Origin of the sequence: Edaphobacter modestus, from assembly GCF_004217555.1 — a bacterium.
Lineage (GTDB): Bacteria > Acidobacteriota > Terriglobia > Terriglobales > Acidobacteriaceae > Edaphobacter > Edaphobacter modestus.
This window is the reverse complement of sequence record NZ_SHKW01000001.1, coordinates 1,384,119-1,499,461: the sequence shown is the minus strand read 5'-3', so window position 1 is coordinate 1,499,461 and position 115,343 is coordinate 1,384,119. Positions and strand designations below refer to the sequence as shown.

Below are 115,343 nucleotides of genomic sequence, written 5' to 3'. Positions count from 1 at the left end.
CCGTCTGGCACTAGGTGCGCGCGTGACGATCACGGCCGGGGGGATGATTCAGACCGATGAGGTGAGGAGTGGGGGAAGCTATCTGTCTCAGAGCGACCTGCGGTTGCACTTCGGGCTGGGTTCAAGCACCAGGATTGACTCTGTGGAGATACGCTGGCCATCGGGTAAGGTGGACAAGCTAGTCGGACTCGCTCCGGACCGGTTTTATTCCGTGGTCGAAGGACGCGGTGTCGTTCCCCGGAGTGAGATCGTGCCCTCCGAGAAGCATTAAGATCGACGGCGGCTGTGAGAAGGGGACCGAAAACCCGCAGCCGAGCCCCGCAGAATCATTTTCACTTGACATGCTGAACTAAAACGTTTAAACGTTCTGGCGCGGTTCAAGAGTCATTTAAACACAATTCAAACCGTTTAGTAAGGCAAAACTTCACATCAAACGATTCGATTTTAAGCAGGAAACACTATTAGGAGAGGCAACTAAAAATGAAGAGATCAGCAGGCTGGTCGCTCCTTGTTGCGTTGATCATGGCTTTGGTTCTCGAGTCAGTTTCAGCGCATGCGCAAAAGCTAACGGGAACACTCAGCGGAACGGTAACGGATTCCTCCGGAGCAGCCGTCCCGGGTGCAACGGTTACCGTTGTCAACACGGCTACATCGAAGACATTCACGGCTACTACCGACGCACATGGCAACTACACGTTCGCCGAATTGCCGGACTCGACATATAACGTCAAGATCGTTTCCCCCAACTTCAAGGAGTTCACGGCGCAGGGAGCTGTGGTCCACGTCGCGACGACGACGACGGTGGATACGCATTTGCAGGTCGGCAGCGTTACCGAAGCCATCACCGTCCAGGCGAATGCTCTTCAGGTACAAACGGACAGTGCTGCTCTTGGGGAAACCATCGACGGCACTCAGGTGAAGGAGCTTCCGCTGAACGGCCGTAACTTCGTTCAACTGACGCAACTCCAGCCGGGCGTGTCGGCCGCGAATAACTTCCAGAACACGGGTAAGGGACTGAACGGCGGCGTGGACATGTCGGTGAACGGCAATCCTACAACCAACAATCTCTTCCTGGTCGACGGCGTGAACAACAACGACACAGGATCCAACCGCACGATCCTGATCTATCCGTCGAACGAGGCGATTGCCGAGTTCAAGATGTTGCTGAACAGCTATGGACCGGAATACGGACAGGCTTCGGGGTCGGTCATCAGCATCATCACCCGCAGCGGAACAAACAGCTTTCACGGCAGTGCGTTCTACAACGGCCGTAACGATGCATTGAACACCTACACCTACTTTTCGGCGCAGAATGCGGGTAAGGGGCTGCCGCTGGACGGTAAGGACAAGCAGCGCCGCAACGATTGGGGCTACTCGATTGGTGGACCCATCCTGCGGGACAAGCTCTTCTTCTTCTTCAACCAGGAGTGGAACCACGAGATCAGGGGCCGCCAGGTTAGCGCTTGCGTCCCAACCGCCGCTGAGCGCGACGGTGATTTTTCGGTAAGGGGCTGCAACACAGCAATCGTCCCGGATTTCAGCAAAGTTCCGGCGGGCAAGCTGGCTGGGCCTCAGAAGCTTGCCGCGGTTGACCCGTCTGCGACGGCGATGATGCAGTTGCTCCCGCTGCCCAACACTCCTAACGGTGCGCTGAATTCAAATGGACAGAACTGGTCGGTGTCGCAACCGACGGCGCTCCAGTGGCGTCAGGAGAACGTTCGAGTCGATTACGACCTGAATCACTCGAATCACATTATGGGGCGTTACACACAAGACACGTGGTCGAACCCTGCCTTCAATGCAGGGTACTGGGGCGACACGGTGTATCCGGCGTTGAACAGTAACTGGGCACAGCCCTCGAAGTCGATGACTGCGCACTGGACCTCGACCATTCGCAGCACCCTTGTGAATGACGCGGCCTTCAACTATTCCGATAACCGGATTCTGATTACTCCTGGCGGAACAAATGCAAGTATCCTTACCTCGGTCTCCGGCGCTATTCCCACGCTCTATCCAGCGTCGCTGAAGCACAGCGCGCTTGGTGTGCCGTCGGTAAACTTCGGGGTCTACGGTGGGACAACCTCGCTGCAGGCTCCATGGCAGAACCAGCTGGACATTTATATCTTCCGCGATGATCTCTCGTGGGTAAAGGGACAACACACGTTCAAATTCGGCGCATTCCTCGGCTTCAATGGCAAGGATGAGGACGTCAACAGCAGCACAGGCGAACGTCCAACGGTTGGCAGCGTTGCTACCTCCTCCGGCGGCATAGACACCAACGACACGCTGGCTAACCTCGAGTTGACCGGCAACGTGTTCAACATCAATGAGACTTCAACCAATATTCGTGCGCAGCTCCGTTGGCGCGACTATGAGTTTTACGCCGGCGACACGTGGAGAGTGCTGCCAAAGGTCACCCTCACCTACGGTGTTCGCTACTCTCTGCTGTTAGCGGCGTACCAGCCGAATGATCAAATCACCAGCTTCCAGCCGCAGCTCTACGATCCGTCGAAGCCTGCCAGCGACGCCTGCAACGGCCTCTGGGTTGCGCCGGGTAGTGATCCGTGCGGAGCGGCAAACAGCCAGTTCGGCACGAACTTCAGCCACGGCACTCCTGGACCGAACCGTTCGCTGGTGAAGAATGGCTACAATCACTTCGCTCCGCGTATCGGTGTCGCCTACGACGCCTTTGGCACGGGTATGACGGTGATCCGCGCGGGCCTTGGGCAGTTCTATCAGCGTGAGAGAATCTCGCGGTACACGCTGGTTTCCAACGCTCCATTTGCTCTGACGACGAACAACTACGCTCGCACTTTGGGCGGAGCGACACCGTCGAGCCTTTCAGGCACGGCAAGCCCGTCGGGTGGCGCCGATCCAAGCGCCGATCTGCCGAACTCGTGGCAGTGGAACCTTGCCGTCGAGCAGCAGCTTGGCAAGAACACCATCTTCCAGGCAGCCTATGTCGGAAACCGTGGAATCCACCTTACAAGTTCGTACGACATCAACTCCATCCCGCAGAGCAGTTGGCTGGCGGCGACGTTTGCCAACAGCGGAGATGTCAACATGTTCCGTCCGTATCCAGCGGGCGGCAACAATGGTACGTTGACCTACTGGGCGCACGGAGGCGGATCGAACTACAACGGTCTACAGCTATCGCTGAAGACGCGTATCGGCGACATCCTGCAACTCGGGGCCGCGTATACGTGGTCCCATGCCCTGACGGATGTGATTACGGATGATTCAAGCGGAGGCATCGGTAATCAGGCTCGTACGTATTACACGATGCCGCGGCTGGACTATGGCACGTCGAACGTAAACAGGCCGAATATCTTCGTGGCCAATGCCATCTGGTTCCTACCCAAATTGCGCGGTGCCAATGCACTGGAGCGCGGCGTACTCGGCGGATGGGAGCTGGCGACGATCGTCTCTTCTCAGAACGGTAACAACTTCAGTATTTACCAAGGGGCACACGAGGCAAATCTGGGAACCAACCCTGTTACCGGGGCGACCTATACCAGCCAGCTGAACCAGAGCGGTGCTTTGGTGCAGACGGGCTTTAATCCAAATCCATCTCAGCTGCGTCCTCTGGCGACTGGGCAGAGCTGCGTCAGCGACCGTCATGACAACACGATCATCAACCCCGGCGCGTTCACGCTGATTGGCTACGCTCTGGGTACGATCCCGAACAGCATGGCTCCGCGCGGTGTCTGCGGTGGCCCGAACTTCAACAATACCGACTTTTCTCTCGACAAGAACTGGGCGGTCTGGCATGAGCGGGCCACGATCAAGTTCAACCTGGACTTCTTCAACCTGTTCAATCACCCGAACTTCAATCCCGGCTCGCTCTCGCAGGGTTCGCCCTTCTCGGCGATCAACTGCGGCAGCCAGATTGGAACGGACGCCACGACGGGCCACAAGCTTTATACGCCTTGCAGTGCGACGAATAACATCGTTAGCGCACAGGACGCACAGAGCGGTTTTGGAACATCGAGCGGCATTATCGGAAATGCGCGTCAGATTCAGTACGGTCTGCACGTGAACTTCTAGGACGGATTGCCGGGTGGATTCCGATATCGGGTCCACCCTGCTTTTTCTCTGGAGAAAGGTTCCTGGCGCTCCGGGTCCTCGCATTCTGATTTAAGCCGAACGTGGCACTATTACTCAATGGCTCCTGTTGTCCAGTTTTTGCAGTTGTTTGTGTTGACCATCTCCTTGTCCGGCGCTTTGCTGGGACAATCGGCGAACCAATCTCCACTGTCCTCCGACGTGGAGACCAGAAGGCTTCAGGATCAACTTGCAAAGCAGCGACAGGCTATCTCGCAGGGCGATCCGTCTCAGGTAATTGCATCGTCACAGACGCTTACGGAACTAGCTTTCGAGGATCTGTCGAAGGTTCATTCTGATCTCAAGCAAGTACAGCGGCCTTCGGCGACAGCAAAACAGCTGGCTGCGCGCGAGCGCGAACTGCGGAAGATTCTCGGTAGCGCCTTTGACGACTGGGGAACGGCAGAGGCTCGCCAGCGAAGATATCGCGAAGCGCTGGGACATTTCCAGGACGCTGAGAGATGGTATCCTTCCACTCCAGGCGTGATGAGGAACCTTGGCACGGCTGCCTTCCGGCTGGAGGAGTACGGCGAGAGCGTACGCGCGCTGTCGGCTGCTATTGCTGCGAATCCGTCGGACCAGAGCTCTCGCCTGATGCTTGCAATGTCTCAGTTTTCACTGGAACAATTCGCGGAAGCGTCCAAAAACTTCACGCTCGTCAGCGAAGCTGTTCTCGAGGACCCCCGAGCGACGTATGCGTGGGCGTACTCGCTGATCCGGACGAACCAGCCGCAGCAGGGAAACACACTTGCCGGGATTCTGGAGGGCACAGATCTAAGTCCGGACGTTCGCTTGCTCGTCTGCAAGTTATATACAGCGTCGGAGAACTACGAGCAGGCGTTGAAGTGCCTTCGGACGCTGGAGGCATCGGCAGAGTCTGCGGAGGTTCAATACCAGATTGGTGCGACGTTGATTCGGATGAACAGACCGGCAGATGCAATCGCCGATCTGAAGGCGGCGCTGAAGATTGATCCGCGCGACGCTGACTCCCAGTATGACCTTGCGTTCGCTTTGCTCCAGACCTCGCAGAAGGAAGAGGGAATTGCACAACTGCGCAGCTTGGTTGCGGCAAACCCGAACTACCCACAGGCTCAATATCAACTGGGAAAGGTGTTGCTTGAGAGCGGCCAAACGGCAGAGGCGATTCCATATCTGGAGGCTGCAGCGACGCTGGGTCCCAAGGATGATTTTGTTCACTATCAGCTTCAGGTCGCCTATCGCCGAAGCGGACGCGTAGAAGATGCCGATCGGGAGCTAAAGAAGTACAAGCAGTTGAAGGCAAGCGCACGCGACAAGGCTGCGGACCGTTTGAATCAAAACAGCAAGCCGTAGGCTCGTCAGCGTCGCTTCAGTGCTTCTAGTTCGTTGAGCGTGCGCAGCCAGTCGGCACCGAGAAGGCGGGATAGGCTGCGGTCAGCGAGAACTTTTCCTCCGGTCTGGCAACGGGTGCAGTAGGTCTCGTTGTCTGCTTAGCGGATGCGCTGGACTTTTTCGCGCATCGCGGACACAACTCGCCGTAACGGCCGTGAACGGCCATCTCTTTGCGGAAAGCCGTGACCTTTCCGGGGAAGCTGCTGTCAGCTTCGGCGTTTCAGGCGGTCGATCCAGAGTTAAGCGTTTCGCGGGTGGCTGCGTAGAGTTTCTCCCACTGTTCCGGCTTGAGCTTACCCGTTCTGCTGAGGACCGAACCTGTGAATGAGCGACTCAAGAAATCTGTCGATCTCGTCGCAGATCTGTCGAAGCAGTTGATTACTGTCTCGACAGGCATTGTGACCGTGACGCTGCTGTTTTCGAACGATCTGTTCGGTCCGAAAGGAATCGCGGTGGCTGCGTGGATATTCTTCTTGGGCTTTGATTGCTCTCACCGGCACGCTGGCGCCAATTGAGCCGCCGACAGATGAAGACTTTGTGATCGGCAGAACGTTCGGCATGCCTCCTCCGCTCAAATCCTCACGTTTGGAGTGGCAGTGATCTTGACGATGGCTTACGTGGTATTCGCCTTCTCAGGTTCAACCCGTCAAGCTAGACCGTGGGTGCCTGCGGCACCGCTACTTGCTGCTGTCAGCACGGCACCGTTACCAACAATGCTAGTTCGCCCGATCAACCTGGCAAAGATATTCAGCCAAAGTTTCGAAGCAGAAGCGAACCTGTCAGGTCTCGCTTTTCCGCAGCCAAGCATCGAGGGCCATTTCTACTGGCGCGCTCGTCCTGTTTCCGATACCGATTTCAACGGATTTCACACCTCATCTGGCGCCTCATCGCTGAAGCACTCATGAGCGAGCCGATTAGTACTGATAGCCGATTAGTACTGATAGCCGATTAGTACTGATATGTCGGCTTGTAGACAGTAATTCCAAAACGCCCGGAAAGTCGGGTGCATTCGATAGGTCGCTGCAACACCATCTAGTAGAAGTTCTTCTATTGAGGATGGTGTTTATGAGTGAAGGAAAGCAGTCGAGACTATCTCCCGCGGAGAAGGCTGATGTTTGGAGCCGATGGAAGGCGGGGGAGTCGTTGCATGAGATTGGGCGTGCCTACGGCAAGCCCCATAACTGCATTCGCTGTGTGTTGTTGCCTCGCGGAGGGATTGCTCCAGCCGCTCGCCAGCGCTCTCGCATAGCGCTCACCTTGGCTGAGCGAGAGGACATTTCGCGAGGAATGGCTTCCGGCTCATCGATCCGCACGATAGCCAGCGGCCTCGGTCGGGCGGCGTCGACAGTGAGCCGGGAGGTCACGCGCCATGGCGGCCGTGCCGCCTATCGCGCCCACGATGCGGATAACCAGGCCTGGGGGTCGGGGTTACGACCCAAGAGGTGTCTTCTGGCCAGCAACCGCAAGTTGCGGAAGATGGTTGCGAGTAAGCTGGTGTTGGACTGGTCGCCGGAGCAGATTTCCGGATGGCTGAAGACACAGTATCCTGACGACGAGAGCATGCGCGTGTCCCACGAGACCATTTACCGAAGCCTGTTCATCCAGGCGCGGGGCGTGCTGAAACAAGAGCTGATGGAGCACTTGCGGAGCAAGCGGCGCATGCGCCGCTCGCTCCATGCAACGGTCAGCGGACAGTCCCGCGGCCAGATCGTCGATGCCGTCTCGATCCGTGAAAGGCCCGCGGAAGTGGAAGACCGAGCGGTTCCTGGGCATTGGGAAGGTGATCTGCTGAGCGGCGCAAAGAACAGTTACATCGCGACTTTAGTGGAGCGTCATTCACGCTTTGCCATGCTGGTCAAGGTGCCGGGCAAAGACACTGAAGCGGTCGTTCAAGCCTTGAGCCGGCATGTTCGTAAACTCCCGGCGACCCTGCGGCGTTCGCTGACGTGGGATCGCGGGTTGGAGATGGCCAGGCACAAGGAGTTTACAGTGGCTACCAAGGTGAAAGTGTACTTCTGCGATCCGCAGAGTCCCTGGCAGCGCGGCACCAATGAAAACACCAATCTATTATTGCGACAATACTTCCCCCGAGGAACCAACCTTGCCCCTATCTCGCAAGCGCAGCTCGACCAGGTCGCGCTGCGCTTGAATCAACGTCCCAGAAAGACCTTGGGTTTCCAAACTCCTGCAGCTAGACTGCAAGCAAGTGTTGCGTCGACCGTCTGAGCCAGCACCGGTTATCGGCAACTTCGTGGCCAGCTGGTGATAACAAGGCTTAGCACTCATTGAGTCCGTCTTGCATGACTGTCCAAGATCACTTTCGAGAAGACCGTTTGTGATTTCCGAACGAAAACCGGGGCAAGAGGTGCCTCTCAACATCAATCGCTTCCTGCGCGATTAGACAACAACTGCTGCACCTTAGGTCAAGACGACAGCGTTGTAAACCATATGGAGAACAACGGCTGGTGCAAGACGCCCGGTCTTCTTGAACAGGAGTGCGTTCGTTATTCCTAACAATACAACCGGTAGCCAGGAGAGTGGAGGATGGTAGATAGCAAAGAAAGCTGCACTACCAACCACGGCGCTCAAGCCACCCCATTCGCGATCCAAAGCCCTGTAAAGCAATCCACGGAACAGATATTCTTCTATTCTTCCGCGAACGGCGCGAACAGTATGGCCGTCACCGCATAGGAAGTGTGCAAATTCGGTATCTTCGCCATCTGTTCCTGCGACCGGCGAATGATCTCCGCAGTAGGTGGAAGATGACTTAATACAGCGAGGTAAACGTGAGCAAATAGCCCCAAGACTAATCCTCCGCACACTCCGGCGAGAAGCGAGGGAATCAGCTTGCCATTTCGTAATCCATCTCCGCGCCACCATGACTTCGATTGAGCTCCAGTGTTTCCGTCCGGTTGCCAACACCAAACGTCATTAGGCCGAACGCCTCGGTTGCTTAGGAACCGAGATACACCGAAGGACACGATTACTGCACATATGGAGTAGCCGATAGCTCGTGCAATGGCGATGTTGTCGCGTCCCACTGCAACTACAACGATTCCGGCTAATAGCGCCTCATTCCACCAGGATGCTGATCGCGATCATGGCGTTCATCAGCGTCGGTGGGGGAGGAATCTTTTCCGACCAGGGATCGTACAGGTAGGGCAAGGCGGGCGCGAAAGTTTTGCCACATCGCCGCGGCCGTAATGCAGGAGTACACGATCCCCATGATGGCTATGTGCCACTGCTGTGTGAGCACTCCAATGGCGAAAGTCAACATGCCAAGCTGGGCTGCGCCGCGCCGTCCCCATAGGATCTTCTGGATTTCGCCTGAGTCGGAGGTGCTGGTCACAAGCGTCACCGATTTTTCGGCCATGCTTCGGCCAAAGAAAAACCAGCCGACGCCCACCGGCAGAATCTTCCACGTCTCCGCCGGGTAGAGAATAGCCGCATAGCAAAGAACGAGCTCACCACCCCCAAGGAGATCAGTGACCACAACCAGGCCTTGGCCTTCAAGAGGTCTTCCATCCCTCTCGGCCAGGTCAGGGTGATCCACAAAGCGTTTCCCTCAGACGCGAGAGACTTCGGCTCTAGAGGCTGTTAATGACTTCAGTTGAGCATTTTGAAGATTCTGCTGAGCATGAGGCAGGCGAAGGCGAAGTAGTGGAAGGCGGCGAGGGTTTGGGAGAGGCGTTCGTAGTCTCTAGCCAGGCGGCGGAATCGCGGGGCCCAGGCGAAGCTTCTCTCGACGACCCATCGGCGGGGCAGCAGGACGAAGCCCCGTTTGGCCTCCGTGTGCTTGACCACCTCCAGTTGAATGCCGTGCCGGGCGGCCGCGCTGTCCGCGGTTTCTCCGGTGTAGCCCTGGTTGACGTAAGCAAGTTCCACGTGGTCTCCGGTCATCTGCTGCACCGCTTCGGCGAGCTTGTCCACCTGGGCGCGGTCCTGCTCGTTGGCGGTGACATGCAGGGCGAGCAGGGTTGCCCAGGGTGTCCACCGCAGCGTGCACCTTGGCTCCTTTGCGCCGCTTGGCGCCATCGTATCCAGCCCGCGCCCCCGACTCCGGCGTGGACTGCAGCGTCCGGCTGTCCACCACCATCGCCGTGGGCTGCGGCTTGCGCTCGGCAAACTCGCGCAATAGAGAGCGCAGGTCCTCCACCATGATCTCGAAGCATCCGGCACCGATCCAGCGCCGCGTCTGCTGGTACACCACCGGCCACGGCGGAAGATCGTTCGGCATCATCCGCCAGTGCGCCCCAGTCTGCACCAGCCAGCGCAGAGCGTTGAACACCGCGCGCAAACGGTGCGACCGCTGCCGAGCGTCCTCCCGGCACAACGCCAGATAGGGCGCCACGACCACTCCTCATCGCTCACATCGCTCGGATAACCAACCTGACCCTTATTCCCCATCCAACTATGCTGCGCGATGACAACAACACAATCACTGCCTTCCTACACATGAGAACTAAAGTTACTAATAGCCTCTAGTCTTACCTCTCTCTGGATTTTAGAAGTCCACACTAAATAGTGAGCCCGTGTAAACATGGCTCTCTGATAGATCGAGTTCGCGCTGAATCGAGCGTACGACCTCATCGCTGATGTGACCTTCGTCGCGAAGCCGCAGCAGAGCTTGTCGTTCCACTTTGAGTACCTCAAGGACGAGCACCTGCCGTTCTGAACGACTCGAGGCTGTAGCATACGACTCGGGCCGCTCGATAGGCATAGCATCCAGACGGCGTTGATAGTTCGACATCAAGTCTCTCAGCGTCCCTGCCTCGTATCGTTCACTAGAACGACGACGGTTGAGATATGCCAATGCCTCTTCCAGAAGAGTTCGGCGTGCATATTGCTCCTCTTTGTCCGATACATTGGAATTGCTGAGATTCAAGACTCTAATGACCCACGGCATCGTAAGCCCTTGCACGACCAGTGTCGCGACGATCACGCAGAACGCAAGATAAACAATCATGCTTCTCTGCTGAAAGGGTTCGCCATTCGATCTCACAAACGGTAACGAAACGGCCGCTGCAAGCGAAAGTACACCTCTCATGCCTCCCCAACCAAGAACGAAGAGTTTCCTCGGTTCGGGAGCTTTGATTGCCAATTTCTTGAACCACTTCCGATATCCATAAATCAGGTACGTCTCGCCGTAAATCCAGAGCATGCGAACGACGATGATCCCCGAACTGAAGAGTGCGCCGTAGAGAAGGAGCACTCCTGGTCTCAAAGAGTGAATCTCCGCCATGACGAACGGCAACTGCAGTCCGATCAAGATGAAGACGATGCCATTGAGCACGAACGTCAGCAGGTCCCACACTGCCGCCGCCTGCAACCGAACCGGCGGTGACATATATGTTGGGCTTGCACGGCTCATGTACATACTGCAGGCGATTACAGCCATAACACCCGAGGTGTGCATTCCGTCTGCCGCGAGATACACGGCGTATGGAACGAAGATGCTGATAGCAATTTCGATTGGCCCATCGTCGATCCACCGCTCTAGAACAGAGACTGCAGCTCCGAAAACAAGCCCAATGAGAATGCCTCCGCCTGTCAGAAAGAATAGACGGCCAACCCCTTCGATGACCGTTGGTGTCCTCCCACTCAGAAGAAGCATCATTCCGAACTGCAGAGCAAGAAGGCCAGTTCCGTCGTTCACCAAGCTTTCTGCTTCGAGAATGTCAACGATCTGACGTGGCAACCCTACTCGACGCGCGATAGAAGTTGCAGCGATCGCATCCGTCGCCGCAACCACCGCTCCAAGAAGAACGGCCGATTGCCAATCGAAGCCGGGTAGGATTTTCTTTCCCGCAGCGAAAACAAGTAGGAAAATTGTAAAGCTCACAAGCCCCACCGCCAGTGTGACGATGCGCGCGAAGTTATCTCTGAACTCTCTCCAAGAGAGAACCCAACCGGCTGAATAGAGAAGTGGCGGAAGGAATATTAGAAACACCAGATCCGGCTGCAAAGAAATTCGAGGAATACCCGGAACCAGACTTAGCACCAGACCCGCGATTACAAGCATGATGGGGTAAGGAAGCTTGAATTTGCGAGCGATTCCTGCGAAGACTACGACTGCCAGTAAGAGGAGAAGGAATGTTTCTAGTGCGGATTGGAAGCTTGCCCCGTTCATTCCCTTTGCTCCTCTTCGGACGATAAACTTCCTCTAGCACTTCATGCATCCGGGTGAAGGAGCTGGATCGTTTGTTGTCGTAAGAAACCCTTTCTTTTCATTCTAGGGCCGTTTCTCTATAAACGCTCATCGACACGACCAGGCGTCTGAGTTTGATAGTTGAGCGCGCTGATAGCAATGACTCCGCACCAGTTCCATAAAAGAGCGGCTGCATCCATTTCAATCCGTGGTACGGCACCCCGCCGATGTTTGTCGGCCTCTCGGGCTTGCTCTCTTCCTGCTACTCACCGGGCCTACCCTAGTTTAAGAGTTGGGCACATACTTTCAAAAGATTCGAGTAGTCACCGGAACGCGAACGCTCGCAAGACTGTACGCTGTTCGTCTCAGGGATCGATTACAAGTTCGATTCGCGTCTGCTACTTCCACAGCATAACGACCATCGCCCCGAAATAATAAGCGCTCCACCAACGTAAATTGGTGGCGAAGGAACCTGATGCTATTTAGTTGAAAGACGACGAATACCGTGGCGACATACACTCCAGTGACTGTCGCAAAGTCGACGGGAGCAAGATTCAGCGAAGTGCCGTAAAGCGCCAGGAGTACTGAGCCTAGAAGGAAAAGACCGACCGGCTGGGCAAAGATTGATGGTGCAGAGCTAGACGCAAGATAGCATCACCGGATGCTTCAAGAATGGCCGCAACAAGTACGAATGCAAGAATCTTCATTACGCACTGATCTGCCATGACGTTTCGAATAACAAAAGATAGGTCTTGGATGTGTAGATCGGCTGTGAAACGAGCTTCTCAGCCAAGTGGTTGCCTGATGTGAGCAGGAAGGCGCTTTGCCCCACGTACTAGCGAGTGACAAACACTGCTAGCTCTGAATCAAAGGCGTTCCCCAAAAAAAACGCTAAAACGGTGACTCCAAAATGCTCGGCTGCCACGCCCTGCTTTTGATCACTTGGAGCATCAATTGTCCTTGCCGAACCGGAACGACTTTCACAAGTATTTTCTGATTTGACGTAAAGAACGCATAAGAGTTTGATGGGCTTCATTACACCTTTAGAGCGTTGAGTTTGTGAGGTCATAAAACTAGATCGCGCGGGTGTGGCGAAATCTTAATGCCTTCATCTCAACGACTTAACTTCCGGATTGCCATTCTTTCTTAACAGTAGAAGAAACCAAATATCGTGGTTTTTATGATTTGTTTACGTCTTTTCGGGTTAGCCTTTGTTTATGTTGGCATCCTCCTCTTAGCCTACTGAAAGTGAGCGCATGGCGTTCTTCGACCTTCTCATCGGTAAGCCGCTTGCAACCTCTGAAGAACGCGCGGAGCACATCGGGCCCATCGCTGGTATTCCCGTCTTCGGCCTTGACGCTCTCAGCTCGGCTGCCTACGGTCCTGAGGCTGCTCTAACGCTTCTCATACCTCTTGGCCTTGTGGGCATTCAGCACATCGTACCCATCAGCTTCGCCATCCTCGGCTTGCTCGTTATCGTCTTCATTTCCTACCTACAGACTATCGATGCCTATCCCCACGGCGGCGGCAGCTACACGGTTGCGTCTGAGAACCTCGGCGCCAACGCTGGTCTGCTAGCGGCTGCGGCGCTGATGATCGACTACATCCTCAACGCGGCTGTCGGAATCTCCGCCGGTGTCGGGGCACTGGTCTCTGCCTTTCCCGCACTACAACCCCACACACTGGCGCTCTGTCTCGCCATCCTGCTTATCCTCACCCTCATTAACGTGCGCGGCGTCAAGGATACTGGCACCGCCTTCCTCATCCCCACCTATCTCTTCGTCGGCACTCTGTTGCTCGTCATCACCGTAGGAGCGGTGCGTGCCTTCGCCTCCGGAGGCCATCCGGTCTCGATCGTCGAGCCCCCACATCTGCCCATCAGGGGGTCGATGCTCTCCCTTTGGTTGCTGGCCAAAGTCTTCGCCAGCGGATGCACCGCCATGACCGGGGTCGAGGCCGTCTCGAACGGGGTCAACGCCTTCCGCGAGCCCACGCAGAAGAACGCCAAGCGGACGCTTACTATCATCATCGTTCTGCTCATGATCTTCCTCGCCGGCATAGCTCTGCTATGCCGCGCCTACTCAATCGGCGCAACCGAACCCGGCGGCACCGGGTACCAGAGCATCCTCTCCCAGCTCACCGCCGCCGTCATGGGACGCGGCTGGTTCTACTACCTCACCATAGGCTCGATCCTCGCGGTGCTAGCGCTTTCGGCGAACACGTCGTTCGCCGACTTCCCGCGTCTCACCCGCGCCATTGCGCTGCATGACTACCTACCGCACGTATTCAAGGTCCGCGGGCGTCGCCTGCTTTACTCCCACGGCATCGTTGCGCTGGTAGGCTTCACAGCGCTCTTGCTAATCGTCTTCGGCGGAGTTACCGATCATTTGATCCCGCTCTTCGCCATCGGAGCCTTCCTCGCCTTCACGCTCTCGCAGGCGGGGATGGTGGTCCACTGGAAGCGCGTGGGCGGCCGGGGCATGATACGCCGCATGGCCATTAACGGCGTTGGCGCGATCGCCACTGGCGTCACGCTTATCGTCGTGCTTGTCGCCAAGTTTACTGAAGGCGCATGGATCACGGCAATCCTCGTTCCCGCCCTGATCATTACGATGAACGCGGTCAAGCGTCATTACGATCGTGTCGCGCGGCAGATCGCCGTCGATTGTCCCATGAGTGTCGAAAACCTCGTCGAGCCGCTGGTCATCGTCCCACTTGATCGCTGGTCCCGCATTACCGAAAAGGGCCTTCGCTTCGCGCTGAAGATCAGCGACCAGGTTCAAGCCGTCCACGTCGACGCCGAGGAGTGCTGCGACCAAGTGCAACAGATGTGGCAACAAAATGTTGTCACGCCCTTATACAAGTCAGGGATGACCGTTCCCGAGCTTATACTTCTCTCTTCACCCTACCGCTTCGTCATCATGCCGCTCGTCGAGTACATCCTTAAGGTCGAGCGCGACCATCCTGACCGTCAGATCGCGGTCCTGGTTCCTGAACTCGTCGTCAAACACTGGTGGGAGGCTCCGCTCCACAACCAACGGGCTCAATTGCTGAAGTTGCTTCTTCTTGTTCGCGGGAATCAGCGCATTATGGTAATCAACATCCCTTGGTATCTGTAACTCAGACCGCCTACTATAGCCTGAACCGGTGCCCACGGGGCTATCAGCAAGGCAGCCGCCTTACTCAGCGGCGACATCGGTTGCGAATCCGGAAGCGGTGTTAGACGGCCCATAGATCGTCTTCGGTCGTTTTTGTAGCCGATCTTTTCGCTGTTGGTCATAACCTTAGGGGCGGACCGAAGATCCTGCTGCGATTTGATGATCGAAAGAACATGGCCCAGACGTTTGTTTCCTACGATAGCGGTGTGGCTGACGCGCTGGTCCTTACTGAAGACACGGTAGGGAAGTGAATGACCTTTCCATCGGACCTCCATTGCGCGATCAGGGAAGTCGTAGACCTCCACATACTGACCTGTCAGATTCTCCGAAAGCTCACTTCGTTCGAGGATGATCTGCTTGCGGTCATACGACAGGGTGAGTTGCTCACTGACATGGCGCTGTTCGCGGTCGCACAGGATGTCAGTCAAACGATTCGCTTGCACATTGAGAGAACGGTGCAGATTCTCAGGCTTGGCCGCGGTCAGTGCGAAGCGTTCGTTGAATCGCTGGACGAACCCAGGCAAGAAAGTGTTACCGGCCTCCATATCGCACACCTCCTCAAGGCGTAGCTCCTTCGCCAGGCGATCTTGCAGGGTGCGGTTGGCCCGCTCCACGCGACCCTTCGCCTGACCGGAGTTCGCACAGAGGATCTCGATGTTCAGCTCGGCCAATGCCCGTCCGAATTGCGTCATACCCGAATCGCCCTTCGCGTCCGGCTTATTTACACGAAAGACGGTGTGTTTGTCCGAGTAAAATGCTGTCGGGCAGCCATGGCATTCAAGGTGCGCGCCGAATAGAAATGTCAGTATAACCCGTAGCCGTCGTGCGGTGGGAATGTGTGAAATCAACGCACTTAGTGATTTCCAAGGGCTGTGGGAAAGAGGGGGAGGCAGGAGACCTTTATCGTCCTGCCTTCCACGCTTTCCATCAGACCGACATTTCCACCGCGCTGTCCCTTCCGAATTGCCTCGCTGAGTACGTTGGCGATCTGGCGCGAATCGAAAATCCATCTTTGCGACATGCGCGTTTACCGGTACTAACCGGTGTAGTCCATCGTCGTCGCAATTCTTACCGTTACCGGAGAGGGATGAACGATTCCAAAAAACTGGTGACTCAGTCCTTTGGACTAAGCTTCTGCATCACGTCGTCCAGGTTGAAGCTGGCTGGCTTCGCTCGAATGGGATATTCCTTGAAGCTTGCGAGCCACTGGGCCACGGCGGCCTGTGCAGGGACGTTCACAAAGGCTCTGTGGACCATCCAGTCGTCATAGAAGATTGATTCGGGACCACGTTCGAAAGGATCTGCCCGGAGGTTGTAGATCAGTGGAAGGCGTAGCTTCGTGTAATCATTTCCCCAGACTCCGAGACCGGTGACCGAGGCGCTTGTTTTCCACGATCGCGGTGTGGCTGACGCGCTGATCTTTACTGAAAATGCCGTAGGGAATTGAGTGCCCCTTCCATCGGACCTCCATCGGCCTGTCGGCGAAATTATGGATCTCAACGTATTGGCCAGCTAGTTTCTCCGACAGCTCATTACGCTCGAGTATGACCTGCTTGCGATCGTAAGTTAAGGTGAGTTGTTCTCCGACGTAGCGCTGTTCGCGATGGCATAAGATGTCGTTCAACCGACTCGCCTTCACATTTAGAGGACGGTGAGCGTTCTCCGATTTAATCGGAGTCAGTGCGAAGCGCTCGTTGAAACGCTCGACAAAGAGCGGTAGAAAGGCATTTCCGGCCTCCATATCGCACACCCTCTCCAGGCGAAGCTCCTTCACCAACCGATCCTGCAGGGTCCGGTTGGCGCACTCCACTCGCCCTTTAGCCTGGCTTGAGTTCGCGCAAATGATCTCGATATTCAGCTCAGCCAGCGCTCTGTCGAACTGCGTCATGCCAGAACCTCCCTTAGCGTCTGGCTTGTTTATGCGAAAGACGGTGTGCTTGTCCGAGTAAAAGGCTGTCGGACAACCATGGGTTTCGAGATACACTTGCAGTGCCTCGAAATAGGAGTCCGTGCTCTTACTGGGTACAAAGCGCAACTGCATCAGCTTGCTTGTTGCGTCATCGATGAAGACCAGAAGCGTGCACGGCTCGCCACGGCCTTCGAACCAACGATGCTCACTCCCGTCGATCTGGATCAACTCGCCGTAGGACTCTCGCCGCAGCCGCGGCTGGTGGAGCTCCTGCGCTGCTTGCGTGATAGCCAAAGACCATCATCAACCATTCATGTCCGCAACGTCTCACGTCCGATCCGGATGTCGTGCTTGTCATGCAGAACTTCGATAGCGAGCGTTGGACCGAAGTCGGCATACTTCGTCCTGACCAATTCCAGCACTTGCTTCCGAAGACCAGGGTCGGCTCGATGATTGGAAGCCTGACCTCGTCCCCGGTGGCTTAGGGCTCCGCCGCCAAGGTCGCGGAATCGGGTCAAGAGCCGGCCTACCTGCCTGACGCTTATCGCCAATACGATGGCTGCCGAGGAAACAGTTCGTTTGCCAGAAAGGACTTCCGTCAAAATCTCAATGCGTTGTACATCGCGTTCGCTCATCAGCACCCAACCCATAGACGTCCGTCTCCAAGGCCATGACCTTGAGAGGGTAATCGGACATTTCTATCGGGCAAAGGTAGGACATTTCTGTCTGGCGCTAATAAATCATGTTGAATCTCGTTAGAAATGTCAGGGTATCTTTCTCATTAGAAATGTCAGTATAGGTCATGGTCGTCGTGCGGTGGGAATGTGCGAAATCGCCGCTTTTGCGATTTCCACATTTCCATCCGCCCCGCTCGCGCTGACTTTTTACGCCGTTCATTCACTGACAAGAAGCCGACTCGTGAGTACCAATCCGCTATCGATGAGCGAGTTGGCGATTGGACTAAACCGCGCTTCGCGGGTAGCTGGAAAGTAGTACGATTTGGCAGGGCAATTTGCATAATGCACGCCACCAGAGCCAGCGCGGCGATCAGAACTTTTCTCAATGTGGGGCCGGCACGAAATTGCTGCACTGCATTGAATCCCATAAAGCAATTGCCCTGCCAAATCCCCACACGGTTTAGTCCAAATCGCCGTATCCACACTGCTTCCTATCTGCAACCCGATAACTGCACTTCTCTGCGCCCGAAGCACTGTCGATACGGCGCTATAGATTTGTCATCCGTTATCCGGGCGCAATGGAGTAACTCTAGGCCCCACTACGCTAGTCGGCTCCGAACCCGCCGCCCCATAATGTGTAGGCGAGATTAGCCACGGGGACCATACTCCGGGTGCCTCGGATCAGGAGGAAACTGAAATCCCGATCATGAACTTCGCATACGGAGCCAGCGGCCCGAAGTGAAGAACATAACGGGACCGACCTGGGGCCATCTGGAATGCCTGCTTGCTGCGTAAGTGCAAGGGAACCTCGCTCGATCACTACCATCTGCCTCAATCCCCTGTTTGCACCAGAGCCCCTTGCGTGGCTTTCTATTTTTTGAAAACCAGCGGGGGACCGCTGACGCGCTTCGCATGGATGTCGACATCCACTTCAACGCGGTTTGCGATCCTGATGAACGGAATGCCGCTATTCATCCCGTAGTCCTTGCGATCAAAGGCCATCATCCCCTTGATCTCGCCTGAGCCTGTGCCCTCACCTGACACCGTCAGCGACAGGGTCTCGGATTTCGAGACTCCGCGTATCGTGAAAGTGCCTGGTATGTCAAAGGTGTTTGGACCGGTCGGAACAACTTTTGTCGAATGGAACGTGATCAACGGATCATGCTGGGCGTCGAAGAAGTCTTTGCCCTTCAGTTTGCCGTCCTTCATGCCGCTTCCGGTATCTACGCTGGCCGCCTGAGCCTTGATGTCCAGGACGCCTGTCGTGACATCCGGAGATGTAAACGTTAGAGAGGCGTCCCATTTGTCGAATTTGCCGGCTATCTCGACCGAAGCCTTCACAGAGAACTTAACCGTGCTATCTTCCTGTGTAATTGCGAAAACGGGCGTTTGCGCGCGGCCTAGCGGCGTCAGCACGGCTGCGGCGAGAAGCGGCAGTAGTGTCAGATATCTCGTCTTCATGCACTTCCTCTTTCTTGATCGGTAACATCCCGAATATCTATCAAATAGCGTAAGAAGCCTAATCTTAATAACTGGGCCCTCTCAACTCGTCTCGATTCCCATGAAGGACGCCGATATCGTACGTGACACTTATCTCGCTCGCTCCCACCCAGGACACTTATGAAGACGGGAGCAGTTTATAAACTCGGTATCGCTCCGACTACTGGCGAAAGTGACAGGTGTTTCTCCAGATGACTGATCTCGGCATTGCCTTGGGACAGCGCAAACACGTCATCTGCCCTCTCGATAGACGCTGCAACCATGACGAACACCTGCCTGAGATTCATGGCGTTTATTCGGACTGACGATCTCCGCGCCGCGCTGAGACGCTCTGCCCGGCACCTTCAATCAGGCTGCATGGGAATATGGCGTCGCGTGCTGGGCGTCAATCCCATCCTTGAGCTGCATCGGCGTCCGATCTGTGCTCCCGAATCGGTCGGATTACGAGCGCTTCTTGGCTTGTCGTTCATGATGAAACACTACCTCTTCCGACCGACGGTTTCATGAAACTTCACGGCTTCCCACCGGAAGAAGCCGAACAGTGGTTTCTGATTAAGCTTGTCCTCATCGAAGTTCCTCTAAAGTCGGCTTTTCAGCAACTACAATTCTCGCGCGCGGAGCGGATGGAAATGTTTCTATGCACGCCCGATCGACTTGGGCATCACTCAGCCGTAAAGGGTGAAATTAGTGGCTTACTACTTGTACAGTTTGCGTGCGACGACGATAATTCAAGGCGCGATAGGACGACGAGCGCCAACGGGCCATTTGGGTTTGCTGTTTGGAGCGGCTTATGCAGGCGAAGCCAAAGACCATCGTGGTTCTCGGAGGAGGCCGGAATCTCTACGGCATTCAAAGGCGGATTACGCAGTTATCTTTGGCCATTTGCCTACTTGCCGGGGTTGCATTTGCATCTCTTCCCCGTGCGGCAGATTCGCTGCGACCCAAAAACATTCTGGTACTGCATAGCTTTACAGATCGCAAGGCTTTGGGTGATCTAGCGCTTCTGAGATCGACATTGCGGTCTCAGTTCGCCGCACCTGCAAACTTTGAGGTTGAATATCTTGAATCGCAACGGTTCGACGTCGGAGGCTACGAGAACAGCTTAAGCGAATCACTGGCTTACCTATACAGAGGGAGAAAGATCGACCTCATCATCGCCGTTGTCTATCCGGCGCTTCGTTTTGCCATCGATCATCGCGATCGGATATTTCCTGGTGTCCCCATTCTCTTCATGTCCATCTCTCCGAACAGGTTTGAGGGACGGACGCTGTGGCCGGGTGTGACCGGGGTTACAACCAACGTAGATGTTACCGGGACGATTGAGCTGGCCCTCCACCTTCATCCTGATACGGAAAGTGTTGCGATAGTCTCTGGAACATCAGAATTTGAACGGTTCTGGTTGCGATTGACTAACCAGGAGCTTCAGCGGATCGGGTCTAAGTTAAAAACGACCACTCTGATCGGACTTCCGCCGGATCAATTACTGAAGGAGATTGCGGAACTTCCTACTCGCACAATTGTGTTTTTTCAGACGATACCGCTGGAGTCGGCACAACCTCTGCACGGTACTTATTACATACTTGAGGCCATTGCACGGCAGTTTCCGACCTACTGCGTTCTCAATTACTGCTTTGATCATGAGGCTATCGGCGGATCTTACTCGGACTCGGATATTGAAGAAGTTATGGCCGGCCAATTGGCTGCACGACTACTGTCAGGCGAGAAACCGGATAATATTCCGGTCCTTCACAACTCCGCAGCACACGCCAATGTGGACTGGCGCCAGCTTCAACGATGGAATATTCCAGAATCTTCTCTTCCGTCTAATGCGCTTGTTCTATTCCGACAGCCTACTGTCTGGGAGCAATACCAGAGGTATGTTCCTGTTGGACTCGCAATAATCATTGTTCAGGGATTGTTGATCCTGGGATTACTAATACAACAAAGAAGGAAGCGCAAAGCCGAAATTCGTCTACGAGAAAGCGAGAAACGCTTCCGAACGATGGCGGATGTAACTCCGTCTTTAGTCTGGATGAGCGACAAATCTGGGCTCGTCACCTATCTCAATGAAAGACGGATCGACTTTACAGGGCGCGATTCAACGGATGGGAATGGAGATAGTTGGACGGCGTTCGTTCACCCCGATGATTTGCAGGGTGTTCTCCGTGCAAACCAACTCGCGTTAGAGCAGCGGAAAGGATTTTCCAAAGAGTATCGACTCCGTCGGAAAGACGGGGTATATCGCTGGATGTTGGACGTCGCCGCTCCGCGAATTAATGGAGATGGCACGTTTGCCGGATTCATCGGTTCGGCGAGCGATGTAACAGACCAAAAACTTGCGCAGGAAGCACTCGAAACAATCGGAGGCAGATTAATTGAAGCCCAAGAAAAAGAGCGCACCAGAATCGCGAGAGAGCTTCATGATGATATTTGTCAGAGACTGGCGCTCCTGTACATGGAACTTACACAAGCGATCCAGGGGGCAGATGTCGTAAATGATACAGCCAATACGCAGTTCGCTGAAATCCGGCGACACTGTTCTGAGATCGCTGGAGACGTTCAAGCGTTGTCGCACGAACTGCATTCCTCGAAGCTGGAATACCTAGGCATAGTAGCTGCATTGGCGAGCTTCTGTCGAGAGTTTTCCAAACAGCACACTATAGACATCGAGTTCAATCACAAGGAGATCCCAGATAATTTAGCAAGCGATATCTCCCTCTGTTTATTTCGAGTTGCACAGGAATCCCTGCACAATGCTGTGAAATATAGCGGCGAAAGCTGCTTCTCAATAGATCTACGACGCATCGCGGATCAGCTTCAGCTTGAGGTCCGTGACGCGGGCGTGGGTTTCAATCTAGAACAAGCGAAGCTAAATGGGGGATTGGGTCTCGTGAGTATGCAAGAGCGCGTGCACCTCATGAATGGTATGTTTTTCGTCGAAACGAAGGCGAATCACGGAACGAAGATTGTCGTTAGCGTTCCGTGGGTTGGGGAACCGAGCGAAACAACTAACGGAAGGTTCAGGGTCAAGGATACATAGGAGGTGGAGATGGGACGAATACGAATATTGTTAGCTGACGATCACCCCATGATTTGTGCTGGCTTCCAAAAAATACTGGAACCGCATTACGAAGTGGTAGGCTGCGTAAAAGATGGCCTTGCTCTATTAGAAGCTGTTGAAGAGCTCAAGCCCGACGTAGTGCTCGTGGATATAGGGATGCCCTTGCTAAACGGCCTGGACGCAGCGCGAGAAATTAAGAGAAGAGAGCCTCGTATGAAGCTAATTTTTCTTACCATGAACTCTGACGCTGACATTGCTGCCCAGGCGTTAAAGGTGGGTGCCCGCGGCTATCTTCTTAAGACCTCAGAATCCTCCGAGTTATTGCGGGCAGTTCATGATGTGGTGCAGGGGCTCTCGTATGTGACCCCGCAAATTAGCCAGGCCATCGAAGAAAACTTCATCAGAGATCCCAACGGAATGCATCGCTCAAAACATCTCACCAGCCGGCAATGTGAAGTCCTGCAAATGCTTGCCGAGGGGCGATCCATGAAGGAAATCGCCTATGTTTTACGGATAGCGCACCGCACTGTCCGTTTTCACAAGTCACAAATTGTAGAGGAGTTGGGCATTACCACCAACTCGGAACTCGTTCAGTATGCGATGAAGCACGGAATGATCTCATCTAGCTGAGAGGCAAAGCGAACGTTCCCGGAAACAGATGGAATTGTGAACCGATCACGTCATTTAAGGTTGAAGGTAACGCCGAGCAATATCCCGCTTGTGACTCCATCGTAGATAAAAGTCGAACTGGGGCGATAATTCACGTCCAGATAGCGCCAGCCCAACTGCAGCATGACTGTCGGTTTAATCTTGTAACCCACCAAGCCGGCTACCTGGTAATCCACATTCGCGCCTCCGGCACCCGCGTCGCCCAACACCGTAATCATGGCCTTGGATGAAAGCGGCATTTGGATCTTTGCTCCTGCTATCACGTCCACCCAGTTTGCTGACTGCGAGTTGCTCAGGTCGGAGGGTTGAAGGGTAAAGTCTTCCCCTAAGTGCCAGTAGCGTATGCCAAGTGTGGCATCCGCCTTAATCTTTTCCTTATCTACAAGCCGGTAACCGGCATTGGGTGTCAGCAGGGTTTGCGTAAGCTTGGCCTTAACAGACGTAACGCCAACTTGATTCACCGGCAGTGCTTTGTCGTCGGAGAGCTTCATCCAAAGGAAATCGACTGGAAATACGAAGCGGCCCTTGCGAGCCTCGACCGCTGCCATCAGTCCGATGTTGAACTTCGAAATAATGTCACCGAAGCTGGCATGATAGCTCGTGTCTATGCCTCGAAAGCCGGCTGTGCCATGCGCGCCTGCAAACCACAGATACGGGGTGACGTCGAAGTGCCAGTGATCGTCGTGGGGTGTTGCCGAACTTTGCGGAGCAGACGCACCCGCTGTCTGGTTGTCCGAGCTCAGATCTACTGTTTGTTGAGCAACCGCAGGCGCGGACAACACCAAGGCCAGCGATCCTGCGAATATCAACAAACAAGTTTTGCTGTGCAAATTCATAGTGGTCCCTCTCTCAAAAGAGCCTGACTACTCGTCAAAGGGGAAGATGCGCTTCCAGTCGTTCTTCATGCTGACTACGATCCAGGCATTTTGTTTTGCTTCTGTCAGCAACGCTTCGGAGAACGTGCCGACATGAGTGTCAGGAAGATTTGCCGCGGGGCCATAGGCATATTCGCGTTTCGCGTCGTCGTGGAGAACGAGCATCATCAAGTGCGCTCCGTCGCCGGACTGCGTCCATTCCAGCATCTGGGTATCGCCCGCGGAATTGCCGAAGGCGGCAGAGGGCCGCTTGCCGATGAAGAGATTGATCCCGATGGGTTTGCCGGGCCCATCATCGATGAAAAATGGCTTCGGTTCTCTCATGAGTACAGGCTTGCCGTTCGTATTGACGTACGTTGTCGCGATGCTCGATCCAACGACCTGTTCCGGGGGGACACCATACACCTGCTCGCTGTAGACGCGTACAAACTCCTGCCCACCGCCCGTGACGATAAACGTCCTGAATCCATTGGTGCGCAGATACTTCATCACTTCCAGCATGGGCTGGTAGACGAGGTCAGTGTATGGCCGGTCGAAGCGCGGGGCTTTTGCATTGGCCAGCCAACCCTTCACGAGACCCTGAAACGCTTCCGTGCTCATTCCTGCGTGGGTCACTGCGATGATTTGCATCCAGTCCGCTTCGGTGAACTTACTCATGGCTGCGTTGTCACGCGCGAGCACCGACTCGAACGGCTCCTTCTGCTTCCATTCAGGATGGCTTGGTGCCATCTCTCCTACGCGTGCAAGCGCAAAGGCGGCCTGCCCGTATAAAGGATGTTCAGTCCAGAGCGTCCCGTCTTGGTCAAACGTGGCGATCCGGTCTGCTGGCTCAACATATTTCTTGCTGGATTTGTCGGTTGTGTCTTTTACGAACGCGAGGACTGCTTGTTTTGCAGGTCCGTCATTCCAAGATGGGAGAGGATCTTGTGCGCGTACATTCGCGATGCCGAACAGGGCGACGAATAGCACCAAAGTCCCCCTGAGACTCCAAAGAGTGTACGTGTCGAATCGTCTCATATCTTTTCGCTCTCACTTAAGTTTTGCGACATTGTCTAGCGTGAAAAAGCTGGGGCGGCCCTTGCGAGCCGCCCAGCAAACGTCAATCTCGTTAGTTTCCGGGACCTTTGGCCCCTGCCTGGGCTTCAGCCATCCTCTTCGCCATCTCCGCTTTGACTGCATCGAGGTTAAAGCTTGCACCCCGTTGCATTGGAGGGTAATCGAGGAAGGTTTGGAGTTCCTTGGCCACCAACTGCTGGACAAAGACAAAACGCCAGAATTGGTATTTGAACCAATCGAAGTATTGCTGGCCCCCTTCTTTCGTCCCGTTGTTGGGCCAGCCCGTGCGTTCGAACGGATCGAGACGCAGGTTGGTGATGTAAGGTACGTCAACATGGGTCTTTTCACCTAACCAGCCCTGTGGTTGGTCGATGAAACGGTACTTGTAATCGTCAATTCGGATTGCTCCGACCGTGCTTTCGCCGAGGTAGAAGATCTCATGACGGGCGGATGGGCCTTTGCCCGTGATGGCGTCCAGCTGGTTATAGCCATCCAAATGGTTTTTGTAGGTCCGATCGCCGATCTTTTTGCCCGCCAACAATTCCTGGGTGATGTTTGGATTACCAGCCGCAGCAGCGAAGGTGGGCAACCAGTCCATGCCGGAGAAGATGCCGTTTTGTACGGAGCCAGCCGGCACATGGCCCGGCCAGCGAAGGATCGCGGGCACCCTGAAGCCGCCCTCAAGGACTGTTCCTTTGGATTGAGCAAACGGCGTCTGACCGCCATCGGGCCAGGTAAAGACTTCGGTGCCGTTGTCGGTTGAGAACACAACAATGGTGTTCTCATCCTCACCGATATCCTTCAACTTCTGAAGCACGAGGCCGATGTCATCGTCCAACTGAGCCATGCCGGCTTCTTCTTCCGACCATCCATTCTCTGAGTTCCGCATCGCTTCGTACTTCGGTGAGAGGTGAGTGACGATGTGCATGCGCGTCGGGTTGAGCCAGACGAAGAAGGGCTTGTTGTCTTTCTTGGCCTTGTCGATGAAATTGAGGGACATGTCACGAATCTCGTCATCCACGGTCTCCATACGCTTGGGATAGAGCGTACCGGCATCCTCAATCTTCTGTTTGCCGATTGCTCCCCAGCGGGGCATATCGGTCTTGTCATCCGTTTCGGTAGCCCAGCAATGGACCATGTTGCGCGGGCCCACCTGATTCAAGAGATTCTGGGGATAGTTGGGATGCGCCGGGTCCTCCATCGCGTCGAGGTGATACAAATAGCCGAAGAATTCGTCGAAGCCGTGAACGCAAGGCAGGAATTCATTCTTATCGCCGAGATGGTTCTTCCCGAACTGGCCGGTTGCGTAGCCCATCGACTTCAGAACCGTGGCTATCGTTATAGATTCAACAGGTAATCCGGTCGGAGCACCAGCCTGGCCGACGGTGGTCATACCTGTGCGGATCGGAAGTTGACCGGTGATGAAGTTGGCACGGCCTGCGGTGCAACTCGCCTCGGCGTAATAGTCCGTGAATAACATTCCCTCTTTCGCCATTTTGTCTAGGTTCGGTGTCTTCCCGGCCATCATGCCGCGATGGTAGGCGCCGATGTTCCACATACCGATGTCGTCGCCCATGATGAACACGATGTTGGGTTTCTTCGTACCTGCGGCTTGCGCATGTGCCACCGCACTTGGGGTTACGCTCACGAGCGAAAAGATCGAGACGGCAAGCGCTCCCAGGGCCAGTTTTAAAAACGTAGCTCTCATCCCCATTGCTCTCTCCTTGCCAGGTTGTAATTTCATGGCGCCTCGATTGAAGCTGCCGCTAGGTCGAGTTGCTATTGCTGCCGACCAATTCCACTACGATCGCGGCTCTAAAGGAACTGTCTCTTGCGACAGGTGCGAGGAAGTGGATTTGAAAGCAGGATCGGCATTGTAGAGCGTTCCCCTACAGTTTCAGAGTCTGAGAAACAAACGTCTTTCCCAACATGGCCTCGCGGATCGCCGGTACGAGATCGGTGTTGATCCGGGATTTAATGACATACGCGGACGCCCCGGCGGCAAATGCGGCCGCAACAAAATCGGGATCTTCGTGGATCGTCAGAAATACGATCTTGGTACGACAGTTAACCTTCTGGAGCCGTTTAGCGGCCTGAAGTCCATTTAGACCAGGCATGGAAATGTCGATGACGAGGACATCGGCATCCAGAGTCAGAACAAAATCGATAGCTCGATCGCCATTTTCTGCTGTGCCAATAATTTCAAACTCCTCGCCAAATGTTTCTCGAACCTTCGCGATCATCGATTGATGATCGTCAGCGAGCACCACTCGAGTATTTGTCACCGGAACCCCTTCGCTATCTATGACCACCAATGCCGTGATTGTTCACTTGCTATGGAGCATTTGAAACTGTCACTTGCGACAGTGACCAAATTCAGCAGTCCTCGCACGTCGCAGATTCAATACGCCACCGGCCGCTAAAATACCCCTCCACTGTCGCAAGTGACAGTTACGTCCTCGGCGAGCGCAGCCTATCCTTTTTCGTCACGGAGACCAGAAGAGGTCAGTCGTCCAGGAGAGAGATATGCAAACTAGTCGAGGTTTTTCCGAGATCGCGATCAAAAGCCTGGTGGTTGCAGGCGTACTGGTGATCGGGGCCCTTTCCGGTTTTGCGAAAGATAAGTATGAGACGATCGATGCCCACGCGTTCGGCACGGGAACGCAAATGGGCCAGAATATCGGAGTGACCTTGAATATCTATGAGTTTTCGACTCCCGCGGACAGAGTGACGTTGCTGCAAGCCTTTGAGAAAGGCCAGAATCAAGGATTAGTAAATGCGCTGCAGAAGATGAAGTCGGTAGGACACATCGAGGTCACAGGTACTCTGGGCTACGACTGCGCCTACATCAAGATGACGCCGACACCGACTGGCCGGAAAATCGTCTTTGTCACAAACCGTCTACTCCGCTTTGGCGAAGTCTACTACGATACACAATCGCAGTCTTTCAATTTGACCGCCGGCGTACTTGAAATCAACGATCAGGACAAGAGCAAGAGCACTGGCGCCCTCTATCCGGCAGCACAACTCATCGTTGATAAAGAAGGCCAGCTACAGTTAGACCTCAATCAGAACGCCTGGCGACTATCAGACATTATCGATTGGAAAGGGACAGCTGGAGTCAATTAGGCCGGATTTACTGTCTTTCTTGCTTTTCCGCTCAGCTAATTCCGCTGCTCGGAGATCACGAGTGCCCCAATTATGGATTTAAGTGAATGCCACAGTGTGAGGTGTTATGACGATTCATCGATGCTTTGCAATCGGGTGTACTCTGCTGTCATTACCGCTCGTTTTTCTGGCGAATGTTGCAGGGGCGCAGTCGAAGAGCGACAAACACGCATGTTCAGAGCCAAATTCTGCGCAATTATGCAAAGCGGCCAACACATGTGGATCATCTTCCACCCCGTGCATCGTCGACGTGAAACGGACTGGCGATGGTGCTTCTTCTACTCCCAATACCCAGAACGCTAAGAGTAATGCGCCCTTCTGTGTGACGGTCGGCACGACGGTGACTTGGAAGAGCACAGCCAAGAACGTTGGCTTCATTGTTGACCCAGGCACTCCATCGCCTTTTGAACCGGCGGGAGCCATCATCGGCGGTTCCGACCGATCCGTTAATGTCGTGGCAAAGATCCCAGGATGCTACAGGTATTCTGTGGGAGCTTGCATGTCAGGGGCAATCTATGGAATGTGCAAAGAAACAAGTGCGGAGGTAATTGTCATCGGCGGAAAATGAACGCCTCGTCGTGATTCGACTGTGAGAGAGATCGATTTATGCTTGCGGCTGACTGGACACCCTCAAGAATGTTCCCTTCAACTAGTCATCAACAGTAACGTGTACGATAACACGCACAGATGTACAAGGAGGTTGCGATGCTGTTTCGTTCAAAGCGATTAAAAGGGTTGCTCTCCGGATTGTTTGCCCTGGCCATGGCTATTGCCTGGCAAGGCGCTTCCGCACAGGATGTGGTTCACGCAGTGAGTGGAATTGTGAAGAGTATCGATAGAGATTCGAAGACCGTGGTCGTCAAGGCGGCTGACGGTACGGAACACACCATTAAGTACACGGATCAGACGGCCGTGAAGGGTGCCAAGGAAACCGGAAAAGGCGTAGAGAAGGGCAGCGTAGACACTTACATGGGCGCCAAAGTAGGGACTAAGGTTACCGTCAATTACACGGAGAAGGCTGGTGAGAAGACAGCCGTCGGCGTAAAAGACGCCGGCAAAGCAACGGCCAAAGCAGTGACGCAGTGAGGCTTGCATGGGACTCAATTGCCGGACGGCCGGGCGACATTCGCGCGGTCGTCGGCAACCACAAGGCTAGTGACGCCACAGTCGCGATATGGGAAGTCATTGTGTTCGAAAATATGGTTTCGCACTGAGGTAGAAAGTTTCTCGCAAGTCTTGTCGTTCAACATTCTGATCGTGATCGTCAATGGCAAGACAACTCCTGCGGCTGGCACTCAGTTGATGTTAGGTCGGCATACAGTTCAATATTTGAGCAATCTCTACAGGTACTACGTCGCGTACAAGCGCTTATGATCGGCAAGGAAAGTCCCTGTGATTGGGCAGGTAATTGCCATGGCTCAGGTAAGGTCCTCGATAGCAGAAGATTTCTCGATCACTCGCGGCGGCCCGCTGCATTGGCTCCTGGTTCGCCTGGGCCAGGCCGGAGATGAACGGTGACGCGTCGTCCGGAGAGCCTTCGTCGTCATTCTGATTACGTGGCTTCCCCTGCTTCTCTTGTCACTCTTGCAAGGACTGGCCTGGGGACACGACATCAAAATCCGTTCCTTCGGGACCTTGCCGTGAACGTACGTTTCTTGATTACAGTTCCGATCCTGATTCTGTAACCGTCGGTTAAGGCCTTGAAGCATATCGACTTTCAAATGGGGTTAAGTAGGAGGGTCACAATGGAATCTGCTGCCGTCTCTTCCAAGATCGAAAGGCGCAAACGAGGAAAAGCGCTTCGCGAAAAGCTCCCACGCACCTCGCAGTCTGAATGGAAACCTCGTTCCAAGTCGCAAGACATAATCAAACTGCTTGAGGGATCGGACGCCGATCGAATTCCGGCTCTGATCCCGGTTAAATATCAGAGGATGGCGGTCTCGCCTTTCACGTTCTTCCGCGGCGCGGCGATCCTCCAGGCGCGAGACCTGGCAAATGCGTCTGTGTCGGGGATTATGGTTCAGGCATGCGGCGATTGCCACCTGGCGAACTTCGGCGGCTTCGCCTCACCCGAAAGAGTGTTGGTCTTCGATATCAACGACTTCGACGAAACTTTCCCTGGTCCATGGGAATGGGACATAAAGCGTCTGGGAGCCAGCCTGATACTGGCAGCCAGGGACCGGGGTTTTTCCAAAACAGTGGCGCATCAGGCTGCGCGAGAGGCAGCTGCGTCCTATCGCGAGCGGATGTCTGAGTTCGCAGAAATGAAAGTGCTCGACGCTTGGTATGCAAGAATCAGCATCGACGATCTGAAAGATCACTTCCGAAACAATCAGGATGTATCAGCCCGGTTGTCCAGGAAGCAAAAGCAGGCCCGCTCGCAAAACTCCGAGGCTGTTGTTCCGAAGCTTACTGCGGCCGGGAATGGAGGCCGGAAAATTAAGGACAACCCACCAGTCATCTATCATTTCGAGGAATATGCTGAGAATGTCGAGAAAGGGCACGCAAAATTTATCGAGCAGTACAAGAAGTCACTGGCACCGGAGAAACGACAGTTGTTAGGGTGCTATCAGCTTCAGGACAGTGCAATAAAAGTTGTTGGAGTAGGGAGCGTCGGCACGCGCTGTTTTCTCGCGCTCCTTCTCGCTGACGAAAACGATCCACTTTTCCTTCAAGTCAAGGAAGCGCGCAGGTCCGTGCTTGAGTCACCCCGTGGAAAGAGCCGCTATGTGCATCAGGGTCTCCGAGTCGTGGAGGGCCAACGTCTCATGCAAGGCGTAAGCGATATCTTTCTCGGTTGGGCTCGCAGCAAAGAGCACGATTTCTACATTCGTCAGTTCCGTGACATGAAGGTCTCCGTCGAGATCGATACCTTTCGGCCTACCACCCTGGTTGCCTACGCCACCGTGTGTGGCTGGGCTCTTGCGCGAGCTCACGCTAAAGCTGGCGATGCTGCAATGATCTCCGGATACCTGGGATCGACGGATCAGTTCGATAGCGCCTTGGCGCAATATGCGGAAGCCTACGCTGACCAGGCGGAGCGTGACTTCGAAACCTTTCAGAAGGCTATTCGTTCCGGGCGCCTTTCGACGGAGCCAGAAAAGGGCGCTGGCCTGGAGTTCCTGTTGTAGCGGATATCAATCTAAAAGGCGCGCCAGAAGAGTAGCATCCGGGAATCTCAGTAGAGGAGAAAATGAATGTCCCCGACCTCGACTTCGTCCCGCCAGGCTCTGTTGTTGGTCTCTGCCTTTTTTGCTCTTCTTCTGATTGCCTGCGGCAAGAAAGCTACATCCCCGGCCAGTATGGAGCAGGCAAAGCAGGCGGTTCCTACGCAGCCAGCATATTCGCCAGACGAACCGCCTCCGCCGCTGAACGGCATCGCGCTGCCGAAAAGTTACGGGCGTGACACTGGCGACCTGGATGTGATGGTGAAGAGGCGCAACATCCGTGCACTACTCATACTCAGCCCCATCATGTTTGGACGACATCGACCGACAAGGATTCGAGGTCTATTCTTCGCCGCTCTGAAAGTTGTGCAAACCCGCGAATATAATGAAACAGAGCCGGAACGATGAAGACCCCACCCCCGTTGTCATCACAGCGGCCAAAGGCGATCTGGCGGACGCATATCGATTGATCCAGGCTGCAATGAATCAATGACATGGATGACGATAGAAATTCGATTGGCGATTTACCTCCGGTGTATTGAACCGATCGCTGTATGCGTGCAGATTACGCATACAACCGCGGTCAACAAGAGAGTCCGGCCGCTGACTCATTAAGGAGGTACACCATGTCTCGCATCTCAACAATAGGCAAGTTGCTTCTCGTTATCCCGCTCATCGCGGGTCCATTTGCACCAACCCCTGCGGCGCAAGCTCAGGAGGACGTGACTGCCAGTGTCCCCTTTGAGTTCTCGGTAAACAATCAGCGCATGGTTGCAGGCAAATATCAGATCAAGTTGGTCTCCAACCGCTTTCTGGTCTTACACGACGCCAGTACCGGCAAGAGCCAATTCCTGATGGTGTCTCCGGCGTGGGTAGATGTCATTCAGTCCCGGGGACGTCTCGTCTTCCATCGTTATGGAAGCAGCCACTACTTATTCCAGGTATGGATTCCGGGTAGGAGCGGATACAGCGAGTTTATGCCTACCCGTAGTGAACGACAGACGATGCTTGCGGCGAAGATGCCCTTTTCTCATGCCAATGTAGTAGCGGCTCTTAGTACGCCAACACAATAACTATAACTATCGAGCAGCCGACCGCTTCAACCGCTACCGGTGCTTATGCGCCGCCAGGCAGTACATCTCGAAGAATCATCATCTTTCCGTGACGAATTTCTAAAGTGACAAATGGGGCCCGTTGTAACTCGCTGAAAAGACGCGTGGATTTTAAATGGTCGGCTCTAGTGGACGATTTTCGAACTTTTGTCGTCTCAGATCTTGCCGAACCTCCCGGACCAATTGGGACTTCGTTCCGGCGTGGTCAATACATCGCCAATGTCTTCCATTTGATTCGAGTTAATTGAAGTTGTTCCACGCGCAGCCCTATCTCGGCCTCCTCTTCGGCAAGATGCCGCCTGTCTTGTCGCCGGTTTTTTCTGAGACAGATCTCTGTATCGCCCCCTTTGCAACGTTTCCGGCTAAACTCCCTACGTCCGCAACAAAGCTTGGGTTCGATGTTGTCCCTTGAATCCTGAAGGACACGCCTCCCTGATCGCCGCCCCGACCCGTTCTCTCCGCCCGTGCTTCGGATCTATTGGTCTGCAAGTCGGCAATCATACTGAAATCGAGCGCACCGTTGGGGCTAATCGTACCGGCTCCCGTCACCACGCCGAGGGATGGCATCGTCACATTGATGGCGTCGGCCCTCGTCACGTCTGGAGCGATGCGTGCATTCAAGCTGGCATTTTGAATGGTTGTGTCGGGATTAGAGGAGGCTTTTCCACTAAATGCTGGTAAAGCGCCTAATTTCGAACCCATATCGAAACCGGCCAACTTCGTGTTCGACATCCGCACCGGGCCGGCAATCACCAAGTTGTCGAGTGAACCGCTGATTGCCAAGTCGGCCGACAGTGTTCCACCATTCAACTTCGATCCTGAAGGAAGCATTACGCCAAGGGCTGGGAGCAGCGCTTCCAGCTCATCGACCGACATGTTCGGGGCGCTAAGCTTCAGGTTCATCACCTGCGTTTCGCCCTGGGCCTGAAATCCACCCGTGAGCCGAGCGACTGACTTGCCGATTGCTATGTCCCCTTGGGTGATGGTGCCGACCTGTCGGTCGAGGTCTTCGTCAATTGCGTATTTGACCGTCACGACTTTCGGAGACGGTGACCCTTTGGGTGAAAGCTTGAGCTTTTCGCAGGTGATGGTGCCCACTGCCTTGGCCTGACTGCCATTCGAGTTCAACGTTCCCTCAAGATCGACAGAGCCGGCGATGCCGCTCCCCGGATCGACGAAGCCCGAGGCTGCGAGATCCAAACCCCTCACCTTCATTGGGGCGTCGAAAGGAGTCTTGGCCGAGTCCTGCGGATTGATCGGTCCCGCTCTGCCGGTGAGCTTGGCATCGCCACCTCCGGGCAAGTTGATGGTCAGCCCGAACGGGAACTGAGAAGCTAAAGAGAAGTTTGAAACTTCTGCGTTTAGCTTGTCGTAAACCTGCGGCTTCGCCGTGGAGTTGACTTTGCCGACCGATAACTTTCCATCTTTGATCTCCAGCTTGGCGATCGAGAGGTTCTGTGAGCCACCCGACTTCGCCGGATCAGGAGGGTTGTTCTTGTTTGCTCCGCCGATACTGGAAAAGTTCCAGGTTCCATCAGAAGCTCTAAGCAAAGTAATCTGGGGCTCCTCAAGCTCGATCCCCGTTATGCTTAGTTGCTTGGAGAAGATAAGCGGCATTACCTCGACGCCGACCTCCAACGACTTCATTGTTATAAACGGTGATTTGCTGAAGGCCGGATCGTCGGCGATGCTGACATTCTTCACGCCGACGTTGCCGCTGAAGAGCGAAAAGCTCATCTCTCCCAACGTCACGGGCCGTCCCAAGGCACTCGTCAGTTCCGACTCGATCTTCGGTCGGAAGCTGTTGATGTTGATGAAAAGCGGTAGCGCGATCAGTATTACGACCACTGCCGCGACGGCGATTCCAGCGATCTTCAGAGCACGTTTATTAAATTGCATTGATTTGTCGTATTCTTCCGCCCTTTCAAGGATGCTTTCGGCATATGGCTGACCGAGAGTCGAAATCTGACCTAAAGTGAACGTTATAGTTCTGGCCCGTATTTCCATCCCATCTGGACCGGGCGCACCCGGTGGCAGTCCTTGCAAAGTGCCCTGCCTGAAAGGCTTTCGCTAAAGTCAGCGAAATAGCGAAGTCATGGAAGCTCCACTGCCCAGGCAACGACCTTCCAACCCACTCCCTCTTTGGTCCACAACAACAAAAGAGCGGGTGATTCTTCCTGCCCATAGTTCAATCGACTGGCGGAGAGGTAATAAGCTCCGTATTTTGCATCAGCAGGCTTCAAGTCCGGTGCATCCTGGTGCGGTTGACGATTTTGACACAGAAAGCTATCGGCCATCTGGTCCGGCACGGCCATGATCGCGAAAGCCTTGGAGTTTTCCTGTTGGACTGGGGGCAGTAGATCATTGCGGGGCTGCAGACCAGACATCATGTCTGAGAGATTCGCACCGGATGGAATTCTCTCGAGCGGCTGTTGAAGCCCAGACTGGATTCTGGCGATAGGCGTCATTTTCTGCTGGTCTTTGGAGGGGGCGGGCAGGCACTGATAGGAGCGCGGTGAGGCAAAGGTGGAAGCCCGGATAACATCCCGTTTCATGATCCAAGTCTGGTAGAAGGCCAGGATGTCGTTTCCAGCGGCGGGATCACCGGCGATGGCCCGCGGTTCTTCCACTGAGGGTTCGGCCTGAGCCGCAGCGTTCTTGGGGACGATGCCCGCATCGCCGCCATCTTCGAGGCGGATGGCGGTGATCTTCCAATAATCGCCCTCTTGAGCCCAAAGCAGGGTCATAACCTTGTTCCGGCTATCTCCCTGCTTTGCGCGAAACGCGGTGGCAAAGTACTTCTCCTTAGAGCGATTACCCGGATCATCGCTCAGTGGGGCAACGCATTTCTCGTCCGGTTCCATGTCCGCCGGCACGCTCACTAGCAGGAATTCCGACGCATACGCGTTCTTTGCCTCTTTCAATGCTTGCGACGACTTGGCGGCAGGATCGAATACGTCGGCAACGGAATTTGCCTTGCCAATGCTATCGCTGAATTTCTGCATTGCCATCAGTGTGCGCAGCCGAATCATGCCTTCCGGCGCGGACTTGCTGGTCTTCTGCACCGTCGTCTCCAGACACGGATAGCTTTGGCGCGAAAAATAAGCAACCGACTTGTTCGGTTGCTTCTCCACGACCCAACTTTGCAGAAAATCGTGCGCGCTCTTATCGACGCCCTGATCGGCTTTCACGCCGGGATTTAAGGGAATATTGCCAACGCTCGCGGTGGCGTTTTCCGCTTGCGGCTTCCCGCCAGATCCAAGCTGTCCAAAGACGTTGCGCCACCAGCCATTCAGACCTGACCAGCGACCGTCATGGCGGTCCAGGTTATTTCCCGCGCGGACATCCGAGTTGGCAGCGGACAAGTGTCCATTGACCAGGCCCTTAGGAAAGCCCGAAGCGCGATAGTCGACATCAATGTCGGACAGTTTATGGTCCCGCGAAATGGAGAACTGAATCGATGGTGGTCCGTTTTTCAGCCGGTAACAAATGGGAAACCCCCCGTGATAGACGGTGTTGTCCTTATCGCGCAAGAACTCCTGGCTGCGGCTGAGAATGTCAACCGCATTGGGCTTTAGGTACACATACAGACGGAACTGGCGGTCACCGCCTACGCCGGATTGCTCTCCAAGCACTTCGTCAACGGCTTCCACCAGATCAATCGCTCGACCCAGACTCTTGCCAGTTGCATCCGTCATCTTGGCGTTTAGCAGAGCATGGGTCACGGCGTCAAACGTGGTGCGGACGGACAGTCGGCCGTTGTTGTAGGCCTCTTGGGGCACAAGGTTGCTTCCGGTCGTGGCGTTGTAACGGCGAATGAAGTCGTCTACCAGTTGTTTTTGCTCAGGGCGTAACGAGGCATAGGATTTGCCAAGTTCCAGGGTGTCGCTTTTCGCCTTGTTGGGAGGGACCGGGACCGCCTTGTTCTGGTCCGGTTGCGCTTGAGCAATAACCAACTCGAACGGGAAGAGTAAGAAGGCGATGAGAATGATCAGTCGGGCCATTTGCTTCATCGTTACCCTCCATGGGAGTTGGCGAAGTCAATATAGGCACTTCTTCAGCTTGATGGTACGAGTGGGGCCAAGGCGAGGCAAGTAGGAGTTTCCCCAGTGGCAAAGAGGCTGGGAGACTGAATTATTCGAAACGGCAGATTGCTCCGAGAGTTGATGCAATGGCCTACGAGGGCTTCACCAGCGATAGCCCGCTCCCAGTTGAGCTTGGGAGACAGAGCATTTCCACGATTCAAACAGGCCGATTACGGTTGCGTGCCCGCCAGCCGTTGGACCTTTCCGTCCTGGCCACAGGACAGGCGGGTTGTTACCGCGCCCAGGGATCGCGGAATGGTGGAGGGAGTTCGCACGTTTTCGCGATGTGCTTCGATCAATGTCCAAGAGCAGATTGTACGCCGACTCTCTACTGAATTCGTGGGATTCGCTGAATGTCGGGTTCCGAGGATTCTGGGCGTATTGTCGCCTACGCCGAACTTGCGATAGTTCCCGGATCACGGGATCCGGAAACTATCTCGTTGTGCCTGAAAAGTCCGCCGCTTGATCTCCACGTTGAAGTGAGTGATCGTGTTGGCAGGTTCAAGGAGGATCATCGATATGCAGATTCGTTCGGTTGGCATTGATCTCGGCAAGACGACCTTCACCTAGTGGCCCTCAGCGCAGCTGGGAAGGTACTGTTGCGGAAGAAGTTCACCCAGAAGCAGCTGATCACGTTTACCGCCAACCTGCAGACTTCCTTGATCGGGATGGAGGCATGTTCGGGTGCTCACCTTCTTTGGCCGTATCCTGAGAGAACAGGGCCATGATGTGAAGCTGATTCCAGCTCAGTTCGTAAAGCCTTTCGTGAAGTCGAACAAGAACGACTTCCTCGATGCGGAAGCGATCGCCGAAGCACAACTGGCCGCCGCACTCGATCACAACCGATAAGCTGGGCTCCTATCCCAAGGCGATTGGCCGGCTGCAGCACGAAGGCAAGTTGCCACAGGACACGAAGCACCGCACGTCGAAATATCTAAACAACATCATTGAGGCAGATCACGGTGGTCTCAAGCGGGTGATCCGTCCCACCCGCGGTTTTCAGACGATGAGAGCAGCGTCTGCCACCATCAAGGGATTTGAGGTTATGCGTATGATCCGCCGCCGCCATTGCCTCCTCTGCAAGCCTAAGGTCGCCGGCGAAATTCAATTCATCAACAAGCTGTTCGATGTTGCTGCCTGATCTGTAAGGGCGAGTCGCGTGTACGCAAGTTAATGCAACAGGGCCGGATTTTCCGATTATCGGATCAAAACGATATCATGGCAAACCGATTCGCTCCACTACCAATTGCGGCGTCGACGCATTCGTAGCCACGTTACCGGCCCCTACGAGGAGTTCGAACGGCTGAAGGCCGCCATTCGCTGCTTTCGCGCGCTGTAAGGTCGGTTTCATCAACGAAGGTGTGAGAAGGAATGTGGTGGCTGCCTCCGTACCGGCCGTGTTCAGTCCCCCCACGATCAAAACATGTCCTGTCGAGTTAAGGTTCGGAATGTAGGCGATCAAGCCATAGGTATGATCAGATTGCGGTGTGCCGTATATCGCGGCCTCTCCGGCGCGGGGGTGTGAATTGACAATTCCGGATGGGATATCCGAACCCGGGTGAATGCTGAAGCTGAAATCCATCTGTGGCTGGAAGAGCTCGATCCAGGGATTCGCCTCAATGGAGCCGATCAGGATGGCATTGCCGGTTCGAAGGTCTTGTATACGCAGGTCTCGCGCATAACGGATCATCATGCGGGCGGGCACGACCTCATTCAACTGCGCTAGGTGGGCCACGAAATCCAGGTCTACGACACTGGTGTAGCGACGCCTTCCTAGTTTCAGTAGCTCCGGCGTCCCGGGAACCTGGTCTGTCCTGAGCTTCGTCCTGTAGCTCCCATCGAGATAGTTTGCGAGCGGTACAGGACGTTCCGTAACTCCCTGCATAATAACCAGCCCATCGTCAGAGGGCACGATAAAAGTATCCCGCTCGTTGGTGAACATGTGTGCCCAGAGCGCATGGGACAAAGCCTGGTCCGCATGAGCATGCGCATACTCGGGCAGCCGCCGGAGGAGAGGAACAAGAACCGCAAGCAGCCCGATGGAAAGGCTGACACAAAGAGCCGTCAGCGCAAGTCTTCCGCGAAGCGCTTCTTTCGCAGTTAGAAACCAGCTCCCGGCTGCAGCATCGTCGGACCGCTTCGTTTGATGTTGTTGTGGAAGCCTGATCTCCTCTTGAGCCTCTTTTGCGGCTGGAGCTACCTCGGCGCCGTCCGCGGACAAATCATCGATTGTGCCGGTCTCATCATCCGGCTCACTCGGCGTTGCTGCCGACTTAGCCGGCGCAGTCGAAAATATGGGGATATAACCGCCCCGTGGAATATCGACTCGTATGGTTTCGTCGCTGCCCTCTCCCGCGAAGTAGTCCTCGATTCGCTTGCGAAGATTACGGGCATAGCTGCGAACGATGTTGTCTTCGTTTGAGTCATAGCCCTCGGTCCTTCCGAAGACAAGGACTCCGATCTGTTGCTCGGTGATCTCCTCGCTGCGATCGCGGATGTGACGATCGACAACATAGAGAAGGAAGTCGGCCATAAGCCGTGATCGACCCAGGCTTCTGCTCGAAGCAATCCGCATTGCGAGCTGCCAACGGGGATCTTCCCTGCGCCCACGCACCTCTACATCGCCTATCTTCGGCGGCGGCAGAGAAAGGTCCGCATCGATCGTCGGCGATGACTGAAGGGTTTGCATGATCTCACTGTCGTCTGATGAGGCTGATTCTAAGCAGTCCCGATGAACGTTCGGTGAATCGGCCATCGCGCACCGTGCGAACACTCGTGCACGAAGGCAACGTTCGAAAAGGTAAGCGACGCATCATGAGTCGAATAGAAGTATCACGGCGTGTAAGCGAGCTTCACACCTGAAATACACCTACCGCTCCCAGCCAGGGCTTGCCAGTATCTGAACCAACAGTCTCCAGCAGATTTTGAGGACACGATTGCTAACCAGGCAAGCAGAAGAGGAACGTTAATGACCACTTTATTTTCAAAGGTGCCCCATCTAGGTATGCATAGAGCGACGGCTCTCACAGTCTGCGCTCGTCTTTTTGGCGATTCTGCGACGATTCTCACCGCTGTCATTGGTTCGATCAGAGCAACGAGGAACAATCTCCGCACAACGAGGCGAGCAGCCCACATTCTCCTGCTCTGCCTTCTATTGGCTTCCACGCACACGCTTAAAGCTCAGTCCGATCTTTCGGGTATCTCCGGAACAGTCACGGATTCCTCAGGCTCAGTCATCCCTCGGGCACGCGTCACCGTCATCGACGAAGCGACGCACACGCCGCATAAGAGCATTACAAATGGCTCCGGCTACTACACCATCCCCGGTCTTGCTCCCGGAAAGTACACCATCAAGGTCGAAGCGGCTTCCTTCGCGACCCTGACGACCACGGGGAACAATCTCGATCCCTCGGTGTCGACCACCGCCAATCTGAAACTCAGCACCGGATCCGCGATGGAGACGGTGCAAGTAACGGCCCAGGAAACCACAATTCAAACAGACAGCACCACGCTCGGGCGGGTGATCACCAGCAACCAGGCCGAGACGCTGCCCTTGAGTGGACGCAACCCCATTACGCTGGCGCTCCTGAAAGCAGGTGTCACCAGCACCTCTGGAAATGTGTCGAACTTTCAGTTCAGTACCGGGTTGGGTGGACTTAACATCAATGGCGCCCGTGAGCGCGATAACCTTCTTACCTATGACGGAGCCGTGGCCGTCCGCGTTCGTGCCAGCGGCGATGCCACCGGAGTGCCGGACCTGGATGCCGTTCAGGAGGTTCAGGTGCTCTCCGCCAACTATCCCGCGGAATACGGCCGCTCGATCGGGGGTCAGGTTCGCATCATCACCAAGGCCGGTACGTCACAGTTCCACGGCAGTCTCTATGAGTACCTGCAGAACCCGGTGCTCAACGCAAACACCTGGGTCCGCAACCACAACGCGAATAACTCCAACCCTGGCTATCCTGCCGCTCTCAAAACCAACTTTGTGGCGCCCTTCACCTATAACCAGTTCGGCTTCAACTTCAATGGCCCTCTCTATGTTCCGCACGTTCTGCCGAAAGGGAAGGTCTTCTTTCTCTATTCGGAGGCGTTCGTGCGCTTTCCAGCCACCAACACGAACCCGGTAACGGTTCCAAACCCGGCCTTCCAGTCGGGCGACTTCAGCTCCGTCGCAACCCACATCCGCGATCCGCTCTCTTCGCTGCCCTGCGACCCGAAAAGCGGCGGCCCCGGATGCTTTCCGGGCAACATCATTCCAAAGTCTCGCCTCAGCCCCAATGGCGTAGCCCTGCTCACCGCGTTTCCCACGCCCACGCCTAACTTCTTCTTAGGAACGCAGAATCTTCTCCAGGTAGCCGCTCATCCGCAGACGCAACAAATCGACACCGGCAACCTCGACATCATCCCCACGGATAAGGACTACATCCGCTTTCGGCTGATGCACTTCTTCTATCACGAGAACAACCCCTTTTCTTCGGCCTACGATGTCGTCCCACGTCTCTTCGATCGCCCCAACCAGACTGCTTCGCTCGATTGGGTTCACACCTTCAGCCCCAACACCATCAACGAGGTCCTGGCTACCGTTAGCCATGGTGCGGATCGCTTGAGCATCGATACTTCGTCAGGCCTCTACGACCGTACAAAGTACGGCATCAACTATCCTTTCCTCTTCCCGGACGGAAAAGATCTCCCAAGCAAGATTCCTACCGTTCAGTTTGACAACAGCGGCATTACGACCCTCGACGGCAGCGCCTACCCTGCCCATTCGCAAGGTATGGTCGTGGACTTTGCCGATACCTTCACCCGAATCACCGGCAACCACACTCTGCGGGCAGGGGCTCTCTACGAGCGTGCGATCGCGAACGATCGCGATCAGATTTCGGGCCAGAACAGCGTCCCGGGACAGACCAACAATCAGAATGGCAAGTTCGAATTCTCGAGCGCAAATCCTGTCGGTACTGGTCTGGATACCGCCGACGCCGCGCTTGGTCTCTTCACCAGCTACGCCGAAGTCGGCCCGCGCGCGCAGACTCCTTACCGGGCAAATATGATCGACTTCTTCGCGCAGGACTCCTTCAAAGTCAACTCGAAGCTTCATCTGGACTACGGTGTTCGATACAGCATCGTACAGCCCTTCTACAGCCTCTGGAATAACATCGGCACCTTTGATCCAGCCTTCTATAACCCCGCCAATGCTGTGGAGGTCAACACCACGACAGGCAACCCCATCCCCAACTCCGGCGATCCCCTCAACGGTACCGTCTTGTTTGGCAACGGCTTCCCGGACAGCGCGAAGGCGCATGTCCCAATCGCTGTCACAGGTCAATACAACTATCTCTTTCATAATCTGCCGCGCGGCTATATGGACGTTCACTACACAACCTTCCAGCCCCGCATCGGTGTTGTGTATGCGTTCGACAAGAAGACCGTGCTCCGTAGCGGCTTCGGTCGCTATATTAGCCGTCAAGGTGTGTCGGACGGGGTCTTCGAAGGTGGTGCTCCGCCACTCCAGCTCTACGCAGGCATTAGCGGTGGCAGTGCGGATAACCCCGGTGCTGGCGCGGCCGGTTCCTTCCCCACGATTTCGGGCCGCGTGGACCGTAGCTCGCCCCCGCCTGAGGCATACGTTTGGAACCTGTCGCTGGAGCGCGACCTTGGCTTCAACACTGTGCTTGGTGTCTCCTACGTCGGCCGCCGCGGATTGCACGGCCAGATTCAGTCGAACATCAATCAGGCCAGGCCTGGGACGCAGCAGGCCATCGGCAAGCAGAACATCAATGCCTATCGCCCGTACCTTGGCTACGGCCCGATCACGCTCGTGACGCAGGGCTCCGGCTCCGCATATCAGGGCCTTCAGATTGATATCAATCATCGCTTCGAACGCGGCCTCGGCTTCGGCGTGGCCTATACCTACGCCCACGCCTCAGACTGCGGGTCGTTTCAGAAGAACTTCCTGCCGAACTTCTACGACCCGAAGTCGATCTGTGGAACCGCGGACTACGATATCCGAAGCGCAATCACCATCAACGGCGTCTACACTCTTCCGTTCCACAGCAACAGGCGGCTTGCCAATGAAATACTCGGCGGCTGGCAGTTGAGCCAGATCTACAACTTCCAGACTGGAGTTCCGTTCTCGGTCACCACGACCAGCGATATCGCCGGTGTTGGCGCCGGGAGCGGCGCGCAGTTCCTGCAGATCGCTCCAGGAGCCAACCTCAAGGGGAATGGCAACTTCTCGACATCTGCAGCGGACGGCAACCGATGGTTCAACCCAGCGGCCTTCTCTTACGCGCCGGCAGGCACCTTCACCACGCAGAACAACCGCAACATCCTTCGGAACCCAGGGGTCATGAACTTCAACGCGGCCCTGCTCAAGCGCTTCCAGACGTTTGAGAATCAATTCCTCACCTTCCGTTTCGATGCCTTCAACTTCCCGAATCATCCCAACTGGAACGCAGCCGACTCCACCTTCACCAACAGCACCTTCGGCAACGTCAATAGCAAGACCGGTCAGCGGTCGATGCAAGCCAGCCTTCGCTACTCCTTCTAATCGTCGTTTGGGCCTCCGCTGTTGCAGCATCTCCCGCAGCGGCGGAGGCTCTCGGTCTTGGCTCATCGACGCCCCCCAATTGGAGATCTTCCAGAATGAACCCCCTCTTTCTTCATGACCTCGAGGTGGAGAGCCGTCATGCTCCAGCCACCCGCACGAAACCTCTCGGAGACCTGGCGCTTCGCCTCTGCAGCCTGACCTTCCTTGCCTCGATAACCCTCTCCGCCACAACACTCCCACTCTTGGGAGAGCAAGCTCGTCCCCCGAAGGACTACACGCACAACGTCGACCCATTCATTGGTGTCGACTGGGGAGGCAATACCTTTGTCGGCTCTGCGATTCCCTATGGAATGGTCAAGCTCGGGCCGGATATCCAGAGCTTCGACGGAAGACGTTCGGGCTTCGGCTACGCGAGCAGTGGAGCCGTGCTTGGCTTCTCCCACCTGCACCTGAGTGGAGCGCAGGGAAAATATGGCAACATCCTTGTCGCTCCAGTCACAGGGGCTCTCGAGTTGAACGATATCAAGACCGCTCGCACCGACGAGGTCAATCAGGTCGGCTACTACGCCGCAAAGCTCACCCGATATAAGGTGTCGGCGGAGCTTACCAGCAGCCGCCGCGTGGGCTTCCACCGCTACACCTTTCCAGCCTCGCAGCGATCGCACATTACCATCAACCTCGCCTCCGCTCTTGGGCTCGGAACAGATTGGCAGGCTCAGAAGTTTCTGGGTGCGGAGGTTCACGTTACCTCCGACCGCGAGGTTCAAGGCGTAGCGCGCTTCACCGGCGGCTGGAATCGTGGCGGCGAATACAGGGTCTACTACTACATGGTGCTCGATACGCCCGCTGCGGCCAGCCGGACGTGGACCGGCAGCTCCCTGAGCAGTTCCAAAGATGCCGCCGTCGGACCCGATACGCCCATCGGGGCATCCTTCGACTTCACGACCAGGGCGAACCAGGTGATTCAGGCCAAGGTGGGTATCTCGTTTCTCAGCGCCCAGCAGGCCAGGCAGAACGTGCTGGAGGAGGTGCCGGCGTGGAACTTCGAAGCCGTCCATCAAAAGGCGGTTGCGCTCTGGAACGCTGAGCTGGCGAAGCTCAGCCTCTCAGGCGAAAGCGATTCGCAGCGTCGCCAGCTTTACACCGCCATGTATCACGTCATGTTGATGCCGACTGACCGCACCGGCGAAAATCCGGGCTGGCAGTCCAGCGATCCTTACTACGACGACTACTACTGCATCTGGGATACCTTTCGCACGTCAAGCCCTTTGTTGACGTTGATCTCTCCTGACCGTCAACGCGACATCATCCGTTCCCTCGTCGATATCTACCGTCATACGGGCTACATGCCCGATGCCCGCAGCGGCAATGACAATGGCCGCACGCAGGGCGGCTCCAATGCAAATGTCGTTGTCGCGGATGCCTGGGTGAAGGGGCTCAAAGGCATCGACTACGAGACCGCATTCGCAGCAATGGTGCATGATGCCGAGGTGCCGCCCGCCGACACGCAAAAGGAAGGCCGCGGAGGTTTGAAGGACTACAACGAGAAGGGCTACGTCACGCTGGCCGATGAGCGCTCGGGTTCGCGCACTGCCGAGTACAGCTATGACGATTTCGCCATCTCCGAACTGGCCTGCGGTCTGGGCAAAAAAGAGCAGGCCGCTCTCTATGCCTCGCGTGCCCATAACTTCGAGCACCTCTGGGACAAAGACATGACGGTCGAAGGTTTCAAGGGATTCATGCGGCCGCGTAACCCGGACGGCACCTGGGCTCCGCCCTATCTTGTTGTTCGAGGCACTTGGCCTGACTTCTTCTACGAGGGCGATATCTGGACCTACTCGATCTACGCGCCTCAGGATATGCGCGGCCTGATCAAATTGGCCGGGGGAAACGAAGCGTTCGTCCATCGCCTTGACTGGACCTTTCTGCGGCGGCATTTCGACGTCACCAACGAGCCTGGCTTCCTGCTTCCTGTCCTCTATAACTATGCTGGCCGGCCCGATAAAACGGCTGACATCGTTCGCATGACCCTTGAGAAAGCCTTCAACGACAGCCGTGCCGGCATTCCAGGAAACGACGATTCCGGAGCGATGTCCAGCTGGCTAATCTTCTCCACGCTCGGCATCTTCCCTGTGGCCGGACAGGACGTCTATCTCATCAGCACTCCGAGCATTCCTGACGCCTCGCTCTCTCTCGGCAACGGCAGGAGACTCCGCATCGTTGCGAACAACCTCGACCGGAACGGACTCAATCGCTACGTGCAGTCAGCCAGGTTGAACGGGGTTGATCTTCCGAACGCATGGTTCCGCCACTCGCAGATCAAAGATGGAGCCACGCTGGTCCTAACAATGGGCTCGGCTCCATCGGACTGGGGCAAGGCGACGCCTCCGCCTTCGATGAGCGATCCCGATTCACTTGCCTGTTCCGCGGCAGGGCATACCAACCCGAAGCACTAAGAAGGTTCGCGAAACCCACTTGCAGGAAATTAACTTTTCAGAACTCTTGGAAGGAATCGACAATGCGTGTACGTACTCTCGCAGCTGGTCTGATCGTTGCAGGCTGCTTCGCTATCTCAATGTCCGGTCAATCGGGCCATAGCAATCCATGGGCTCCTGTCGATGTCGGCCCGCTGCCGCCGATCACAAGCCTTACCGGCAGCGTATGGCTAAAGGGCGATCTCCACGTGCACTCACGGCACAGCAAGGAGTCCAGCAACAGTTCCATCGCAAAGATCGTCTCCTACTCCAATTCCGTAGGCATGGATTATCTCTGCATCACGGACCACGACAACCATGTGCTTGGCGATGTAGCCAATAACACCTGGGCCGACCCCGAGTTCAAATCGGACTCACTGTTGCTGCTGTATGGCGGGGAATGGACGACGACTCGAGGCCATGGCAATGCGATCTCGGCCAAACCATACGATCACCAGCGGCTCTATGACGTTCGCGATCAGCGTGACGTGGTCGTTGGCGCTGTAAAAAAGGAGCTTGGGATTCACCTGTCGGCCAATCATCCCAGCGGAAAGGACCATTTTGGATACTCCTACGATATGGTCGACTCCATCGAAGTCTGGAACTCCGCTCTCTGGTCCAAAAACGCGAATGCGATCATGATCTGGGATGACATGCTCTCATCGGGTCGCAAGTTGACCGGAAGAGGTGGAAGCGATGCGCATCATGGTTTCCCGGACACACCTGATCAAGCAACGAAAAACAGTGCACAGGCTAAGTCCAATTATATTGGAACCCCCACTACCTGGGTCTTTGCCAAGGCGCGAACTTCGCAAGCAGTCGTAGATGCCCTCACGAACGGACGGGTTTCCGTCAGTGCAAATCCGTATGCACCTCGCGTCGAGTTCTATGCAGATTTCGATCAGGACGGAATGATGGATATGATGATGGGCGACAACGCCAAGCCAACCGGCGGGCCCGTTCGCTTCCGAGTCCAACTAACCGGAAACGCAGCCCCCGGGGCAGTCTATACGGTGAACGTCGTAAAGGACGGGAAGAAGTTCGGAACCTTTCAGACGACCGAGAAGGCTCAGATGGTAGAGTTCATGGATTCCCCTGCAACCCTCGGTAGAACGTACTATCGCGTCGAAGTCGAGGGCCCCCCTGTAGCCTATCCGCAGGTTCCTGGATCGACGGTCTTAACCGGAAACATGATTGGACTCTCTAACCCGATTTTTTTCAACTTCGATCCGAACTTCTGATGAGATCTTCATTGTTGCGGTCTTCAAATGGATACAGTGAGGGGATCGATCGAAAGTCTCGAAGAAAAGCTGGATCGCGCGCCTTCCTTCGTCTCAACCGTTCATGCCTCGTGCGGATTGATTTCATACGCGAGCTGCATAGCTGGTCTCACGGTGAATACCGAGTCATCTTGTTATCTGGCAAGATGCTGACGTGGACACGTCGCTATTTGAACCGCCATCCGGAATTGTTGCGAAAACTTTAGAGAACAAGAATGTCTTTTCGTTACCACAATGATTGCGCTATCAACAGACCACGTTGAATTCTGTTATTGGACCTTTTTGATCGAGCCACACAAGCGCGTTTTTCTCCCACATAGATCACTTGCGAATTGTTTGAATGTAAGTCAGTCGCAAGACCGGTCCGATCTGGCACGAAGGCTTGGCCTTCCGCATATCACGTGGCGTCTTCTCCAACACTGGGGAGCGATTCAGATGGTGGAGGCACGTGTGCCCCTCAAGGCAGCACAGGAACTCCTGGGGCACTCGCGACCCGATATTCTTCTCAAGTTCTACGCACACGTGCTCGACGCTTCGGCGGACATGGCAGCGGAAACGCTTAGTGGTCAGTTTGGATGCGGATTTTCCGCTCCTATGGCTGCCCATGCAGCTGATTAATCTGGGCTTATACGCCAGTTGCCTGCCTTATTGGCGGCCACAGGCCTAAAGCCGGTTTCGTCAGTTGCTCTAAGTTATTGAGAGGATTTTGGAGGCGCGGGTCGGGATCGAACCGACGCATAAAGGTTTTGCAGACCTCTCCCTTACCACTTGGGTACCGCGCCTCGATTGGGCCGCTCACTGCCTCGGCCCTGCAGATTGTATAAGGGAAGTGTAACGCAGGCAGGGACGTTTTGGAGCGGGAGACCGGGGTCGAACCGGCGACATCTTCCTTGGCAAGGAAGCACTCTACCACTGAGCTACTCCCGCTCTCACAAGACAAGTATATCTACCTGGGCCTTGTCGGTCAAACATGGGAAGGCCCTGCAAGTCTATGAATCGCCCTGTATTGTCAGTCGGGAAGGCGTTGCTCGAAGGCGATGCGTGGACCTGCTGTATTGTCCGAACGATGACGAACGACATGCGGGGTAATCTGCAGAACCAGTTCGCTCGTATCCAGCTCCGACACCTTATTGGAAGTCGCGGTCTGAAACCCGGGAAGCTCGCCGAGACCGGGAAGCCCGCTGATTGCACCCAATTCCGTGCGCGAGAGCGAGCTGGCAAGAAGGGCACTCTCCCCGTCTTTAACCGTTACCATTGAAACGTATTGACGATTTGTGAGAATGGGGATGCTGTTAATAACGCCGCCCGCCAGGGCCTCAATCTTCAGATCGAGCTGCATGCTCACCTTGCCCGATTTCTGTACCGTAGGCGTAGCTTTCAGAGTAAGGCCGAGATCTTCAAATTGAATCTGTGGAATCGTCACGCTGGTTGAAGCCTGGTTGATCAGGTTTTGCGCGCTCACGCCATTCACAGTGACGCCCGCAAGAGATGCTGAATTTCCGGGGATCCCGCTCGTGTAGGTCGACGTGATAATCGGATAACGCGTTCCCGAACGAAAGGTTCCGGTCTCCCGGTCGCCGAGTCGAAGCTTGATGGTGTTCAGTGCGCGGGTGTCGCTGGAGCTGAGCGCAAGATTGAACGTCGTCGCGGTGTTCGTCGTCACTCCGGACGTCGTCAATCCTCCGCCGAAAAAACCGATCGTATTCGCAAGAAGGGAGCTCTGCACCAACCCCGACGAGATCAGGGCAAGCGCAATCGTAATATTGTTGGCATCAGCAGGGACTAAGCCCTGGGCTATGGCCTGGTCCACCAGGGATTGGTTGGATGTCACAATTTGGTTCGCTGCGCTCTCCGCGTTGTACACGCCAAGTTGTTGCGGCAGCTGTACCCCGACATTGCGTTGCTGGGTGCGATCGACCGTATAGAGGTTGATGTCCAGGACGACCTCCGCGCCGCCGTCCACCAGATCTGCAAGGGTCATGTTAATGGCCGTAAGCGTGTCTTCAGGGGCCCGGACAATAATCTTTCCTCCGTCGCTCAGAACACTGGCCTTCCTCACGTCGAAGACGCCCTGCACCACGGTGCCCAGCTCTTTCATCTGCGATGATGTGAACCCCGGGATATAGATGGTCTCCTGAAGTTGTCGCTCGAATTTCTGCCGGTTTTCACTGGTGTCTTTTGCGATCAGCACGGTCTGAGAGTCGAGCGGGATGGCGAACGCATGCGCCATGCTGAGCACGATCGAAGAGGCTTGGGCATAGGTGACCGCATCGAGGTCAAGACGCAGGTTCTGACGTTCGACAGAATCATCGAAAGCTGCACGAATGCCATACTGCGAAAACACCTGCCGTAGAACCTGCTGGGTATCGGCCCGAAGGTGAAACTCCTGTTGGCTTGCGCTGGGAGAAAGCGTGATCGGTCCTGCAATCCTGCTTATCTGTCCGACAAATGCATCCTGCGGGTCGGTGGCGGCAGCCTCGATCTCCGGGCGAAAGGTCGACCGTGCCTCAACTGCATCCGTGTGCTGGCTGACGATGCTGTTCTGGGGATCAAGTTGGCGAGCCTCGGCAAGAAGGGAGTCGGCCTTCTCCGGATGCCCCAGCATCCGCGCTCTTCCCGCCTTCTGAACCAGTTCTGTCACCCGGTGTTCATGGGCGAGGGTCGCCGCCTGCAGATATTCTGTGTTGGTCGGAAGAATGCCTGCGGCTTTCCGAAACTGCTTCTCGGCGTCGGCGAGATTTCCCCGATCAAGCTGCCGCACTCCGGCCAGGTAAGCGTCTTCAGCCTCTTGTGTCTCACGCTTGGTGGGCGCTGGAGGTGGCGCAACCTTTGAAGCGGAAGCAATCGCGGCCGGGTCAGGTGACTCCGAAGGCTGCTGTTGCGCTTCAGTCGTTGCGCTTAGGGCAATTAGGGCGAGGGACAGCGCAAAGGCGGTGACACAGAACCGTACTGCGTTGCGCTGCGAAAAAGAATGCATGAGGCTGTTGATTGGACGAAGGACTCCGCTTATCGGGTACCCGTAGCTCCACGATTGAATCCGGGGGCGATATGCTGCACCTTCGGCCGTTCGCTGACCGGGGGCCGTCGCATTCCATTGCGGATCTGCGCTGTATCCATGTCCAGTTCAGCGAGAGTCCGGCTGAGGGTGTTTCGGTGCATGCCCAGCTCATCGGCTGCTTTGCACTGGTTGCCTTTGTGCTGCGCGAGGACCTCAAAAATGTAACGCCGTTTAAACTGGCGAAGTGCATCAGAGTAGGAGGTTCCGGCACTGTGCATCTGAATGACTAGGGCGTCCAATTCGCGCTTCAAAGGTTTACTCCTCGCTGGTCGTCTAATTGCGACACTTCCTCATTGTGACCCTAGGGACGCGATTTGATCCAATCGTGGGCGTTATGCTTGAGCTCGGATCCACCGGCCAGGATAAGCTGCTCGAGGTCGTGAGGTACAACGAAGGATACCGCATGTGACCCGGCAAGGAAATAGGGTGCGAGGCGAGAATTTTTAAGCCAGCTGACAGCGGGAAGGAAAGCGGTTAGCGCCATCAGAATTGCGACTCCAAGCATTCCCCCACGCACCAGCCCGAACGCTGCCCCGCCCAGACGGTCGAAGAAGCCGAGTCCGATGGCGTGCGCCGAGGCATGGATCACCCGGCCCAGAACGGCCGCAATCACCATCACCCCGATCGCAATCAGCAGAAACGAGACCACGCTGGCAATCGCGGCACTTTGAATCACTCCTGCCATCTTCTCGGCGAGTCGTGAATAGTTCCACGCTGCGAGAACGATGCCGCAAACAAGACCAGCCAGCGAGAACAGCTCGAGGACCAGCCCGCGGAAGAAGGCCTGGATTGCCGAGAGTGCCAGGATCACAATCAGCAGCCAATCGAGTGCATTCATAGCCCGGTGCGACCGGTAATCAGTCGAAACGCCTCGAGGTATTTTTCCCGGGTACGTGCGACAACCTCATCCGGAAGGGAAGGAGCGGGGGCTTGCTTGTTCCATCGGATCGATTCCAGGTAATCACGAACGTACTGCTTATCGAAGGAAGGTTGCGGGCCTCCTGGAGAGTAGGCGTCGGCCGGCCAGTAGCGCGAGGAATCCGGCGTCAGCACCTCGTCGGCCAGGATAATCTCGCCGTCAATCGTCCCAAACTCGAACTTCGTGTCCGCGAGAATAAGGCCCCGGCTCTCCGCATGTTTCGAGGCTTTTTCGAAGATCTCAAGCGTCAGTCGGCGAAGGGCCCGGGCGTTGTCGGCTCCAACCGCCGTAATCACGTCCTCGAAGGAGATATTCTCGTCGTGGCCTCCGGTGTTGATCTTCGCTGCCGGAGTAAAGATCGGCTCAGGAAGACGGTCCGACTCGCGAAGACCTGCAGGCAGAGCGATCCCGCAGACCGCGCCCGTGGCCTGGTAATCCTTCCATCCGGAGCCGGACAGATAAGCGCGCACCACACACTCCACCGGAAACATCTGCGCGCGACGCACAACCATGCTTCGCCCTTCCAGTTGATCCAGATAAGGGTTGAGTGTCGACGGGAACTTTGCTGCGTCCGCCGTCAGCACGTGGTTCCTCACGGTGTCTTTCAGAAAGTCGAACCAGAACAGGGAAAGCTGCGTCAGAATACGTCCCTTGTCCGGGATTCCACTGCCGAGAACGTGATCGAAGGCCGAGATACGGTCGGTCGCGACAAAGAGAAGCTCCTCTTCGTTCAGCGAGTAAATGTCGCGAACCTTGCCGCGCGCTGTAGGGGAGAGCGATCCGAGACGGGTTTCCAGGAGTGCAGTCTGCATAACTCTTTTGACGGTATCACCTCCAACGCCCGGGGAAACCCACTAACGAAGCGGGAGAATCACGTCGATTGGGGGCTTCCCGTCTCCCTTGGCCGGGCAGTGAAAGTGCGCAGTCCGTTTCTTTGGATCCAATTCCGCCGATGCCGCACTCGGATTGCACACATCATCGCCAAAAGACGCTCTCTGAGACATATGACGGATAAAAGGAATCAGCGGCGGACGGTAAAACACGTATAGGTCCACTCCAGCGTTCCCTGAGTCGCCCGTATCCCAGGGACTCTTCTCCAGAATGTAGGGCCCCGCCAGCTCGGAGATATCCGCCGCGGACCAATCGAAGATGCGCGTCAGCGGAATCAGCAGCGTGGAGCCGATCAGCGGCACCACGAGAACGATGGCGCTAATCGATGTGAGCCACCGTGGCCGCATCAGGCTGAATCGGGCCAGTAAGACCTCGTAACCCGCCACGGCTGTCCAGCAGATCACCGCGTTCAGCCTCGTCGAGGTGAAGCTCCACTGCGTTGCGATAGATCCAATCCGGAGCAGCACCAGGGCGCATGCTGTGGCCAGGATCGACCTTCTCAGCCACCAGGGCATCCGCCACCAGAGAAGACGAAGCACTACCACCGCTCCGGTAAGCAGGCCCAGCAGCCCAAAGGTTAGAGGCAGATGCATGTCGTCATTCGTACTCGGATCCAGCAGGCCGTAACGTTAGCTGGCGGCGGGGCTGAGAATCGTTTCGATCCTCAGGCCACCGCGCGCCGGGTGGAGTTGTCGTCGCGGCGATTCAGATTGACGCTTACCACTTTGGAAACGCCCGGCTCCTGCATGGTAACGCCATAGATAATGTCCGCCTGCGCCATCGTGCGTTTGCTGTGCGTAATCACCACGAACTGTGTATTCGAGCTCATGTCTGCAATAAGTTTGGCGAAACGGCCCACGTTGGTCTCGTCCAGCGGGGCGTCAACCTCGTCCAGGATGCAGAAGGGCGCCGGCTGATACTGGAAGATGCCTACCAGCAGCGAGAGCGCAGTCAGAGCCTTCTCTCCACCCGAAAGCAGAAGGATACTCTGCAGCTTCTTTCCCGGGGGCGAAGCGACGATGTCGATGCCGCTCTCGGCGGAGTTTTCCGTATCCGTCAGCTTCATGAATGCCTGGCCGCCGCCGAAGAGCTTCGAGAAGGTCACCGAAAAATTCTCGTTGATCACCTTGTAGGCTTCGTCGAACTTCTGCCTCGAGATCTCGTCGATCTCCTTGATGGAGGCCTGTGTGTTCTCGATCGAATCCAGCAGGTCTTTGCGCTGCGTCTCCAGGAAGGCATGGCGCTGGGTGGTCTCGTTGTACTCTTCGAGCGCCATCATGTTTACCGGCCCCATCGCTTCCAGCTTCTGCTTCAGCGTGCGCGAGGCCTCCTCCTCTTCGTGCAGCGCATCGCCTTCGATCCGGCCAATCGTCTCGTCGCCCCGAAGAACCGCCGCCTCTACCGCCATGTCGTTCAGGCAGGCGGCTTCGATGTGTTCGATATCCGAGGCCAGCTTAGCCGCACGCGCCGTATGGCCAGCGCGCTCCTCACGCAGCGTCTCCGTCTCATGCCGCAGCGTCCGTAGACGCTGGTCAAGCTCCGCCATTGCCGTGCGAAGCTCCTTTGCCTCCGCCGTATAGCGCTCGCCTTCCGACAGTGCGGTGGCCCGTGTCTCCGAAAGCTCGGTATGCTGTGCACCCAGGCTCGCGGTCTCTTCCTCTCGGCGCAGCTTCTCGGCCGCAGCCGCTGAAAGCTGCTGCTCGATCTGCTGGATGCGCTGGTTCTGTCCGTTATAAAGTCTCGAAGTCTGGTCGAAGTTCGCCTGCGCGTTGCGCCGCCGTTCCTCCAGCCCTGCCAGGGAAGCCGAGGCCTCTGCCGCCGACTGCTGAAGCATCTCCCGGCGAGCACGCATCTCATCGAGCTGCGACTGCAGCTCTGCAAGCGAGCTCTCAAGGCCCGCTCGTTCCGCCTCGAACGCCGCAGCCTCCTGCTGTTTCCTCCCGATCAGCTCCGTCTTCTGATTTCTTGCCTCTCGGCTGCGTTCCGTCGCCAGCGACCACTCCTGCAGTCTGCGTTCGATGCGCGCCGCTTCCGATTCCATCTGGCGAAGCGCTGCTCCGGAGTTTGCCGCCTCGCGCTCGGCATCCCGCCGCTCGTGGGTCTTGCTGTCGATCGCAGCGTTTAGCTCGGCGATCATGTGCTGCAGCTCGGCGGTGCTGATGTCAGCCTGCGCGAGCGCCTGTTCCGTCTGCTCGACCTTCTGCTGAACCTCGGCCAGCTCGCGCTTAAGGGCCAGAGGTCCCTGCTTCCGCGGCCTGCCTCCCGTGACCGTCACATTATGAAAGGTCTCACCCGTGGGAGAGAGGAAGAAGGCGTGCGGATTCGACAGAGCCAGCGTACGGGCCGTATAAGAGTCCGGTGCGACGAAGCCCTCGCGCAGCTTGGGCAGGATAATCTCGAGCGACTTGCCGAAGCCGTCGAGGACTCGAATACATTCGCGTAGCGGCACGACTCCTTCGAGGTGGGTCGTGGCGCTGGCTGCCTCGCTGACCATGCCCTCGGCGAAGGAAAAGTTTGCTTGCGAATCATTTGGATGGACAAGGAAGGTCGCTCGGCCTTCCACGTCGGTCTGCAAAAGGTGCATGCCTGCATCCGCAGCATCCCAGCTCTTCACCACCACATAATTCAGCTCGTCGCGCAGGAACTCGTCGACCACGCTCTCGTACTTGCCGTCGACTTCCAGAAAGTCCGCCAGCGTTCCTACCGGGGCAACATTACCCGACTTGGCCGCCGCACTGGACTTGAAGATGTTCCTTACCGTCTCCGTCGAATAGCTGTGGTCGCGAATCAGCCCTTCGAGGGAATTGCGACGCCCATTCAAGGTTGCCAGCTCGCCTCGAAGCTGATCGCCGCGCCGCTTGCTGTCATTCTCTTCCTTGCGCCGCGTATCGATCTGGATACGCATCTCTGCGATCTCCGTCTCGAGTCGCTTCAACCGTTCCGTCACCGACTCAAAGGAGAGCTTTACCTGCCCCCGCTGCAGCCCCAGAGTCTCCAGCTCCTGCCGAGCTACTTCGGACTCCCGCTCGAGCCGCTGTGCCTCCTGCTCCAGCCCCGCAAGAGCCGCTGCCGCCTGTGCCTCCTCATTGCGCGTCTGCGAGGCGCGCTGTATAAGCTGCAGTGTCTGCCGGCGATTCTGCTCCGACCGCTGCTCGGCACCCTGCAGCGCACGCACAGCCTCCTGCGCTTCACTCTGCTGCTCCTGTGCAGACTGTCGTGAGCTTGCAGCCTCGGTCAACGCATTCTCAAGGAAGCTGCGATGCTCTTCCAACTCGCTGGCCAGCGACGTCGACTGCTCACGCGCCTGTGTCAGATCGTCTGCGCCGGTCGCCAGACGCTGCGTCAGCTCGGTAACCCGGTCGGAGTTCGAGGCCGTTCGGGCAACGATTCGCTCCAGTTCCACCGCCGACTGGTTCGCTCTCGCGCCTGCCTCGCGAATCTGCTGATCGAGCCCATAACCTCGCGTGATGCCTTCGGTATGTTCGGCGTCCATCTGCTCAAGCGACGCCGCCTGCGAATCGATCTGCGTGGCCAGTGCAGCGATCTTCTCGTTCGTCGCAGCCTGGTCGCCATCAAGCTGTGCCATGCGGCTTGCAAGCACAACCCGCAACCGTGTGCGCAGCTCATCGCGCAAGGCCCCATACCGTTCCGCCTTCGCCGCCTGCCGCTTGAGCGTGGCCATCTGCCGCGTTACTTCCTCGAAGATGTCGTTTACGCGCGCAAGATTCTGTTTGGCGGACTCCAGTCGCAGCTCCGCAAGCCGCTTCTTCGTCTTGAAGCGCGTAATCCCGGCGGCTTCTTCGATAATGCCGCGACGATCGAGCGGCTTCGAGCTGAGAAGCTGGCCGATGCGCTCCTGGCCGATAATCGCGTAGGACTCTCCCCCAAGGCCCGTGCCCATAAAAATGTCCTGAATATCGCGCAGCCGGCACATCTTGCCATTCAGCAGATACTCCGAATCCCCGGAGCGAAACAGCCGTCTCGTAACCGTCAGCTCTCCCGCCCGCACAGGAGCGCGGTTGAACTTCCGCCGGCGAATCTTGAGAACCACGTTGCCTGCAATCTCTACACCTTCCGCGGGAGCTTCGGCTGCTTCGCCCTCGATGATTGTCCCAGGCTGCGCCTCCGCGACTGCATCTTCTGTCTCCTGCGCTCGCTGCTGCCGCAAAGAGGACTCATCCCAGTCACTGACGTCTCCCATCCTCTCCGCAGGATGCTCGTCGTCGACGACGACCTCAGGGCCGTCCGGCGAAAGCGTTGCTCCGTCGTACACCTCTGGATCCACCAGCGTAAGGGAGACCTCCGCCATGCCCGTGGGCTTCCGGTCGCGGGTTCCGGCGAAGATCACATCTTCCATCTTTACGCCGCGCAGGCTCTTGGCCGATTGTTCTCCCAGAACCCACGTAATCGCGTCGGAAATGTTAGATTTACCACAGCCATTGGGTCCCACGATCGCGGCGATCCCTTCGCCGGAGAGTTGAACCTCTGTCCTGTCGCAAAAGGACTTGAATCCAAGAATCTGGACCTTTTTTAGCTTGAGCAAAAGTCACCTCTCTGCCGTGCTTCGTTTCAATCTCAAGGAAACAGCACAGTAGTTAAGACTGTGCTAACTGTAGTCCCACTGGAAAGCGGAATCAACGGGTACAACACTACAGATTGTGGATAAGGCGTACACAATACCACCAATGGGTTCCCGGAACAGAAGCAGCAGAACTTATGGGCTTTGGCCAGGGCCGAAGGCCGGACACTCTCCTCCGTGGGCTGATCCGCATTCCCGTGCCAACACAATTCTGCTCCTCGTCCCAAATGCTGTTACGCTGGCAGCACAACCCATGCTTGCCACGGAGCAACAGGGTTTCTATAATCCGCATCATCATGCCGTGAGGATAGGACGCAGTGAAACCTCTTGACCATTGGTTGAGGACAGGTGGGTCTACTGCTGAATTCGCATTGCAATTACCGTGGTGCATTCGAAGTGTGATATATCGGTCTGACCATCTGGCAAACACCTGTTGGAAAGATTTTATTGAGAAGAGAGATTTAACTGAGGAGTATGGGAATGAAGAAGGCAGTCGTTGCATCTCTCCTGGCGGTCGCTAGCGTTGCATCTGGTGCGCGTATCGCGGTTGCACAAACCCCGGCTCCGGCAAATGCCGGGTCAAACGCGCAGCAGGCGGGTGGTAGCGGCATTCAACTGGCGCCAGCCGAGTACAACGCGTATACGGCCGCAATTGGGCAGAGCACGCCTCAGGCGCAGGCTCCCGCGCTCGAGTCGTTCCTGACCACCTACCCTCAGTCTCAGGTTAAAACCGATGTCCTGCAGCGTCTCATGCTGGCCTACAGCTCCTTTGATCCGGTCAAGACACTGGATGCCGCCGACCGCCTCCTGCAGGTAGACCCCAGCAATATCCGGGCCCTCACGTTCGAAGCCTATTTCCACCTTCAGAATGCGGATAAGATCGCCGATCCGGCCGGCAAGCAGCCCGACCTCGACAAAGCGGCGGAATATGGTCAGAAGGGCCTGGACGCCACCAAGCCGAAGGACATGAGCGATGAGGACTTCGCCAAGGTGAAAGCTGCGGCGAGCCCTGTATTTCATCGGGCAATCGCGACTGCAGCCTTGAACAAGAAGGATGCCGCCACGTCCATTACCCACCTCAAGCAGAGCCTCGCGAGCGTTCCCGTCGAGCAGACCAAGACTCCCGGTCCGCTGCTGACCGACACCTACCTGCTGGCACAGGCCTACTATCAAGCCACGCCGCCTGATCCACTCAACTGCGCCTGGTATGCGTCGCGTGCTGCCACCTTCGCGCCGGAGCCGTACAAGTCCCAGATGATGCCGCTGGCGAAGTACTGCTACAAGAAGTACCACGGCGCAGACGACGGCTTCGACACGCTTGTCGCCGCCTCACAACAGAGCCTCGACCCTCCGGCCGATCTGGCCACCACCGTCAAGCCGGCTCCTTCCCCCGCCGACATCGTCAAGCAGGTCATCGCCAGCACGCCTGACCTCGCAACCCTGGCTGTCAGCGACAAGGAGTTCATCCTCCAGAACGGTACTCCGGAAGATGCCGCCAAGGTCTGGGATACGGTCAAGGGCAAGTCGGTTCAGTTCCCCGATACCACCGTGGTCTCGGTTGCCGATACTGCGCTCAAGGTATCCGTCTCCGACGATGCTGTGCAGTCGAAGTCCGCCGACTTTACCTTCAACCTGGCTGCTCCTCTGAAGACGCCTCCAGCGGTGGGAGACAAGGTGACGGTAACCGGAACCTATGACTCCTTTACGCCTAACCCGGTCATGATCACCATGAGCAACGGAGCTGTCGTCGAGCCGAAGAAGACGACCAAGCCGACCCCGTCGCATCATCGCTCCACCACCCCCCGGTAGTAACTGATCCTTCGCGAAAGCGAAGCACAAAGAGGCAGCCGTCAAGGCTGCCTCTCTCTTTTCCTGGCGCAATTTTTCTGGTGCAAATCGCACCGGGAGCCCATCTAAATTGCAGAAAAATCCAATACTGGGATAGAACGATTTTTATGAACCTTCAACCTGCGGCTGCTTCGGACCTCCCGGAGATTGTGGAGCTGACCAACCTCGCCTTTCGTGGAGAGGTTGGCTGGACACTCGAAAGCAAATACATCGAGGGTGAGAGAATCAGCCTCAAGACCCTCCACGAGGATCTTGCGAACCGTCCCCAGGCGCTGCTTATGATCTCTCGCAACCAGGACGAGATCCTCTTGGGCTCGGTGTGGCTCGAGCCAAAAAAGGACGGCGTCTGGTACATGGGGCTTTTAGCCGTTCGGCCCGATCTGCAGGGCCAGCAGCTGGGGAGAAGAATGCTGGACGCCTCCGAAGACGCGATCCGGCAGCGCGGAGCGAAACGAATCCGTATCTCCGTCGTGAACGTCCGCCAGAATCTCGTGGCATGGTATGAGCGTCGTGGCTATGCGCAAACGGGAGAGCGCGAACCCTTTCCTTACGGCGACGACCGTGTCGGCAGGCCCCTGAGAGACGATCTCGAATTCGTGATGCTCGAGAAGGAGCTCTAACCCCCCGTGCTGCTCGTCTACTCACCCAGCATCAGGTGCTGAATCGAGTGGGCTCTCCCGGTTCCTCCATCACACCCTATCAGGACCGCGCACATCTTCGGGTTCCCCTTGGCCGCTTCGAACTTGCCCGGCATGCCGGTCAGAAAGCGGTTGAGCACCAGCTCCGTCTCGACCCCGATCACCGAGTCATAGGGGCCCGACATTCCGACATCGCTGATGAACGCCGTACCCCCCGGCAGCACGCGCGCATCCGCCGTGGGAATATGGGTGTGGGTCCCAACCACGGCGGTAACCCGCCCATCGAGGTACCATCCCAGCGCGACCTTTTCGCTCGTCGTTTCGGCGTGGATGTCGAGCAGAATGACCTTCGCGGTGAGCTTGTTGATCAGCTCATCGGCCTTGCGAAAAGGATCGTCGCACGACGACATGAACACCCGGCCCTGCAGGTTCAGTACCGCATAGCTCTGGCCCGAGGGAAGCTCGCCCTGGTAGACCCCGAAGCCGGGAGTTCCGACCGCGTAGTTGGCAGGCCGAAGCACGCGGCGCCCGCGCTCGTGCGACTCTGCCGGAACCGTCATGTACTCGAAGATTTCGCGCTTGTCCCAGATGTGGTTGCCGGTCGTGATCACGTGGGCGCCCATGTCGAAGATCTCCTCCGCCAGCGAAGGGGTAATCCCGAAGCCCCCGGCGGCGTTTTCGCCGTTGATGACCAGCAGGTCGACCGAGTTGGTTTCGACAACGTGAGGAAGATGCTCGCGTACGATGTGGCGGCCGGCCGACCCGAAGATGTCGCCGACAAAGAGGATGTTCACCTGAAGATTTTACATGGCCCAACGAATCGACTGACAACCACATAGCACGGTTGTGTTAGCTTGCTTGGCATGGCGCAGAGTGAACGTTTTCAGTTGGGCCTTCGGGTGTTGGCCGTCCTCGCGGAGCAGCCCGGCGGTATGCAGACCTCCTCCAACATCGCAGACACCCTCAAGGAGAGTGCTGTCATGGTGCGAAGGGTCTTCCTGCTGTTGCACAAGGCCGGCCTCATCGAGCAGAGGAAGGGGCCAAATGGAGGAGCAAAGCTGAAGCTGTCTCCGAAGCAGATCGGCCTGGGCGATGTCTTCGCCGCAACCTCCGGAGACTGGCTCACCGTCGAAGATAAGGCCGTCTCAGGGCTGATGAAAAAAGTGCGCGCCGACGCCATCGAGGCGATGAACGAGCACTCCCTCGCGGGGGTCGTAAAGCGGCTGAAGAAAGGGAAGTGAAACGCCGAAGTACGCGCCCGCTATCCGCCTCCCGCAAATTCCCTCAACAAAGCCAACTTCCGCCGAGGTCTACTCCGCGGACTCTCCGTGCGGCTCCGCTTCCTTCTGCGCGATCTGCTCTGCGGTCCTCTGCTGCGGCCGCATCAGAGGGAAGAGGATCACGTCGCGGATCGAGCGCGAGTTCGTCAGCAGCATGGTCAGGCGGTCGATGCCGATGCCCTCGCCGGCAGTAGGCGGAAGCCCATAGCCGAGAGCGCGAACGTAATCCTCGTCCACGGCTGCCATAGCCTCTTCGTCACCCTTCTCCTTCTGCTCGATCTGCTGCTGGAAGCGGTTGTCCTGATCGACAGGATCGTTCAGCTCGGAGAAGGCGTTACCGACCTCGAAGCCGCCAATATAAAACTCAAAGCGCTCAACCCAATCGGGCTCATCCGGCTTGATCTTCGAAAGCGGCGAGACCGCGAGAGGGAAGTCGTAGATGATCGTGGGCTGGATGAGGTGCTCTTCGGCAAGAAACTCGAAAAGCGTGGCAATCGAACTACCTAAACTCTGGGTGGAACTTGGAAGTGCGTAACACACGAAGTACGCGCGAGCATCTTCGGTCCAGCTAAGCCGCTCCCCCACTGTGCTGTCGGGCCACGGATCGCCATGTTTCCAGTTCTTACCTGCCGTCCGTTCGAAGTACTCGAGCAGGAGAGCCCCACCTTGCTCTAGCTTCTGAACATAGGAGGAGGTGCTTGAGAAGTCTTCCATCGTGGGTCGTGCGGCGGCAGCCTCTTCCGGCCAGAACTTGATGATTGCCTCCCGCATGGAGAGCTTCGTCCACTTACTCAGATCAATCTCATTGCCATTGAAGTGCGTAATAGTGGTCCCATTGACCTCTATCGCAACAAACGTGATTAGCTCCTCCGTCAGCCGCATCAGGTCGTGATAATTTGCATACGCCTGATAGAACTCGAGCATAGTGAACTCGGGGTTATGCCGAGTGCTGACGCCTTCATTGCGAAAGTTGCGGTTGATCTCGTAGACACGATCAAGGCCTCCGACAACAAGCCGCTTCAGATAAAGCTCCGGTGCGATTCGCAGGAAGAGGTCGAGGTCGAGCTCGTTGTGATGCGTGATGAACGGACGCGCGGCGGCTCCTCCGGCGATCTGCTGCATCATCGGCGTCTCAACTTCGAGATAGCCGCGGGCATCGAAGAACTTGCGCAGGGCGCGAAGCACAGCGGCCCGCTTGACGAACACCTCGCGCACGTTGCGCGGAGCATCGTCAGCAGTCGGTTCGGTCCCAGGCTCAGACGCGTCCGCCGCAGCCTTGACGCTGTGGCCTGTATTCATGAACAGATCCACATAGCGCTGCCGGTAGCGCAGCTCCGTGTCTTCGAGGCCGTGATACTTATCCGGCAACGCCAGCATCGCCTTGGCCAGGAAGGTGATGCCGTGCTGCTCCTCCGTGGTGACGGCATGCACGGTAAGCTCGCCGGTGCGCGTCCGCATCAGGTAGCCGCGAACGCCAATGTGGTCGCCGAGGTCGAGCAGCTTGTACAGTGCGAAGGCATTCTCACCCACGTCGTCCTTGCGCACGTAGATCTGCAGACGTTCCCCCGCCTGCTGGAGCTGAGCGAAACCGGCCTTGCCCTGAATCCGTATCGCCATGATGCGGCCAGCGATGGCCACCTGTTTGCGCTCGGCGTCCAGTTGCTCACCGGAGACGGGCGCGTCGGGGGAGTCGTACTTGCGCTTCAGCCAGGGGATAAGTGCCCCTTCGAACTCGGTCCAGCCAGCGGCGTGGGACTCGAACGAGTTGGGATACACGGGATGGCCGAGGGCGGCGATCTGCTGGAGCTTTTCCTGGCGCTGCTGATAGAGCTTCTGTTCGAAGTCGGAGTCGAAGTGCACGTTACTTCCTTTTTGAAGGATGGTCGTTGTTCAGTATAGCGGCGATGGTGTAGCAGCCTGATGGCGTGATGTAATAGGTGGGCTATGGCAGACGAAGAGAAGAAAAACGCACACGGAGAGCTGGTCAAGGCCGAATCGATGATTCAGCTTGCGATCGCTCTGCCCGCGGGATGCGTGATCGGCTGGCTCCTCGGGGCATGGCTGGACCGGCACTTTCACCAGAACTGGATTGGAATTGTGGGAATCGTGATGGGGGCCATCGGAGGCTTCCTGCAGATCTTCCTCACCGCATCCCGATACTTGAGGCGGGGCAAGTGAGAGCACTGGAGTCATTTTCGGACGAGGACTTTCGCTCCACCATTCTTCGGGCACTGCGGCTCCTGGCAGTCGTTACGGTGGCAGGGGCGCTCCTGCTGTGGTGGAAGCTGGGCTGGCAGAGTGCCGCCCTTCTGGCCGTTGGAGCCATCATCTCCGCCTCCGGCCTGTGGGAGTGGCTGCGGCTCATGACGGCGGTCATGGCGAGGATGGACAACGGCGGAACGGCGCGGCCCCTGACCATGGTTCTGCTGGGATTCTTTGTGCGGCTGGCTGCCACGATCGCCCTTCTGTATGTTAGCCTTAAGGCTCTGAACGGTTCAGTCTATGCGCTCGCGGCTGGTCTTGCTCTGGGAGTCTTCGCACTCACGGTGGAAGGTATCAGGCTGGTGAAGGCATGGACTGTCTGACAGATTCCGAAGAACGTTCAAAGTTATTTTCTATATGCCGACTCAGCTTTTGCTTACACGGTTTCTGAATGCCCATCTTGCCGCGCCCGTCACGGCGCTGCTCGAGGCGTTTCATGTGCATCCGAAGTATCCGCAGGCTCCCATCACCGATGCGTTCGCCATGGAGCTTCTGGTCTTTGCGATCCTGATCGCTTACTTTATCGTGGTCCGGCTGACTCTGAGCATCGAAAAGCCGGGAGGCGTGCAGCATCTCGCCGAGATGACCAATGAGTTCGTCACCGAGGAGGGAGAATCGGTCATCGGACATGGTTCGGAGCGTTTCGTCAGCTACCTGACGGCGCTGCTGCTGTTTATTCTGGTCAGCAACCTGCTGGGCTTGGTTCCGGGGTTGGCTTCGCCCACCGCAAGTCCGGTGGTGCCGCTTGGTTTCGCGCTGGTTACGTTCCTCTACTACCACTACCACGGTGTCAGGGCGAACGGCGCTGCCTACATCAAGCAGTTCCTGGGGCCGGTGTGGTGGCTCTATCCGCTGCTGCTTCCCATCGAGATCATCTCGCACTTCGCCCGCGTACTCTCGCTGACGGTTCGACTTTACGCCAACATGCTTGCCGGGGATCTGGTTACTCTGGCCTTCTTCTCATTGGTGCCGATCGGACTCCCGCTCATCTTCCTCGGACTGCACCTGGGAGTTGCCGTGGTGCAGGCCTATGTCTTCTTTCTGCTGGCAGCGGTCTACCTGTCGCTGGCAGTGGCGCACGATCACTAAGTTTAGGTTTGCCGTGGAGGGGCTCCCTCTCCGCGGCAGCAACAACGCTGCGAGCGTGAGGGTGCCAGCACGGTGAGCATCAACCACCCACTGGCGGCGTATCTGACGGGAGATGGAGTCGCAATGAAGAAGCTTCAGTATCTGTTTATGTCGTTGGCCGCGATGCTGCTTGCAACGCCGGCTTTTGCGCAGGGCGCTGGGAACTACTCACCCGCTTCGCAGTGGGTTCCGCTGGCCGCTGGCCTGGGCATGGCCCTTGCAGCCGGTCTCTGCGGTCTGGGTCAGGGCAAGGCGACCGCCTCTGCCACCGAGGCTCTTGCACGCAACCCCGGTGCTCGCCCTGGAATCTTCATCTTCCTGATTCTCGGTCTCGCCTTCATCGAGTCGCTCGCGCTGTTCACCTTCGTCATCATCTTCCTCAAGGTGCAGGCGTAAGAGGTTTAGCTACACAGCACGGAAAAGCCCTCGCTTCGGCGGGGGCTTTTATTGGCCCAACCGTCGCATAGACGAGGTCGTCTCAGAAGGGAAGGAGATTCCAATGCACCGTAGAAAAGCGCTCTTGTTGTTTGCTTCGGGTGCGGTCGGTAGAAAAAGTTTTGGACAGGTGAGTTCGATCCCGGAAGGGCGACCATCTGATGCTCACATCACGTGGGTCACGGAAAGTTTGAAACGTATGATGACGATCAAGCCAGGCATGACGAGAAAGACACTTCTAACGGTCTTTACGACCGAAGGAGGGATATCGACGCGCTATTGGCGAACCTTCGTTAGTCAGGACTGCGCTTACTTCAAGGTCGATATCAAATTTCGCATTCCGAACCAGACAGAACAAGATGCACACGGTCACGCAACGACCGAGGAAGACGATAACGACATCATCGCGAGCATCTCGCGTCCCTATCTGGAATTCAGTGTCACGGACTAGAGGAGAAGAAGCTTTCGGTTTTTAGCCTAATTTTCCGCTTGGAAAGCAGGAGAGGCAACTGGCTTCGGCCTGGCCCCTTTGATCAAGAGCCATAGTACAAACGCCACCTCTCCAAGTAGAAGTGGGAAGGAGATTTGGGAGGCCCTGTCCTCATATTGCGGTAGCAGCAAACCCGTGAGGCTAAGGGCCAGGTAGGCGAAGCCGTTCAGGATGAGCCAGACGCCCAGGAAGCGGGGAAGGAATCCCGACCTGTACACGAGGGTCCCCAAAGGAAAGAGCCATAGCCCCCAGAGAGTTTCAGCCGCAACGATCTCCTGACCATGAAGGCGCAGGAACAGCATGGCTAGTGCCTCCCTCTGAGGCTTTTCGAATACGGACAGGAAATCCGCACCCTTCACGAGCATCAGGGCAGCAGCGTCGTTCAGCACATTGAAGAAGTAGATCGCCGATGGCAATATCCCGCCGAGGATCACCATCAGCACAGCCTGCTTCTGGTCTACTTCCTTGAGTAACTGGTAAAGAGCCAGCAGGATGAAGATCAGGATGACTCCGCAAAAGACGTCGGCGGCCATGCCGGCACGGAAGAGCATCTGGTGAGTGGAGATGTTGTTCGCCGTTGCACTAGGGTTCCCTGGAACGAACAGCGTACTGGGAATGTAGATGAGGCGGAGTGGGCCGGTAATGACGAGGAGAAGGTACAGGAATCCAGCAACTCTGCCGGGGTTGGTCGATCGCATGCGCTCTCCCTCTAAAAGGATTGGCTGGAGGTACGGTGAGGGTGGCCGAAAAGTTCTGCCTTCCTCAAGATGCATGCGTACCCAGCTCGTGGCTCTTCGATGGGGGAATCTTTTATCTGTCAAGGCCCATTCACGTGGAAACCACACAAACCAGGCAGGATAAAGTTGCCGATTAGTTTCCACCAGCTTGCTAAACTGGAAATGGATAGAAAAATCACGTCCCTCAACGAAGTGGGCAGGTATTTGGGAGTAACTTCTTTTCTTTCAATATTTTGATAGATAAGCCAGGCGTTTTCAATATTTTACGCTGTTGAAATCTCGTAACTCTATAAAAATAAAGTTCTTCCTCTTCTACATAGGGGAGGTATCAAGCGGAGAGAACGGAGCGCGTCAGGAAGAAGAGCGCGAAAAGCCCCCGCCTGAGCGATGGAAATAGCGCTAAGACGGGGGTGCCAACGAAAAGGGTCGGCGCGGCTAGCGAACCGTGCTTGTGGTGGTGTCCTGCGCAGCCTGGGTCGGATGAGACTGGACCGTTACATCCGCGCTCTTCTGCGCAAGGCCCAGGACGCGGTTGGGAGCGATTCCCAGCAGAAGCGTGGCGACAGCCGTGAACGTCAGGGCGATGGCCGCGGGAATGCTAACGGGCGCAACCGAATCCAGGCGGTCATTCTGCGTGTGCGGTCGGGAGTAAAGCGCAGCCAGCAGCCGCAGATAGTAGAAGCAGGCAATGCCGCTGTTCAGCAGGCCGATGACGGCCAGCCAGACGTTGCCGGCGTGCAGGGCGGCGGAGAAGACGTAGAACTTGCCGAAGAAGCCGCCGGTGAAGGGGATTCCGATCAGCGAGAGCAGGAAGAAGCCGAGCACGGCGGCCAGTAGCGGGCGCTTGAGGGCGAGTCCGGTGTAGTCTTCGATGGTGCGCGCTCGCTCGTCGTAGCCTCCGATCTGGGTGATCACGGTGAAGGCCCCGACGTTCATGGCCGCGTAGGCGGCGGTGTAGAAGCAGGCCGAAGCGATGCCGTCTGCAGGGAAGGCCGTGTAAGCAACCAGAAGGTATCCGGCGTGGGCTATCGAGGAGTAGGCGAGCATACGCTTGACGTCGCGCTGCATGAGGGCGCCCAGATTGCCGATCGTCATGGAAAGAACCGCGATGATCCAGATGAGCCCGGCCCAGCGGGGCTCGTAGGAGGGGAAGCCTGCGAAGAGGATGCGCAGCAGCACGGCAAAGGCTGCAGCCTTCGGTGCCGTCGACATCAGGCCCACGACCGGTGCGGGCGCACCCTGGTAGACATCGGGAGTCCAGACATGGAAGGGAGCGGCGGACACCTTGAAGCCGATGCCGATGATGATGAGTGCAAGCGCGAGAAGGGCAAGCGTTGGAGTCGCAGTGGTCGAGAGCCCGAGCGAGATGGCGTCGATGCGCGTGGAGCCGGTGGAGCCGAAGGCCAGCGCGATGCCGTAGAGGAAGAAGGCGGTGGCGAAGGAGCCCAGAAGGAAGTACTTGATGGAGGACTCGGTGGCGGAGGCTTGGCCCTTGCGGAAGCCCGCCATGATGTAAGTCGAGATCGAGGAGATCTCGAGACCGACGAAGACCATCAGCAGCTCGACCGAGCAGGTCATCAGCATCATGCCTACGGCACCGAAGAGTGTGAGCGCGAAGTACTCACCGGCATGGGTGGCGTGGCCTTCAAAGTAGTCGAGCGAACTGAGCAGCGTGACCAGAACGATGGCCGAGATCAGAAGGTGGAAGAAGACCGAGAAGGCATCTACCTGGATGGTTCCAAAGTACCCGTGTACGGTCCCGAAGCCGAGCTGGTACCAGCTTGCGAGACCGGCCGCGAGGGTGCCGAGGATGGCGAGCCAGCCAAGTGGCTTGCGCGTCTGCCCCACTGGCAAGAGCGGCTCGGCCAGCATGATGAAGACGCCCGTAAGGGTGAGGATGATCTCGGGTAGAAGAGCAAGGACGTTGGGAGACATCTACCGGGGTCCTTTCGTCGCAGAGGGTGCTGTGGTCATGTTGAGTGCGGTCTCGGAGCTGGGCTTTCCGGTATGGGAGGAGGCCTCGAAGTTGACGGTGACCGCCTGAGAACGATTCACGATGTCCTCGATATGAGTTCCGGCGGCGTCGATGGCACGAAGCCAGACGGGTGAGGCGATGCCCATGATGAGGAAGAGCGCAACCAGCGGCCAGAGCGCCAGATGCTCGCGGGCAGTAAGGTCGGGCGCGGTGATGGTCTCGGCGCGGCGGCCAAGATCACCGTAGAAGACGCGCTGAATCATCCAGAGCATGTAGGAGGCGGTGAGGATGACGCTCGAGGTGGCCAACACGGTCCAGCCGATGTGGTGAGCGACGGCGGACTGCATGGTTCCGGAGAAGACCAGGAACTCGCCAACGAAGCCGTTCAACATCGGCAGGCCGACGACCGAGAGCGCAGTCAGGACGAACATGGTGACGATCCACGGCAGGCGCGCAGCCAGGCCACCGTACTCGCGCATATCGTAGGTTCGGTAGCGCTCGTAGAGCAGGCCGAGGAGCATGAAGAGGGCGGAGCCCCCGATGCCTTCGTTGAGGATCTGGTAGATGCCGCCGTCGATTCCGGAGACGGTGAAGGCGAAGATGCCGAGAATGACGACGCTTACGTGCCCGAGCGTTCCATACGCTGCAAGGCGCTTCAGGTCTTTCTGGATGAGTGCGAGCAGGGCGCCGTAGACGATGCCGATGGCTCCGAGCGCGAGCATCAGGGGAGCGATGCGGTGCGACTGGCTCGGAAAGATTCCGAAGGAGAAGCGCAGGATGGAGTAGAGGCCGAGCTTTCCGGCGATGACCATGACGGCTGCCGTAGGAGCTTCGGAGACGGCATCAGAAAGCCAGCCGTGCAGCGGGAAGACCGGGACCTTGACCGCGAAGGCAAAGAGGAAGGCCAGCGAGGCCAGCCAGAGCGCCGCGTTGTTGGGCGAGATGGTGTGCGCGAGGGCCATCTGGGCAAGCTGCGGATAGTCGAAGGTGCCGGTGCGGGCGTAGAGCCAGAGCATGGCGACCAGCAGGATGGCCGAGGGGATGAAGGCGTAGAGGAAGAACTTGATGGCGGCGCGACGACGGTTTTCGGTGCGGCCGAAGGTGGCGATCAGAAGCGCCATGGGGACGAGGGAAAGCTCCCAGAAGGCGTAGTAGAGGAAGAGGTCGAGCGAGACGAAGATGCCGAGCATCGCGACCTGCTGGAGCAGGAAGAGCACGTAGAAGAGGCGGCGGCGGTTATCGATGGCGCGCCAGGAGATGAGGACACCGAGCGGGGCAAGCAGACCGGCGAGGACCACGAGCCACGTGGAGAGACCATCGACGCCGACGTGGTAGCGGATGGCGGGCGAGGCGATCCAGGAGAGGTTCTGCTGGAACTGGAAGGCGTCGCCGGGAGCGCTGTAGTCGAAGTGGAAGGGAAGGTGGAGCGTGCAGAGGAAGGTGAGGAGCGTGACGGCGAGCGCGCCCCATTGCTGGATGCGGTCGCGGTCGGGCAGCAGAGCAAGGACGATGGCTCCGGCGAGCGGGACGAAGGTGATGATCGTCAGAATGTTATGGTCGATGTTCATCTCGAGGTTTCGTCCGAGTTTCCTTATTCGTTTAGTGCAACCAGAGTGAGTGGCCGAAGATCATGACGGCGATGACGGCGGCTGCACCGAGTGCGAGCCAGCCGGCGTAAGAGCGAATATTGCCGGACTGAATCCGGCGGACGAGCGAGCCGAGACCACGAGCCGACGCTCCAGCGGCAAAGCCGGAGCCGTTGACGAGGCCGCCGTCGACGAGGCCGCCAAGGATGAGCCGGCTGAAGACGAGCAGCGGGGTAACGATTGCGGCCTGGTAGATCTCATCGATGTAGAACTTGTTCTCAACGAGGCGGTAGAGGGCCGGGAAGCGCTGCGCGTAGGAGGATGCGGTTCCGGGCTTCTTGTAGTAGAGGACGTAGGCGACAAAGAGACCGATCAGCGCAACGAGAACAGAGACAGCGGCGAGGCCGAGTTCGGTTCCGTGGCTGACGACCTCGGTGACTGTAACTCCGTTGGCGAGGACGGGCTCGAGGAAGGCGCCGATCTCGTCGTGGCCGCCGAGGGCTGCAGGAATGCCGACCCAGCCTCCGATGATGGAGAGCAGGGCGAGCACCATGAGCGGGAGGGTCATGACCAGGGGTGACTCGTGGACGCCGTGGCCGTGGTCTCCGTGACCGTGGGTGTCGTGATGCTCCTCAAAACGCTCTTCGCCGAAGAAGGTCTTGAACCAGAGGCGGAACATGTAGAAGGAGGTCATTCCGGCGGTGATGAGTCCGACGAGCCAGAGCAGCTTGCCGATGGGGTTGGGCGAGGTGAAGGCGCGGAAGAGGATCTCGTCCTTGGAGAAGAAGCCCGCGAGCGGCGGGATACCGGCGATGGCGAAGACGCCCATCGTCATCGTCCAGAAGGTGACGGGAATACGCTTGCGGAGGCCGCCCATCAGGCGCATGTCCTGCTCGCCGGAGAGCGCGTGGATGACGGAGCCGGCGGCGAGGAAGAGAAGCGCCTTGAAGAACGCGTGGGTGAGGAGATGGAAGATGCCTGCGGTGTAGGCTCCGACGCCGCAGGCCAGGAACATGTAGCCGAGCTGCGAGACGGTGGAGTAGGCGAGGACGCGCTTGATGTCGTGCTGCACCATACCGATGCAGGCTGCGAAGATGGCCGTGGCCGCGCCGATGATGGCGACGACGCCGAGGGCGTAGGGCGAGCGGTCAAAGATGGTGTGGGTGCGGGCGACCATGTAGATGCCCGCGGTGACCATGGTGGCCGCGTGAATGAGCGCGGAGACTGGTGTGGGGCCTTCCATCGCGTCCGGAAGCCAGACGTAGAGCGGAATCTGTGCAGACTTGCCGGTGGCTCCTACGACGAGCAGAAGTGCGATTGCGGTGAGGAAGCCTCCCTGCCACTCAGGATGCTGCGAGATAGCGGTGAAGACGGTGGAGAAGTCGAGCGAGCCGAAGTGTGCGATGAGCAGGAACATCGCGAGGAGAAAGCCGAAGTCGCCGATGCGGTTGACGATGAAGGCCTTCTTGCCGGCGTTGGCGGCGGAGTCCTTCTTGAAGTAGAAGCCGATGAGCAGGTACGAGGCGAGACCGACGCCCTCCCAGCCGACGAAGAGCAGGACGAAGTTGGCGGCAAGGACCAGAACCAGCATGAAGAACATGAAGAGGTTCAGGTAGGCGAAGAAGCGCCAGTAGCCCTCTTCATGCGCCATGTATCCGACTGAGTAGACGTGGATGAGGAAGCCGACGCAGGTGACGACGCCCAGCATGATGAGCGTGAGGTGGTCGACGGTGAAGGCGAAGTCGGCGTGGAAGCCGGAGATGGAGATCCAGGGGTTTCCGAAGAGCGAAACGAAGGAGTGGATGGATTCCGGAGCATCGGCGGCCTTCATGGTGAACCAGAGCCAGATCCAGAGGCAGGCCGAGAGGGCCGTGGGGATGAGGGCGACGGCGGAGACGAAGGCGCGAGGCAGGCGTCGGCCGAGGGTTCCGTTGATGAGGAATCCGGCGAAGGGAAGCAGCGGAATCAGCCAGAGATAAGAAGCAGGCATCAGCGAGTCTCGTGTCCTTAGTTTTTCAGCAGGTTGACCTGGTCGACGTTGAGGGTCTGGCGAGTTCGGAAGATTGCGATGATGATGGCCAGGCCGACGGCGGCTTCCGCGGCGGCGACGACCATGACGAAGAAGACGAAGATCTGTCCGGTGATCTGGTGCCACATGTGCGCGAAGGCGACGAAGGTAAGGTTCACCGCGTTGAGCATCAGCTCAATCGACATGAAGATGGTGATGATGTTGCGCTTGATGAGGAAGCTGGCGACGCCGATGGAGAAGAGCACGGCAGCGAGGACCAGGTACCAGGAGATGGGGACCATCTGCTACTCCCCCTTCTTCTTCTTGCGGACGATCACAGCTGCGGTTGCAAGACTGATGAGGGCAGCGGCCGACGAGTTGGAGATGGGGGCAAAGTAATTGATGTCGATGCACATACTATTGCTCCTTTCGCGCGAGCACGACGGCTCCGAGGATGGCGACGAGGATGAGGATGCTGGTGACCTCGAAGGGAAGAAGGAGGTCGCGGAAGAGGACTTGGCTGATCTCGGCGATGTTGTTGACAGCGTTGGAGAGATGGTTCGTGAGATCGGTGGAACCGAAGGCCTTGCCGTTGGTGAGGAAGACAAAGCTGAGAAGGCAGAAGATGGCGGCGGCACCGGGGAAGCCGACGAGATAGGCGGCGCGGCTGCCGTGGGTTCGTTCTTCTTCGCCTGCGTTGAGCAGCATGACGACAAAGACGAAGAGCACCATGATGGCGCCGGAGTAGACAATGACCTGTGCGGCGGCGAGGAATTCAGCGCCGAGCGACCAATACAGGACGGCCAGCGACATCATGACGACGACCAGCGAGAGCGCCGAGTTGATGGGGTGCCGCTGCAGCAGGAAGTTGATGGCTCCGGCGACGGCGAGCAGGCCAAAGATGAGGAAGAGTGCCAGTTGCATGATGCTCCGCAGATTCTTTTTCAGTGAATCGCTTGAATCCTTCTGAATCCTTCGAGACAGCGCCAAATTTTTCGAGGGCTACCTGTTGATTGTAAAGCAGGTAGCCTGGCTCATCCTCGCAAAGCGAGGACGAGCGAGGTAGCGATAATGTTGAGGAGGGCGACGGGAAGCAGAAACTTCCACCCGAAGGCCATGAGCTGGTCGTAGCGGAAACGGGGCAGCGTGGCCCGAATCCAGATGTAGAGCAGAAGAAACGCGAGAACCTTGACGACGAACCAGAAGATGGGAAGGACTGCCTGAACGAACGGGCCTCCGACGGAAGGGAAGAGGTTGCCGAAGGGGCTGGTCGGGCCGCCGAGGAAGAGCAGCGTGGCGACGCAGGCGACGGTGATCATGTTCGCATACTCGGCCATGAAGAACATGGCGAACTTCATGGAGGAGTACTCGGTGTGGTAGCCGGCGACGAGCTCGGATTCGGCCTCGGGGAGGTCGAACGGCGCGCGGTTGGTCTCGGCGTAAGCGGCCATCAGGTAGATGAAGAAGGCGACGATCTGGAAGCCGCCGAAGAGGTTCCAGGAGAGCAGGCCGTGGCCGGATTGGCTGGCGACGATGTCGCGCAGGCGAAGCGAGCCGGCGCGGAGGACGACGCCGACCAGCGAGAGGCCGAGGGCGAGCTCGTAGCTGATGACCTGCGAGGTTGCGCGGAGCGAGCCTAGCAGGGCGAACTTGTTGTTCGAGGACCAGCCGGAGAGCGCGATGCCGTAGACGCCGATGGAGGTGATGCCGAGGATGACCAGCAGGCCAATGTTGATGTCGGCGATGTTGAACATGTCCACGCCCTGGATGCGGGTGACGGCACCGAAGGGAACGACCGCGATCGAGATCAGCGCGCAGGTGAGCGCAATGATGGGGGCAATGATGAAGAGCGGGCGCTCGGCGGCCATGGGTATGAGGTCTTCCTTGAGGAAGAGTTTGATGCCGTCGGCCAGTGGCTGCAGCAGGCCGAAGGGACCGACGCGAGAGGGGCCCCAGCGATTCTGCATGCGGCCAAGAACCTTGCGCTCGAGGAGAACCGTATAAGCCACCGCCGTCAGTGTGATGACGAGTACGACGACGATCTTGAGGATCGAAAGCAGCAGGAATGTCTGGAAATCGGTGAGGTGGCTCACGGTTTTAACTTTTTACTCCTGTATCGAAGTCATTCTGCTGCGGTGTGGATCTGGATCAGCGGCTCACTGGCCTGGTACCGCTGCACGTCGTTGAGCATGGGCGAGAAACGACCCAGGGTTCCGGAGGTAAAGAGCGTGTCGCCGGAAGGAAGCACAAGGTCGCGGCGGTTCGAGGCAGTAGAAGCGCTCGCTGCGGGCTCCAGGTGCTGATCGTTTCCACTGAGAAGCTGGAGGCGAAGAAGGTTGTAGCCGGGGACGAGGCGCTGGATCTCGTCGAGGATGGCCCAGGGATCGAAGGGCGAGAGCTTGGGCTCGAGGTTGTTCGCAGTAAGCCAAACGGCGTGACGGTCGGCTTCGCCGGACTGCGCGCCGCGGCTCTGGCCCATGTCGGCGCGAAGACCTTTTCCGAAGGGAACGAGCGCCTTGATGTCGGCCCCCATCTTGTCGGCGATACGCACGATCATCTCGAAGTCGGAACGGACGCCGGCGCGATCGCCGGCCTTCTGGACGAGCTGGAGGTCGCCGTAGCTGTTGGTGACCGAGCCGCCCTTCTCGTAGAGGTTGGCGGCGGGAAGGATGATGTCGGCCAGTTGCGCGGTCTCGGTGAGGAACATCTCCTGCACGATGACGAAGGTGTTCTTGAGGGCGGCGGGATCGACGCCGTAGCGGGCGATGGGGTTCGAGTTGACGACGTAGAGAGCGGAGAGCTCGCCGCGCGCGGCTGCGTCGAAGATCTCGAGCATGTCGAGGCCGGGTGCGGCAGGGACGTTGTGCTCCGCAAAGGCACCGGGGTTCGCAACCGGCGTGTAGCCGGGGAGCATGTCGGGCAGCAGACCCATATCGGCGGCGCCGCGCGAGTTGACGTAGTCCGAGAGCAGGGCGAATTTGGTGCCGGGGATGGTGAGGCCGAACTCGATCAGGCGCTTGAGATCGGCGCCACGCAGCTCCGAGCCGATGAGGATGAGAAGTTTTTCTTCAGCTTTGACGGCGTCGCGGAAGCTATCGAGCGACTTGCCGTCCGTGGCAGCGTTCGAGGCTGAGGCGGCGTCGCCGGTGAGGTAGCTTGCAAGCGAGCCATAGCCGAAGGGAGCGACCTGAAGAAAGGCGCGTGCCTGGCGGCGCAGCTTGATCTCGTCGGTGTTGGCGACATACAGCCGGGCCTTGTTGAGCCGGACGTCGGTGCGGAGGTTCCACGCGGTGCCGGGGGCCTGGTTGGTAGGGTCGCCGCCGACGATCAGCACGGCAGGGAAGGTCTGGGTATCGCGCCATGAGGCGGTGCGGCCCTTCTGCCCGGCGAGAGCCTGCGCGAAGGTGACGTAGTCGGCCGTGCGATGGTGGTCAATATTGTTGGTGCCGAGGACCGTACGGGCGAACTTCTGGAGGAGGTACGCCTCTTCGTTGGTGAGGCGGTTGCCGCCGATGACGCCGATGGACTTGCCGCCGCGGGTGTCGCGCAGCTCGCGGAGTTTCTTGCCCGCGTGGGTGAAGGCCTCCTCCCAGGAGACTTCCTTCAGCTTGCCGTCGGCCTGCCGGATGAGAGGCGAGGTGATGCGCTCGGGCTGGTTGGCGAAGTCGAAGGCGTAACGGCCCTTGTTGCAGAGGAAGTCGCCGTTGATGCCGCTCTTGTCGCGATTGTCGCCGCGGACGATCTCGGCGCCGTCGGAGGTGGAGCGCACGCCGAGGGTGGTCTTGCAGCCATCGCCGCAGTGGGTGCAGACGGTGGTGACGTGGTTCATCTCCCAGGGGCGGGTTTTGTATCGGTAGGTTCCGCTGGTCAGCGCACCGACGGGGCAGGCATCGATGCACATGCCGCACTGCTCGCAATCCACATGAGCGAGGTTGTCGGGGGAGAGCTGGGCGGGAATATTGGGGGCGATGACAGCGGAGGAGCCACGATTCTGGATGCCGAGGGCGAAGACGTCCATGCCCTCGCCGCACATGCGGACGCAGCGATAACAGAGGATGCAGCGCGGACGGTCGAAGTACACCACGGGAGACCACTTCTGCTCTTCGCGGTGGTTCTTCGCTTCGGCGTAGAGGCTTTCGCCCGCGCCGTACTTGAAGGTCATGTCCTGCAGCTCGCACTCGCCGCCGGCGTCGCAGACCGGGCAGTCGAGAGGGTGATTGCCAAGCAGGAGCTGAAGGGTGGCCTTGCGGGCCTGCGCGATCTCCGGGGTCTCGGTCTGGACGACCATGCCCTCGGTGACCGGTGTGGTGCAGGCAGTCTGGAGCTTGGGCATCTTCTCGATGCGGACCACACACATGCGGCAGGCGGCCTGGAGGGAGAGGCCGGGGTAGTAGCAGAAGGCGGGGACTTCGATACCGGCCGATTTGCAGGCGTCGATGAGCAGCGTGCCTGCGGGTGCGGTGAGTTTTTTGCCGTCTACGGTGAAGGTTACGTCTGGCATGGCTTAATGTGCTCCCACGAGCTGTTCGACCGTGATGATCGGGGTTCCGGCCTTGTGGCCCTCGATGTAGTCCTCGAACTCCTTGCGGAACTTCTTGACGAAGCCGAGCGTCGGCATCGCGGCTGCGTCGCCGAGCGGGCAGAAGGTGCGTCCCATCATGTTCTCGGCGAGGTACTGGACGTTGGCGACGTCCTTCTTCGAACCGCCGCCATTGTAGACGCGGGTGAGGGTCTTCTTGATCCAGTCCGTGCCCTCGCGACAGGGGATGCACCAGCCGCAGGATTCATGCTGGTAGAAGGCGATGGTGCGCAGTGCGAACTCAACGATCGAGACGGTCTCGTCGAGCACGACGATGCCGCCCGAGCCGAGCATGGTTCCGGCCTTGCCCATCTGGTCGAAGTCGAGGCCTACGTCGATCTCTTCGGGAAGGAGCACCGGGCAGGAGGAGCCGCCGGGGACGACCGCCTTGAGCTTTTTGCCGTCCTTGACGCCGCCAGCTACGTCGTAGATCGCCTTCTTGAGGTTGTAGCCCATGGGGAGCTCGTAGACACCGGGGCGCTCGACGTGGCCGCTGATTCCGAAGAGGCGGGTTCCGCCGTTGCGTTCGGAGCCGATTTTTGCGTACTCCTCACCACCCATCAGGAGAATGTGCGGGGCGGAGGCGATGGTTTCGGCGTTGTTGATGACCGTGGGTCCACCGTAGAGGCCGACGACGGCGGGGAAGGGCGGCTTGATGCGGGGAACGCCGCGTTTGCCCTCGAGCGACTCCATCAGGGCGGACTCTTCGCCGACCTCATAGGCTCCAGCGCCGGACTGGGTGACGATGTCGAAGTCCAGGCCTGAGCCGAAGATGTTCTTGCCGAGGAAGCCCTTGGCATAGGCGTCGGCGACGGCCTTCTCCATGATCTTGAGCAGGTAGCGATACTCGCCGCGAAGGTAGATGAAGCCCATCTTCGAGCCGATGGCGAGGCCCGCGATCATGGTGCCTTCGATGACGGCGTGGGGATCGTGCAGGAAGATGACGTGATCTTTGCAGGTGCCTGGCTCGGACTCGTCGCCGTTGACGAGGACGTACTTGGGCTTCTCGGACTGCTTGGGGACGAAGGACCACTTCATGCCAGTGGGGAAGCCGGCTCCGCCGCGACCGCGAAGGCCTGAGGCCTTCATGGTGTCGATGATCCAGGCCGCCATCTTGTCTGGGCCCTGGGCGATGGCCTTCTGCACGGCCTTGTAGCCGTCGAGCTCGAGGTACTTGTCGATCTCGGCCGCGCCCTGGCCGAAGCGGCGGGAGATCACTTTGACTTCATCGGGGTGAGAGACGAGGGTAGGCATCGTTACTTCACGTCCTTTCCCTGGCCGGCGCGGTAGGTGGCCAGGATCTCGTCGACTTTTACGGTGGTGAGATTGTCGTGGAAGTCGTAGTTGACCTGCATGGCCGGGGCCCAGCAACAGGCCCCGATACACTCGACCTCTTCCAGTGAGAAGAGCTTGTCGGCGGTGACCTCTTTGTGGCCGATGCCGAGCTTGTGCTTGCAGTGGTCGAGGATCTCGTAGCCGCCGCGCAACATGCAGGAGATATTGGTGCAGACCTGTACGTTGTACTTGCCCGCCGGTTTGGTGCGGAGCATGGAGTAGTACGAAAGCACGTTGCGCACGTCCAACTCCAGAAGGTCGAGGCGCTGGGCGATCTCGGTGACGACGGCGTCGGAGACGTAGCCGACCTCGTCCTGCGCGTAGAGCAGCATGGGGACGAGGGCGGAGCGCTTGACCGGATAGAGGGTCACAAGATGGTCAAAACGCGCGGCCGTCTCGGGGGTAAAGATCGAATTTGTAATCGTGCTCATCGCGTGGCTTCCTGGGCGGTAAGGTGAAGCAGATTCCTCCACTTCGCTACGCTCCGGTCGGAATGACAACCAAAACTAGGGCTCACTGTGCATCATCTCCCGCGCCAGTTGTTCGGCGGCAAGGTCCATCTCTTCGGTGGTTCCATTCAGTTTAACCGTTCCATCCTCTTCGAGTGAAAAAGAAGAGCGGTTTCCTTCACTGTCTTCGACGAGGTCATGCGTGAAGCGAAGCCAGCGGCTGGCAACGCGAAGCGTGATCTCGTCTGCGCCGACCTCTACGACTGCGTGATGCCGGCTGTTGAGTCCGTGGGCGGCGGCGTAAGAGCGAAGCAGAGACGCCCAGGAGGTCCAAAGTTCAGTGTGGAGTCGGTCTTTGATGGTGACTTCCTCCAGATTGGCCGTTGTTCCAAGCGAAATACGGAGATTCTTCGGGCGATGACATTAGCGGTCGATGGCTCCCAGCACGATGTCGATGGACCCGATGACGGCGACTACATCGGCGAGCAGCCGGCCCTTGCACATGGTCTCGAGGGCCTGGAGGTTCGCATAATCGGCGTTGCGCATGTGCACGCGGTAGGGCTTGGCCGTGCCGTCGGAGACGACGTAGTAGTTCATCATGCCGTGGGCGGCTTCGACGGAGCTGGTGGCCTCGCCTGCGGGAACGGCAAAACCTTCGGTGACGATCTTGAAGTGATGGATTAAGGATTCCATCTGGGTCTTCATCTGCTCACGGTTGGGCAGGATGATCTTTGGCGCGTCGGCGACGATGCGGCCCTCGGGCATGCCGTCCAGCGCCTGCAGGCAGATCTTGACGGACTCGCGCATCTCCTCCATGCGCAGGATGTAGCGAGCCCACACGTCACTTTCGGTCGAAACAGGTACGTTGAACTGGAACTTCTCGTAGCTGGAGTACGGCATGTCTCGACGCAGATCGAAGTCGATACCGGCCGCGCGCAGCACGGGTCCGGTGACTCCGAGTGCAATCGCATCCTCGGGAGAGATGTAACCGACGCCCTTGAGGCGGTTGATCCAGATGGGATTGCCGGTAAGCAGGGTCTCGTACTCGTGGATCTTCGACGGGAAGTCGAGAAGGAAGGCACGGATGGAGTCGAAGAGACCAAGCGGCGGCTCAAGACTCACCCCGCCGATGCGGATGTAGCTGGTCATCATCCGCTGGCCGCTGACAGCCTCGAAGATGCGCATCAACTGCTCGCGCTCGCGGAAGCAGTACAGGAAGACGGTGAGCGCGCCGATGTCCATGGCGTGGGTGCCCAGCCAGACGAGGTGCGAGTTCAGCCGCATCAGCTCGTTGAACAGCACGCGCAGCCATTGCGCCTTGGGCGGAATCTCGAGATCCAACAACTTTTCGACGGCGAGGGCGTACGCCGTGTTGTTGGTCATCGGCGACAGATAGTCAATGCGATCGGTGAGAGGAACGACCTGCTGATAGAACTTGGCCTCGCAGGTCTTCTCGATGCCGGTGTGCAGGTAGCCGATGTCGGGAGCGAGCGAGACGACCGTTTCGCCGTCGATCTCGAGCACCAGGCGCAGTACGCCGTGTGTCGAAGGGTGCTGCGGTCCCATGTTGATGACCATAGTCTGGTCGGCGATGGGGTCGTTGCCGTGCTTGTGAAGCTCGGCGTCGGCGATGACGTCTTCGATACCGGGATTGATCTGGTCGGGAGCGGCGAGAGGTGACATTAGCGGTAGCCCTCCACGGGATAGTCCTTGCGCAAGGGATGACCCTGCCAGTCCTCGGGCATCATGATGCGGCGGAGATTGGGGTGACCTCCAAAATGGACACCGAACAGATCAAAGATCTCTCGCTCGTAAAAGTTGGCTGCGGGCCAGACGCCGGTGATGCTGTCGAGGGAGGCATCGTCCCCTGCAAGACGGACCACGAGGCGAAGGCGGCGCTTCAACATGTGTGAGAGGATGCTGTAGCTGATCTGAAAGCGAGGCTCGGAGGGATACCAGTCGACTGCGGTCACATCTTCAAAGAAGTTGTAGCCAGCCAACCGGACGGCCTCGCAAGCGGCGACGATGCTTTCTCGGGCGACGGTGATGGTCAGCTCCGAGCGGTCGTATTTTGCGTCAGTTGCCAGCTCCGAGAGCGCCTTGACGGCGGGCTCGCCGGGAAGGGCCTCGAAGACGGCCTGGGTACCAAGGATTGCCGGTTCCATTAGAGATCTCCCTTGTCTGCGGACCAGTCGAGGATGCCCTTCTTCCAGACATAGAAGAGGCCGACGGCGACAAAGCCGAGATAGACGAGCATCTCATAGAAGCCAAACATCTTCGAACCGGTAATCTGGGGCAGGCGGCGGAAGATGACGGCCCAGGGAAGCATGAAGACCGCCTCGACATCGAACAGGATGAAGAGCATCGCCACCATATAGAAGCGGACCGAGAAACGTCCGCGGGCATCGCCCACCGGATCCATTCCGCATTCGTACGGCCCAAGCTTGGTCCGCGAATTCTTATGTTTTCCGACCAGGAACGAGACTCCTACCATACCGCATGCAAGGCCAAGAGCTACCAGGATTTGCAGGACAAGCGGAAGATAGTTCCAGATGTAAGGATAATTGTGCATGGCCATCTTCGACTCTAAGTTTGTGGCTGTCCAGTGTCAAGCGAGAGAGCCGTTTGTGCGGCTATCGCGCTATCAGCGAAGCAACTGCGAGTAGGCGTCGATAATACGGTCGCCGACCTCGGCGGCGAGGAGACCTCCAGCGGCCAGAAAGCTGCCGAATGGAATTCTTGAGGAGGCGTTGGCACGACCTCGGGCGACTAAATAAATTCCATAGACACTGGCGGCGAGAGCTCCGAAGAAGAAGGACACCATGGCGGGCCAGAAGCCGAGCAGTGCTGCGATCATGGCCAGCATCTTGGCGTCGCCGAGGCCCATACCCTCTCGATGGCGCAGCGCACGATAAAGCCAGCGGATGATGAGAATAAGCAGCCCGGCTCCCAGAACGGCGAAGATGCGGCCTCCGACGAGGGCTTCGGGACCCGTGAGGAAGACGTTTCCGGTTTCGGTGGCAGCGCCTACGCTGGTGAGCTGGATGCTATGCGGGGGCAGAACCACCTGGCCCTCGGCAGGCCCCAGGAAGATCGCCTGCGCACAGATCAGAGTAAGGCCGATGAAGATTCCGGTGATGGTAAAGGAGTTGGGAAGCAGACCGGATTGCCAATCCATGACCATCAGGCCGATGAGAAGAAAACCGAGGATCGTGACTGAGAGGTTGGCGATGATGGCGAAGGGCGCATACGAAGACGGCGCGCTGTGGGTGGGGTCGTGAAAATAGAAGGACAGCACGGTGTGCAGTCGTGCCGCCTGTATTGCGAACCAGAAGGCCGTGGCCAACTCGACCAGAGGATAACGCCAGGGAATGGGCTGGCCGCAGTCGCGGCAACGGCCTCGCAAAACAAGCCAGCTCAGTATGGGAATGTTGTCGTACCAATGGATGGAGGCCTTGCACCGCGGACAGTGTGAGGCGGGCTGGACGACAGAGCCTCGCCGCGGCAGACGTGAGATGCAGACGTTCAGAAAACTACCGAAGAGGAGGCCGAGGAGGAAACCAGCTGCTTCGTACGGGATGCGGGAGGTCACAGACGAAGTATACGGCGATTGTCAGAAGTCGACGTGCATGCGAACCGCCTCGACAAGAACAGGGCCGCGGTCCTTATTGTAGCCGGGATGATCGATGAACTGCAGGTTGAGAGCGTAAAAGACGCCGCGCCAGGCGTGCAGGTTGTAGTAGCTCTCGAGGATGTCTTCGCGGGCGTAGTTCAGGTTGCCATCGCCGAGGAGGAAGCCCAGTCCACCGTAGTGGAGATAGTTCTGATGGTCGCGCTTGATGGCGTTTGAGACGAAGGCGAGGCCGATCTTGTCGTTTGGCCGGGAGAAGGCGCGACCGGAGTAATCACCACCGAATGCGACGGTCTGGTCGACCTCGGTGTAGGCGAAAGACTCATGCTGTCCCTCGTTCCAGCCTACGCGGAGGAAGGTGCGCAGGTTGGAGGTGATCTCCTGCTCAGCGTTAATGGCGAACCCATATTTGACCGAGCCGAACTTTGCATGCTCGGCGATATTGGGCTTCGGATCCTGACCGGAGAGAAAGGCGTTGACTGCGTCGCGGTACAAGCCCATGTGGGCATGGTTGACGAAGCTGAGAACGCGTAGGGTGCCCTTGCGTTCGGGGGCAGCCAGATGGCCGAGTAGTGACCTGCGCAGCTCGAACTCGAAGTTCTGCCCACTGGCACGGCTGAAGGCCCAGTCGAGATCGATGCCGTTGGCGACGGTGGGCATGGCTGCGAGGGCATACCGCGCTGACCAGGACCGGTCGCGATACTCGAGAACAGCTCCATAAGTATAGCCGCGAGTGTCGGCGGCGTAGTCCCAGGCTCCGTTGTTGTCAACGGTCCAGTTGAGAAACTGGAGGTGGCTGTCGGATCCGATGGAGTTGACGTCGAAATAGTCGGGAAGGCTCATCTTGCCGACATGAAGCTCGAAGCGTCGCTCGGGCAGTTGGGTGGAGAGGGAGTAGGGTGTGCGGTCGGTTTCGACGAGATTGCCGGGGAGCCCGATGACCTGGTGAATCTGGATACGAGCAAGATAAGGCTTCGAACCGAGGTTGGGGTTCCGGACGACGTCGAGGTTGGTGAAGCCGGCAAGACCGAGTGCCTGGCTGATCCCTCGGCCGCCGGCGGACTCGAAGTCGGCGATGACGTCTGTGGCATAGCGCGGATTGCGATGGAGCTGAAGACCGAGGAAGAGCGTTCCGACGAGAGATGTCTTGTATTCGCCCCGGTCCTGAAGGCTGTTGGGCCCATCGTATGGCGAGTGAAAAGGACCGTGAGCCTGGAAGACGATGTTGGCCTGCCCTGCGATGAGGTAGGGCAGGCGCTCGGGGTGCGGAAAGATCGTGGTGGGCGCATCGGCGGAGGGTGCGTCAGGGAGTGAGGTAGAGCTGTCCGGCTGCGCCGGCAGGAACTGATTCGTCTGAGCGACGGCGAATGGAGTGAGGGCAACAACCAGAAAGAGGGTGAGAGATCGCATCAGGCTTCCAGGTATCTACAGGCATGGTATCGAGGTCGCGGGAGAAGGCAGAGGATCAAGAGTTCGCCTGCCCTCCGCGAAAGACGAAGAAGGGCAGGCCATGCTGATCCAGGGTCATCGTCCTGCTCGTCGAGGTTCTCCGCAAGGGCGAACCAGGTGCAGGCAATAGGACAGCGCTCGTCGGCGGTCTGGACCCAGCGAGAGTGAATTTCCGCTCGCGGTATCGCACGTAACCGACTCCTCAGGCGAGCGCGTAAGAAAATCGTTTGGATCATCGGCTGACTTCTCCTCTCTGCGAACTTGGAAAACTCCGAATCGCAAGGTATGATGCTTGGTAATACTATACCCCCCATCGGTATTAATAGGAGACGAAATGACCCACACGGATCGGGAGCGAACGAAGATCCAGAACCGAATGAAGCGCATTCGCGGTCAGATGGAAGCTGTGGAGCGAAAGCTGGGCGCAGACGATCATGACTGTGCTGATGTGCTCATGCAGTTGGCTGCGGTGCGAGGCGGAATCAATGGCCTGATGGCCGAAGTTCTGGAGGATCACATCCGCCTGCATCTTCTGCAAGACGGTCATGCTCCGCTAACTCCTGACCTGGGAGAAGATCTGATCGATTTGGTTCGGGCTTACTTGAAATAGTCTTTGGGTATCAGGTGCGAAAGATCTGAAGCAGCAGCCAGGCGTTCAGTCCCGCGATGAGCAGGGCCACGATCCAGCTGAGAACGCGGATCCAGGGTTTGTTGACGAAGGAGCCCATCAGGGCGGGATCGCTGGTGAAGCGGACGAGCGGAAAGACCGCGAAGCTGAGCTGCATACTCAGAATAACCTGACTGAAGACGAGCAGGCGGGCCGTGCCGGAGGTTCCGTACAGAGCTGTGACGATGACGGTGGGAACGATCGCAACCAGCCTGGTGATCAGGCGGCGTTGCCAGTTGGGAAGATGAATCTCGAGGAAGCCTTCCATGACGACCTGACCCGCAAGGGTTCCGGTGACGGTGGAGTTCTGGCCGGAGGCAAGCAGGGCGAGAGCGAACATCATGCTGGCGCCGGTGAAGCCGAGCAGGGGTGTAAGAAGCTTGTAGGCGTCGCCGATCTCCGCGACTTCAGTATGACCGGTGCGATGGAAGACGGCCGCGGCGACGATGAGAATGGCGGCATTGATGAACAAAGCCATGGTAAGGGCAGTGGCCGAGTCGAAGTTGGCCAACCGGATAGCTTCCCGCTTGCCGCCTACGGTCCTGGGGTAAGCGCGAGTCTGCACGATCGAAGAGTGCAGGTAGAGATTGTGCGGCATAACTGTGGCGCCAAGGATGCTGATGGCGATGTAGAGCATCTCCGGGTTCGAGAACACAGCCCTTGAGGGGACGAAAAGATCGTGCAGGATGGGCGCCCATTCGGGGCGCGAGAGGACGATCTCGATTCCGAAGAGGACGGCGATGGTTCCGATGAGAACCATGACAAAGGCTTCAAGGTAACGGAAGCCGCGATTCTCAAGCAGAAGGATGAGGAAGACATCGAGGCTGGTGATGATGACGCCTGCAATCAGCGGGATTCCGAAGAGGAGCTGCAGCGCGATGGCGGAGCCGATCACTTCGGCCAGATCGCAGGCTGCGATCGCGATCTCGGCGAAGATCCAGAGGGCAATCCTTACGGGGCGACTGTAACGATCACGGCAGGCTTGAGCGAGATCACGCTCTGAGGCGATGCCGAGCTTGAGGGCGAGGCTCTGTAGCAGGATCGCCATCAGGTTCGAGGCCATGACGACAAACAGCAGCGTGTAGCCGTACTTTGATCCGGCTGCGAGGTCGGTTGCCCAGTTTCCCGGATCCATGTAGCCGACCGCGATCATAAAGCCCGGGCCGATGAATCCAGCCGCGCGCCTCCAGAGCCGATGTGAATTCGAGACGCTTACGCTGGAGTGGACGCCAGGCAGGGATGGGCGGCGCACCGTCTCCTGCTGCGTCGAGATGGGCGTGATCGTCTCCATGGGTAAGGGAGTCTCTTTATAGGAGTATGCCACAGGTAGTTAACTTAGGTTAACAATATATTTTGAACACCAGATTACTACCTCGGTTTGACCCATACTTTATCGGCTGCAGGCTTTCCGAGCGTGAATGCGCCTTGCGGCGTCTCGATGGAGAGGGTCTCGTCGTAATTTTTCGCCGTGATGCGGATGGAGGATTGCGGGTCGATTCCAAGCTTGTGCAGGAAGAGGAGGAGCTGGGGATCACGTTCGTAGAGGCTGGCTACGACATACTCCTGAAGTTCTCCGGCGTCAGAGAGCTGAAGGAGGCCGCGCTTTTTCCTTCGAGCCGGACTCTCAGGAAGGACCGAGTTTCCATGCGGACAGGTTCCGCGCTCGCCCAGTTTTTCGATGAGCCTGGCCTCGAAGGCGGGGGAGACGGCATGCTCCAGGCGTTCGGCTTCGTCGTGGATCTTGTACCACTCCATTCCGAAGATCTCCGCCAGCATGCGCTCGATGAGGTGATGGCGAAGCGCGGTTTTGTAGGCGGTCTCCTTGCCCTTGGCGGAGAGCTGCAGCGTGCCATCCGTTTTGACGAGGACATAGCCGTCGCGCTTGAGCCGCTTGAGCGCCATCGTAACTGCCGGTGGCGACACCGACAGCCAGTGGGCGAGCGTTGCAGAGATAACGTGCTGTCCTTCGGACTCGGCCTCGAGAATCGCTTTGAGGTAGTCCTCTTTGGAGACGGTGATGGAGTCTTTCATCCAGACCTTTCGCATTGCGAAATGTGGCATTCTCCATTAACTATAGCTAATGCCATCGGTCGGATGAAACGAAGTACGCCTATCTGGCCTTCGCTCCAACAGCGACGAGACCGGCTCCTGCCACGAGGGCGATCGTACTCAGGATTGGAGAGATTGGAACTGTCTCTTTCTTGTCGCGGGAGATCTCGATTGGGCCCGCGTCGACGACTTTATCCTGGCGGGTGAAGCTGAAGCCTCCGGTTGCGAAGCCGACAATGCCTAACAGGATAAGTACGATTCCAATGATGGTTGCTGGTTTCATCTTCTCGGAGAACCTTTCGTCCGGCAGATTGGCTCGGGCTCATTCTTTGCGGGTCCCGTGTCGTACAGGGTGCGATGCCTCGCCCATGGTTGCGAGATGTACGTCACCTGATGGAGAACTTGATTCCGGGGAGGCGAAAGGGGTAGGCTTTTGGTACACGGGAAAGGAGGATGATCCAGCCTATGAAAACAGACAGTTCGAGTACGATCCATGTACGTGAGGTGACTGAGGCTTAGAGCGTCCCTGCTCTTGGTCCTGGCGATCTTCAGGAAACTCGCTGAATGCACTCCGCCGAGGTAAGTCCGGGCATTGGACGCCTCAGGTCAATCTCAACAGTTCACCGACAGCGGCCCGCAGCTCTCACCGAGCGCGGGCCGTTTTGCATTTGGTCTTAGAATGGACCTATGAAACCTCTGGTGATTGCAGGAAGAGCCTTCCAGTCGCGGCTGATTGTGGGAACAGGGAAGTACAAGGACGGGCCGGAGACGCAGGCGGCGATTGAAGCATCGGGTGCAGAGATGGTGACTGTGGCGGTGCGTCGAGTGAACCTTGATCGCTCCAGCGAGTCGCTGCTCGACTTCATTGATCCTAGACGCTACTTTCTGTTGCCGAACACGGCGGGGTGCTACACGGCGGAAGAGGCGATCCGGGCCGCCAGACTGGGACGTGAGGTGGGGCTTTCGGACTGGGTCAAGATTGAGGTGATCGGCGACCAGGCGACGCTGTATCCCGACGTTCAAGCGACCTTGGAGGCTACCCGGGTTTTGGTGAAGGAAGGGTTTACGGTTCTTCCGTATACCTCTGATGACATTGTGTTTGCGAAACGACTGATTGATGCCGGAGCGGCTGCAGTTATGCCTCTGGGAGCGCCCATCGGAAGTGGGCTCGGACTGCAGAATACGGCGAATCTCAGAATTCTTCGCGAGTTGATCACCGAGGTCCCGTTGATCGTCGATGCAGGGGTTGGAACTGCTTCGGACGCGACCGTCGCGATGGAATTGGGCTTCGATGGCGTGCTGATGAATACAGCCATCGCGCAAGCCAAAGACCCGTTGCTGATGGCGGAGGCCATGCAGCACGCGGTGCTGGCAGGGAGGCAGGCCTATCTGGCGGGCAGGATGCCCCGGAAGCTCTATGCGACGGCAAGCTCGCCGCTTGAGGGAATTTCGAAGTAATTGGGCCGAGCGGACTCAACTTCAGTAGTCTGAGAGACCCATGAAATGAAGTAAACTTCGCCCATGCGGGTCTTTGGGATCGACTGCGGGACGGAGTTCACCGGCTATGGTGTTGTCGAGGTGGACTACGAGGCTCGAATGCCGCGTCTGCAGCATGTGGCTGCGGGGACGATCCGACTCAATAAGAAGGAAAAGACGCCGCAGCGACTGGCCCAGGTTTATGCGGAGCTGACGGCTGGAATGGCGTTACACGAGCCAGATGTAGTTGCGATTGAAGAAGTCTTCTTCTCGGCGAACGCAAAGTCGGCGCTCAAGCTGGGGCAGGTACGCGGCGTGGCGATGCTGGCTGCGGCCAGTCTTGGGCTGGAGGTCGTAGAGTATGCTCCGTTGAAGATCAAGAGCTCGGTTGTGGGGTATGGGCTGGCTGCGAAAGAGCAGGTGCAGTTTATGGTGACACGGCTTCTAGAGCTCGATGAGGCTCCGGAATCGGCGGATGCGGCCGATGCGCTCGCAATTGCCATCTGCCATATTCATACCTCACAGACGCTTTTGGCCCAGGGAGCTCTTCGATGAAGGCCGTCGCATTGTTCCTGGGCTTGACCGCAGGCAGCTGTGCGCAGACCGTCGTCTCTTCAGGACCTCCCGCAACGCCTGCTCTAATGCCGGTGGTCTCGATCCCTCAGGTCAGCTTTCAGTTTGAGAGGGTCGGATTGCCGGTCCCGAAGTTTACGATTGTGGTCCATGAAGATGGCACAGGGACCTACCAGGCGCAGGTTGCCTCGGTGAGCGGCGGAGGGAGAGCCGCAGTGCAACCCACAGCGTCGAGCCCCCCGGTGAATCGACCCATCAAAATCAGCCCTCCGATGACGGAGACGATCTTCAAAACGGCTCATGCACTCGATCACTTCAATATGGAATGCGCATCGAAGGCTAAAAACATCGCAGATACCGGCAAAAAGACCTTGAGTTACAAGGGAGTCGATGGGCAGGGATCGTGTCTCTACAACTATTCGGAAAACAAGAGCGTGACCCAGCTCACGGAGACATTTCAGGCAATTGCCTTCACCATGGACGAGGGACGAAAGCTCGAGTTTATGCATCGCTTCGACCGGCTAGGACTCTACTCGGAGATCGATGTGCTGAGCCACGAGGTGCAGGAGAAACGGGCGCTGGAGGTAGGTAACATCGCGCCGGCCCTTCGAGCGATCATCGCCGATGAAGATCTGATGCAGAAGGTACGGGAACGTGCCGCAAAGCTACTGGCTCAGGCAGAAGAGCCGAAATAATCGCCACCTATTGCGCCGTGCAAGAGGATGGAGCTTCGGCCTGGGAGGTAAGAGCCCGGTAGAGTTCTGCCATGGGTTCCAGACCAAGGGATTCGGCACGTGCCTGCCTCGGGATCACCGTGGGCCAGGAGACGGCCAGCTTGCTGGAGGAGTATCCAGCGGCACGCAGGTTGTTTTCCAGAGTCTTACGTTTCTGAGCGAAGCTCTGCTTGAGAAAGGCGTCGAAGCCGGTGGCATCGACGCCCAGCTCGGCAAAGCGCGGCGCGAAGTGCAGCCGAAGCACGGTGGAATAGACCTCGGGTGGTGGCGAAAAGGCAGATGGCGGAAGTGTAAAGAGATGGTCGACCCGAGCGTTCATCTGCGCAGTCGCCGAGAGCAGGCCATAATCGCGAACTCCGGGCGATGCGGAGACACGGTCGGCTACCTCGCGCTGCATCATGACTACGGCGCGCGAGAGCAGGCCGGCCGAGCCCGCGGTAAAGAGCTTCAGCAGGATATCCGAGGTGATGTAGTAGGGAAGATTGCCGATGACGTCGGCTGTTCCACCTGGAGGAACGAGAGTGGAGAGGTCGGCTCTGAGAACATCGATCTCGACGATCTCTACCTTGGACTGTCCGGAGAAACGCTGTGCCAGAGCGGGAGCCAGCTCGCGATCGAGCTCGAGCGCGATGAGGCGTCCTGCGCGGGGGGCGAGGATTTCGGTGATCGCTCCGCGGCCAGGCCCGATTTCGATGACCGTTCGTTGGCTTACGTCACCAAGAGCGTCTGCAATGGCGTGCCGGGCGCGGTCGTCCACCAGAAAGTTCTGGCCGAGTTTTGGTTTGCGTTTCATGGCTTCGGAAGCCAGTTGGCTGCTTTGTGCATCTCTTTGTATAGACTAACGTTTTGGTTGAGGAAGAAGAGGGAGACGGCATGCATATTGTGTTCGCGGCTTCAGAGTGCGCACCGTGGGCGAAGACTGGGGGGCTGGCGGATGTCATTAGTGCCTTGCCAAAGACGCTGGTGAAGATGGGGCACAAGGTACAGGTCTATCTGCCGTACTACCGCCAGGTGGCGAAGGCTGTGCCCCAGGCCCCGGTCATTCTCGAAAGTGTTACGATTCCGTTTCCATCCTACAACCGTTTTGTCCGTATCCTCGACGGTGGTGTTGTTGACGGCGTGCAGATGTACTTTGTCGACGCTCCGGAGCTGTTCGATCGAGAGAGTTTCTACGCCACGCCTTCAGGGGACTATCCGGATAACGCTGAGCGCTTCGGAACCTTCTGTCGAGCCGTAATCGAGGCGTCAAAGGTGATCGGAGTTCCGGATGTCTTCCACGTTCATGACTGGCAGACGGCCATGATCGCAGTAATGCTGCGGTCAATCTATTATTTCGATCCGGTCTTCCAACATGTTCCTGCCGTATTGACGATTCACAACGCAGGCTACCAGGGGTGGTTTCCTCCCCGCACCATGGAGACGCTGCTTTTGCCGTGGGAGATGTTCACCATGGATAAGCTCGAGCACAACGACCAGGTGAACTTTTTGAAGGGCGGCGTGGTGTATGCCGATGCGATTACGACGGTGAGCGAGACCTATGCGAAGGAGATCCAGACGCCCGAGTTCGGCAATGGCCTGGAAGATACGCTGCGGCGGCGCTCGGGTGACCTGTTCGGCATTCTGAATGGAGCCGACTATGGGGAATGGGATCCGGCGATAGATCCGTACATCGCCGCGCACTACACCGCAGATAAGCTCGAAGGGAAGCGTGAGTGCAGACGCGATCTGATGCATGCATTCCGGTTGGAAGATATAGACGACGAGACGGCGGTGATTGGGATTGTCTCGCGCTTTGCGACCCAGAAGGGGATCGATTTCATTGTCGATATTCTCGACAGGCTGTTGCAGGAGGATGTTGTGCTGATGATGCTCGGCAATGGCGAGGAGTACTACGAACGTCTACTGATCGAGATGGCAGAGCGTTACCCTGCAAAGATGCGGGTTCAGGTGAAGTTCGATAATGTGATCGCGCATAAGATCGAGGCCGGATCGGACCTCTTTCTGATGCCGTCGCGCTATGAACCTGGAGGCCTTAGCCAGATCTACAGTCTGAAGTACGGAACGATTCCGGTGGTTCGTGCGACTGGAGGCTTGCAGGATTCGATCGACGAGCAGCAGGACGGAACAGGAAACGGCTTCAAGTTCTCGGGATATGACTCAAACGCGTTGCTTGATGCGGTGCAACGCGCTCTGGCGACGTTCCGCGACAAGAAGACATGGACGGCGATGATGAAGCGTGCGATGGTCCAGGACTTCTCCTGGCAGAAGCCGGCGCACGAGTATGTGCGGGTGTTTGAGCGCGTAATCCAGAACAGAACCTAGGCTGCACGCCGCCGTTGAAAGGCGTAGTGCAGCGGGATTCCCAACAGGATGATGACGGTCCCGATGATGGAGTTGCGCGGTTGGTCGGCAAAAGAGAAGACCAGCAACACTACTGCGGCGGCAATGAACAGCAGCGGCAGCACCGGATATCCCCACACGCTATACGGTCGCTTGACGTCAGGCTCGCGACGGCGGAAGACGAAGACTGTGCTTGCGGTCAGGGCATAAAAGAACCACTCGGCGAAGATGGCAAGAGAGAAGAGCGCCTGAAATCGGCCGATGGCAAGAAGCAGAAGCGAGCTAAGGACAGCCTGCAGGATCAGCGAGCTTGAAGGCGTCTGAAAACGCGGATGCACATGCGCGAGCTGGCGAAAGAAGAGTCCGTCATGCGCTGCGGCAAACGGAACTCGCGCGCCTGAGAGAGACGAGCCCACGAACGTCGCGCAGATGCTGACCGCCATTCCTACGGAGACAAGCCCGGCACCCCAGCTTCCGGCGATCATCCGTAGGGCATCGGCGGCGGGCCGGTCGGCGGTGGCGATGGTCGCTGCGGGCATCACGTACTGGATGGCTGCGTTGGTGAGCATGTAGAGTACGCCGACGATGGCGACTCCTCCAATCAGAGCGAGCGGAAGGCTGCGCTGCGGCTTCTGGACCTCGCCCGCCATCTGGGTCACATCGCTCCATCCGTCGTAGGCCCACAGAGCCGCGATCAGCGCGATCATGAAACCCGAGAATCCTCCGCGCGCGCCCGTAAACTCAGTGGCGAAGTTGTGCCAGGAGCCATGGCTTCCCGCAGCTCCGAAGCAGAAGCCCGCGATGACGACGATCAACAGAATCTTCAGCCATGTCAGCGCAAGCTGCACGTTGCCGGACTTCCGCGTGCCAAGAATGTTGAGGCCGGTAATCAGCCAGGTCATTACGATGGCGAACACCTGACTCCAGAGCAGAGGCCCGAAGGCTGGCCGCTCGAAGAAGTGAAAGATCGGAAAGGTCGCGAGCACGCGGGCGAGACCGGCGGCGATGGTTGCGATCGATGCCGGCTTGGCGATCGTAATCCAGGTCCACATATACAGGAAGCCCACGAGATCGCCATAGGCCTCACGCAGAAAGGCGTATTCGCCTCCGTACTTAGGACGCAATGCGGCGATCTCCGCGTAAGTCATAGCTCCGAAGAGAGAGAGCAGGCCTCCGACGATCCACACCGCATAGACCATTCCCGAAGAGCCAACCGCGGCCATCATCTCTCGCGGCACCAGAAAAATTCCGCTGCCAATGATGATTCCTACGACGATGGAGGTCGCATGCGACGCGTTCAGGACGCGCGGGAGTTCCGTCTGTGTATGCTCTGTTACTTGCATGGGTTTGCTGGAGAGTAGCACAGCCGCGGTGCGAGTCTGGACGAATTGTAGAAACGAAGGATTTTAGATGTAGTGCTTAAAGCTATTCCAGTCGGCTGTTACATCTTTGTGTCGTCCGCGCACGAGGTAGATGTTGCGATGCTCAAAGGGCATCGAGAGTGGGTGATCCATGCGGCCCACAATCTCGACCGAATCGTAAAACTTCCGCATCTCTTCCGGCGTCGCGCCGTTGATAACGATCATGACCTCGCCGGTTGCGCTGTCAGGTCCCCAGAGCCAGTAGTTGTTGTGACCGCTGATCGCTGTAGGCAAGCCGTGGCCGAGAATATTAATTGCGCCGGCTTCACCATAGTTGGAGGCCATGATAGTGACCTTGCGCTGGTCTTCGGGCGACAGGGAGTGGAAGACCCGAGTCACCTGATCGACCTCCTCCTGCCAGCCGAAGCGGTCGGCATAGAACTGAGGAAGCACGCCGCTCGATGCGTTTTCGGTGTTTCCTCCTGTGTCGTAGAGATGCGTCGCTTTCGTGTAAGCGAGCCAGGTATCTGGCTTCATCACTGGGATTGCCATCGGAAGTGCGATCAAGCTGGCGACGATTAATGTGGTTTCGTACACCGGAAAGGCGAAGATACTGCCCGTCTGCACGGCACGGCGATTTGAGAATCGACTCTCCCACACAATGCCCCCGGCAGCGAACAGTACCGGATAGATGGGAACGACGTAATAGTCCTTCGCGTGCAGCGCCATCATTGCCGCCAGAAAGATGAAGTACGTATAGGCCAGCCAGCGAAAAGTCTTCGCTCCTGGATAGCGCAGTAGCCAGACGAGCCCCGGAACCCAGAGGAAGATTGCGAGCGGACCGAGATTCAGAATCTGTTTCCCGAGAAAGGGAAGTGGAGCGAGTGCAATGTTTTTGTTCTCTACGCGGCCATTGTGAAGGAACTCGAGGGTTGGCCAGTGATTCGCCATCTGCCACAGCAGGTTGGGCAGCGCGATGAGAACCAGGAGCGCCACTCCGATCGCTGCCCACCGCGTCTGGAGAAGACGGCGCTGTGGGGTAAGCAGAAGGCCGACGAGAAGCGCAACCAGGAAGAAGGTCATCGAGGGCTTGTTGAGGAGGCCCACGCCACCCGCAATCCCGAAAGCGATCCAGCAACCAAGCTGGCTATAACCGCGAAGCAGAAGAATAAGCGTCAGCAGACAGCACATCCAGAAGAGGGACTCAAAGGAGTTCATTGAAAGAAAACTGTCGAGCGCTAGAAACTGCGGAGCCAGAAGCACCCCCAGCATCGCTAATGCCTGCGCCGGACGTCGGCCGCCGAGCGACCAGGCCAGCAGACCGGTGAGGAAAACCCGCGCGGCTCCAGCAAGAGCCGACAGCATGCGAATTCCCGCGAGCGAATGACCGAAGAGAGTCTCGGCCAGCCTAGCCTGTACTGCGACGATGGGGCCGTGATCGACATAGCCCCAGGCGAGCCGACGGCCGCACATCAGGTAGTAAAGCTCGTCGCGAAAGTAGCCATAGCCAATATGTGCCTCCCAAAGATTGGTCGCAATGTGCAACGCCAGCTTGATGGCGCCAAACAGTAGCGCAAGTTGCAGCGCATCACGCAGCGAACGGTCGATGGGGCGCACAACGGTTGTCGATGCAGTGGCCGTAGACATAAATGGCTTCTCCCAAACAGGTTCGACTACTATTCTTTCCAGAAGATTACGGAACAGGATCATTTTGGTTCCGTGATCTACCATAGTGCTGTCGGTGCTAGATCGGGCCCGGAATTTTGAAATTTTAGAGGGGTGAGAGATGGACTGGACACCTGGCGGGCTCAGCAGAGATGTCGAGGATCGACGTGGATCTTCAGGCGGTGGTTTTGGCGGCGGTGGAATTGGCATTGTCGGCTTCATCTTCCTTGTCATCATTAGCCTGATAACGGGCCGTAATTACATCGGCAGCTATCTGACCGGCGGCGGGCGTGTCGCGACAAGCAACAGCCGCCCGGCGACATCGTCGCCCGCTGAGGATCGTTCGGCGCAGCTCGTCTCCTATGTGCTCGACGACGTGCAGCACGAGTGGGAGACGGTGCTGCCCCAAGAGGCGCATGAGTCTTATCGCCATGCCAAGCTCGTGCTGTTTCGCGGTTACACAAGATCGGGCTGCGGAGCCGCACAGGCGCAGACTGGGCCGTTCTACTGCCCGGCGGATGAGAAGGTCTATATCGATCTGAGTTTCTGGGACGATCTCCGACGCATCGGCGGAAGCACAGCGGACTTCGCGCAGGCCTATGTGATCGCGCATGAGCTCGGCCATCACGTGCAGAACATTCTCGGAATCGACCAGCAGATGCGACAGCTGCAGGCGCGAAATCCGGGCGCGAAGAATCAGCTCTCCGTCATGCTCGAGCTGCAGGCCGACTGCCTGGCGGGTGTCTGGGCTCATACGGCAGCGCAGCGCGGAAAGATCGATCAGACGGATGTGAAGGATGGTCTCAGTGCGGCGGCTGCGGTCGGGGACGATCACATCCAGAAGATGTCGCGCGGGGCAGTCTCCCCGGAAAGCTTCACCCACGGCTCTTCCGCGCAGCGTCAGAGCTGGTTCACGCGGGGTCTTCAGTCTGGCGACATAAACCAGTGCAATACCTTCCAGACCCGCTCAAACGAAAGCTTCTGATCGCTCCGCCGGCGGAATTCCTCCGGAAATGTGGGGTGCGCCCTGCCTTATGCAATAACTAATCCTTTGGCGGGGATAGGCATCAGGTACGATGGTCTGGCATGCGACCTATCCTCGTTTTACTGGTGATCGTTAGCATCTGCGGACTTTCGCGGGCTCAGACTCAATCCTCTATAGACCGAATGTACGTCTTCGGCGACAGCTATTCAGACATCGGGAGAGGCTACCTGGACAGTGATGGACCTACGGCGGTGGCCTACCTGGCACATCACCTCGGGCTAACCCTGGTTCCTTCCAATGCGCGCGATGCGGCGGAAAAGAGCCTCGATTTTGCAGTAAGCGGAGCTCCCTCGGGGGAGAGCCCCGGGCACATCGTTCCCAACGGTTTGCTGGGGCTGGGCATGAAGAATCAGGTCGCGGACTTTGTTGCGAGGGTACACGATGGTTCGATCGCTTTCGACGCGGAGAACACGATCTTCTTCATCGCCGGTGGTTTGAACGACAAGCGCATTACGACCGAACAGACCGTTGCGAACCTGGAGGGTGAGATTGAAGCGCTGTACGCGGCGGGTGCGCGGCGGTTCCGTGTGGCCGTGCTGCCGGAGAAGATTCCGGCGTTCAGCGACGTAGGCAAGCGCCTCAATCCGGCTCTGCGAAACATTCCTGCCGACATGAAGCCGAAGCTGAAGGGCGCAGAGCTGGAGTTGAGTCAGTGGGGCGTATTCTTCGATCTCGTCATGGATCACGCCGACAAATATGGCATCACCGATACTACGAACCAGTGCGCGGGTCGGGCGATCTTCAACGAAGACTGTACTCCGTGCGCCAATCCGGCAAACCACTTCTACTACCACAAAGGGCATCCCTCAACCGCGGTTCACAAGGCAGTCGGCGATATGTTGTACAAGGAGATGATGGCTCCTAAGGCAAAACATTAAGGGCGGCGCCGCCCGCTGTTGCCTCGTCGGTGAAGTAGCGACGAATCTTATCCGCTGTTGCAGTGTTGACCACGGAGGTAAGTGCGTCTGGAGTCTTCTCTGCGGTCTGCCGGATCGCGCGTACAGACCCGAAGTGTTCCAGAAGCCGTTGGCGGGTGCGCGGACCTACACCTGGAATGGAGAGAAGCTCCGAGTCGCGATCCCGCATCTCTCGCCGTTTGCGATGGTACGAAAGAGCAAAACGGTGCGACTCATCACGAATCTTCTGGACAAGATGGAGCACCGGCGAACGGCGGTCCAAAACTACAGGCTCGTTGTCCTGTCCGTATACGTAGATGATCTCTTCCCGTTTGGCGATTGAGGCCAGGGGTTGCAGTGTCACGCCAATCTCGTTCAGCGCGTCGGCAGCCGCATGCAACTGGCCCAGACCTCCGTCGATCAGAATGAGCGAAGGGAAGGGTTTCTTTTCGTCGAGAAGCCGTTTGTAGCGTCGGTGAATGATCTCGTGCATCGAGGCGAAGTCGTCGACGCCCGTAACAGTGCGGACCTGAAACTTGCGATAGTCCGACTTCTTCATTCCGCCGTCTTCCCACACCACCATGGAGGCAACCGTCTCCGCGCCCTGAATGTGAGAGATGTCGAAGCATTCGATGCGGCGCGGCGGCTCTTCGAGCATCAGCGCCTCCTGCAAGGCTTCGGCGATCGCCTTCTGTGAAGGCAGAAGGACCCGGAACCGCTGGTCGTACGAGTGCTTCGCGTTCTGGCCCACAAGATCGACGAGTGAGCGTTTTTCCCCTCGCTGTGGAGCCAGGATCTCGATGCGGTGTCCGGTCCTCTCGGCCAGAAGATCGGCAAGAATGGCTCGGTCCGGGAAGTCGACAGGGACCAGGATGGATCGAGGAACATAGCCCTGGTCGAGGTAGAGCTGTTTCAGGAGCGCCGAAAAGAAGGCCGCGGGGCTGAAGGAGGAACCGGGCTCGGAGACAGGTGTGTGCTGTACCAGAGAAGATCCCTCCCCGATCTCGGGAGCGGCACATGCAGGGTCAGGTTCGAGTGACGCGAGAGATTCCGTAGGGGAAGCACTTGCCCTGGCTCCGCGTCGATCTGGATCGGAGGAGTTGCGGCTGGCCAGTATTGCGACATCGGTCTCTTCGTCCCGGGAGACCTCCATGAACTCTGGCAGGTCTTCCCAGAAGAAGTCGCGGCGATCGACGATCTTTCCCGACCGCATGTGAAAGAGATTCACCGCCAGCATCTCGTTCTCGTAGTGGAATCCGAAGACATCCGCGTCTTCATTGTCGGTAGTTGCGATGCGCTGTTTGTCGAGCATCTGGTGGACCGTTGAGAGTTGATCGCGCAAACGAGCGGCGAGCTCGTACTGTTCGGCTTCGGCGGCCTGCCGCATGCGAGTCGTGAGGCGCTGTTCCAACTCGCCCGGGCGACCCTCGAGAAAAAGCTGCACGTCCCGAATGGCGTGGCGATATTCTTCCGGTGTGGTAAAGCCTTCGACGCAAGGGCCAAGACAGCGTTTGATGTAGTACTGCAGGCAGGCGCGCGGATGGTAGCGAGAGAGATCCACCTTACAGCTTGGAATCAGGAAGCTGCGGTGGATCAGATCGATCAGGCGATGTGCCAGATTTCCGGGAAAGTACGGGCCGAAGTAGGCGCTTCCATCCTTGCGCAGGCGTCGCGTGACGAAGACCTTGGGGTAGCGATCGCCCATGGTGAGCTTGATGTAAGGGTAAGTCTTGTCGTCCCGGAGAAGGATGTTGAAACGGGGCTTGCGCTGCTTGATGAGGTTGTTTTCGAGCGCGAGTGCCTCGTGCTCATTGGCGACGGTGATGTAGTCGACATCGACCGCCTCCCGCATGAGCGTACCGGTCTTCGCATTGGATTGCGAAGCGTCGAGAAAGTACGACCGCACACGCGCGCGCAGATTTTTCGCTTTTCCGACATAGATGACCTCACCTTCGGCGTTCTTGTACAGATAGCAGCCGGGGGATGTGGGCAGGGTTCGGATTTTTTGCTGAAGATCCATTCCAAGTTCGCGGCAGCAGGTCTCAAATGTTGGCGTACAAAGCTTTGCTTCCTAGTGTAGACGCCTTCGCCCTCAGAGGTTGCCCGAGTAGATTTGACGCAAATTCACATCAAAAGTTCCGGATGAAAACGATGCGGCTGGGACATGATGGCGAGGTGCTATTTCTGTAAATACTTGAAAAATTAGGCGCTTACATCTTGAAAGCATTTGGCATGGCGATTGCTGTTGTCCTAGACGTAATCGTTGCAGTCTGACACTGCACAAAGGAGAGTAAGCAGATGAGCTCCAGGACAAGTTTTTCCCTTGGTCAAGAGATAAAGATTGGTTCTGCCGGAACGGTCGCGCTCGCCAGCGTGTTGTTACTTACATTCACGATCGGGTGCTCCAGTAAGAACTATGTCCGATCGCAAACAACTCCTTTGATCGACAAGACCAATCAGCTGGATGCGAAGACAGCCAGCGACCACCGTGCCATTGCAGACACCGACGAGCGTGCCCAGGCGGGTATCGCCAAGGCGCAGGGCGCGGCAAGCAGCGCGGATCAGCATGCCATGGCCGCAGGTCAGTCTGCCGATACAGCAGGCCAATCGGCGCACGAGGCATACAACCGTGTGGACAAGCTTAACGGCGTGATCGCGAATCTTGATAACTACAAATCAGTGGCGGACGTGAATGTAACCTTCGGCTTCGATAAGTCGGTGCTAACAGCTGACGACCGAAAGACGCTTGACGACTTTGCGGCAAGCCTTGCCGACAAGCGTAATTACATTCTCGCCGTGACAGGTGGTACGGACACGACCGGGGACGCGAACTATAACTACAACCTCAGCCAGCGCAGGGCGGATGCGGTTGTAAATTATCTCGCTACGAAATACAACGTCCCTCCGCACAAGTTCTATCTGATTGGTATCGGTGAAGATCAACAGGTGGCCAGCGATAATACGGCTTCCGGTCGAGCTAAGAATCGCCGAGTGGAAGTGAAGCTGATGTCAAATATGGATCAGCAGGCTTCGAACTGAGCGAACTGATTTTCTGCACCGCCCATCCGCAATACCCATCTCACCGCAAGACGCCAAGCTCGATATGCTGCGGCTCGGCGTCTTTACCCTCTCCCAGGGCGGCAGGGCAGCATATGGAAGACCCTGCCAGCCACCTTCCTTGTTATTCCCCAAGTCCGATCGGCGAAAAGCTCATATACGGCTCTCAGTCCTTGAGCAGGTGATACACGATTCCTAACAGGATCGATGTGAGAACCACCCAGGAAAACTGATACCAGTAAAAGAAGGGAAAACCAAGAAGCGCCGGGGTAGCGCGCGCATAGACTTGCGGGAAGCAGAGCGCGATGTAGGGCACTACCAAAAGAACTCCAATTACAGGAATCCTTTTCTTCGACGTTGAAGGTTTACCAGAATCGCTTGTCATGGGTCTCTTGGTCTGGATGCTATCACGTAAGATGCGTTCGCCCACGAGATTAGGTACAGTGAAGGTATGGACTCCAGGGAAAGTGACGCGACTGCACAGAGCCTTCTCGAAGCCGTGCAGATTATGGCGCGACTCCGCGGTCCTGACGGTTGTCCTTGGGATAAGGAGCAGACCTTCGACACGATCAAACGATATACGCTGGAGGAGACCTATGAGGTCTTCGACGCGATCGAGCGAAGAGCCTGGCCGGATTTGAAGGATGAGCTGGGTGACTTACTGCTGCAGGTGCTGTTCTACGCGCAAATGGCCGCGGAAGCAGGATACTTCTCAATTTGGGACGTGGTAGCGAATCTGAATGCAAAGCTCATTCGGCGGCACCCTCATATCTTTGGGGATGTCAGGGCTGAAGATGCGGCGACCGTACTGAAAAATTGGGAAGAGATAAAACAAGAAGAGAAGCGAGCCGAAGGAGGGTCCGGCGAGGCTTCGCTGCTCGGAGAGATTCCGCGATCGATGCCGGCGCTGCTAGAGGCAGGAAAGCTGGGATCGCGTGCGGCGAGGGTAGGATTCGATTGGCCCGACGCGGATGGCCTCTTTGCAAAGCTGGACGAAGAGATCGCAGAGCTTAGGGCTGAGGTGAATGATTCGGCTGAAAGAACAGTTTCGACGGCAGTAGAAGAAGAACTGGGAGATTTGATGTTCACCGTAGTCAATCTCGCGCGTCATTTGAAGGTCGATCCTGAGTCTGCACTACGGCGCGCGAATGCGAAGTTTCGTCACCGTTTTATGTCGATGGAGAATGAAGTGGGTGGCGAAGGCCTTGCGACCCTGGATTCCGAGAAGTTAGACGCCCTATGGAAACGGGCGAAGTTGGCGAGATAGGAAAGACCTCCTCCGGAACCGCAATATACGTCGAAAGAACAGATTGGAATGATGAGTACGAGAGAAGAAAACGGGATAGAGATTCGAGAGTTGACGACGCTGGAAGAATTTGATCGCTGTGTTGTCTTGCAAGTGGAAGTGTGGGGATACAGCGATGGCGATTTGATCCCCAGGCGTGTCTTCCTGGTAGCGCAGCGAATCGGCGGTCAGGTGCTGGGAGCCTTCGACGGCAATACAATCGTTGGTTTCGCCATGGGACTTCCGGGCTATCGGAACGGGCATCCCTACCTCCATTCGCACATGCTTGCAGTGCTTTCGGACTATCGGAACGGTGGATTGGGCCGCCGGCTGAAGCTGGCCCAGAGGGATGACGCGATCGCCCGCGGGTTCGATCTCATGGAGTGGACCTTCGATCCGCTGGAGATCAAGAATGCGCATCTGAATATCGCGAGGCTGGGTGCTATCTCGCGTCGGTACAAGCCAGACTTTTACGGTCCCTCATCTTCGCCCTTGCAGGGCGGTTTGCCGACGGATAGGCTATACGCGGAATGGTGGCTCAGATCTCCCAGGGTGGTGAAGACCCTGCGGGGAGAAGCGCAGCCTGACGAAATCGTCGAACGGATCACAGTCCCGCATACCATCTACCAGTGGAAGCAGGACCCCCAGAAAAGATCTTTGGCGCAGCAGTTACAGACGGCGAATCGGGAGGCTCTCCAGTCGGCGTTTGATCGTGGTCTTAGCGTCCTGGGTTACGAACGTGACGCCGAGGGCAATGGAACATTTCTGCTTGGTGCGTGGAAAGACAAAGAACAAGGCGCCTGGAGCTAAGAGCAAACCACAATCCGGCACTATTCCGAAAACAATTGTGTAAGGACGGGACATCAAAGATGCTGAATATCGATGCGATTCACATGCGTGAGATTAATATGCCGCTGGCTCATCCGTTTGAGACCAGCTTTGGGCTGACGACTAGCCGGCGCATTCTCCTGGTTGAGCTTGAGAGTGAGGGGCTTACGGCGTGGGGAGAGTGTGTTGCGGGAGAGCACCCTTACTTCAGCGACGAGATGATCGACACGGCGTGGATTATCACGGAGACGGAGCTAGCACCGCGGCTACTCGACGCGAACCCGGAGGGCGGGGGGGATGTCCCGGAGATCTTCAAACAGGTCCGTGGTCATCGGATGGCAAAGGCCGCACTTGAAAATGCGGTCTGGGATCTGGAGGCACAAAGCAGGCGTATTTCTTTGGCTGAGTTGCTGGGAGGAACCCGCGAGGTAATTCCCTGTGGCGTATCGATCGGAATTCAGCCCAGCCTGGAGAAGCTGCTGGAAAAGATTGAAACGGATTTGGCGGCGGGATATCAGCGCATCAAGCTGAAGTGCAAACCGGGATGGGATCGCCATATCTTTGAGGCGGTGCGTAAACGCTGGCCTGAAATTCTTTTGAGCTGTGATGCGAATTCGGCATATCGCATGAAGGACTTCGATCACATTGCATCGTGGGACGAGTTCAATCTGCTGATGATTGAACAGCCGTTATGGTATGACGATTTTTACTTCCACTCGATGCTGCAAAAGAGGCTCGAGACTGCGATCTGCCTGGATGAGTCGATCCGCAATCGCCGCGATGCACTGGCGGCAATCGATATGGAATCCTGTCAGATCATCAACATCAAGGTAGGACGTGTGGGAGGATTCAGCGAGGCAATCGCCGTACACAACGCCGCGGAAGAGCGAGGAATTCCAGTTTGGTGTGGAGGGATGTTGGAGACGGGCATCGGGCGCGTGCACAATATCGCTCTGTCGTCGCTGCCGAACTTTTCGCTTCCCGGCGATGTGTCGGCCTCGGTGCGATTCTGGGCCCAGGACATTATTGAGCCTGAGGTCACCGTGAGTGCGAAGGGAGAGATCACCGTTCCCACTGGTGCGGGTTCAGGTTATGCAGTGATGCGGGGCCGGATCGAAGATCTCACTGTCCGAAAACAGACGCTGCGAGCAAAGGCGCGGTTGACAGTCTAAGAAGCAAGCGTTGCTTAGTGAACTGGCAGGGGCGTGTTTAGCAGCTGGCGAATGGCATCCTGGTAGCTCATGGAAGGAACGGGCTGGAATCCCCATGCCTCAACATCCGATTGAATGTTGAGCGTTTTAACCATGAGTGCGCGAACCGAGATGCGTTCCGTGAATCGGGTGAAAATCCAACGTCCGTTTCCTGCATCCGCCTGGTCGAGAACGAGGTGACCACCCGGATAGATATGGGCAAGCATGCCCCATCCGAAGTTGACGCCGCGGAAGATTTGTCCTTCCACGCGGAGGGTCACCTTCGTTTTGGAGTCAATCCATGCGCGACCCCGCAGGCCAGTGAGCGCCTCGGCCGTTGTCGTCGGTGGATGAAACTTTGGATTGGGTTCGTAGTCGATGACTACTTCGGTTGTGTCGGGATGTTTTCCGGTCTGTGGCTGGCCGGGAGCATAAGTGTAGATCATCGCGTCCGGCATCAGGCGGATGAGTTGATCGGCAACTTTCTTCCCGGATTGACTGTTCTTGACGTGTTTGGCGAAGGCATCAGGATCTTTAAGCATATCGGTTAGCCTCTCTCGCTCGTCCGTATCCTGTTGTTCCGTCAGGGGCTTGCCATCGCGAAGAAGAAGGCGTGCGACTGTTCCATCCCTGCTTTCGATTACGTCGCGGACCTGATCCCCCTTCGCATTGACCACATGCATTCTGTAGCGAAGGTAATTGTCCCGGTAATTCAGCGCCTCAAGCTCTTTGGCTGTGGTATCCACTACCCAACTGCGCGGTGGGATCGCGAGCAGAGACTGCGGAATAGAGGTGTTCGGGTTCGTGCTTGCCTGAATATGGAAGGTGGCGGCAAAGAGCAGCCGAGGGCAGAAAAAGACGAACAGGAGACCAAGGAAAGGGAGGCTATTCATGGGCAGAGAAAAGACTGCTGTTCGTGAGTGGCAACGACTGCTAAGCGTCCGAGGATTATTTTTCATTCTATCGAGCTCGCTGCAATCGCTGATTGTGGATACAACACAATGCTGACTATCTTACGTGTGACGTCGGGATATGCCGGAAAGTTTTCTATTTACATCGCTCCGTTTGCCTCATACGAGAGGGTTGGGTATAGTTCGGGCAAGGTGCGGAATATCCGCAGCTTCCAGTAGGAGCGAAGAGAACGAATGAAGCCAGCTGAAGGATCTACCGCAATAGGCAAATCGGTCACCATCCGGGGAGAGCTATCCGGAAATGAGGATCTTTACGTGGACGGTTTTGTCGAGGGGACGATCACCCTATCCGATCATGCCCTGACCATCGGGCCGAATGCGCGGGTGCTCGCCGACATCCACGTCAAAGACCTGGCCGTGTATGGGACGGTAACAGGTAATCTGCATGCTACCGGTCGGGTCGAAATCCGGAGCTCGGCGGTCGTCCATGGAGATATCTTTGGCGGACGGCTCTCCATTGAGGAGAATGCAACCTTCAAAGGCATGGTGAATCCGGCCTCTGGTGAATCCAAGCCAGGTAATTCATCTGCGGCCACCAAAGCAGAGCAGGAGACTCTTCTGCTTGAACCCAAGGCTTAAGCGAGAAGGGAAGCAAGCGAATGCGCAATCTCTTCGGCGGCGGCGAGGGCTCCAGTACAACTCGCGGGTCGGATTCAAATAAAATTCCGCGGCACTCCAGCGGATGGAAAGAACTGCAAAAGCACCTGAAGGGGCAGGAGTCACTTCGCGTGCTCGATATCGGCCCTACGTCCTCGACGAATATCAACTACATTACCGGCCTTGGGCACAGCATCTACATGGCAAATCTCGTGGAAGAAGCCGCAAAACCGGAGTGGGTTATTCCGGCAGAGGGCGGCGAAGAAGCCAAATATGATGTTCAGCGTTTTTTCGAAACGAACCTGAACTTCTCCGGGAGAAACTTCGATGTTGTTATCTTGTGGGACACGGTCGACTTTCTACCAGAAGCTCTTGTGGAACCTGTCTTCTCGAAGTTGCATGAGGTGATGTGCCCAGGCGGACTTATGCTGGCGTTCTTTCATGCCAACACCGATCCTGGGACTGTCTTTTGCCGCTACCACCTTACGGATACCGAGGTGGTCGAGATGCAGCGGGCGGGGAACTACCCGTTGCTCAATACCTATAGCAATCGAAAAGTCGAAAACCTTCTTCGCGAGTTCAGCAGCTATAGATTTTTTCTTGCCAAAGATAGCCTTCGGGAAGTGATTGTTACTCGATAGGCTTGAGTAGGCGATTTGGTACAGATCAAAGGCGCGATCGACAGGAAGTGTGCTCGATCGCGCCTCTAAAATTTTCCACAAAGAAGAATGGAGATTGTTACTTTCCAGCCTTCTGCTTTCGTTGCTCTGCCCAGCGCTTCTTCATTGCTTCAGCGATACGCTTACGTCCTTCAGGAGTCAGCTTGCGCTTTCGTTTGGCTGGGGTTGCTGCTGCGGCAGCAGTGGTGCTTCCCTTGGGGCGGCCCCGACGACCGCCCGGAACAGGCTTGGACGCATCGGCAAGCAAAGCACGGGCCTGTTGCAGTTTCCGTATTTGCGCGTCGATCTCGGCAACAATTCGAGTAACTTCCACTGAAGTCTCCTAATATGCGGGAACAAGAGTTTTGTTCTGCCCCGCCTCTGATTTCGCGGAATTCGAAGTAGTATCGAAGACCCCATCGGTAACAACTAATGAAAAGGATAACATCCGTCGCGCGCATAGCAACGCGACGGAGTTGTTATTTCCGGGGGATCTCCACCTTTTCCTTATCCGAAGTAACTTCGGAGTGGGTTCGAATCGCGTACCCCGGCCCCGACTTATCCATCTCTTCATGATAGAGATTACCGAGTCCACGGCGCTGCATAGAACGCTGGAGATAATGTTGCATGCCCTGCAGCGTGCCCTCCTTATCTCTCGCGAACTCAGATGCCATCCTAGTAAGAGCATAGGTGACAATATCACTGTGATGAAGCTCACGCATGGCGGGGTCTCGACGTAGATTGAGCCAGAGACGGTGGACGAGTTGCACTTCGTCTGGTTGAATCGTAGGAGCATGAGGACCGATGTGAAAACTCAAAGCCTCCCCATCGGGCTTAATGACATAGAAAGTAAATTGTCGCTTTGGCTCTGGAAGGGCCTCCCAGGCCTGTCCTACGTGATAGGCCTGCTCCTCGGCAGTGAGTTTGCTTGAGAGGCCAGAGACGACGGCCGCTGCATCGAGCGAATTTGCTGTCCGCACCAGAGCTGCAAAGATGTCGCCTGCAGGCACGACAAGCAGTGAGATGTGCTTTCCAAAGCTCTCCGCCACTGAGACAGCCTTGGTGAACAGCATCTGTTCGTGCTCGCTGAAGAGTTGCTCGGACGCTTCCACGTACTCCGGTCCTCCGACACCCATCATGCGTGCCGCGAGGACGACAATATCCTGCTCTTCAGTACTGGTATGGGTGAGGGCCCACTTGAGGGCAAATGGTGTTGCAGCATCGCGCATGGTTACAATGACGGCGCCAGGCCGGATATCGAGCGAGGATGTGCCCACCGTATCCTGATGCTCAAGCTGAAAATGCTCGCGCATCTGGGACGTAACATCATGTCGACGCTTATTGCTTCGCTCCGAGAGCGAAAAGACCACAAAGAAGGCCGCAGCAAAGATAACTCCGCTGACCGTTGCGATGGACTTGGTGAAGAGATTGACAATAGCCGTCGTAGAAAGAACCAGGAAGACCGAAAGGAGTCCTATTGGAATTTCGGTCTTGCCGATGCGAATATTCAGCGGAACCTTCCATCCGCGTTCGCCATGGTATTTCCAGCGCAGGATCAGCATGGCCAGCGCATTGAACGTAAAGCTCCAGATCACTCCAAACGCATAAGCTTCGCCGATAACAACGACATTGCCATGGGTCAAGGCGATGACAAGCAACTGCATTCCGGCGACGAGATTTACGATTCGATAGCTTGTGCCGTATTTCTTTTGAGGCTTACGGAACCAGTCAGTCAGTACTCCGTCTTCGGCGACACGCATCAGAACGCCTGTGGAGCCCACGATGGCCGTATTGACCGCGCCTCCTAAAATCAGGAAGCCGACGAGGACGACAAAACAACGAAAGATGATGCGAAGGACCTCGGGGCCGACCATGTACATGGCCATTCCGGCGATCAGGTTGTCACGATACACGTGAACGCGTACCCCGTCGGGAATAATCATGACAGCCAGCAGTGAGCAGAGCCCGGTGAAGAAGAAGCTGTAGGTTGCAATAACGAGCGCTGCTCGTTTCAGATTCTTCAGCTTCGGATGCTCGATCTCCCGGTTGACCTGTGCGAGTGATTCTTCGCCGCTCATCGCAAGCACCGAATGTCCGAAAGCCATCAGGACGCCAAAGAGGCCCAGGGTCGTGGCGAATTTCGTTCCCTTCAAAAAGCCGAGCGCGTCAGAGCTGAAGTGAAGATTAGACGGTACGGGAAACGGGGGAAGCTCCGCGCCGCGATGAAGGACGGTAAAGATTCCCCAGAACAAAAGAATCACCACCATGACGGTGGTGATCTTCATAATGTCGAGGGCGCGTTGACTGGATTCTTCGATGCCTTTTGTGTTCTGCCACCAGAAATAAAGGGTGATCAATACGGCGATTCCTGCCGAGGCTATATCCGGTCGCAGGTGCGGGGTCGCCGCCCAATGAAATCTCTGCCCCGCAAAAGCAAAGAGATCATTCATCAGTCCAACAATGTAATGCCCGGCAGAGACGCCCGAGATGGGGCCAGTGAGGACGTAATCAAACATCAGCGCCGAAACACTGACCTTTGCAAAGGTGCTCCCAAGCGCTTCCTTAACAATGCGATAGACCCCACCCCGCGTAAACATCGAGCAACTCTCGACGTACACGGAGCGAACCGCATAGGCGAAAAAGACAACGGAAAGGATGAACCACGGGGCCGACTTGCCAATCGCTTCTTCGGCGAGACCGCCCGCATAGAAAGCCGAGGAGCCTAAATCATTGAGAACAATGGCGGCTGCTCGCCAGAAAGAGATGAACGTCAGCATAACCGAGGAAGCCACGACGAGGCGTACTCGGTTGGATTGCGGCAGAACGACAGTATTTTTTGCTGACGCCATTGATTAGTAGGACGCGTCTGTCTGTCACGGTGTCGAGAAAACTATCGTGCCGACACACAGTTTAGGAGCGAGCAGGCCTACCGTCAATTGTTCAGTCTTGTTAACCGACGAAAAATTTGGGGGAAACAAAGACAGCGAAGGGTTAGGATTCTTGCTCTTCATCGCTGGTAAATATCTCCTGCAGGTCTCGCAGGACAGTAAACAGAACGACGAGCATCGAGCCAGCCATTCCGATGAAGAACAGCGGTACCAGGATCGCGCTGAGTAGATGGAGCAGGTGGTCCATGCTGCGTTCATTATAGAGCTCGGAACGGGTGGTAGACTCAAGCCGATGCGACTTGCTCCCGGTCGGCTCTGGGCTATGGCTGCGCTCTCCGGAGTTCTGCAGGTTGTGCCCTTTCCTGTCGCAGGTCCGGTTCCACGATGGCGGGCAACGTTCTGCTGGATTGCGCTTACACCGCTTTTGTGGGCCCTTACGCGGCACGGTAAAAACGGCGAAGAGCTGACCTCCGGGCAGAGTACAGCACTTGCATATCTCTGTGGATTTCTCTGGTACCTGGGAAACTGCTACTGGATTTACCAGACCATGTATCTTTACGGCGGATTGGATAAACCGGTCGCAGCGGGCATCCTGATCCTCTTCTGTCTTTATCTTGGGCTGTACCACGCGCTGTTCGGGTGGATATTTGGGACGATACGGTCTTATTTCGGAACTCAGATCACCCTGTTCCTCAGCCCCTTTCTATGGGTGGCGGTGGAGTTGGCGCGGGCCCGTATCACGGGGCTGCCGTGGGATCTTCTCGGATTTTCCCAGATTGACAATGCCGCGTTGACGAGACTGGCGCCCATTACTGGAGCCTTTGGCCTGTCCTTTGTCATCGCACTGGTCAATGCTCTATGGCTGGTACGAATAGAGATTCGCGAACGGCGGCACACCCGCCTTGTCCTAACCACCGTCGGTGTTCTCCTCATCGTGGGGTATGTTGTCGGCATACGGACAATCGCGACTCCGCGAAGGAACCGGGCTACAGCAACTGCGACGCTGGTGCAGCAGAACCTCGAGGTTGGTGCGGCGGCAAAGGGGCCCGAGCCGACGGCCGAAGAGTTGTTGCATTCCTTCACTTATCTCAGTCGTCATCCGGGAGACCGAATGTATCTCGGGACTCCCGAACGAAAGGGAACCCCCATGGTTCGGTTTGAATCGACGCCGGACCCAAGAGATTCGGACCTGATTGTCTGGCCGGAGTCCCCGGCCCCCTTCCAGGAGAACGATCCCCAGTTTCGCTCCGCGATCTCAGATCTTGCCAGACAGGCACATGCTGCCGTGATTGTGGGAAATATTGCCGTTGACCGTACCACGTCCAACGCCCGCGGATACTTTCTTTTCAATTCGGCCTCCTTTATTACGCCGCAGGGGGAGTTTGCAGGCCGATACGACAAGATGCACCTCGTTCCTTTCGGCGAGTATGTCCCGTTCAAGAGTCTCTTCTTCTTTGCGCAGAATCTTCTGCATGAGGCCGGTACATTTGACGCGGGCGCGACCCGAAGCCTGTTTGCGGTAAATGGTCATCGCTATGGAACCTTTATCTGCTACGAGTCGATCTTCGCCGACGAGATTCGCCAGTTCGTACGCCAGGGTGCGGACATCCTGATCAACATCTCCAATGACGGGTGGTACGGCGATACCAGTGCGCCCTGGCAGCATCTGAATATGGTTCGGATGCGGGCGATCGAAAATCATCGCTGGATTCTGCGTGCGACCAATACCGGCGTCACCGCCTCCATCGATCCCGACGGACGGGTGGTAGCGGCGGCTCCCAGGCACGTACGCACCAGCATCCGCGTCGGCTTCGGTTATGAGCACGACATCACCTTCTACGTCGCTCACGGAGACTGGTTTGCCTGGATCTGCGCCGGGGCCACGGCAGCCGCTTTGGGTTTGAGCCTTCGCTCGCGGTTTGCCGTAAACTAGAGCCATGCTGAGTGATCTGGAATACACGTTCTCCCCGGTGCGCGAAAAGATTCGCGATCTGCGGGAGTATCTTTGACTCGTCCCGCCTTCGTCGTGAACTAGCTGACATAGAAGAAAAGACCGCCGATCCAGCCGTCTGGGCCGATCCCACGCGCTCGCAGCCGCTCATGCGGGAGCGGAAGCGTATCGAGAATCTACTGGCCGACGATTCCGAGCTGGCACGGCGCGCCGACGATATTGAGGCTTACTTTGAGCTCGCCCGCGAGGGAGAAGATACCGAGGCAGATCTCGCGCGCGAGATTCCCGCGTTGGTGCAGTTCGCCGAGCAGCTCGAGTCCAAGACAATGCTCTCCGAAGAGACCGATCCGCTGAACGCGATCGTCGTCGTCCACCCTGGTGCTGGCGGAACCGAGTCCCAGGACTGGGCCGAGATGCTCATGCGCATGTACATCCGTTGGGGTGAGCGTCAGAACTTCAAGGTCGAGATCAACGAGGTGCAGGACGGGGATGAGGCCGGAATCAAATCGGCTACGTTTACCATCTCGGGCGACTTCGCCTACGGTCTGCTCTCAGGCGAGACCGGTGTCCATAGGCTGGTACGAATCTCTCCCTTCGATTCAGCGAAGCGCAGACACACCAGCTTCGCGTCCGTCTTCGTATCGCCGGAGATCGACGACACCATCGTCATCGACATCAAGCCCGAAGACCTGCGGATCGATACCTACCGCTCGGGCGGCAAGGGTGGCCAGCACGTCAACACTACCGATTCGGCCGTACGGATCACCCATCTTCCGACTGGTCTGGTTGCGGGTTGTCAGAACGAACGCTCCCAGCACAAGAACAAAGAGCGAGCGATGAAGATGCTTCGCTCCCGGCTTTACGAATATGAGCTCGAGAAGAAAAAGGCCGTGAGCAAGAAGCTCGAGGACTCGAAACTCGACATCAAGTTCGGTTCACAGATCCGCAATTATGTTATGCAGCCGTACCGTATGGTGAAAGATCTGCGGACGCGCGTCGAGACAGGTGACGTGGACCGTGTTCTCGACGGCGCTCTTGAGCCCTTCATTCGCTCTTATCTCAGAATGCGGCGCGAGGGTGGGGTTCCCGCGGCCGTGACGGCGGATGACGATCTCTAGGGTTTGTTGGTTCTTATAGCCGGTGGAATAGGACTTGATCCCACATTGCGAGACCGACGACGCTCGCTGTCTGGGATTGCATGTAGGGGAGCGCCGCGACAAGCGTTTGCATCTTATTTTCTTCCGCCACCGACATCATTTAGGCGTAATCCTCTGTGACCCGGCCGCGTGCATCCGCATCCAAAGTCCAGGGTCGAGGAGGTTGTTTGATGGCTAAGGCGTCTGAAACAAACGGCAAGAACGAGCTTGTTGAGCAGTTGTTGGCGCTGCTGCGAGGCGGGCAAGCCCACGCTACCTTCGAGGAAGCGGTGAAGGATTTCCCAACGGAGTATCGCGGAACAGTGCCGCAGGGCTTGCCATACTCCGCCTGGCAGTTACTCGAGCATCTGCGGATCACGCAGCGCGACATCCTTGATTTCAGCGCGCCCCCGACCGGCGGCTACCAGCCCATCGAGTGGCCCGCTGGCTACTGGCCGAAGTCCGCCGAACCGCCATCGGCCCATGCGTGGGACGCCTCGGTGGCGGAGGTGGGCAAGGACCGCGAGACCTTCGAAAAGCTGCTGTCCAAGCCCGATGCAGATCTCTACAAACCATTCCGCTGGGGTGAAGGCCAGAACCTCCTGCGCGAAGCCCTGCTGATCGCAGATCATACCGCCTACCACGTCGGCGAGTTGATCCTGTTGCGCCGCCTGCTTGGAATCTGGGGAAACAAGTAAACTGTGCGGATGAGAGGGAACCAGGGCCATGAACGAGCCTGAAGTTATTCGTGCAATGCTGGGCCACCCTCCTGCCGAACCGCGCACCATCGCAGTTGTGGGACTTTCGGAGAACCCGGATAAGCCGAGCCACTACGTCCCCGCTTACATGCAGCAGCACGGCTATCGTATCTTGCCTGTGAACCCTATGGTGGAGTCGGTGCTCGGCGAGCGCGCCTATCCGTCGCTGGCCGATCTTCCCGCCCGACCCGACGTTGTAAATGTCTTTCGATTGCCAAAATTTATTCCAGCAATTGTCGACCAGATGCTCGATCTGGGATTTAAAAATCTGTGGGTTCAACAGGGAATCATCAATAACGAAGCGGCTGCGGTGGCCGAAGCCGGCGGCATCTGGGTGGTGATGGACCGGTGCATCATGGTCGAGCACCGCTTTGCGCAGCTGAGTTAGCTATTGCTATCGGTACCCTGCACCAACCGCGCAGCCTACAATGGAGAGTGATGGACATTCGTCGGTATCTTGGTTTGTTCCTGCTCCTGGCCTGCTTCGTCATCGCCGGTCCTTTTGCCCACGCGCAGATTCAGGTCGTCGGTGATGGCGGTCCTGGACCGGTAAAGGCGCAACACCTCACGGCCGAACTGGTCTCGCTGGCGCCTGCTCTTGCGCCGGGTGGAACGCTCGATGTAGGCCTGGTGATCACGCTTGAGGAAAAGTGGCATGTCTACTGGATCAACGCGGGAGATTCTGGCGAGCCTCCACGGATAAAGTGGACCCTTCCGCAAGGCATCACGGCGGGGCCGATGCAGTTTCCGATTCCGAGTCGTCTTCCTCTCGGCCCCCTGATGGATTTTGGCTACGAGGATGAGGTTGCGTTTCCGGTAAAACTGACTGCGGCGAGGAACGTCAAGCCGGGTCCCGTTCATCTCGACGCGAGGGTGGACTGGCTGGTCTGCCGCGAGGTCTGCATCCCCGGCAAGGCGCATCTTGGATTGAACCTTACGGTTGACCCCAAGGCAACGAGTCCGGCGCAACCTGTTGGCGCCTTGGGCGAAGCGCTGGGACTTCTTCCAAAGCCGCTTCCCGGGGATATGAAGCTTACGGTTACCGGGGGCAAAAACGAGTTCGTGCTGGACCTGATCACGGGCGAACGCACAACAGACGCCGAGTTTTATCCCTTCGATCAAGAGCAGATTGCAAACGCTGGCGACCAGGTCGTCGAGCCGCTGTCCGACGGCGTCAGGCTGCGCGTACCCCGTTCTCCCGAACTCACTAAGCTGCCGGCAACGTTGCGCGGTGTCATTAAGCTGGACGATGAGACTGCATACGACATCACGGCGCCCATCGTCGCGGGTGAAGTTCCGCGGCGCGCGGGCAGCGGTCCTCTTCCTCCGGCAGCGAAGGAACTGACCGTTCTGGCGGCCGTCAGCCTTGCCTTCGTTGGTGGCATCATTCTGAACCTGATGCCCTGTGTCTTTCCTGTGCTCTTCCTCAAGGGACTTTCTCTTGTACAGTCGTCGAATGAAGACCGCGGCAGGATCAGGCGTCATGGCCTCGTATACACGCTAGGAATTCTCGTCTCCTTTTGGATCATTGTTGGCGCTCTCCTGGCCCTGCGCGCAGGAGGCAGCGAGGCCGGTTGGGGCTTTCAACTGCAATCGCCCACCTTCCTGGCGATTCTTGCTTCGGGTATCTTTTTCTTCGCGCTCTCTCTGGCGGGGCTCTTTGATATCGGCCTCTCTCTTACCAGCGTAGGCGGAGAACTGGCGCAGAAGCAGGGGTACACGGGGAGCTTCTTTACCGGAGTCCTTGCAACGGTAGTCGCTACACCGTGCACCGCGCCTTTCATGGGAGCTGCGATCGGCTTCGCACTGGCGCAATCCGGATGGATCACGTTCGCGATCTTTACATCGCTGGCCCTAGGGCTTGCGGCCCCTTATCTGCTGTTGAGTCTTCAGCCGGCCTGGACACGGCTGTTGCCGCGGCCGGGCGCCTGGATGGAAACCTTCAAGCAGATCACGGCCATTATCTTTTTCGCGACGGTGATCTGGCTGACATATGTATACGGCAGCCTCTTTGGCTCGGCTTCCGCGGCAGGACAAGGCGTCTATCACGTCGCCCTCCTGCTTGCATGTTTTCTGCTGCTTGCGATTGCCGGATGGATACTTGGGAGATGGCCGGCGCGATGGACCAGCTCAATCGCTGCTTTGATCGTTGGCATCCTGGCCCTCGCGGTACCCATCTACCAGCCGAAACAGACTACGCTGACGTGGCAACCTTTCTCCGAACAGACTTTGGCGCAGGCCCGCAGCGAAGGAAATCCGATCTTTATCGACTTTACTGCAGCATGGTGTCTGAGCTGTCAGGTCAATGAGCGCCTTGTCCTGCGGTCTGCCGACGTACAGCGTGAGTTCTCACGGAATAAAGTTACCCTCATCAAGGCCGACTGGACTCAATACGATGCGGCGATTACCAAGCAACTGGCCTCAATTGGGCGCAGTGGCGTCCCGACGTACGTCATCTATCCGGCGGGCAAGGGAAGCGCGGATGTACTTCCGGAGCTGCTGACGAAGGACATCGTGTTGGCAGCTCTCAAAAAGGACACAAGAAGATGAGCCGAAGTGATGAGCAGCAGATCCGTGACCTGATCGCAACCTGGATGAAGGCCTCTCGGGAAGGTGACCTCGCCACGGTCATGAACCTGATGGCCGAAGACGTTGTTTTCCTTACTCCGGGCGATGCGCCGATGCGTCGCGAAGACTTCGAAGCGCGATCGAAAGAGATGGCGCCTAAGGTGCAGATTGACGGAGATTTCAAGGTGCAGGAGATCACCGTGACAGGGGATTTAGCCGTCTGCTGGAATTATCTGGAGATTACCGTGACGCCGCTGCATGGGGGCTCAGCGGTGAAACGAGCCGGCAATGTACTGTCTGTTTTTCGTCGTGGAAATGATGGCCAATGGCGTATCTGGCGCGATGCCAATATGTTAGGTCTTTCCTCCTAAGCAACGATTGCGCCGGGAAGCGTAACGGTCGCACAATAGTGCCATGCTTGTGTGGAGGTGACTCTACTTATGCGTCAACGTCGTCTTCTCTTGCTTGTTCTGGGTCTTGCGACGCTCCCCGTATTCGCTCTCACGCCCGGCGCGCAGGCCCCCGATTTCAAAGGCACCGATTCCAATGGTGTCAACCATAACCTTTCACAATATCGCGGCAAGTACGTTGTCCTTGAGTGGGCCAATCAGGGATGCCCATATGATCAGAAGCATTACCTCAGTGGCAACATGGCAGCCTTGCAGCGGCAGTGGACGGAAAAGGGCGTCGTCTGGTTGTCGGTGATCTCCTCCGCGCCGGGTGAGCAGGGCAATGTAAGCCCTTCCGAAGAGAACCAGTATCTCAAAAAGATGAAGGCTGCTCCGACGGCAGCGCTGCTTGATCCCGAAGGGACCATCGGACGTCTTTACCAGGCCAAGACAACCCCACATATCTTTGTCATCGATCCCCAGGGAACGCTGATCTATCAAGGTGCCATCGACGACAAGCCGACCACCGATCAGGCCGACATCAAGCCTGCCCATAACTATTTGAATGCCGCGCTCATATCGGCAATGGCAGGCAAGGCGGTTCCGACGGCGAGTACACGCCCCTACGGGTGCTCTGTGAAATACAAGGAGTAGCGTGAGAGCACGTTTATCCTCGTTTCTCCGACTTGATGCGGGCGATCTCTTCCATGCGCTGTGCCAGTAATCGCTCTCGCCCTTCATTCGTAGGGAAGTAGTAGCGGTGGCCGGCGAGCGAAGGCGGGAGACACTTCATATCGGCGACGCGGCCCTCAACATCGTGGGCGTATTGGTAACCCTTTCCATAATCGAGTTCCTTCATCAGCTTCGTAGGAGCGTTGCGCAGATGCAGGGGAACAGGTTCTGCAGCGGTCGTCTGGATATCGCCGCGAACGCTGTTGTAGGCCGTGTAGACGGCGTTCGACTTCGGCGCGAGGGCGAGATAGACGACTGCCTGGGCCAGGGCCAGTTCTCCCTCGGGATGCCCGAGAAAATGCATAGCGTCCTTGGCCGAGAGGCAGAGATTCAATGCCTCGGGTGCGGCGAGTCCGATGTCTTCGACCGCCATACGAACTACGCGGCGCGCCACGTACATAGGGTCCTCGCCCGCCTCCAGCATTCGCCCCAGCCAATAAAGAGCGGCATCGGGATCGGAGTTCCGGACGCTCTTATGCAGCGCGGAGATGATGTCGTAATGTTGCTCGCCTTTTTTGTCGTAGAGCAGAACTCGGCGCTGCATGGCGTCGGCGGCAATCGCTTTTGTAAGCACCTTCTCGTTTCGTCCTTGCACAAGCCGCACCGCAACCTCGAGCGCATTCAGTGCATTGCGCGCGTCTCCGCTCGAGTAAGAGGCAATCGTCGAAAGCGCATCGTCTTCAGCCATAACGCCTGCTGATCCCAGGCCGCGTTCGGCATCGGCGAGTGCCCGCCGCATCAGCGCAATCACCTGCTCTTCGGAAAGGGCAGCCAATGTGTAAACGCGGCAACGTGAGAGCAGGGCGGCAATAATCTCGAAGGAAGGATTCTCGGTCGTTGCACCAATCAGCCGGATCGTTCCACGTTCGACATAAGGTAGAAACGCGTCCTGCTGCGCTTTGTTGAAGCGATGTATTTCATCTACGAAAAGGATCGTGCGTGAGCCGAGATGCGCGGCTTTCTCGGCATCGGCCATCACTTGCTTAATCTCTTTGATCCCGCTGAGTACGGCGGAGAACTCGATGAAGGTAGACTGCGTCCGCCACGCGATAATCTTCGCGAGCGTCGTCTTGCCCGTCCCCGGTGGCCCCCAGAAGATCATCGAGGTAGCATCGTCGTTTTCGATGGCGACGCGCAGCGGTTTTCCGAGCCCGAGTAGATGTTCCTGGCCGACATAGTCTTCAAGCGTGCGCGGCCGCATGCGTTCAGCCAGAGGTGCCTGCCGTGCCTGTAATGGCGCCAGCGGGGTGGAATCAAAAAGACTCATCGATTCGCTCCGGTAGGCCGTCGCCGCAGAGGACCTGGAATCCGAGAAATGGTCTGGGCGAGGGCGGTTTGCTCTCTCTGAAGCGCCGCGGAGCGCTGACGCGAAGCCTCGTAGAGCAGCAGAGACGCTGCAATAGCGGCGTTCAGGCTCTCAACCGGGCCGGGGCAGGGAATCGTGATACGCTCGGTGGCCAACTGAAGCCATTCCCTGCCCAGCCCCGAGCCTTCGTTGCCGATCAGGATGCCGCTCGGCCGCCGCAGGTCCGCATCTTGTGCGAAGACCACGCCACTCTCAGCTGCGCCTACCGCGGCGAATAAGCGAATACACTGAGATGTTTGCAATGCAGCGATCTCTTCCAAGGTGGAGGGGATGACGGGGACTCGAAAGATGCTCCCCGCACTCGCCCGTAGCGCCTTCTGATTCCACGGACTCACCGAGCCGGGCGTCGTAACAACACCGCTTGCGCCAAACGCTTCTGCCGATCGAACGATGGTTCCCATATTTCCCGGATCCTGGAGTCCGGCAGCGATGATCAGGAGCGCAGAAGGTTGCCGTTCCAGGATGTCCACCATCTCGAAGTGCGGCGGGGCAATCAGCGCAGCAATCCCCTGCGGGGAACG

At 57.3% G+C, this 115,343-nt stretch carries 99 protein-coding genes, 2 tRNA genes and 4 pseudogenes (2 of these 105 cut by a window edge); 50 read left to right on the top strand and 55 right to left on the bottom strand.

Going from position 1 to position 115,343, the window contains the following annotated elements; translation table 11 throughout:
* The 6 genes from BDD14_RS06345 to BDD14_RS06320 form a co-directional block, all read left to right on the top strand.
* On the top strand, positions 1–271 hold the 3' portion of the coding sequence (locus BDD14_RS06345; RefSeq protein WP_242617775.1) for a CRTAC1 family protein. Its footprint begins 1,526 nt before the window's first position; 271 of the gene's 1,797 nt are visible here — the last part of the coding sequence; its start codon lies off the left edge, out of view; it ends in the stop codon at positions 269–271.
* Between the two features lie 209 nt (positions 272–480).
* Positions 481–4,047, top strand: a complete 3,567-nt coding sequence (locus BDD14_RS06340) for a TonB-dependent receptor (RefSeq protein ID WP_130418069.1) — start codon at positions 481–483, stop codon at positions 4,045–4,047.
* A 117-nt stretch (positions 4,048–4,164) separates the two neighbouring features.
* Positions 4,165–5,436: a tetratricopeptide repeat protein gene (locus BDD14_RS06335; protein WP_130418068.1), complete on the top strand. Its 1,272-nt coding sequence runs from the start codon at positions 4,165–4,167 to the stop codon at positions 5,434–5,436.
* Between the two features lie 359 nt (positions 5,437–5,795).
* Complete coding sequence (locus tag BDD14_RS06330; RefSeq protein ID WP_130418067.1) at positions 5,796–5,990, top strand: hypothetical protein; 195 nt, start codon at positions 5,796–5,798, stop codon at positions 5,988–5,990.
* Between the two features lie 87 nt (positions 5,991–6,077).
* Positions 6,078–6,380, top strand: coding sequence for a hypothetical protein (locus BDD14_RS06325; RefSeq protein WP_165419942.1), 303 nt, complete (start codon positions 6,078–6,080; stop codon positions 6,378–6,380).
* A 160-nt stretch (positions 6,381–6,540) separates the two neighbouring features.
* Positions 6,541–7,701, top strand: a complete 1,161-nt coding sequence (locus tag BDD14_RS06320; RefSeq protein WP_130417389.1) for an IS30 family transposase — start codon at positions 6,541–6,543, stop codon at positions 7,699–7,701.
* Positions 7,702–7,893: 192 nt separating this feature from the next.
* Here BDD14_RS06320 and BDD14_RS34345 read toward each other — a convergent pair whose 3' ends face one another.
* The 5 genes and pseudogenes from BDD14_RS34345 to BDD14_RS06290 form a co-directional block, all read right to left on the bottom strand.
* Entirely contained in the window at positions 7,894–8,355 is a 462-nt protein-coding gene (locus BDD14_RS34345; RefSeq protein WP_130418065.1) for a CPBP family intramembrane glutamic endopeptidase, read from the bottom strand.
* Between the two features lie 181 nt (positions 8,356–8,536).
* A complete protein-coding gene (locus BDD14_RS06310) occupies positions 8,537–9,028 on the bottom strand; it encodes a hypothetical protein (protein ID WP_130418064.1) in 492 nt (163 codons plus the stop codon).
* 53 nt (positions 9,029–9,081) lie between these two features.
* Positions 9,082–9,882 (bottom strand): annotated as a pseudogene (locus BDD14_RS06305) (IS5 family transposase).
* Positions 9,883–9,979: 97 nt separating this feature from the next.
* Positions 9,980–11,605, bottom strand: a complete 1,626-nt coding sequence (locus BDD14_RS06300; protein ID WP_130418063.1) for a Na+/H+ antiporter — start codon at positions 11,603–11,605, stop codon at positions 9,980–9,982.
* An 853-nt stretch (positions 11,606–12,458) separates the two neighbouring features.
* The gene (locus BDD14_RS06290) at positions 12,459–12,659 is read right to left on the bottom strand and encodes a hypothetical protein (protein ID WP_130418062.1); all 201 of its coding nucleotides are present in this window, start codon (positions 12,657–12,659) and stop codon (positions 12,459–12,461) included.
* Between the two features lie 220 nt (positions 12,660–12,879).
* On the opposite strand from BDD14_RS06290, the gene BDD14_RS06285 reads away from it, so the two are divergent.
* On the top strand, positions 12,880–14,742 hold the full coding sequence (locus BDD14_RS06285; protein ID WP_130418061.1) for an APC family permease: 1,863 nt from the start codon (positions 12,880–12,882) through the stop codon (positions 14,740–14,742).
* 98 nt (positions 14,743–14,840) lie between these two features.
* On the opposite strand, the pseudogene BDD14_RS06280 reads toward BDD14_RS06285, so the two are convergent.
* The 4 genes and pseudogenes from BDD14_RS06280 to BDD14_RS06270 form a co-directional block, all read right to left on the bottom strand.
* Positions 14,841–15,566 (bottom strand): annotated as a pseudogene (locus BDD14_RS06280) (transposase family protein); the annotation flags it as partial.
* A 328-nt stretch (positions 15,567–15,894) separates the two neighbouring features.
* Positions 15,895–16,020 carry a hypothetical protein gene (locus BDD14_RS33690; RefSeq protein WP_278045471.1) on the bottom strand — a complete coding sequence of 42 codons (126 nt, stop codon included), beginning with the start codon at positions 16,018–16,020 and terminating at the stop codon, positions 15,895–15,897.
* Between the two features lie 133 nt (positions 16,021–16,153).
* Positions 16,154–17,340, bottom strand: a pseudogene (locus BDD14_RS06275) (ISNCY family transposase); the annotation flags it as partial.
* Between the two features lie 897 nt (positions 17,341–18,237).
* On the bottom strand, positions 18,238–18,828 hold the full coding sequence (locus BDD14_RS06270; RefSeq protein WP_130418059.1) for a YceI family protein: 591 nt from the start codon (positions 18,826–18,828) through the stop codon (positions 18,238–18,240).
* Between the two features lie 829 nt (positions 18,829–19,657).
* Here BDD14_RS06270 and BDD14_RS06265 point away from each other — a divergent pair.
* Positions 19,658–21,907, top strand: coding sequence for a sensor histidine kinase (locus BDD14_RS06265; protein WP_130418058.1), 2,250 nt, complete (start codon positions 19,658–19,660; stop codon positions 21,905–21,907).
* 9 nt (positions 21,908–21,916) lie between these two features.
* Entirely contained in the window at positions 21,917–22,558 is a 642-nt protein-coding gene (locus BDD14_RS06260; RefSeq protein ID WP_130418057.1) for a response regulator, read from the top strand.
* Between the two features lie 50 nt (positions 22,559–22,608).
* On the opposite strand, the gene BDD14_RS06255 is transcribed toward BDD14_RS06260, so the two are convergent.
* From BDD14_RS06255 to BDD14_RS06240, 4 genes are all read right to left on the bottom strand, one after another.
* Complete coding sequence (locus BDD14_RS06255; RefSeq protein ID WP_130418056.1) at positions 22,609–23,409, bottom strand: hypothetical protein; 801 nt, start codon at positions 23,407–23,409, stop codon at positions 22,609–22,611.
* A gap of 51 nt (positions 23,410–23,460) precedes the next feature.
* Positions 23,461–24,489, bottom strand: coding sequence for an HAD family hydrolase (locus tag BDD14_RS06250; RefSeq protein ID WP_242617774.1), 1,029 nt, complete (start codon positions 24,487–24,489; stop codon positions 23,461–23,463).
* A 91-nt stretch (positions 24,490–24,580) separates the two neighbouring features.
* Positions 24,581–26,236: an arylsulfatase gene (locus tag BDD14_RS06245; protein ID WP_242617773.1), complete on the bottom strand. Its 1,656-nt coding sequence runs from the start codon at positions 26,234–26,236 to the stop codon at positions 24,581–24,583.
* Positions 26,237–26,417: 181 nt separating this feature from the next.
* Positions 26,418–26,798, bottom strand: a complete 381-nt coding sequence (locus tag BDD14_RS06240; protein WP_130418054.1) for a response regulator — start codon at positions 26,796–26,798, stop codon at positions 26,418–26,420.
* Between the two features lie 256 nt (positions 26,799–27,054).
* Between BDD14_RS06240 and BDD14_RS06235 the strand changes: the two genes are divergently transcribed.
* The 5 genes from BDD14_RS06235 (at position 27,055) to BDD14_RS06210 (ending at position 31,936) form a co-directional block, all read left to right on the top strand.
* A complete protein-coding gene (locus tag BDD14_RS06235) occupies positions 27,055–27,657 on the top strand; it encodes a hypothetical protein (protein WP_130418053.1) in 603 nt (200 codons plus the stop codon).
* Positions 27,658–28,401: 744 nt separating this feature from the next.
* Positions 28,402–28,782: a hypothetical protein gene (locus BDD14_RS06225; RefSeq protein WP_130418051.1), complete on the top strand. Its 381-nt coding sequence runs from the start codon at positions 28,402–28,404 to the stop codon at positions 28,780–28,782.
* A 659-nt stretch (positions 28,783–29,441) separates the two neighbouring features.
* On the top strand, positions 29,442–30,827 hold the full coding sequence (locus BDD14_RS06220) for a DUF2252 domain-containing protein (protein WP_130418050.1): 1,386 nt from the start codon (positions 29,442–29,444) through the stop codon (positions 30,825–30,827).
* 66 nt (positions 30,828–30,893) lie between these two features.
* Positions 30,894–31,271: a hypothetical protein gene (locus BDD14_RS06215; protein WP_130418049.1), complete on the top strand. Its 378-nt coding sequence runs from the start codon at positions 30,894–30,896 to the stop codon at positions 31,269–31,271.
* Positions 31,272–31,489: 218 nt separating this feature from the next.
* Positions 31,490–31,936, top strand: coding sequence for a hypothetical protein (locus BDD14_RS06210; RefSeq protein ID WP_130418048.1), 447 nt, complete (start codon positions 31,490–31,492; stop codon positions 31,934–31,936).
* Positions 31,937–32,242: 306 nt separating this feature from the next.
* Here the strand turns inward: BDD14_RS06210 and BDD14_RS06205 are convergent, their stop codons facing one another.
* Both BDD14_RS06205 and BDD14_RS06200 read right to left on the bottom strand, forming a co-directional pair.
* The gene (locus BDD14_RS06205) at positions 32,243–33,874 is read right to left on the bottom strand and encodes an AsmA family protein (RefSeq protein WP_165419941.1); all 1,632 of its coding nucleotides are present in this window, start codon (positions 33,872–33,874) and stop codon (positions 32,243–32,245) included.
* Positions 33,875–34,068: 194 nt separating this feature from the next.
* On the bottom strand, positions 34,069–35,988 hold the full coding sequence (locus tag BDD14_RS06200; protein WP_130418046.1) for a hypothetical protein: 1,920 nt from the start codon (positions 35,986–35,988) through the stop codon (positions 34,069–34,071).
* A gap of 591 nt (positions 35,989–36,579) precedes the next feature.
* Here BDD14_RS06200 and BDD14_RS34340 point away from each other — a divergent pair.
* Both BDD14_RS34340 and BDD14_RS06190 read left to right on the top strand, forming a co-directional pair.
* A pseudogene (locus BDD14_RS34340) lies at positions 36,580–36,876 on the top strand (IS110 family transposase); the annotation flags it as partial.
* Positions 36,854–37,201, top strand: coding sequence for a DDE-type integrase/transposase/recombinase (locus BDD14_RS06190; protein ID WP_130418045.1), 348 nt, complete (start codon positions 36,854–36,856; stop codon positions 37,199–37,201). The pseudogene BDD14_RS34340 and the gene BDD14_RS06190, both read left to right, overlap by 23 nt.
* Positions 37,202–37,276: 75 nt before the next feature.
* Here the strand turns inward: BDD14_RS06190 and BDD14_RS06185 are convergent, their stop codons facing one another.
* On the bottom strand, positions 37,277–38,749 hold the full coding sequence (locus BDD14_RS06185) for a hypothetical protein (protein WP_130418044.1): 1,473 nt from the start codon (positions 38,747–38,749) through the stop codon (positions 37,277–37,279).
* Between the two features lie 315 nt (positions 38,750–39,064).
* Here BDD14_RS06185 and BDD14_RS06180 point away from each other — a divergent pair, with 315 nt between their 5' ends.
* The 5 genes from BDD14_RS06180 (at position 39,065) to BDD14_RS06160 (ending at position 46,982) form a co-directional block, all read left to right on the top strand.
* On the top strand, positions 39,065–42,610 hold the full coding sequence (locus BDD14_RS06180; protein WP_130418043.1) for a TonB-dependent receptor: 3,546 nt from the start codon (positions 39,065–39,067) through the stop codon (positions 42,608–42,610).
* 95 nt (positions 42,611–42,705) lie between these two features.
* Positions 42,706–45,066 (top strand): GH92 family glycosyl hydrolase, encoded by a 2,361-nt coding sequence (locus BDD14_RS06175; RefSeq protein ID WP_130418042.1) that lies wholly within the window; start codon positions 42,706–42,708, stop codon positions 45,064–45,066.
* Positions 45,067–45,128: 62 nt separating this feature from the next.
* Positions 45,129–46,325, top strand: coding sequence for a CehA/McbA family metallohydrolase (locus BDD14_RS06170; protein ID WP_130418041.1), 1,197 nt, complete (start codon positions 45,129–45,131; stop codon positions 46,323–46,325).
* A complete protein-coding gene (locus BDD14_RS34335; protein WP_130418040.1) occupies positions 46,325–46,570 on the top strand; it encodes a LytTR family transcriptional regulator DNA-binding domain-containing protein in 246 nt (81 codons plus the stop codon). Before BDD14_RS06170 ends, BDD14_RS34335 begins: the two co-directional genes overlap by 1 nt.
* A 130-nt stretch (positions 46,571–46,700) precedes the next feature.
* The gene (locus BDD14_RS06160; protein WP_165419939.1) at positions 46,701–46,982 is read left to right on the top strand and encodes a site-specific integrase; all 282 of its coding nucleotides are present in this window, start codon (positions 46,701–46,703) and stop codon (positions 46,980–46,982) included.
* Positions 46,983–47,071: 89 nt separating this feature from the next.
* On the opposite strand, the gene BDD14_RS06155 is transcribed toward BDD14_RS06160, so the two are convergent.
* The 8 genes from BDD14_RS06155 to smc form a co-directional block, all read right to left on the bottom strand.
* Positions 47,072–47,146, bottom strand: a tRNA-Cys gene (locus BDD14_RS06155).
* 70 nt (positions 47,147–47,216) lie between these two features.
* Positions 47,217–47,291: transfer RNA gene (locus BDD14_RS06150), tRNA-Gly, on the bottom strand.
* 82 nt (positions 47,292–47,373) lie between these two features.
* Positions 47,374–49,341: a hypothetical protein gene (locus tag BDD14_RS06145; RefSeq protein ID WP_130418038.1), complete on the bottom strand. Its 1,968-nt coding sequence runs from the start codon at positions 49,339–49,341 to the stop codon at positions 47,374–47,376.
* Positions 49,342–49,370: 29 nt separating this feature from the next.
* Positions 49,371–49,673 carry a helix-turn-helix domain-containing protein gene (locus BDD14_RS06140; protein WP_130418037.1) on the bottom strand — a complete coding sequence of 101 codons (303 nt, stop codon included), beginning with the start codon at positions 49,671–49,673 and terminating at the stop codon, positions 49,371–49,373.
* Between the two features lie 50 nt (positions 49,674–49,723).
* Complete coding sequence (locus BDD14_RS06135) at positions 49,724–50,260, bottom strand: CvpA family protein (RefSeq protein WP_130418036.1); 537 nt, start codon at positions 50,258–50,260, stop codon at positions 49,724–49,726.
* The gene (locus BDD14_RS06130; RefSeq protein ID WP_130418035.1) at positions 50,257–51,153 is read right to left on the bottom strand and encodes a phosphoribosylaminoimidazolesuccinocarboxamide synthase; all 897 of its coding nucleotides are present in this window, start codon (positions 51,151–51,153) and stop codon (positions 50,257–50,259) included. Before BDD14_RS06130 ends, BDD14_RS06135 begins: the two co-directional genes overlap by 4 nt.
* Positions 51,154–51,195: 42 nt before the next feature.
* Positions 51,196–51,825 carry a hypothetical protein gene (locus tag BDD14_RS06125; RefSeq protein WP_130418034.1) on the bottom strand — a complete coding sequence of 210 codons (630 nt, stop codon included), beginning with the start codon at positions 51,823–51,825 and terminating at the stop codon, positions 51,196–51,198.
* Between the two features lie 71 nt (positions 51,826–51,896).
* Entirely contained in the window at positions 51,897–55,775 is a 3,879-nt protein-coding gene (gene smc / locus BDD14_RS06120) for a chromosome segregation protein SMC (protein WP_130418033.1), read from the bottom strand.
* A gap of 516 nt (positions 55,776–56,291) precedes the next feature.
* Between smc and BDD14_RS06115 the strand changes: the two genes are divergently transcribed.
* Both BDD14_RS06115 and BDD14_RS06110 read left to right on the top strand, forming a co-directional pair.
* Entirely contained in the window at positions 56,292–57,620 is a 1,329-nt protein-coding gene (locus BDD14_RS06115) for a hypothetical protein (protein ID WP_130418032.1), read from the top strand.
* A 146-nt stretch (positions 57,621–57,766) separates the two neighbouring features.
* The gene (locus BDD14_RS06110; protein WP_130418031.1) at positions 57,767–58,279 is read left to right on the top strand and encodes a GNAT family N-acetyltransferase; all 513 of its coding nucleotides are present in this window, start codon (positions 57,767–57,769) and stop codon (positions 58,277–58,279) included.
* 17 nt (positions 58,280–58,296) lie between these two features.
* Here BDD14_RS06110 and BDD14_RS06105 read toward each other — a convergent pair whose 3' ends face one another.
* Positions 58,297–59,091: a TIGR00282 family metallophosphoesterase gene (locus BDD14_RS06105; RefSeq protein ID WP_130418030.1), complete on the bottom strand. Its 795-nt coding sequence runs from the start codon at positions 59,089–59,091 to the stop codon at positions 58,297–58,299.
* Between the two features lie 69 nt (positions 59,092–59,160).
* On the opposite strand from BDD14_RS06105, the gene BDD14_RS06100 reads away from it, so the two are divergent.
* A complete protein-coding gene (locus tag BDD14_RS06100; protein ID WP_130418029.1) occupies positions 59,161–59,538 on the top strand; it encodes an RrF2 family transcriptional regulator in 378 nt (125 codons plus the stop codon).
* Positions 59,539–59,607: 69 nt separating this feature from the next.
* Here the strand turns inward: BDD14_RS06100 and BDD14_RS06095 are convergent, their stop codons facing one another.
* Positions 59,608–61,437 carry a lysine--tRNA ligase gene (locus tag BDD14_RS06095; protein WP_130418028.1) on the bottom strand — a complete coding sequence of 610 codons (1,830 nt, stop codon included), beginning with the start codon at positions 61,435–61,437 and terminating at the stop codon, positions 59,608–59,610.
* An 84-nt stretch (positions 61,438–61,521) separates the two neighbouring features.
* Between BDD14_RS06095 and BDD14_RS06090 the strand changes: the two genes are divergently transcribed.
* From BDD14_RS06090 to BDD14_RS06070, 5 genes are all read left to right on the top strand, one after another.
* On the top strand, positions 61,522–61,755 hold the full coding sequence (locus tag BDD14_RS06090; RefSeq protein WP_130418027.1) for an AtpZ/AtpI family protein: 234 nt from the start codon (positions 61,522–61,524) through the stop codon (positions 61,753–61,755).
* A complete protein-coding gene (locus BDD14_RS06085; protein ID WP_165419938.1) occupies positions 61,752–62,162 on the top strand; it encodes an ATP synthase subunit I in 411 nt (136 codons plus the stop codon). The genes BDD14_RS06090 and BDD14_RS06085 overlap by 4 nt, the downstream gene beginning before the upstream one ends.
* Positions 62,163–62,196: 34 nt before the next feature.
* Positions 62,197–62,928, top strand: a complete 732-nt coding sequence (atpB, locus tag BDD14_RS06080; RefSeq protein ID WP_130418026.1) for a F0F1 ATP synthase subunit A — start codon at positions 62,197–62,199, stop codon at positions 62,926–62,928.
* A 123-nt stretch (positions 62,929–63,051) separates the two neighbouring features.
* Positions 63,052–63,363: an ATP synthase F0 subunit C gene (locus BDD14_RS06075; RefSeq protein ID WP_035350182.1), complete on the top strand. Its 312-nt coding sequence runs from the start codon at positions 63,052–63,054 to the stop codon at positions 63,361–63,363.
* 103 nt (positions 63,364–63,466) lie between these two features.
* Positions 63,467–63,853 (top strand): hypothetical protein, encoded by a 387-nt coding sequence (locus tag BDD14_RS06070; protein WP_130418025.1) that lies wholly within the window; start codon positions 63,467–63,469, stop codon positions 63,851–63,853.
* A 26-nt stretch (positions 63,854–63,879) separates the two neighbouring features.
* On the opposite strand, the gene BDD14_RS06065 is transcribed toward BDD14_RS06070, so the two are convergent.
* The 15 genes from BDD14_RS06065 to BDD14_RS05990 all read right to left on the bottom strand — a co-directional run bounded on the left by BDD14_RS06065 (position 63,880) and on the right by BDD14_RS05990 (position 81,602).
* Positions 63,880–64,590 carry a DUF4386 domain-containing protein gene (locus BDD14_RS06065; protein ID WP_130418024.1) on the bottom strand — a complete coding sequence of 237 codons (711 nt, stop codon included), beginning with the start codon at positions 64,588–64,590 and terminating at the stop codon, positions 63,880–63,882.
* Between the two features lie 474 nt (positions 64,591–65,064).
* Positions 65,065–66,564, bottom strand: a complete 1,500-nt coding sequence (locus BDD14_RS06060; RefSeq protein ID WP_130418023.1) for an NADH-quinone oxidoreductase subunit N — start codon at positions 66,562–66,564, stop codon at positions 65,065–65,067.
* On the bottom strand, positions 66,565–68,172 hold the full coding sequence (locus tag BDD14_RS06055; RefSeq protein ID WP_130418022.1) for a complex I subunit 4 family protein: 1,608 nt from the start codon (positions 68,170–68,172) through the stop codon (positions 66,565–66,567).
* Positions 68,173–68,203: 31 nt separating this feature from the next.
* Positions 68,204–70,180 (bottom strand): NADH-quinone oxidoreductase subunit L, encoded by a 1,977-nt coding sequence (gene nuoL, locus BDD14_RS06050; RefSeq protein ID WP_130418021.1) that lies wholly within the window; start codon positions 70,178–70,180, stop codon positions 68,204–68,206.
* Between the two features lie 17 nt (positions 70,181–70,197).
* The gene (gene nuoK, locus BDD14_RS06045) at positions 70,198–70,500 is read right to left on the bottom strand and encodes an NADH-quinone oxidoreductase subunit NuoK (protein ID WP_026386432.1); all 303 of its coding nucleotides are present in this window, start codon (positions 70,498–70,500) and stop codon (positions 70,198–70,200) included.
* Positions 70,501–70,615: 115 nt separating this feature from the next.
* Positions 70,616–71,122, bottom strand: coding sequence for an NADH-quinone oxidoreductase subunit J (locus tag BDD14_RS06040; RefSeq protein ID WP_130418020.1), 507 nt, complete (start codon positions 71,120–71,122; stop codon positions 70,616–70,618).
* 110 nt (positions 71,123–71,232) lie between these two features.
* Positions 71,233–72,291, bottom strand: coding sequence for an NADH-quinone oxidoreductase subunit NuoH (gene nuoH / locus BDD14_RS06035; protein WP_130418019.1), 1,059 nt, complete (start codon positions 72,289–72,291; stop codon positions 71,233–71,235).
* 29 nt (positions 72,292–72,320) lie between these two features.
* Positions 72,321–74,699, bottom strand: coding sequence for a molybdopterin-dependent oxidoreductase (locus tag BDD14_RS06030; protein WP_130418018.1), 2,379 nt, complete (start codon positions 74,697–74,699; stop codon positions 72,321–72,323).
* A gap of 3 nt (positions 74,700–74,702) precedes the next feature.
* The gene (gene nuoF, locus BDD14_RS06025; protein ID WP_130418017.1) at positions 74,703–76,031 is read right to left on the bottom strand and encodes an NADH-quinone oxidoreductase subunit NuoF; all 1,329 of its coding nucleotides are present in this window, start codon (positions 76,029–76,031) and stop codon (positions 74,703–74,705) included.
* A 2-nt stretch (positions 76,032–76,033) separates the two neighbouring features.
* Positions 76,034–76,543: an NADH-quinone oxidoreductase subunit NuoE family protein gene (locus BDD14_RS06020; RefSeq protein ID WP_130418016.1), complete on the bottom strand. Its 510-nt coding sequence runs from the start codon at positions 76,541–76,543 to the stop codon at positions 76,034–76,036.
* Positions 76,544–76,984: 441 nt separating this feature from the next.
* Positions 76,985–78,244 (bottom strand): NADH dehydrogenase (quinone) subunit D, encoded by a 1,260-nt coding sequence (nuoD, locus tag BDD14_RS06010; RefSeq protein ID WP_130418015.1) that lies wholly within the window; start codon positions 78,242–78,244, stop codon positions 76,985–76,987.
* Positions 78,244–78,726: an NADH-quinone oxidoreductase subunit C gene (locus tag BDD14_RS06005; RefSeq protein WP_130418014.1), complete on the bottom strand. Its 483-nt coding sequence runs from the start codon at positions 78,724–78,726 to the stop codon at positions 78,244–78,246. Before BDD14_RS06005 ends, nuoD begins: the two co-directional genes overlap by 1 nt.
* The gene (locus BDD14_RS06000) at positions 78,726–79,133 is read right to left on the bottom strand and encodes an NADH-quinone oxidoreductase subunit A (protein WP_130422774.1); all 408 of its coding nucleotides are present in this window, start codon (positions 79,131–79,133) and stop codon (positions 78,726–78,728) included. The genes BDD14_RS06005 and BDD14_RS06000 overlap by 1 nt, the downstream gene beginning before the upstream one ends.
* Positions 79,134–79,205: 72 nt before the next feature.
* Positions 79,206–80,153, bottom strand: a complete 948-nt coding sequence (locus BDD14_RS05995) for a prepilin peptidase (RefSeq protein WP_130418013.1) — start codon at positions 80,151–80,153, stop codon at positions 79,206–79,208.
* Positions 80,154–80,174: 21 nt separating this feature from the next.
* On the bottom strand, positions 80,175–81,602 hold the full coding sequence (locus BDD14_RS05990) for a carbohydrate porin (protein ID WP_130418012.1): 1,428 nt from the start codon (positions 81,600–81,602) through the stop codon (positions 80,175–80,177).
* A 373-nt stretch (positions 81,603–81,975) separates the two neighbouring features.
* Here BDD14_RS05990 and BDD14_RS05985 point away from each other — a divergent pair, with 373 nt between their 5' ends.
* Positions 81,976–82,251, top strand: a complete 276-nt coding sequence (locus BDD14_RS05985) for a metal/formaldehyde-sensitive transcriptional repressor (protein ID WP_130418011.1) — start codon at positions 81,976–81,978, stop codon at positions 82,249–82,251.
* 10 nt (positions 82,252–82,261) lie between these two features.
* Here BDD14_RS05985 and BDD14_RS05980 read toward each other — a convergent pair whose 3' ends face one another.
* The 3 genes from BDD14_RS05980 to BDD14_RS05970 form a co-directional block, all read right to left on the bottom strand.
* Positions 82,262–83,599: an Nramp family divalent metal transporter gene (locus BDD14_RS05980; protein WP_130418010.1), complete on the bottom strand. Its 1,338-nt coding sequence runs from the start codon at positions 83,597–83,599 to the stop codon at positions 82,262–82,264.
* 77 nt (positions 83,600–83,676) lie between these two features.
* Complete coding sequence (locus tag BDD14_RS05975) at positions 83,677–84,369, bottom strand: metal-dependent transcriptional regulator (protein ID WP_130418009.1); 693 nt, start codon at positions 84,367–84,369, stop codon at positions 83,677–83,679.
* A 49-nt stretch (positions 84,370–84,418) separates the two neighbouring features.
* Positions 84,419–84,640 carry a DUF3185 domain-containing protein gene (locus BDD14_RS05970; RefSeq protein ID WP_130418008.1) on the bottom strand — a complete coding sequence of 74 codons (222 nt, stop codon included), beginning with the start codon at positions 84,638–84,640 and terminating at the stop codon, positions 84,419–84,421.
* A 404-nt stretch (positions 84,641–85,044) separates the two neighbouring features.
* On the opposite strand from BDD14_RS05970, the gene BDD14_RS05965 reads away from it, so the two are divergent.
* The 3 genes from BDD14_RS05965 to BDD14_RS05955 all read left to right on the top strand — a co-directional run bounded on the left by BDD14_RS05965 (position 85,045) and on the right by BDD14_RS05955 (position 87,101).
* The gene (locus BDD14_RS05965; protein ID WP_130418007.1) at positions 85,045–85,815 is read left to right on the top strand and encodes a thiazole synthase; all 771 of its coding nucleotides are present in this window, start codon (positions 85,045–85,047) and stop codon (positions 85,813–85,815) included.
* Between the two features lie 63 nt (positions 85,816–85,878).
* Positions 85,879–86,388: a crossover junction endodeoxyribonuclease RuvC gene (gene ruvC, locus BDD14_RS05960; RefSeq protein WP_130418006.1), complete on the top strand. Its 510-nt coding sequence runs from the start codon at positions 85,879–85,881 to the stop codon at positions 86,386–86,388.
* The gene (locus BDD14_RS05955) at positions 86,385–87,101 is read left to right on the top strand and encodes a hypothetical protein (RefSeq protein WP_130418005.1); all 717 of its coding nucleotides are present in this window, start codon (positions 86,385–86,387) and stop codon (positions 87,099–87,101) included. The genes ruvC and BDD14_RS05955 overlap by 4 nt, the downstream gene beginning before the upstream one ends.
* A gap of 7 nt (positions 87,102–87,108) precedes the next feature.
* On the opposite strand, the gene rsmA is transcribed toward BDD14_RS05955, so the two are convergent.
* Positions 87,109–87,933, bottom strand: a complete 825-nt coding sequence (rsmA, locus tag BDD14_RS05950; protein ID WP_130418004.1) for a 16S rRNA (adenine(1518)-N(6)/adenine(1519)-N(6))-dimethyltransferase RsmA — start codon at positions 87,931–87,933, stop codon at positions 87,109–87,111.
* 80 nt (positions 87,934–88,013) lie between these two features.
* Here rsmA and glgA point away from each other — a divergent pair, with 80 nt between their 5' ends.
* Positions 88,014–89,462, top strand: coding sequence for a glycogen synthase GlgA (gene glgA, locus BDD14_RS05945; protein ID WP_130418003.1), 1,449 nt, complete (start codon positions 88,014–88,016; stop codon positions 89,460–89,462).
* Here glgA and BDD14_RS05940 read toward each other — a convergent pair.
* Together BDD14_RS05940 and BDD14_RS05935 are read right to left on the bottom strand one after the other, a co-directional pair.
* Positions 89,459–90,823, bottom strand: a complete 1,365-nt coding sequence (locus tag BDD14_RS05940; RefSeq protein WP_130418002.1) for an APC family permease — start codon at positions 90,821–90,823, stop codon at positions 89,459–89,461. The two genes, glgA and BDD14_RS05940, sit on opposite strands and share 4 nt — an antisense overlap.
* Positions 90,824–90,886: 63 nt before the next feature.
* A complete protein-coding gene (locus tag BDD14_RS05935; RefSeq protein ID WP_130418001.1) occupies positions 90,887–92,488 on the bottom strand; it encodes an ArnT family glycosyltransferase in 1,602 nt (533 codons plus the stop codon).
* A gap of 139 nt (positions 92,489–92,627) precedes the next feature.
* Here BDD14_RS05935 and ypfJ point away from each other — a divergent pair, with 139 nt between their 5' ends.
* The gene (gene ypfJ / locus BDD14_RS05930; protein ID WP_130418000.1) at positions 92,628–93,491 is read left to right on the top strand and encodes a KPN_02809 family neutral zinc metallopeptidase; all 864 of its coding nucleotides are present in this window, start codon (positions 92,628–92,630) and stop codon (positions 93,489–93,491) included.
* 101 nt (positions 93,492–93,592) lie between these two features.
* Entirely contained in the window at positions 93,593–94,429 is an 837-nt protein-coding gene (locus BDD14_RS05925; RefSeq protein ID WP_130417999.1) for an SGNH/GDSL hydrolase family protein, read from the top strand.
* On the opposite strand, the gene uvrC is transcribed toward BDD14_RS05925, so the two are convergent.
* A complete protein-coding gene (gene uvrC / locus BDD14_RS05920; protein WP_130417998.1) occupies positions 94,413–96,467 on the bottom strand; it encodes an excinuclease ABC subunit UvrC in 2,055 nt (684 codons plus the stop codon). The two genes, BDD14_RS05925 and uvrC, sit on opposite strands and share 17 nt — an antisense overlap.
* Before the next feature lie 278 nt (positions 96,468–96,745).
* Here uvrC and BDD14_RS05915 point away from each other — a divergent pair, with 278 nt between their 5' ends.
* Entirely contained in the window at positions 96,746–97,486 is a 741-nt protein-coding gene (locus tag BDD14_RS05915; RefSeq protein ID WP_130417997.1) for an OmpA family protein, read from the top strand.
* Positions 97,487–97,670: 184 nt separating this feature from the next.
* Here the strand turns inward: BDD14_RS05915 and BDD14_RS05910 are convergent, their stop codons facing one another.
* On the bottom strand, positions 97,671–97,889 hold the full coding sequence (locus BDD14_RS05910) for a DUF3311 domain-containing protein (RefSeq protein WP_130417996.1): 219 nt from the start codon (positions 97,887–97,889) through the stop codon (positions 97,671–97,673).
* A 66-nt stretch (positions 97,890–97,955) separates the two neighbouring features.
* On the opposite strand from BDD14_RS05910, the gene mazG reads away from it, so the two are divergent.
* From mazG to menC, 3 genes are all read left to right on the top strand, one after another.
* Complete coding sequence (gene mazG, locus BDD14_RS05905; protein WP_130417995.1) at positions 97,956–98,771, top strand: nucleoside triphosphate pyrophosphohydrolase; 816 nt, start codon at positions 97,956–97,958, stop codon at positions 98,769–98,771.
* 48 nt (positions 98,772–98,819) lie between these two features.
* Positions 98,820–99,599, top strand: coding sequence for a GNAT family N-acetyltransferase (locus BDD14_RS05900; protein WP_341273295.1), 780 nt, complete (start codon positions 98,820–98,822; stop codon positions 99,597–99,599).
* A gap of 62 nt (positions 99,600–99,661) precedes the next feature.
* The gene (gene menC, locus BDD14_RS05895) at positions 99,662–100,789 is read left to right on the top strand and encodes an o-succinylbenzoate synthase (protein ID WP_130422770.1); all 1,128 of its coding nucleotides are present in this window, start codon (positions 99,662–99,664) and stop codon (positions 100,787–100,789) included.
* Between the two features lie 14 nt (positions 100,790–100,803).
* Here menC and BDD14_RS05890 read toward each other — a convergent pair whose 3' ends face one another.
* A complete protein-coding gene (locus tag BDD14_RS05890; protein ID WP_130417994.1) occupies positions 100,804–101,700 on the bottom strand; it encodes a hypothetical protein in 897 nt (298 codons plus the stop codon).
* A 108-nt stretch (positions 101,701–101,808) separates the two neighbouring features.
* On the opposite strand from BDD14_RS05890, the gene BDD14_RS33685 reads away from it, so the two are divergent.
* The 3 genes from BDD14_RS33685 to BDD14_RS05880 are packed head-to-tail and all read left to right on the top strand — an operon-like array spanning position 101,809 to position 103,016.
* On the top strand, positions 101,809–101,937 hold the full coding sequence (locus tag BDD14_RS33685; RefSeq protein ID WP_278045470.1) for a hypothetical protein: 129 nt from the start codon (positions 101,809–101,811) through the stop codon (positions 101,935–101,937).
* A gap of 15 nt (positions 101,938–101,952) precedes the next feature.
* On the top strand, positions 101,953–102,357 hold the full coding sequence (locus tag BDD14_RS05885) for a bactofilin family protein (RefSeq protein ID WP_130417993.1): 405 nt from the start codon (positions 101,953–101,955) through the stop codon (positions 102,355–102,357).
* Positions 102,358–102,377: 20 nt separating this feature from the next.
* Positions 102,378–103,016: a class I SAM-dependent methyltransferase gene (locus BDD14_RS05880; protein WP_165419937.1), complete on the top strand. Its 639-nt coding sequence runs from the start codon at positions 102,378–102,380 to the stop codon at positions 103,014–103,016.
* Between the two features lie 97 nt (positions 103,017–103,113).
* On the opposite strand, the gene BDD14_RS05875 is transcribed toward BDD14_RS05880, so the two are convergent.
* The 3 genes from BDD14_RS05875 to BDD14_RS31615 all read right to left on the bottom strand — a co-directional run bounded on the left by BDD14_RS05875 (position 103,114) and on the right by BDD14_RS31615 (position 106,169).
* Complete coding sequence (locus tag BDD14_RS05875) at positions 103,114–103,368, bottom strand: hypothetical protein (RefSeq protein ID WP_130417992.1); 255 nt, start codon at positions 103,366–103,368, stop codon at positions 103,114–103,116.
* Between the two features lie 145 nt (positions 103,369–103,513).
* The gene (locus BDD14_RS05870; protein ID WP_242617771.1) at positions 103,514–105,883 is read right to left on the bottom strand and encodes an APC family permease; all 2,370 of its coding nucleotides are present in this window, start codon (positions 105,881–105,883) and stop codon (positions 103,514–103,516) included.
* Positions 105,884–106,025: 142 nt separating this feature from the next.
* On the bottom strand, positions 106,026–106,169 hold the full coding sequence (locus BDD14_RS31615; protein ID WP_165419936.1) for a hypothetical protein: 144 nt from the start codon (positions 106,167–106,169) through the stop codon (positions 106,026–106,028).
* A 45-nt stretch (positions 106,170–106,214) separates the two neighbouring features.
* Between BDD14_RS31615 and lnt the strand changes: the two genes are divergently transcribed.
* The 7 genes from lnt to BDD14_RS05835 all read left to right on the top strand — a co-directional run bounded on the left by lnt (position 106,215) and on the right by BDD14_RS05835 (position 113,378).
* Complete coding sequence (gene lnt, locus BDD14_RS05865) at positions 106,215–107,855, top strand: apolipoprotein N-acyltransferase (RefSeq protein WP_242617770.1); 1,641 nt, start codon at positions 106,215–106,217, stop codon at positions 107,853–107,855.
* A gap of 4 nt (positions 107,856–107,859) precedes the next feature.
* Positions 107,860–108,991, top strand: a protein-coding gene (gene prfB / locus BDD14_RS05860; protein WP_130417991.1) for a peptide chain release factor 2 whose coding sequence is annotated in 2 segments (ribosomal slippage) — positions 107,860–107,928 and positions 107,930–108,991 — 1,131 coding nt in all. Because the reading frame shifts where the segments join, the coding sequence is not laid out codon by codon here.
* 209 nt (positions 108,992–109,200) lie between these two features.
* Positions 109,201–109,707 (top strand): DinB family protein, encoded by a 507-nt coding sequence (locus BDD14_RS05855; RefSeq protein WP_130417990.1) that lies wholly within the window; start codon positions 109,201–109,203, stop codon positions 109,705–109,707.
* A gap of 28 nt (positions 109,708–109,735) precedes the next feature.
* Positions 109,736–110,155: a CoA-binding protein gene (locus BDD14_RS05850; RefSeq protein WP_130417989.1), complete on the top strand. Its 420-nt coding sequence runs from the start codon at positions 109,736–109,738 to the stop codon at positions 110,153–110,155.
* A 50-nt stretch (positions 110,156–110,205) separates the two neighbouring features.
* Positions 110,206–112,317: a protein-disulfide reductase DsbD family protein gene (locus BDD14_RS05845; protein ID WP_130417988.1), complete on the top strand. Its 2,112-nt coding sequence runs from the start codon at positions 110,206–110,208 to the stop codon at positions 112,315–112,317.
* Positions 112,314–112,706 carry a YybH family protein gene (locus BDD14_RS05840; protein ID WP_130417987.1) on the top strand — a complete coding sequence of 131 codons (393 nt, stop codon included), beginning with the start codon at positions 112,314–112,316 and terminating at the stop codon, positions 112,704–112,706. Before BDD14_RS05845 ends, BDD14_RS05840 begins: the two co-directional genes overlap by 4 nt.
* A gap of 69 nt (positions 112,707–112,775) precedes the next feature.
* Positions 112,776–113,378, top strand: a complete 603-nt coding sequence (locus BDD14_RS05835) for a redoxin domain-containing protein (RefSeq protein WP_130417986.1) — start codon at positions 112,776–112,778, stop codon at positions 113,376–113,378.
* 13 nt (positions 113,379–113,391) lie between these two features.
* On the opposite strand, the gene BDD14_RS05830 is transcribed toward BDD14_RS05835, so the two are convergent.
* Together BDD14_RS05830 and BDD14_RS05825 are read right to left on the bottom strand one after the other, a co-directional pair.
* A complete protein-coding gene (locus BDD14_RS05830) occupies positions 113,392–114,723 on the bottom strand; it encodes a replication-associated recombination protein A (RefSeq protein ID WP_130417985.1) in 1,332 nt (443 codons plus the stop codon).
* Positions 114,720–115,343, bottom strand: the 3' portion of a protein-coding gene (locus BDD14_RS05825; protein WP_130417984.1) for a TrmH family RNA methyltransferase. The gene runs 258 nt beyond the window's last position; 624 of the gene's 882 nt are visible here — the last part of the coding sequence; its start codon lies beyond the right edge, outside the window; it ends in the stop codon at positions 114,720–114,722. The genes BDD14_RS05830 and BDD14_RS05825 overlap by 4 nt, the downstream gene beginning before the upstream one ends.

What these genes read in the sequence shown, in the direction of transcription:
- BDD14_RS06115 (WP_130418032.1), top strand. Translation starts at nt 56,292, where the DNA reads ATGAAGAAGGCAGTCGTTGCATCTCTCCTGGCGGTCGCTAGCGTTGCA.
- BDD14_RS06290 (WP_130418062.1), bottom strand. Translation starts at nt 12,659, where the DNA reads ATGAAGCCCATCAAACTCTTATGCGTTCTTTACGTCAAATCAGAAAAT.
- BDD14_RS06180 (WP_130418043.1), top strand. Translation starts at nt 39,065, where the DNA reads ATGCATAGAGCGACGGCTCTCACAGTCTGCGCTCGTCTTTTTGGCGAT.
- ypfJ (WP_130418000.1), top strand. Translation starts at nt 92,628, where the DNA reads ATGGACTGGACACCTGGCGGGCTCAGCAGAGATGTCGAGGATCGACGT.
- BDD14_RS06020 (WP_130418016.1), bottom strand. Translation starts at nt 76,543, where the DNA reads ATGAGCACGATTACAAATTCGATCTTTACCCCCGAGACGGCCGCGCGT.
- BDD14_RS06075 (WP_035350182.1), top strand. Translation starts at nt 63,052, where the DNA reads ATGAAGAAGCTTCAGTATCTGTTTATGTCGTTGGCCGCGATGCTGCTT.
- BDD14_RS05910 (WP_130417996.1), bottom strand. Translation starts at nt 97,889, where the DNA reads ATGACAAGCGATTCTGGTAAACCTTCAACGTCGAAGAAAAGGATTCCT.
- BDD14_RS05975 (WP_130418009.1), bottom strand. Translation starts at nt 84,369, where the DNA reads ATGCCACATTTCGCAATGCGAAAGGTCTGGATGAAAGACTCCATCACC.
- BDD14_RS06030 (WP_130418018.1), bottom strand. Translation starts at nt 74,699, where the DNA reads ATGCCAGACGTAACCTTCACCGTAGACGGCAAAAAACTCACCGCACCC.
- BDD14_RS06210 (WP_130418048.1), top strand. Translation starts at nt 31,490, where the DNA reads ATGTCTCGCATCTCAACAATAGGCAAGTTGCTTCTCGTTATCCCGCTC.
- BDD14_RS05980 (WP_130418010.1), bottom strand. Translation starts at nt 83,599, where the DNA reads ATGGAGACGATCACGCCCATCTCGACGCAGCAGGAGACGGTGCGCCGC.
- BDD14_RS05840 (WP_130417987.1), top strand. Translation starts at nt 112,314, where the DNA reads ATGAGCCGAAGTGATGAGCAGCAGATCCGTGACCTGATCGCAACCTGG.
- lnt (WP_242617770.1), top strand. Translation starts at nt 106,215, where the DNA reads ATGCGACTTGCTCCCGGTCGGCTCTGGGCTATGGCTGCGCTCTCCGGA.
- BDD14_RS05855 (WP_130417990.1), top strand. Translation starts at nt 109,201, where the DNA reads ATGGCTAAGGCGTCTGAAACAAACGGCAAGAACGAGCTTGTTGAGCAG.
- BDD14_RS06185 (WP_130418044.1), bottom strand. Translation starts at nt 38,749, where the DNA reads ATGCAAACCCTTCAGTCATCGCCGACGATCGATGCGGACCTTTCTCTG.
- nuoK (WP_026386432.1), bottom strand. Translation starts at nt 70,500, where the DNA reads ATGGTCCCCATCTCCTGGTACCTGGTCCTCGCTGCCGTGCTCTTCTCC.
- BDD14_RS05850 (WP_130417989.1), top strand. Translation starts at nt 109,736, where the DNA reads ATGAACGAGCCTGAAGTTATTCGTGCAATGCTGGGCCACCCTCCTGCC.
- nuoF (WP_130418017.1), bottom strand. Translation starts at nt 76,031, where the DNA reads ATGCCTACCCTCGTCTCTCACCCCGATGAAGTCAAAGTGATCTCCCGC.
- BDD14_RS05940 (WP_130418002.1), bottom strand. Translation starts at nt 90,823, where the DNA reads ATGCAAGTAACAGAGCATACACAGACGGAACTCCCGCGCGTCCTGAAC.
- atpB (WP_130418026.1), top strand. Translation starts at nt 62,197, where the DNA reads ATGCCGACTCAGCTTTTGCTTACACGGTTTCTGAATGCCCATCTTGCC.
- BDD14_RS06110 (WP_130418031.1), top strand. Translation starts at nt 57,767, where the DNA reads ATGAACCTTCAACCTGCGGCTGCTTCGGACCTCCCGGAGATTGTGGAG.
- BDD14_RS06040 (WP_130418020.1), bottom strand. Translation starts at nt 71,122, where the DNA reads ATGCAACTGGCACTCTTCCTCATCTTTGGCCTGCTCGCCGTCGCCGGA.
- BDD14_RS06225 (WP_130418051.1), top strand. Translation starts at nt 28,402, where the DNA reads ATGCTGTTTCGTTCAAAGCGATTAAAAGGGTTGCTCTCCGGATTGTTT.
- BDD14_RS05870 (WP_242617771.1), bottom strand. Translation starts at nt 105,883, where the DNA reads ATGGCGTCAGCAAAAAATACTGTCGTTCTGCCGCAATCCAACCGAGTA.
- BDD14_RS06320 (WP_130417389.1), top strand. Translation starts at nt 6,541, where the DNA reads ATGAGTGAAGGAAAGCAGTCGAGACTATCTCCCGCGGAGAAGGCTGAT.
- BDD14_RS05900 (WP_341273295.1), top strand. Translation starts at nt 98,820, where the DNA reads ATGATGAGTACGAGAGAAGAAAACGGGATAGAGATTCGAGAGTTGACG.
- BDD14_RS05890 (WP_130417994.1), bottom strand. Translation starts at nt 101,700, where the DNA reads ATGAATAGCCTCCCTTTCCTTGGTCTCCTGTTCGTCTTTTTCTGCCCT.
- BDD14_RS05955 (WP_130418005.1), top strand. Translation starts at nt 86,385, where the DNA reads ATGAAGGCCGTCGCATTGTTCCTGGGCTTGACCGCAGGCAGCTGTGCG.
- BDD14_RS05845 (WP_130417988.1), top strand. Translation starts at nt 110,206, where the DNA reads ATGGACATTCGTCGGTATCTTGGTTTGTTCCTGCTCCTGGCCTGCTTC.
- BDD14_RS06220 (WP_130418050.1), top strand. Translation starts at nt 29,442, where the DNA reads ATGGAATCTGCTGCCGTCTCTTCCAAGATCGAAAGGCGCAAACGAGGA.
- BDD14_RS06270 (WP_130418059.1), bottom strand. Translation starts at nt 18,828, where the DNA reads ATGAAGACGAGATATCTGACACTACTGCCGCTTCTCGCCGCAGCCGTG.
- BDD14_RS34345 (WP_130418065.1), bottom strand. Translation starts at nt 8,355, where the DNA reads ATGGTGGCGCGGAGATGGATTACGAAATGGCAAGCTGATTCCCTCGCT.
- BDD14_RS06090 (WP_130418027.1), top strand. Translation starts at nt 61,522, where the DNA reads ATGGCAGACGAAGAGAAGAAAAACGCACACGGAGAGCTGGTCAAGGCC.
- BDD14_RS34335 (WP_130418040.1), top strand. Translation starts at nt 46,325, where the DNA reads ATGAGATCTTCATTGTTGCGGTCTTCAAATGGATACAGTGAGGGGATC.
- BDD14_RS05970 (WP_130418008.1), bottom strand. Translation starts at nt 84,640, where the DNA reads ATGAAACCAGCAACCATCATTGGAATCGTACTTATCCTGTTAGGCATT.
- BDD14_RS05915 (WP_130417997.1), top strand. Translation starts at nt 96,746, where the DNA reads ATGAGCTCCAGGACAAGTTTTTCCCTTGGTCAAGAGATAAAGATTGGT.
- nuoD (WP_130418015.1), bottom strand. Translation starts at nt 78,244, where the DNA reads ATGTCACCTCTCGCCGCTCCCGACCAGATCAATCCCGGTATCGAAGAC.
- BDD14_RS06335 (WP_130418068.1), top strand. Translation starts at nt 4,165, where the DNA reads ATGGCTCCTGTTGTCCAGTTTTTGCAGTTGTTTGTGTTGACCATCTCC.
- BDD14_RS05835 (WP_130417986.1), top strand. Translation starts at nt 112,776, where the DNA reads ATGCGTCAACGTCGTCTTCTCTTGCTTGTTCTGGGTCTTGCGACGCTC.
- mazG (WP_130417995.1), top strand. Translation starts at nt 97,956, where the DNA reads ATGGACTCCAGGGAAAGTGACGCGACTGCACAGAGCCTTCTCGAAGCC.
- BDD14_RS06060 (WP_130418023.1), bottom strand. Translation starts at nt 66,564, where the DNA reads ATGTCTCCCAACGTCCTTGCTCTTCTACCCGAGATCATCCTCACCCTT.
- BDD14_RS05925 (WP_130417999.1), top strand. Translation starts at nt 93,593, where the DNA reads ATGCGACCTATCCTCGTTTTACTGGTGATCGTTAGCATCTGCGGACTT.
- BDD14_RS05885 (WP_130417993.1), top strand. Translation starts at nt 101,953, where the DNA reads ATGAAGCCAGCTGAAGGATCTACCGCAATAGGCAAATCGGTCACCATC.
- BDD14_RS06175 (WP_130418042.1), top strand. Translation starts at nt 42,706, where the DNA reads ATGAACCCCCTCTTTCTTCATGACCTCGAGGTGGAGAGCCGTCATGCT.
- BDD14_RS06300 (WP_130418063.1), bottom strand. Translation starts at nt 11,605, where the DNA reads ATGAACGGGGCAAGCTTCCAATCCGCACTAGAAACATTCCTTCTCCTC.
- BDD14_RS06070 (WP_130418025.1), top strand. Translation starts at nt 63,467, where the DNA reads ATGCACCGTAGAAAAGCGCTCTTGTTGTTTGCTTCGGGTGCGGTCGGT.
- BDD14_RS06205 (WP_165419941.1), bottom strand. Translation starts at nt 33,874, where the DNA reads ATGCAATTTAATAAACGTGCTCTGAAGATCGCTGGAATCGCCGTCGCG.
- BDD14_RS05985 (WP_130418011.1), top strand. Translation starts at nt 81,976, where the DNA reads ATGACCCACACGGATCGGGAGCGAACGAAGATCCAGAACCGAATGAAG.
- BDD14_RS06190 (WP_130418045.1), top strand. Translation starts at nt 36,854, where the DNA reads ATGCGGAAGCGATCGCCGAAGCACAACTGGCCGCCGCACTCGATCACA.
- BDD14_RS06260 (WP_130418057.1), top strand. Translation starts at nt 21,917, where the DNA reads ATGGGACGAATACGAATATTGTTAGCTGACGATCACCCCATGATTTGT.
- BDD14_RS05990 (WP_130418012.1), bottom strand. Translation starts at nt 81,602, where the DNA reads ATGCGATCTCTCACCCTCTTTCTGGTTGTTGCCCTCACTCCATTCGCC.
- glgA (WP_130418003.1), top strand. Translation starts at nt 88,014, where the DNA reads ATGCATATTGTGTTCGCGGCTTCAGAGTGCGCACCGTGGGCGAAGACT.
- BDD14_RS06200 (WP_130418046.1), bottom strand. Translation starts at nt 35,988, where the DNA reads ATGAAGCAAATGGCCCGACTGATCATTCTCATCGCCTTCTTACTCTTC.
- BDD14_RS31615 (WP_165419936.1), bottom strand. Translation starts at nt 106,169, where the DNA reads ATGGACCACCTGCTCCATCTACTCAGCGCGATCCTGGTACCGCTGTTC.
- BDD14_RS06245 (WP_242617773.1), bottom strand. Translation starts at nt 26,236, where the DNA reads ATGAGAGCTACGTTTTTAAAACTGGCCCTGGGAGCGCTTGCCGTCTCG.
- nuoL (WP_130418021.1), bottom strand. Translation starts at nt 70,180, where the DNA reads ATGCCTGCTTCTTATCTCTGGCTGATTCCGCTGCTTCCCTTCGCCGGA.
- BDD14_RS06170 (WP_130418041.1), top strand. Translation starts at nt 45,129, where the DNA reads ATGCGTGTACGTACTCTCGCAGCTGGTCTGATCGTTGCAGGCTGCTTC.
- BDD14_RS06100 (WP_130418029.1), top strand. Translation starts at nt 59,161, where the DNA reads ATGGCGCAGAGTGAACGTTTTCAGTTGGGCCTTCGGGTGTTGGCCGTC.
- BDD14_RS06125 (WP_130418034.1), bottom strand. Translation starts at nt 51,825, where the DNA reads ATGCATCTGCCTCTAACCTTTGGGCTGCTGGGCCTGCTTACCGGAGCG.
- BDD14_RS05830 (WP_130417985.1), bottom strand. Translation starts at nt 114,723, where the DNA reads ATGAGTCTTTTTGATTCCACCCCGCTGGCGCCATTACAGGCACGGCAG.
- BDD14_RS06000 (WP_130422774.1), bottom strand. Translation starts at nt 79,133, where the DNA reads ATGCACAATTATCCTTACATCTGGAACTATCTTCCGCTTGTCCTGCAA.
- BDD14_RS06145 (WP_130418038.1), bottom strand. Translation starts at nt 49,341, where the DNA reads ATGCATTCTTTTTCGCAGCGCAACGCAGTACGGTTCTGTGTCACCGCC.
- uvrC (WP_130417998.1), bottom strand. Translation starts at nt 96,467, where the DNA reads ATGGATCTTCAGCAAAAAATCCGAACCCTGCCCACATCCCCCGGCTGC.
- BDD14_RS33685 (WP_278045470.1), top strand. Translation starts at nt 101,809, where the DNA reads ATGCTGACTATCTTACGTGTGACGTCGGGATATGCCGGAAAGTTTTCT.
- BDD14_RS06235 (WP_130418053.1), top strand. Translation starts at nt 27,055, where the DNA reads ATGCAAACTAGTCGAGGTTTTTCCGAGATCGCGATCAAAAGCCTGGTG.
- BDD14_RS06215 (WP_130418049.1), top strand. Translation starts at nt 30,894, where the DNA reads ATGTCCCCGACCTCGACTTCGTCCCGCCAGGCTCTGTTGTTGGTCTCT.
- ruvC (WP_130418006.1), top strand. Translation starts at nt 85,879, where the DNA reads ATGCGGGTCTTTGGGATCGACTGCGGGACGGAGTTCACCGGCTATGGT.
- BDD14_RS06340 (WP_130418069.1), top strand. Translation starts at nt 481, where the DNA reads ATGAAGAGATCAGCAGGCTGGTCGCTCCTTGTTGCGTTGATCATGGCT.
- BDD14_RS06065 (WP_130418024.1), bottom strand. Translation starts at nt 64,590, where the DNA reads ATGCGATCGACCAACCCCGGCAGAGTTGCTGGATTCCTGTACCTTCTC.
- BDD14_RS06285 (WP_130418061.1), top strand. Translation starts at nt 12,880, where the DNA reads ATGGCGTTCTTCGACCTTCTCATCGGTAAGCCGCTTGCAACCTCTGAA.
- BDD14_RS06265 (WP_130418058.1), top strand. Translation starts at nt 19,658, where the DNA reads ATGCAGGCGAAGCCAAAGACCATCGTGGTTCTCGGAGGAGGCCGGAAT.
- rsmA (WP_130418004.1), bottom strand. Translation starts at nt 87,933, where the DNA reads ATGAAACGCAAACCAAAACTCGGCCAGAACTTTCTGGTGGACGACCGC.
- BDD14_RS06055 (WP_130418022.1), bottom strand. Translation starts at nt 68,172, where the DNA reads ATGAACATCGACCATAACATTCTGACGATCATCACCTTCGTCCCGCTC.
- BDD14_RS06130 (WP_130418035.1), bottom strand. Translation starts at nt 51,153, where the DNA reads ATGCAGACTGCACTCCTGGAAACCCGTCTCGGATCGCTCTCCCCTACA.
- BDD14_RS05965 (WP_130418007.1), top strand. Translation starts at nt 85,045, where the DNA reads ATGAAACCTCTGGTGATTGCAGGAAGAGCCTTCCAGTCGCGGCTGATT.
- BDD14_RS06135 (WP_130418036.1), bottom strand. Translation starts at nt 50,260, where the DNA reads ATGAATGCACTCGATTGGCTGCTGATTGTGATCCTGGCACTCTCGGCA.
- BDD14_RS06250 (WP_242617774.1), bottom strand. Translation starts at nt 24,489, where the DNA reads ATGAGACGATTCGACACGTACACTCTTTGGAGTCTCAGGGGGACTTTG.
- BDD14_RS06005 (WP_130418014.1), bottom strand. Translation starts at nt 78,726, where the DNA reads ATGGAACCGGCAATCCTTGGTACCCAGGCCGTCTTCGAGGCCCTTCCC.
- BDD14_RS05935 (WP_130418001.1), bottom strand. Translation starts at nt 92,488, where the DNA reads ATGTCTACGGCCACTGCATCGACAACCGTTGTGCGCCCCATCGACCGT.
- BDD14_RS05880 (WP_165419937.1), top strand. Translation starts at nt 102,378, where the DNA reads ATGCGCAATCTCTTCGGCGGCGGCGAGGGCTCCAGTACAACTCGCGGG.